Below are 115,343 nucleotides of genomic sequence, written 5' to 3'. Positions count from 1 at the left end.
CGCATGAGCGCGAAGGGCGCGAGCACGAAGGCCGCCGAGACCCGTCAGGACGAGGTCCGCACCCGCACGACCGAGGAGATCGACGTCCTCGTCGAGCGGGCCCGCAAGGCCCTCGACCAGTACATGGGCCTCACCCAGGAGGACGTCGACCGCATCGTCCTCAAGGCGTCCGTGGCCGGGCTGAGCAAGCACGGCCACCTGGCGCAGATGGCCGTCGCCGAGACCGGCCGCGGGGTGTTCGAGGACAAGGCGACGAAGAACATCTTCGCGTGCGAGCACGTGCCGAACTCGATGGCGAGGCTCAAGACCGTCGGGGTCGTCGGTCGCGACGCGCTCACGGGCGTCGTCGAGATCGCCGAGCCCGTCGGCGTCGTGTGCGCGGTCACGCCCGTGACGAACCCGACGTCGACCACGATCTTCAAGTCCCTCATCGCGCTCAAGACGCGCAACCCCGTGGTCTTCGCCTTCCACCCGAGCGCGCAGCGCTCCTCGGTCGAGGCGGCGCGCGTCGTGCGCGACGCCGCGGTGGCGGCCGGCGCGCCGGACGACTGCATCCAGTGGGTCGAGCACCCGTCCATCGAGGCGACGAGCACGCTGATGCACCACCCGGGCGTCTCGCTCATCCTCGCGACGGGCGGCAACGGCATGGTCCGCGCCGCGTACTCGGCCGGGAAGCCGGCCCTCGGCGTCGGTGCGGGCAACGTGCCCGCGTACGTCGAGAAGAGCGCCGACCTCGGCCGGGCCATCAACGACGTCGTGATGTCCAAGGCGTTCGACAACGGCATGGTGTGCGCGTCGGAGCAGGCGCTCATCCTCGACGACGCGGTCTACGACGACGCGATGCGCGAGCTCGACCGCCTGCACGCCTACCGCGCGACGCCGCAGGAGAAGGCGCTGCTCGAACGGCTGATCTTCGGGGTCGAGGCGAGCGGCGCGAACTGTGCGGGGGCGAGGCTCAACCCGAAGGTCGTCGGGCAGTCCCCGGTGTGGATCGCGGAGCAGGCCGGGTTCACCGTCCCCGACGACACGTCGATCATCCTCGCGGAGATCGACGACGTCGGCCCCCAGGAGCCGCTCAGCCGCGAGAAGCTCACGCCCGTCCTCGCCGTGCTGCGCGCGCGGGACACCGAGCACGGCATCACGCTCGCCGAGCGCATGGTCGAGCTCGACGGGCTCGGCCACTCGGCCGCGATCCACACCTCGGACGAGGCGCTCGTCGAGCGGTACGGCTCGCGGGTCAAGGCCGTGCGCGTGCTGTGGAACAGCCCGACGTCGCTCGGCGGCATCGGCGACATCTACAACGCGCTCCTGCCGTCCCTCACGCTCGGCTGCGGCAGCTACGGCGCCAACTCGGTGTCGAACAACGTCTCCGCGGTCAACCTCATCAACATCAAGCGGATCGGACGACGCAACAACAACATGCAGTGGTTCAAGGTCCCCGCGAAGACGTACTTCGAGCCGAACTCGCTCCAGTACCTCGCCCAGATGCGCGACGTGCACCGCGTCACGATCGTCACCGACAAGGTGATGAGCCGCATCGGCGTCGTCGACCGCGTGCTCGACGTCCTCGCCCGTCGTGAGGAGCGCGTCGCGATCCAGGTCATCGACGACGTCGAGCCCGAGCCGAGCGTCGGCACCGTGAACCGCGGGGCGGAGTCGATGCGCGACTTCGAGCCGGACACGATCGTCGCGATCGGCGGCGGTTCGCCGATGGACGCCGCCAAGGTCATGTGGCTGCGCTACGAGCACCCGGAGATCGAGTTCTCCGACATGCGGGAGAAGTTCTTCGACGTGCGCAAGCGCGCGTACAAGTTCCCCGAGCTGGGGGAGCGGGCGAAGCTCGTGTGCGTCCCGACGTCGTCGGGCACGGGCGCCGAGGTGACGCCGTTCGCGGTCATCACCGACGAGGCGACGGGCTTCAAGTACCCGCTCGCCGACTACGCGCTCACGCCGACCGTCGCGATCGTCGACCCGGTGCTCACCGAGACCATGCCCGCGAAGCTGGCCGCGGACTCGGGTTTCGACGCCCTGACCCACGCGACCGAGGCGTTCGTGTCCGTCTACGCGAACGACTTCACCGACGGCCTGTGCCTGCAGGCCATCAGGATGGTCTTCGAGAGCATCGAGGAGTCGGTCACGCGCGGCTCGTCCGCCCCCAGGGCGCGCGAACGGATGCACAACGCCGCGACCATCGCGGGCATGGCGTTCGGCTCGGCGATGCTCGGCATCGTGCACGCGATGGCGCACACCGTCGGCTCGACGTTCCACCTCGTGCACGGCCGCACCAACGCGGTGCTCCTGCCGCACGTGATCCGCTACAACGGGCAGGTCCCGACCAAGCTCACCAGCTGGCCGAAGTACGAGCGCTACGTCGCCCCGGAGCGCTTCCAGCAGATCGCGCAGCACCTCGGCCTCCCGGCGTCGACGCCCGAGGAGGGCGTCGAGTCCTACGCCCGGGCCGTCGAGGAGCTGCGCGCGAAGGTCGGCATCGAGTCCACGTTCGCCGACCAGGGCGTCGACGAGAAGGCCTTCATGAGCCGCCTCGACGAGCTCGCGCTGCGATCGTTCGAGGACCAGTGCGCACCCGCCAACCCCCGCATGCCCGTGCTGGAGGACATGCGCGACATCCTCGCCGCCGCGTACCGCGGCACGAGCCGCGAGGAGGTCCGGGCCGCGCGCCTCGCGACCGACCGCGAGCGGGCCGGGGAGGTCGTGCCGGCCGGCTGACCCGACCGTCGGCCACAGGACACCGTGCCCGACGACGCGCGTCCCCTCGCGTCGCCGGGCACGGTCGTGCCCGGGCCTGGCTCAGGCGCCGTCGCCCGGGCGGACGAGCCCTGCCTCGTACGCGAGGACGACGAGCTGCACGCGGTTCGTCAGCGCGACCTTGGTGAGCAGCGAGCGCACGTGGCTCTTCACCGTCGCCTCGGTGAGGTGCAGCTCGGCACCGACCTCGCGGTTCGACAGCCCGCGCGCGACCGCGAGCAGGACCTCGCGCTCCCGCGGCGTCACGGCGTCGAGCCCGTCCCTCGCGCCCGCCCGGTCCCCGGCCCCGCCGCCCGCGAGCGGCGAGTGCCGCGCGAGCTCGACGTACGTCGAGATGATCCGTCCCGTCACCGCCGGGTCGAGGAGCGAGTCGCCCGCGCGGACGCGGTGCACCGCGTCGACGAGGCTCTGCGGGTCCGCGTCCTTGAGCAGGAACCCCGCAGCCCCGGCGCGCAGCGCCCCGTAGACGTACTCGTCGTCGTCGAACGTCGTGAGGACGAGCGTGCGCACGCCTGCCAGGTCGGGGTCGGCGGCGATGCGCGCCGTCGCCCCGATCCCGTCGAGGCGCGGCATGCGCACGTCCATGAGCACGACGTCGGGCCGCAGCGCTCGCGCCATCGCCACCGCGGTCTCCCCGTCACCCGCCTCGCCGACCACGGTGACGTCCGGCTCGTTGTCGAGGATCATGCGCAGCCCGAGACGGATCGTCGCCTGGTCGTCGGCGACGACGACGCGCACGGGGTCGACGACCGGCCCGCCCGAGGCCGCGCTGCTCACCGCACGTCCAGGGGGAGGGTCGCCTCGACGAGCCAGCCGCCCCGCCCGTCCGGCCCCGCGCCGAGGTGCCCGCCGGCCGCGGCCGCGCGCTCGCGCATCGAGGACAGGCCGAAGCCGGTGCGACCCGACGGGTCGTCGGGGAGCGGGGGACCGGCGTCGTGGACGCGCACCCCGAGACGGGTGCCGGTGGTGGTCACCGTCACGGTGACGTCGGGGGCGAGGGAGTGCAGCAGCACGTTGGTCAGGGCCTCCTGGGTGATGCGGACGACGGCGAGACCCGTCTCGGCGCTCGTCGTCGGCCACGGGTCGGGCAGGGTCAGGGAGACGTCCCGCCCCGCATCGGTGAGCCGGCGCGCCGCGGCGCGCAGCTGGTCGGCGGTGTCGTCGTCGGTCCCCGGGGTGGGGGCGAGCGCCGCGACGCCGCCGTCGAGGGCGTCCTCCCGGCGCAGGACGTGCACGACGGACCGCATCGACGTCAGCGCACGCTTGCCCTCGTCGGTGATCCAGCGCACCGCCTCGTGCGGGGCCCGCGGCTGGTTCGCCGCGACCCGGTCCGCGGCCTGCGCGCGCACGACGATCGCGGACACGTGGTGCGCGACGACGTCGTGCAGCTCGCGCGCGATACGGGTGCGTTCCGCGAGCACCGCCCGCTCCGCGAGCTCGGCCTGCAGCGCCTGGAGCTCGGCGTTGCGCTCGCGCAGGGTCTCGGACGTCACGGCCAGGCGGTGGAAGAACACCCCGGCGGCCACCGCGCCGAGCACGAGCGCGAGCGCGACGAGGACGTCCGACGGCGACCGCCCGATCTCGAGGTCCTGGGGGTAGAAGGCCGAGGGCGGGAAGGTGAGGACCGGACGGCTGAAGAGGAGCAGGGAGAACGCGGAGAGGCCTCCCGCGACCGCGGCGAGCGGCCAGGGCACGGCCCCGGAGCGCGTCGCCGCGAAGCCGGCGATCATCAGCGGGAGCAGCTCGAACGGAGTCTGCATGATCCAGGGCAGGGCGAGCGGGTAGAGCATCACCGTGGTCCAGAAGAGCAGGCCGGGCGTCACGCGCCGCAACGCGAGCGTCAGGACGATCCAGAGCCCGGCCACGCGGTACGAGCCAGGGTTCCGCGGGTACCAGTAGTCCCCGTTCTCCATGACCGTGATGACGGCGAACCACGCGGCGCCCGCCGCGAGGGCGACCAGGAGGTCCTGTGCCCAGACGGGCACGCGGGGGGCGGACGGCACGGGCCCACGGTAGCGGGCGGGCCGCGCACGGCGGGACAGACCCCGGGCGGGCGTCGCCCGCCCGCGCCTCAGCCCCAGGGCTGAGGCTCGGGGCCGGTGCCACGCCCTCGGTCGAGGGTCGCGACCGCCCCTCGGGCCGATGCCTGCGTGCCTGCGCACCCGGCAGTGTCTGGGTCATGCGGAGAATGCCCGAACCGGTCCTCGCCCGGACCGTCACGTACGGCGTCGTCGGCCTGCTGCTCGCCACGGCCGCGGCGGGGGTCGAGGCGTGGCCCCTCACGTCGTACCGCCTGTTCAGCGAGGTGCGCACCGGCGCACGCACGAGCCTCGAGCTGTCCGCGGACGGCGCGGACGGCACCGTGCTCCTGCGGCCCGGCACCGGGAACCCCGTGCTCGCCGCGACGACGCACCGCTACGCCGACCTCACGTCCACCCCGCCCGCCGAGCGGGAGGCGATGGTCCGGGCGTGGCTCGGCGTCGCGGGTACCCGGCCCGGCCACGTCACGTCGGTCCGTCTCGAGCGCGTGCGGCGCACGCTGGACCCCGCGTCGCTCGAGTGGACCGAGGTCGCGCGCGAGCCGGTCCTCGAGGTGCGGCCGTGAGCGCGCGGGGGACGCGCGTGCCGGAGCCGGTCGTCGTCGCCCGGTCGTCCCGCCCGCACGTGCTCCGGGCCGTGCGCGGCGTCGACCGCCGGCTCGTCGCGCCCGTGCCCTGGTACCGGCTCGTCGAGGTCCACTCGCTCGTCGCGACGGTCGTCGGGGTCCGGCTCGCGGTGCACGACTGGACCCTCGTGGCCCAGCGCCCTGCGGTGCTCACCGGCGGCCCGACGATCCTCGGCTGGCTGCCGGTCGAGCCCTCGGTCGCGGCCCTGCTCGCCGTCCAGGTCCTCGGGATCCTCGGCGTCGCGCTCGTGCTCGCGGGCATCCGGGCACGAGTCGGCTTCGCCGTCGCCTGGACCGCCTACCTCGTGCTGACCGCGCTGTGGGGGAGCTCGGGGAAGGTGATGCACACCGACGTCCTCACGGTGACGGTCGGGTTCGTCCTGCTCTTCGCGGCACCGCCCGCTCGCGGGACCGCGCACGGCGAGGAACCGGCGCGGACCGGGTGGACGGTGCGTGCGGCGCTCGCGGTCGTGGCGTGCGTCTACTTCCTCACCGGGGCGCAGAAGCTCGTGCACAGCGGACCGGCGTGGGCGCTGGGGGACTCCATGGCCTGGATCCTGCGGCAGGGTGCCTCGCCGTTCGGCGACGGGCTGACGCGTGTGGTCGCCGACCAGCCGCTGCTCACGCGTGCGCTCGCCACGGGCGCGCTGCTGCTCGAGCTCACCGCACCTGTGTGGCTCGCCGTGCGGCTCACCCGGATCCCGTTCGTCCTCGCGGTGGCGACGATGCACGCGAGCATCTGGGTGTTCCTCGGTCTCGACTACTCGGCCTGGGTCCTCACCGTCGCGGCCGTCGCCGTGCCGCTCGGGCTCGCCCCGGGTCGGCGACTCCTGCCCCGCTCGAGCCCGACCGCAGGAGTCCGACGATGACGCTGCGGGACGCGCCGACGCCGCCCCACCCGGTCCGGACCAGGTCGGTCACCACCAGGGTCGGGCGACGGCGACGCGTCGGGCGCCGGGTCTACGCCGGCGCCGTCGTCGCGGGCCTGGCCGCGTCCGCGGTCGCCGTCGTCCAGCTGGTCTCCGCACCGACGGACCACGTCGCGGGCTTGGTGACCCGCCAGACCGACGCGGCACCGGTCACGGCGGTGGGGCTCGGCCCCGGGCTGCAGCAGCGGTTCGACGACGCCCGGGCCGCCGCTGCCGCCGAGGGTGTCGAGCTGTGGATCACCTCGGGGTGGCGTACCGCGGACGAGCAGCAGCAGCTCGTCGACGACGCGGTCGAGCGCTACGGGTCCGTCGAGGAGGCGCGGCGGTGGGTCCTGCCGCCCGAGTCGTCGGAGCACGTCGCCGGTACCGCGATCGACGTCGGTCCGACCGAGGGCGCGTACTGGCTCCAGCAGCACGGCGCGGACTTCGGGCTGTGCCAGACCTACGCCAACGAGGTGTGGCACTACGAGGCCGCGACCGAGCCCGGCGGCGGGTGCCCGGAGATGCACGACGACGCGTCGCACGGCTGGTGACGGCGTGACGCGAACGTGTCGGCGGTTCGCGCGATGATGTGCGGGTGACCGAGAGCACCGAGGCGACCGACCGACCGAGCGGCGACCCCACCGGGTCCCGCGCCGACGTCCCCGAGGCCGGTTCCGCGGCCGAGCTCGACGAGGCGGCGGCGCAGCGCCGCTGGTCCGAGCTCGTCGCGCAGGTCGAGGCGGACCAGCGCGCGTACTACGAGGAGGACCAGCCGGTCTCCTCGGACGCCGAGTACGACGCACGGATGCACGAGCTCCAGGCGCTCGAGGCCGCCCACCCCGCCCTCGTGACTCCCGAGTCGCCGACGCAGCGCGTCGGCGGCCGCGCGGCCGCAGGGTTCGCGACGGTCGAGCACCTCGAGCGCATGCTCTCCCTCGACAACGCGTTCAGCGAGGAGGACCTCGCGGCCTGGGCCGCGCGCGTGCACCGCGACCTCGGCGTGCCCGCGGATGCCGCCGTCGAGTACCTGTGCGAGGTGAAGATCGACGGGCTCGCGATCGCATTGCTCTACGAGAAGGGCCGGCTCGTGCGGGCGGCCACGCGCGGCGACGGCCGCGCCGGCGAGGACGTGACCGCGAACGTCCGGACGATCGGGTCGATCCCCCAGCAGCTCGCCGGAGACCCCGCGACGCACCCCGACGTGATCGAGGTGCGCGGCGAGGTGTTCATGGGGGTCGCGGACTTCGCCGCCCTCAACGAGGGGCTCGTCGCCTCCGGGCAGGCGCCGTACGCCAACCCGCGCAACACCGCGGCCGGGTCGCTGCGGCAGAAGGACCCCGCCGTCACAGCGAGCCGCAACCTGCAGATGTACGCGCACGGCGTGGGTGCGCTGCAGTGGGAGGAGGGCCAGCAGGCCGACCTCGAGCGGCAGTCCGCCGCGTACGCGCTGTTCGAGCAGTGGGGCGTGCCCGTCTCCCCGCACACCCGGGTGGTCGCCGGCCTCGACGAGGTGATGGAACGGATCGCGTACTTCGGCGAGCACCGGCACGACATCGAGCACGAGCTCGACGGGATCGTCGTCAAGGTCGACGAGCTCGCGCTCCAGCGTCGCCTCGGCGCCACGAGCCGGGCGCCCCGCTGGGCCATCGCGTACAAGTACCCGCCCGAGGAGGTCAACACGCGCCTCCTCGCGATCCAGGTCGGTGTCGGCCGCACCGGGCGAGCCACGCCGTACGCCGTCATGGAGCCGGTCAAGGTCGCGGGCTCGACCGTCCGTCAGGCCACGCTGCACAACCAGGACGTCGTGCGGGCCAAGGGCGTGCGCATCGGCGACATGGTCGTGCTGCGCAAGGCCGGCGACGTCATCCCCGAGATCCTCGGCCCCGTCGCGGCGCTCGCGGACGACGGGTACCCGCGCGAGGACTTCGTCATGCCGACGGACTGCCCCGAGTGCGGGACGCCCCTGCGTCCCATGAAGGAGGGCGACGTCGACCTGCGCTGCCCCAACGCCGAGTCGTGCCCCGCGCAAGTCCGGGGGCGGGTCGAGCACATCGGGTCGCGCGGGGGCCTGGACATCGAGGTGCTCGGAGAGGTCACCGCTGCCGCGCTCACCCAGCCGTTCGAACCCGCGGAGCCGCCGCTGCGCACGGAGAAGGACCTGTTCGGGCTCACCGTCGAGCAGCTCGCCCCCATCCGCGTCGTCGTCCGGGACCCGGAGACCGGGCTGCCGCGCCCGAGCGACGGGCGGGGGGAGTCCGCGGAGGTGACCATGTCGGACGGTTCGACGATGAGCGCCAAGGTCGCCCGGCCCTTCCAGAAGGTCGTCAGCCGTACCTACCCGCCGGGGTACGAGGACGCGACGACCGCCGAGCGCCGGGCGGCCGGCGTCCGCAAGGACTTCCCGGTCTACGGGCCCTCCACGACGGCGGAGACGCTCGTCGCGGAGCTGCGACGTGCGAAGACCAAGGACCTGTGGCGGATCCTCGTGAGCCTCAACATCCGCCACGTCGGCCCCGTCGCCGCCAGGGCGCTCGCGGACTGGTTCGGGTCGCTCGCCGCGATCCGGTCGGCGTCGCGCGAGCAGCTCGCCGCGGTCGAGGGTGTCGGCCCGGTCATCGCCGACGAGGTGATCGCGTGGTTCGAGGTCGACTGGCACGAGGAGATCGTGCGTACCTGGGAGGCCGACGGCGTCCGGTTCGAGATCCCGGACCACCCCGGACCGGGCAAGGCGGAGGCGCCGTCAGGCCCGCTCGACGGCTTGACGGTCGTGGTGACCGGCGGGCTCGAGGGGTTCAGCCGCGACGGCGCGAAGGAGGCGGTCGTCGCCGCGGGCGGCAAGTCCGCCGGTTCGGTCTCGAAGCGGACGGACTACGTCGTCGTCGGGGAGAACGCGGGGTCCAAGGAGACGAAGGCGCGCGACCTCGGTCTGCCGATCCTCGACGAGGCCGGCTTCGTCGCGCTCCTCGAGGGCGGACCGGACGCCGTCGCGCACCTCGTCGGAGCCGGGCAGGAGCCCGCGGACGACGTGGACGTCTGAGCCGTCCTCTCGGCGGACGGTCGGCGTGCTCGCGCGCCGCGTCGTGCCGGCCGGTCAGGCCGTCACGCAGGTCGACGGGCGACGACCTCGGCGAGCCGCCGACGCCCGTCGTCGTCCACCGGGAGCGACGGTCCGCGCGGGGGAGCGGTCGGGGTGCCGAGCAGGTTCGCGAGCGCGTGGAACCCGCTCACCGGCCGCAGCCCGGCGAGCACCCCGGTCAGGTCGCGCAACCAGGCCGCGGTGTCCGGGTCGGGCACGTCGCCGTCGACCCGCGCACGGCGCAGTGCGACGTACTCCCGGGGGACGAGGCCCGCCAGACCGGTGTGCCAGGCGTCCGCGGCCTCGGCGTCCGTGACGAGCGAGGGGTCGCCGCTGAGACCGACGCTCACGCCCAGGCCGTCGACCGCGGACCGGAGAGCGGCGACGCGACCGCCCGGTCGCGAGGGCAGCGACGCCGGATCCTTGACCGCGGTCACCGTCGTCGTCCGCGCGAGGTGCGCGAGCGTCGTCGGCGTCACGTCGTAGGAGGTCTGCACGCTCCTGTTGTAGTAGCAGACCGGCAGGTCGACGGCGTCCGCGACGGCGTCGAAGATCGCCACGACCTCGTCCTCGACGAGAGGCAGGTACGAGAACGGCGCCAGCACGAGCCCGTCCGCTCCGCCGTCCCGCGCGGCACGCGCCCGCGCGACGACCTCGCGCGTCGACGTGCCGCCCACCGCGACGTGCACCGGCACCCGCCGGGCAGCGGCCCCTGTCGTGGCCGCTGCCGCCGTGACCGCGGCGTGCACGACGGCGCCTCGCTCCGCCGCGTCGAACGTCACCCCCGCGCCGGACGACGCGAGGACGACCAGGCCGTCGACCCCCTCGTGGACCGCGTCGTGCACGAGGTGGCCGAGCGCGTCGAGGTGCGGGACGTCGTCGGGCGTGAGGGGCGTGACGAGGTAGGCGAGCAGGCCGCGGAAGGACGTCACGCGGCGGGCTGGGACGTCAGCGGCTCGCCCAGAGGATGCCGCGCTCCACGATCGTGCGGACGGCGGGGACCTCGAGGTCGGCGAGCTGGTGGCCGGCGGTGGAGACGAAGACCCTGCCCTCACCCCACTGCCGCGTCCACACGGCGGGGCAGACGACGGGCTCGTGCCAGGGGTCGCCGGCCTGCGGGTGGATCGTGGTGGTCGCGAGCACGTCGTTGTAGGAGTCGGTGAGCACCCAGTACTGCTCGGAGCGCAGCGCGATCGTGCCGAGGCCCGAGACGATGTCGTGGTCGGCCCGCTCGGGCACCACGTCGATCGTGTGGTCGACGAGGTCGTGCGCGTGGGCGGCGAACTGCCCGCCGACCATCTGCAGGTAGTCGGTCGCGAGGCGGAACGAGTCGATGATGCCGCCGTGCCAGCCGGCGAAGCCCGTGCCGTTCGCGACGGCGGTGCGCAGGCCACGCATCTCGTCCGGGAGGATCTCGCCCATCGTCCAGCACTGGACGACGAGGTCGAGGTCGGTCATGAACTGCGTGTCCGCGTAGGCCTCGAGGGAGCCCTCGAGCGTGACGTCGAAGCCTGACGCCTCCAGGAACGGGACGAACAGCTCCGCCGCCTCCTCGGGCGCGTGCCCGGGCCAACCGCCTCGGACCACGAGCGCCCGACGGTTCCGCTCGGTCATGAGTCCTCCTCGTGCATCGTCACACTCGTCGTCTCGGCGGTCGCCCACGTCGGCACCGGCCGACGACCGACGCCTCAGCCGACGAGCGCGTCGATCGCTGCGGGAGAGAGTACGTGATCGACCGCCATGGCGCTGGCACCGAGCACCCCGGCCTGGCCCCGGGCCTGCGACGTGACGATCCGCAGGTGCTGCGTCGCCAGGGGCAGCGACCGCTGGTAGACGATCTCCCGGATGCCGGCGATGAGGTGCTCTCCGGCCTCGGCGACGATGCCGCCGATGACGATGAGGGAGGGGTTGAGCAGGCTCACGCACGCCGCGAGCACGGAGCCGATGTCGCGTCCGGCCTGGCGCACCGCCTGGCTCGCGGTGAGGTCGCCCGCGCGGACCAGCGCCACGACGTCGGCGCTGGTGCGGGCGTCGAGCCCGGCGGCCGTGAGGATGCTCGCGACGGACTGCCCGCTGGCGACGGCCTCGAGGCACCCGACGTTGCCGCACCGGCACGGCACGTCGGCGGCGCTGGGCACCGCGACGTGCCCGATGTCGCCGGCCGCTCCCTGGGCGCCTCGTCGCAGCTCGCCGTCGGCGATGATGCCCGAGCCGATGCCCGTGGCGACCTTGACGAAGAGCATGTCCGTGACGTCCGGCCAGGCCGTCCGGTGCTCACCGAGGGCCATGATGTTCACGTCGTTGTCGACGAGCACCGACGCGTTGAAGCGCTTCGCCAGGATGCCCGGTACGTCCACGTCGTCCCAGGAGGGCATGATCGGCGGGTTGATCGGCCGGCCCGTGGAGTGCTCGACCGGGCCGGGGAGGCCCACGCCGACGCTCACGAGGTCGTCGATGCTGCGACCGGTCGTCGCGACGAGCTTCTCGCCCGTCTCGGCGACCCAGGACAGCACGACGTCCGGTCCGTCCGCGATCGCGAGGGCGGCGTCGGTCTCCGCGAGGACGTTGGACGCGAGGTCCGTCACGGCGAGTCGTGCGTGGGTCGCGCCGAGGTCGACGGCCAGCACGATGCGCGCGCCCGGGTTGAAAGCGAAGGTCACGGGCGGGCGCCCGCCGGTCGAGCTCGCCTCGCCGGCGGGGGCGATGAGGCCCGAGGACATGAGGAGGTCGATCCGCGCCGCGATCGTCGACCGTGCCTGACCGGTGATCGACGCGAGGTCCGCACGCGTGCGCGGCTGGCCGTCCCGGAGCAGCTGGAACATGTCTCCGGCGCCAGTCGGACGCGGTGCGAACTTCAGGAGCTCCTCCATGAGCACAGTGAACCACGAAGCCTCTCGACGGCCGCCCCGTATCGACGGCAACTCTGACGTCTTTTGCTTGACGATCGACAAAAGATACCCTACCGTCCTGCAGTACGGCGACAGCGAGGTCGCCGCGCTCCCGGCGGGAGGTTCGAACCGCCCCGAGGCCACGCCGATGCTCCGCGACCCGTCACGAGAGGCACGAGCGCCTCTCCCTCTCAGCTCCTGTCCCACGGCCCCGTCGATGCGGCGTCCGGTTGCAGCGGTCGCCGCGGCGCCAGCTCTGCAGCGGGCCGCGCGTCGAGGCACTTTTGACGGTAACGGTCCGGTAACGCGGGTGAAAGTCCACGACTTATGATTGACGCTCGTCAAAAGATGCCCTAGGTTCAGGCACATGGTCAGAGCAGACCCCCACCAGCCGTTCCTGCAGATGCAGGGCATCGTCAAGGTCTTCCCCGGAGCGCGAGCGCTCGACGGGGTGGACCTCGAGATCCTCCCCGGTGAGGTCCACTGCCTTCTCGGTCAGAACGGCGCCGGCAAGTCCACGCTCATCAAGGTGCTCGCCGGCGCCCACCAGCCGACCGAAGGGCAGATCCTCCTCGACGGGGAGCCCATCAACATCTCCGACCCGGTCGCCGCGCTGCGGCACGGGGTCGCGACGATGTACCAGGAGCTCGACGTCGTCGACGGCCTGACCGTCGCCGAGAACGTCTACCTCGGTCACGAGCTGTCCACGATGGGGTTCTCCCAGCGCCGCGAGGCGGTGCGCAGCACGCGGGAGATCCTCAAGCGGCTCGGCCACTCGGAGATCTCGCCGAGCAAGGAGGTCGGGAACCTCTCGGCCGCCGGGAAGCAGATCGTCTCGATGGCGCGGGCCCTGTCGCACGACGCGCGCGTCATCGTCATGGACGAGCCGTCGGCGGTCCTGGACTCCGAGGAGGTCGGCAACCTCTTCCGCGTCGTCAAGGAGCTCACGGCCGCAGGTGTCGCCGTCGTCTACATCTCGCACCGGCTCGAGGAGATCCGGGAGATCGGCGACCGCATCACCGTCCTCAAGGACGGGCGCACCGTGGCCCAGAACCTCCCGGTCTCCGAGACGCCGACGGTCAAGCTCATCACCCTCATGACGGGCCGGTCCGTCGAGTACGTGTTCCCGGACGCCACCGAGCTGCCCGACGGCGCCCCCGTCGTCCTCGACGTCGCGGGCCTGTCCCTGCGCGGCACGTTCGCCGACGTGAGCATGCAGGTCCGTGCCGGGGAGATCGTCGGGCTCGCGGGCCTCGTCGGCTCGGGACGGTCGGAGATCCTCGAGACCGTCTACGGGGCGCGCCGCGCGACCGCCGGCCGCGTCGAGGTCGACGGGCGCCGGCTGCGCGTCGGTTCGGTCGCCTCGGCCGTGGACGCGGGCATCGGTCTCGCGCCCGAGGAGCGCAAGAGCCAGGGGCTCCTCCTCGACGAGCCGGTCTACCGCAACGTCACGCTCTCGACCTTCTCCCGGTTCGCCAAGGGAGGCTTCCTCGACGAGCGGGCCGAGCGCCGCGCGGCGAAGGAGCAGGCCGACTCGCTCGAGCTGCGCCCCACCGGCGTGGACCGCCCCATCCGCACGCTCTCGGGCGGGAACCAGCAGAAGGCGATGCTCGCCCGGTGGCTCGTCCACGGGTGCCGCGTCCTGCTCCTCGACGAGCCCACGCGCGGCGTGGACGTCGGGGCGCGCGCGGAGATCTACGCCCTGATCCGCCGCCTCGCCGACGAGGGCGCCGCCGTCGTCGTCGTCTCGAGCGAGATCCCCGAAGTCCTGGGTCTGGCGGACCGCGTCCTCGTCATCTCCGAGGGTCGCGTGGTGCACGAAGGACCCACCGCATCGATCGACGAGCACCAGGTGCTCGACATGGTCATGGAAGGAAGTGTCGCGTGAGCGAGCAAAGGGTGTCGGCGTCGACGCCGAACGCGGACGAGTCAGCCCGCGTCGAGAAGCAGGACGCGGCGAGCGGCTCGCGTCGCAGCGGCCTCCTGTCAGGAGCAGCGGGACGCAACGTGGGTCTGGTCGTGGCCCTGCTCCTCCTGTGCGTCGTGGGCTTCGCGACCGGGGGGGAACGCTTCGCGAGCGTCAGCAACCTCATGACCATCCTCAGCCTGGGTTCCGTCCTCGGAGTGGTGAGCATCGGGATGACGTTCGTCATCACGACGGGAGGCATCGACCTGTCGGTCGGTTCGGTCCTCGGGCTCGCCTCGGTCTGGGCGACGACCCTCGCGACCCAGTCGTACGGCTGGCCCGTGATGCTCGTGTGCGCGGTCGCCGTCGGCCTCTGCGCCGGCCTCATCAACGGCGTGATCATCGCGTACGGCAGGGTCGTGGCGTTCATCGCGACGCTCGCGATGCTCGTCGCCGCGCGCGGGCTCGCCGAGCTCATCGCGCAGCGGCGCACGCAGATCGTGGACGTCCAGGCGTTCGACGACGTCTTCAAGGGCAACCTCATCGGCGTCCCGAAGATCGTCTGGATCTTCGCGCTCGTCGCCGTGCTCGGCTGGTTCCTCTTCAACCGCACGACGTTCGGTCGTCGTACCGTCGCCGTCGGTGGCAACCCCGAGGCCGCGCGCCTCGCCGGCATCAAGGTCAAGCGTCACCTCATGTACGTGTACGCGCTCTCCGGCCTCACGGCCGGCATCGCCGCGGTGATGATCCTCGCTCGCACGAGCGCCGGCGCCTCGACCAACGGTCTGCTCCTCGAGCTCGACGCCATCGCCGCGGTGGTCGTCGGCGGCACGCTCCTCGTGGGCGGCCGCGGCACGATCGTCGGCACGGTCCTGGGCGTCCTCATCTTCACGACGCTCACCAACGTCTTCATCCTCAACGACGTCGACAGCTCGGTCCAGCAGATCGTCAAGGGGGCCATCATCGTCGGCGCGGTCCTGCTCCAGCAGCGCCTCGTCCGCCGGACATGACGCCCCGGCGTCGTCGTCGCACCACCCACCCCGTCCTCAAGCACCACCCCCGTAGTCCCCGCTCCCAGCAGGACAGCATCGAAGGAGATCCCATGTCCGCACGCACCACCCTCCGTCGCCGCATCACGATCGCGACGGTCTCCGCCGCGTCGATCGCGCTGATCGCCACGGCATGCACCTCGAACACCCCGGCCGACGAGGACACGGCGGACGGTGACGGCGGGGGCGGCACCAACCAGGCCGTCTCCGACAACGACGCCGCGGGCGAGGAGGTCGTCATCGGCTTCTCGGCCCCCGCCGCCGACCACGGCTGGATGGGTGCCATCACGGCGGCCGCCAGGGCCGAGGCGGAGAACTACGAGGACGTCGAGCTCCGCGTCGCCGAGGGCACGAACGACGTCAACGTGCAGATCAGCCAGATCGAGGGCTTCATCAACGACGGCGTCGACGCGATCGTGCTCCTGCCGTTCGACGGCGCGGCGCTCACCGACGTCGCGACGCAGGCGATGGAGGCCGGGATCCCGGTCATCAACGTCGACCGCGAGTTCTCGAGCCCGTTCGCCGCGCGCTCCACGGTCCTCGGCGACAACTACGGCATGGGCGTGTCCGCCGGCACCTACATCTGCGAGGAGCTCGGCGACAACCCCGACGCCGTCGTGACGGAGATCCAGGGCATCGCGTCGCTCCCGCTCACCCAGGACCGCAGCCAGGGCTTCGCGGACGCGCTGTCCGACTGCGGCCTCGAGGTCTCGACGCAGGTCCAGGGCGACTTCACCGTCCAGGGCGGCGAGGCGGCGACGGCCAACCTGCTGCAGGCCGAGCCCCAGATCGACGCCATCTGGAACCACGACGACGACCAGGGCGTCGGCGTGCTCTCGGCCATCGAGAACGCGGGCCGCGACGAGTTCTTCATGGTCGGCGGCGCCGGCTCGCAGCAGGTCATGGAGCACATCCAGGCCGACGACTCGGTCCTCCAGGCCACGGTCGTCTACCCGTCGACCCAGGCCGCGGACGGCATCAAGCTCGCCCGTCTCGTCGCGCACGAGAAGAACATGAGCGACCTCGCATCGTCCGGCGTGCCGCGCACCGTCCAGCTCTTCGCCCCGGTCGTCACCGCGGACAACGTCGAGCAGTACCTGCCCACCGCGTTCCAGTCCTGAGCGCCTAGGCAGACAGCAGCACGCGGACCGCGCCCACGGTCCGCCCGGGTGAGAGCCCGGCCGGACCGTGGGCGCGCGCACGAAAGGAACGTCATGACACACAGCAACGGCGCGCAGCTCGGCGTCGGCATGGTCGGGTACTCGTTCATGGGGGCAGCGCACTCGCAGGCATGGCGTACCGCCCCCCGGTTCTTCGACCTCCCCCTCGAGCCGCGCATGCGCGTGCTCGGCGGGCGCAACCCGGAGGCGGTCAAGACCGCCGCGGAGCGTCTCGGGTGGGAGTCCACGGAGACGAGCTGGCAGTCCCTCGTCGCACGGGACGACGTCGACCTCGTCGACGTGTGCACCCCCGGCGACACCCACGCGGAGATCGCGATCGCCGCGCTCGAGGCCGGCAAGCACGTGCTGTGCGAGAAGCCGCTCGCCAACACGGTCGCCGAGGCGGAGCAGATGGTCGCCGCGGCGGAGGCGGCCGCCTCGCGCGGCCAGGTCGCGATGGTCGGCTTCACCTACCGTCGTGTCCCGGCGATCCAGCTCGCGCGCCGGCTCGTCACCGACGGCCGGATCGGTACCGTCCGCCACGTGCGGGCCCAGTACCTGCAGGACTGGATCGCCGACGAGGACGCCCCGCTCTCGTGGCGTCTCGACAAGACCAAGGCCGGCAGCGGCGCGCTGGGCGACATCGGCGCGCACGTCATCGACCTCGCGCAGTTCATCACGGGCGAGCGCGTGACGAGCGTGTCGGGTCTGCTCGAGACCTTCGTGACCGAGCGTCCCGTCGCCACGGAGTTCACCGGTCTCACCGGGCAGGGCGGCGCCGAGCGTGGTCCGGTCACGGTCGACGACGCCGCGATCTTCCTCGCGCGTCTCTCCGGGGGTGGGATCGGGACCTTCGAGGCGACCCGGTTCGCCTACGGGCGCAAGAACGCGATCCGCCTCGAGATCAACGGCTCCCGGGGCTCGCTCGCGTTCGACTTCGAGGACATGAACGTCCTGCACTTCTTCGACGCGGCCGAGGACGCCGCGACGGCGGGCTTCCGGCGCATCGTCGTCACGGAGCCCGAGCACGCGTACGTCGCGAACTGGTGGCCCGCGGGTCACGGCCTCGGGTACGAGCACGCGTTCACCCACCAGGTGGTCGACCTCGTCGAGGCGATCGCGTCGGGCACGCAGCCGTCGCCGACGTTCGCGGACGGTCTCGCGGTCCAGCGCGTGCTCGACGCGGTGGAGCGCAGCGCGGCGTCCGGAAGCTGGGTCGAGCCCTGACCGGGCGATGACCCGAGCGGGCCCGACGCCGTCCGGCGTCGGGTCTGCGCTCGGAACCACTGGAACCACCGGCGCTGCCGGACCCGCGACGGTGCGGGCCGGCGGACCGGTCGGACGAGAGGAGGTCGCAGGCCGCGACGCAGCGGCCGACGACCGGCGGGCCGACACGGCCCGCCGACGGTCCCGGGACTCGGCAGGCAGGCCGACGACGCCGCCCCGGGCGGAGCGCAGCACTGTTCCCCCATCTCGACGAGGAGACCTTGTGAGAAACGTGCTTGGAGGATCGCGCGCCCGGAGGCGCACGGTCGCGGCGGTCGCCGCGGCAGCGGTCGCTCTGCCCTTGACCCTGGCGACGGCGACGTCCGCCACGGCAGCCCTTCCCTCCACGAGCCCGATCGCGACAGCACCCGTGGCCGCGGCCGCGGAGACCGTCCCGTTCGACGTGCTCGTCTTCAGCAAGACCGCCGGGTTCCGCCACGGGTCGATCCCCGCGGGGATCGCGGCGATCCAGCAGCTCGGTACCGATAACGGTTTCGAGGTGACGGCCACGGAGGACGCGGGGGCGTTCACCGACGAGAACCTCGCGCAGTACGAGGCCGTGGTGTGGCTCTCCACGACCGGCGACGTGCTGAACGACGACCAGCAGGCGGCGTTCGAGCGCTACGTCCAGTCCGGCGGCGGGTACGCGGGCATCCACGCGGCGTCCGACACCGAGTACGACTGGCCGTGGTACGGCGAGCTCGTCGGCGCCTACTTCAGCGCGCACCCGCAGAACCAGGACGCGACCATCAAGGTCGAGGACCACGTCCACGAGTCCACGGCGCACCTCCCGGCGCGCTGGGACCGCTTCGACGAGTGGTACAACTTCCGCACGAACCCGCGCGACACGGTGCACGTGCTCGCGAGCCTCGACGAGACCACCTACTCCGCGGGCTCCGGCGCGATGGGCGCCGAGCACCCCACGGCGTGGTGCCAGGTCTACGACGGCGGCCGCTCCTGGTACACCGGCGGCGGCCACACGGACGAGTCGTACGCGGAGCCGGAGTTCCTCCAGCACCTGCTGGGCGGCATCCAGACCGCGGCGGGCGTCGTGCCCTCGGACTGCAACGCCACGCAGTCCGACAGCTACGAGATGGTGCCGCTCGACGAGAACACCGCGAACCCGATGATGCTCGACGTCGCCCCCGACGGGACGGTCTTCTACGTCGAGCGCGACGGGCGCGTGCGTGTCATCGACCCGGCGACGAACCAGACGACCACCGCCGCGACGCTGTCGGTCACGCAGGCCAACGAGGACGGTCTCACGGGCGTCGTGCTCGACCCCGACTTCGCCGAGAACGGCTGGGTCTACCTCTTCTGGTCGCCCCAGGACGTCGGGACCGACGGTCCCCACAACCGGGTCTCGCGGTTCGACTACGACGCCGCGGCGCGGACGATCTCGCTCGCGTCGGAGGAGAAGGTCCTCGTCATCCCGACCCAGCGCGAGACGTGCTGCCACGCGGGCGGCGACATGGTCTTCGACGCCGAGGGCAACCTCTTCGTCGTCACCGGTGACAACACCAACCCGTTCGAGTCGGGCGGCTTCGCGCCGATCGACGAGCGCGCGGGGCGGCAGAACTACGACTCGCAGCGCACGTCGGCCAACACGAACGACCTGCGCGGCAAGGTCCTGCGGATCCACCCGGAGGACGACGGCACGTACACGATCCCCGAGGGGAACATGTTCGCGCCGGGCACCGCGCAGACGAAGCCCGAGGTCTTCGCGATGGGCTTCCGCAACCCGTTCCGCATCGGCGTCGACCCCTCGACGGGCAACGTGCTCGTCGGGGACTACGGTCCTGACGCGGGCAGCGCCAGCGCGACGCGTGGCCCGGCCGGCACGGTCGAGTGGAACGTCGTGAGCGACCCGGGGTTCTACGGCTGGCCGTACTGCACCGGCGCGAACAACGACTACGTCGACTACAACTTCGCCACGGGGCAGTCCGGCGCGGCCTTCGACTGCGCCGCGGGCGTGGTGAACAACTCTCCCAACAACACGGGTCTGCAGCAGCTGCCCGGGGCGATCGAGGCCGAGGTCTGGTACGGCTACCAGACGAACCCGCTCTTCCCGGAGATCGGCGGCGGCGGTGCGCCCATGGGCGGACCGGTGTACGACTACGACCCCGAGCTCGACTCGGACGTCAAGTGGCCGGAGTACTGGGACGGCAAGGCACTGTTCGGCGAGTGGAACCAGGGCCGGATGTACTCGTTCCAGCTCGACGGCGAGCAGCGTGACGACCTCGTCGACATCAACCGGGTCCTGCCGGGGGTCTTCGACCCGTCGGTCGGCTTCGACCGTCCGATGGACTTCGACTTCGGGCCCGACGGCGCGCTGTACGTCATCGACTGGGGTTCCGGCTTCGGCGGGAACAACGACTCCAGCGGCGTCTACAAGGTCAACTACGTCCAGGGCGACCCCGCCCCGATCGCCCGCGCGAGCGCGGACGTGACGAGCGGCGCCGCGCCGCTGACGGTGCAGTTCTCCTCGGAGGGCACCCGTCACCCGGCGGGCGACCCGCTCACGCTCCAGTGGACCTTCGGCGACGGCTCGGAGCCGTCCACCGAGGCGAACCCCGTGCACACGTACACGGAGAACGGCAGCTACACCGCCCAGCTGGTCGCGACGGACGAGAACGGCGCGACCGGCGTCGCGAACGTGACGATCGTCGTCGGCAACGAGGCACCGACCGTCTCCATCACGTTCCCGGAGAACGGCGGCTTCTTCGAGTGGGGTGACCAGGTGAGGTACGAGATCGCCGTGGACGACCCCGACGGGGAGGTCACGTGCGAGAACGTCACGCTGTTCACGTCGCTCGGCCACGACTCGCACGCTCACCCGATGGAGGAGCTCACGGGCTGCGAGGGCACGCTCCAGACGGCGCGCGACGAGGGCCACGGCATCGAGTCGAACATCTTCTGGGTGGTCGAGGCGATGTACACCGACGACGGTGGCGCCGTGGGCGTCCCGCTGACGGCGAACGACCTGCAGATCCTCCAGCCGAAGCTGCTCCAGTCGGAGTTCTTCACGTCGACCGGTCGTCTCGAGGGCTCGACGAGCGCGGGCGACCCCGGCGTGCAGACCGAGACCACGGGCGACACCGCGGGCGGTGGCCTGAACATCGGGTTCATCGAGGTGGACGACTGGTGGGCGCACGAGCCGATCTCCCTGGCGAACGTCGACTCGATCACGCTGCGCGCGGCGTCGGAGCCCGGCGGGACCGTCTCGCTGCGCTGGGACGACCCGGAGGGGCCGGAGATCGGCAGCCTCACCGTTCCTGCGGGTGCCTGGCAGACCTACTCGGACATCACGGCCGAGCTGCACGACGTCCCGGAGGGCAGCGGCACGCTGTACTTCGTCCAGACGACAGGCCAGTCGAACGTCAACTGGATGGTCGTCAACGGTCGCGGCGTCACGGACAACGTCCGTCCGTCGATCGACACGTTCGAGGTCACGCCGACCTCGGGCACCGCACCGCTGACCGTCACGGCGACGGCGACGGCCACCGACCCGGAGGACGAGGCGGTCAAGTTCGCCTGGGACGCCGGTCTCGGTGACGGCTTCGTCGACGGTACGGGCTCGTTCGAGGTCACGTACGACGAGCCGGGCGAGTACCGGCTCCAGGTCCGTGCCACGGACGAGCGCGGCGCGTACTCGGTCGAGTACACGACCGTGACGGTGGAGGCCGAGCAGACCGACCCGGGGATGTGCTTCTCGGGCCGCTCGGACGACTTCCTCGGCGCGGAGCTCGACGAGGACCGCTGGACGGTCCTGAACCGCGACCAGAACCTGGCGGTCGAGGACGGTCAGCTCGTGGTGCCCACCACGGCGACCGACTTCTACGGCACGAACAACACGACGGTGCCCAACCTGGTGCTCCAGGACCTGCCGGACGGGCCGTTCACGGCCACGGCCAAGCTGACGCTGCCGGCACGCCAGCAGTACCAGCAGGCGGGCCTCGTCATCTGGGAGGACCAGGACAACTACGCGAAGATGGTGATCCAGGGACGCTCGGCCGCGGCCGACCCGGCGACGCGCATCTTCCAGTTCATCCGGGAGGAGAACGCCGCTCCCAACGAGGTCGGGGAGTCCAACTCCGCCGCTCTCGGCGCGGCGTTCCCCGACACGGTCTACGTGCGCTTCGTCAGTGACGGGGCGTCTCTCCAGGCGGCATACTCGGCCGACGGCACCACCTTCACGACGATGCCGCAGACCAAGTCGATCGCCGACCTCGAGAACGCGCAGATCGGCCTCGTGTCGCTCAAGGGCAACGGGACGGCGTCGCCGATCCTGGACGCCCAGTTCGACTGGTTCCACATCACGCCCGACGACACGGCGTCCGCCCCCGGGCCGGACGACGAGTTCGACGGCGACGCGCTCGACGCGTGCCGCTGGACGGTCGTGAACGAGGACCCGACGGGCTACCGCGTGGCGGACGGCTCGCTGCAGATCGACACGACCCCGACCGACATCTACGGGACGGACAACCGACCCGTGCCGAACCTGGTGCTGCAGGACCAGCCGGGTGAGGAGTGGACGGTGGAGACCGTGGTCGACGGCTCGGCGCTGGATCGTCAGTACCAGCAGGGCGGCCTGCTGGTCTACGGCGACGACGACAACTACGTCAAGCTCGACTACGTCGTCGACAACACGGCGGGCCAGGCCAAGAACGCCCGGATCGAGCTGCGCAGCGAGGTCGGCGGCGTGGTGCAGAACCCGCAGCCCCAGACGGGGAGCCTCACGGGTGACGTGTGGCACCTGCGCCTGACGCGCTCCGGTGACACGTTCGCCGGTGCGTACAGCGCGGACGGCACGACGTGGACCACGTTCGACGAGAGCGTGACCAACGCTCCCGCCGCCGGGGCCCAGGTCGGTCTCTTCGCGCTCGGTGCCGCGGCCGACACCGGTGCTCCGGCGTCGTTCGACTACTTCCGGGTGGTCGACGACGAGCCGGCGCCGCTCGCGGTCACCGTGACGGCCGAGCCGCGGTGCATCGCCGGCAAGGTCTTCCTCGCGGTGCGGGCGACGAACGACGACGAGGTGCCGCTCGCGGTGACCCTCGAGACCCCGTACGGGTCGAAGTCGTTCGCCGACGTCGCGCCGGGCAAGGCCGCGTACCAGTCGTTCGCCGCGCGCGCCGTCGCGGTGGACGCCGGGTCCGTGACCGTCACGGCCACCGACGCCGAGGGGAGGACGTTCTCCGAGACGGTGGAGCACGCCGCTCAGAGCTGCGCCTGACAGGTTCCGGCGGGTCGGCGCACGCGCCGACCCGCCGGGCGACGCGCTCGCCGCACGGGCGCACAGGGGTACGGGAGGTCCATCGGCCGGACCGCCCGTACCCTGCCCGCACGACGAGCACGACGGGGACCGTCCGCGGTCCTCGGCCCCGGCGCCCGGGTACCGGGCGCTCCGGCCCGGCGCCGGGGCACCCCGGGGACCGCACGGTCCCCGTGAGACGACTGACACGACACGACACGTCCGACCGACACGACACGTCCGACCGACACGACGAGGAGACCACCCGATGTCTCGTTCCCCCCGGACCGCCCCGCGGCGGTCGACGGCCCTGACGGCGCCCGTGACCGCGGTCCGCGTGCTGCTGACCGCTGCGCTCGGTGCCGTCCTCGTCCTCGCGGGGCTGACGGCGCCGGCGACGGCGCACGGCGGCGACATCGTCATCTCGCTCGGGACCGACGGCGCGGGCGGGGTCTCGGCGAACCTCACCTACAAGATCGACGGGCACCCGGTCGAAGAGGCGGCCGACGTCTCCGTCACGGCCGAGTCCGACGCGGGGGAGACGGTCGGACCGATCGCGCTGCGCTCCGCCTCCGAGGGGGTCGGCTGGTACGTGTCCGACCCCGGCGTCCTGGCCGAGGGCCACTGGGTGCTCACGGCGACGATGACGGACCCGTCCGAGGCGACCGCGAGCGCCGAGGTCGACGTCGTCCCGCCGGCCGAGCCACCGGCGCCCGCGGAGGGCGACGGGAGCGCCGCGGACGCGGCCGACGGCGACGCCACCGAGGGGTCGACGGCCGGGTCCGACGCGGCCGCCGACCCCGGCGAGGGCGACGGGGCGTCGTCCTCCGGGTCCGGGCCGCTCCTGTGGGTGCTGCTCGCCGCGGCCGTCGTCGCGGTGGGTGCGCTCGGCGTCGTCGTGGCACGTCGACGCGCCCGATCCTTGACCAGCACGTCCACCCGGTGACCCCGGGCCGAACCGAGATCGACGAAGGAGAACGACCATGGCACGACCGATCACCCTCTTCACGGGGCAGTGGGCCGACCTGCCGTTCGAGGAGGTGGCCCGCCTGGCCTCCGGGTGGGGCTACGACGGGCTCGAGATCGCCTGCTGGGGCGACCACCTCGACCCGTGGCGCTGGGACGACGAGGAGTACGTCCAGGGCAAGCTCGACCTGCTGGCGAAGTACGACCTCAAGGTCTACGCCATCTCGAACCACCTCAAGGGTCAGGCCGTGTGCGACGACCCGATCGACCAGCGCCACCGCGACATCCTGCCGGACGTCGTCTGGGGCGACGGCGACCCCGAGGGCGTGCGCCAGCGTGCCGCGGAGGAGATGAAGCACACCGCGCGCCTCGCCGCGAAGCTCGGCGTGAAGACCGTCGTCGGGTTCACCGGCTCCGCGATCTGGAAGTACGTCGCGATGTTCCCGCCGGTCTCCCAGGAGGCGATCGACGCCGGCTACCAGGACTTCGCCGACCGCTGGAACCCGATCCTCGACGTGTTCGACGAGGTCGGCGTGCGGTTCGCGCACGAGGTGCACCCGAGCGAGATCGCGTACGACTACTGGACGACCGTGCGCACGCTCGAGGCGATCGGGCACCGCGAGGCCTTCGGCCTCAACTGGGACCCGAGCCACATGGTGTGGCAGGACCTCGACCCGGTCAGCTTCCTGTGGGACTTCAAGGACCGCATCTACCACGTGGACTGCAAGGACACGAAGAAGCGGATGGGCAACGGCCGCAACGGCCGGATGGGCTCGCACCTCGCCTGGGCCGACCCGCGTCGCGGCTGGGACTTCATCTCGACCGGCCACGGGGACGTGCCCTGGGAGGACGCGTTCCGCATGCTCAACACGATCGGCTACGACGGCCCGATCTCCGTCGAGTGGGAGGACGCCGGCATGGACCGCCTGATCGGCGCCCCCGAAGCCCTCGAGTTCGTCAAGAAGTACGCGTTCGACGCGCCCGACGCCGCGTTCGACGCCGCGTTCTCGACGAAGTAGCGCCTGCCGCCGCACGGCTCCCGGGTCCTGCGCCCGGGGCACGACGTCCGATGCGCCACCGCCTCCGTCCGCTTCGCGGCCGGGGGCGGTGGCGTGTTCGTTCGTGATTGTTTTATGGGTGACTTCACCTAAACGAGACCACAATCGGTCGGCTTTTGGTTGACGGTCGTCAGAAGTGCCCCTACGTTGTCAGTCATGCGAGCCGACGACGTCGCGCAGGACCTGGTCGACCCGGCACTGGTGCCGGGCACGCGGGTCCCGGGAGCGACGACCACTGCCACCGGAGCACCGACCGCCGCGTCCCCCCGCGCCGCCGCACGCCCTGAGCCCGTGCCTGCCGCCCTGCCCGCGTCCGGGTATCGCGCGGGCATCCTCGGGACCGGGTTCATGGGCGGCGTCCACGCCCGCGCCGTGCGGACCGGCGGGGGCTTCGTCACCCTCGTCGCGGCCGCCGACCTCGAGACGGCCCGTGACGGGGCCGGAGCGCTCGGCGCCCAGGCGGCCGTCGCGACCGCGGAGGAGCTCGTGACGTCGCCCGAGGTGGACGTCGTGCACGTGTGCACGCCCAACCACCTCCACGTCCAGCTCGCCCGGGCCGCCCTCCGGGCCGGCAAGCACGTCGTGTGCGAGAAGCCGCTCGCCGTCGACGTGGCGGGTGCGGAGGAGCTCGCCGCGCTCGCCGCCGAGGCCCGTGCTGCCGACGGGCGGGTCGCCGTCGTGCCGTTCGTCTACCGGTTCCACCCGATGGTCCGCGAGGCGCGCGAGCGCGTCCGCACCGGGCAGGTCGGGGCCGTCTCGCTCGTGCACGGCTCCTACCTGCAGGACTGGCTCCTGCGCGACTCGGACGACAACTGGCGCGTCGACCCCGCCCTCGGCGGCGAGAGCCGCGCGTTCGGCGACATCGGGTCCCACTTCTGCGACCTGCTCGAGTTCACCACGGGCCACCGGATCGCCCGCCTCGTCGCCCGGTCGGCGACGGTCAACCCGCTCCGCCGCGGCGCTGACGGGGTCGCGCGTCCCGTCGCGACCGAGGACCTCGTCACGCTGCAGTACGAGACGGACCGCGGCGCGCTGGGGACGGCCGTGATCTCCCAAGTGTCGGCGGGCCGCAAGAACCGCCTGCACCTCGAGATCTCGGGTACCGAGTCGACACTCTCCTTCGACCAGGAGCAGCCCGAGACCCTGTGGGAGGGGCGCCGCGACGGCAGCCGCCTGCTCGTGCGCGACCCGGAGACGCTGTCACCGGCCGCCGCGCGGTACTCCCGGCTCCCCGCAGGCCACGCCCAGGGCTACCAGGACTGCTTCGACGCGCTCGTCGCCGACACGGCCGCCGCGGTCCGCGGGACCGTCCCCGACGGGCTGCCCACGTTCGACGACGGGCTGCGCGCCGCACGGCTCGCCGCGGCCGTCGGCGAGTCCGTGCGGTCCGGCGGCTGGGTGGAGGTGCCCCGATGACCGCGACGACCACGCACGAGCCGCAGCGTCCTGCCCCCGGGGACGGCGGGCCGGAGCCGCTCCTGCGCCTGCGTGGCGTCGGCAAGGAGTTCTTCGGCAACTCCGTGCTGCGCGGCATCGACCTGGACGTGCGTGCGGGAGAGGTGCACGCGCTCGTCGGGGAGAACGGCGCCGGCAAGTCCACGCTCATGAAGATCATCGCCGGCGTCCACCGTCCCGACGGCGGCACGCTCGAGCTCGACGGGCAGGTCACGACCTTCGCGTCGCCGCTCGCCGCCCAGCACGCGGGCGTCTCGACCGTCTTCCAGGAGTTCAACCTCCTGCCCGAGCGGTCCGTCGCAGAGAACGTCTACCTCGGCCGTGAGCCGCGCCGCGCCGGGCTCGTGGACCGGCGCCGCATGCACGACGACACGGACCGGCTCCTCGCCGACCTCGGGCTGTCGAGCCTCTCGGCTCACCAGCGCGTCGGCTCGCTCTCGGTCGCGCAGCAGCAGGTCGTCGAGATCGTCAAGGCGGTGTCCTACGACGCCCGGATCATCTCGATGGACGAGCCGACCGCGGCCCTCGCCGACCAGGAGGTCGAGCTGCTCTACGAGCTCGTCCACCGGCTCAAGGAGCGTGGCGTCGCGATCCTCTACGTGTCGCACCGGCTCAAGGAGATCTTCGACCTCTGCGACACGATCACCGTGCTCAAGGACGGGAACCACGTACTCACGACTCCCACCGCGGACATCGACCCCGACGGGCTCGTGCGCACCATGGTGGGCCGCGAGTTCGCCGGGTACTTCCCCGACAAGGACCCGGCGACCGTGCCGGGCGAGGTGCGGCTCGCGCTGGAGGACGTGGGCAACGCCCAGGTCGACGGCGTCTCCCTCGAGGTGCGCGCGGGCGAGATCGTGGCGCTCGCGGGCCTCCAGGGTTCCGGGCGCACCGAGATCGCGCACGGGATCTTCGGGATCGCGGGTTTCACGCGCGGCCGCGTGCTCGTCGGCGGGAAGCCGGTCGACGTCCGCTCGCCGCGGCAGGCCGTCCGGGCCGGGTTGGCCCTGGTGACGGAGGACCGCAAGGCCGAGGGCCTCGCGCTCGGTCAGTCCATCCTCGCCAACGCGCGCCTCGTGCTGGACGCGGTGGTGCCGGGTTCGGCGGACCGTCGCGCCCGCCGCATCCCCGGCATCCTCACCTCGCTCGAGCTCGTCGCGAGCTCGCAGGAGGCGGAGGTCCAGTACCTGTCGGGCGGCAACCAGCAGAAGGTCGTCCTGGCCAAGTGGCTCGTGACGGACCCGCAGGTCATCGTCCTCGACGAGCCGACGCGCGGCATCGACGTGGGCGCGAAGCGCGCGGTGTACGACCTCATGCGCGAGCTCACCGCGCAGGGCGTGGCCGTCCTCGTCATCTCCTCGGAGCTGCCCGAGGTCGTCGCCATGGCCGACCGCATCCTCGTGATGCGCGACGGGCGGCTCGCCGGGGAGCTTCCCGCGGGCAGCGACGAGGAGACCGTCATGGCGCTCGCGACCGGAGCGGGCGAGGAGTCGGCGGAGCACGTCGCGGTCGACCTCGACGCCGTCGTGCACACCGACGACCTTCCCGGGCACGACGAGCCCGCACCGGGGGCGAGCACCCGGGACGGCGCACCGACCGGCACCAGGACCGGCTCCGACGGCCCGAAGGAGGACCGATGAGCACCGCGGTCGCGACCGCCGCCCCCACCACCCGCCCCGCCGCACGACGCCGGCGGCGGATCGGGTCGACGGAGATCGTCTACCTCGCCCTCGTGGGCATCCTCGTGATCGCCGGCGTGCTCGTGGCAGCGGGCGGCGGCAACCTGTTCAGCACGGCCAACACGGCCTACATGCTCACGCAGACGAGCCTGCTCGGCTTCGTCGCGATCGGGCAGACCTTCGTCATCCTGTGCCGCTCCCTCGACCTGTCCGTCGGCTACGTCGTCGCGCTGTGCTCGATCGTCGGCGCCACGACGATGGCCGGCGACCCGTCCCGCGTGTGGCTCGGGGTGCTGGCGGCTCTCGGGGTCGCGGCCCTCGTCGGGCTGGTCAACGGGCTCGTGATCACGAAGCTGCGCGTCAACCCGTTCATCGCCACGCTCGGCGTCGGGCTGATCGTCAAGGGCTACCTCGACACCCAGTTCAAGGGTCCGGCGGGGGAGGTCCCGGCGTCGTTCCAGATGTTCGGCTACACGCGCGTCGGTCCGGTCCCGGTCTCGACGATCGTCATGCTCGTCGTCGCCGCGGTCGGCGTGGTCCTGCTCACGCGCACCAGGCCCGGCTACCACATGTTCGCCGTCGGCGGGAACGCCGACGTGGCGCGGCTCTCGGGCATCCGGACCGACCGGACGCTGATCCTCGCGCACGTGCTCTGCTCGGTGTGCGCGGGGGTCGCGGGGCTGCTCATCGCCGCGCGCTTCGGCACGGGCAACGCGCTCGTGTACTCCTACGGCCTCGACCTCGACTCGATCGCCGCCGTCGTCCTCGGGGGCACCCTGCTGCTGGGCGGTCGTGGATCGGTCGTCGGCACCGTCGGGGGCGTGCTGATCCTCGCCGTGCTCGACACGGTGTTCAACGTGCTCGACGTCGACCCGTTCTTCAAGGACGTCCTGCGTGGCGTCGTGATCATCGCCGCCGTGGCCCTCTACGCCCGCCGCCAGATCGACCCGGCGAGCAGCCGCGCCCGGTTCCGGTCGGGCGGCCGCGGGGCGCCACCGGGCGCCGAGCCGTCCCGACCCGCCACCCCGACGACCACCGCAGGAGGTGCGTCCGCATGACCACCGTCGACCCGCGTCGCACCATCCCCGCGCGCGCACCTCGCGCGGGCCTCGTCGAGCGGCTCACCGCGGGCGGGAGCTGGACGGTCTTCGCCCTGCTCGTCCTCGTGTTCGTCGCGATCCTCGTGATCAACCCGTCCTTCGGCGAGCCGACGTCGCTCATGGCGTTCGTCAAGAAGGCCGCGCCGCTCGTGATCCTCGCGATCGGGCAGTACTTCGTCATCGTGTCGGGCGAGTTCGACCTCTCGGTCGGCTCCCTCGTGGGTGCGCAGGTCGTCATCGCAGCCAAGCTCATGGACGGCGAGGACTCCATGACGTGGCCCGTCATGGGGCTCATGCTCCTCTTCGGCCTCGCGGTCGGACTCGTCAACGGCCTCGTGACGACGCTGCTCAAGGTGCCGTCGTTCATCACGACGCTCGGCATGATGCTCGTCCTGTACGGGGCGATCCGGCTCTGGACCGGCGGCGCGCCGACGGGTGCCCTCACCGAGGGCTTCCGGCAGTGGGGTCGCGGGGGCGTCCCCGACAACCCGGGGCAGTTCCAGGTCCCGTGGGCACTGATGGTCGTCGTCGTGCTGGGCGTGCTCGCCGCGCTGCTCATGCGCCGCCCGTTCGGCCGCACGCTCGTCGCCACGGGCGACAACGACGTGGCCGCCGGGTACGCCGGCTCGTCGGTGTGGTGGGTGCGCACGCGGGCCTTCCTGCTCTCGGGCTTCATGGCGACCGTCGCGGCCGTCCTCATCGGCGGGTACGCGGGTGTCACCGCGCAGGTGGGGGAGGGCCTGGAGTTCATGGCCATCACAGCCGTCGTCCTCGGCGGCGTCGTCCTCGGCGGGGGCCGGGGGACCGTCGTCGCCGCCATGGCTGGGGCGCTCACGCTCGAGGCGCTGTTCACGCTGTTCAACCAGCTGAGCCTGCCGTCCACGATCCGGCCCGCCGTCCAGGGCGTCATCATCATCGCCGCCGTCGCGTACGCGGCGATGCCCCGCCGGGGCCGGCGCCGCGCCACCTCGGGCGACACCCCGACCGCCGCCGGGCCGTCCGCCGAGCCGAAGGAGCCCGCCCCCGCCCACGCCTGACGCACCCGTTCCGCCGACGCGGCGGCAGTCCCGCACCACCACGTCACCCAGCACCACCCCTTCCCCCGCACCCCGCGGGACGACGACGTCTCACCAAGGAGAGAGAAGGACATGCGACGTACACGAGCACTCCTGGCCGGCGCGGCAGTGGCGACACTGTTCCTCACCGCCGCCTGCACCACCGACACCCCGACGGACGCGCCGGAGGGCGGCGGCGAGACCTCGGCCGAGGAGACCGAGGGCGGCGAGGAGACCGGCGGCGCCGACTCCGAGTGGTTCGTCCAGGCCGACTACGACCGTCAGCTCGCGCAGCGCGACATCGAGCCCGAGGGGCCGGCCGACCAGCCGTGGCTCCAGGCGATCGAGCCCGAGTACGTGGACACCGCCGAGTTCGCGAGCGAGGGCGGCGGCAAGACGCTGTGCTTCTCCAACGCGTCGGTCTCGAACCCGTGGCGCGTGACCGGCTTCATCACGATGCAGCAGCAGGTCGACGTCCTCACGGAGGAGGGCGTCATCGGCGAGTTCCGCGTGTCCGACGCGGCCGACGACGACAACAAGCAGATCTCCGACATCCAGGCGTTCGTCGCGGCCGGCGACTGCGACGCGATCATCGTGTCCCCGTCGACCACCGCGACGCTCACGCCGGCGGTCGAGGCCGCCTGCGAGTCCGGCAAGCCCGTCATCGTGTTCGACCGTGGCGTCAACACCGACTGCATGGTGACCTTCATCCACCCGATCGGCGGCTACGCGTACGGCGCCGACGGCGCCGAGTACCTCGTCGACAACCTCGACGAGGGCTCGACGGTCCTCGCCCTGCGCATCCTCCCGGGCGTCGACGTCCTGGAGAACCGCTGGGCCGCGGCCGACAAGATCTTCTCCGAGTCGGGCCTCGAGGTCGTCGGGCAGGAGTTCACCGGCGGCGACGCCGCGCAGATCAAGGACATCGTCACGCAGTACCTGCAGCGCGGTGACGTGGACGGCATCTGGATGGACGCGGGCGACGGCGCCGTCGCCGCGGTCGAGGCGTTCGAGGACGCCGGCAAGCCGTACCCGGTGTTCATGGGCGAGGACGAGATGAGCTTCCTGCGCAAGTGGCAGGAGACCGACATGAACGCGATCGGGGCGGTGTACTCCAACTTCCAGTGGCGCACCCCGATCCTCGCCGCGCAGATGATCTGGGCCGGCGAGGAGGTCCCCTCCGAGTGGGTCCTCCCGCAGGTCCCGATCGAGGCCGACGAGCTCGACGCGTACCTCGAGGCGAACTCCGAGATGCCGTCGCTGCACTACGCGAAGTTCGGCGGCGAGGACCTGCCGGGATACCCCGAGGCCTGGACGGACCGCTGACCGACCCGCTGACCGACCCGCTGACCGACCGCGGGCGGTCCTGAAGGGACCGCCCGCCGCCCGGTGCCCGACGGCGGACCGTCACCTCCTCCGCGGAGGCGACGGCCCGTCGTCGGGCACCGGGCACGGACCACCGACGAGAGAGAGCGACGTGGCTCTACCGGACCGACCCGCCCTGCGCCCCCGCCGCCTCGGCGTCAACACCTGGGTGTGGACCTCCCCGCTCACCGACGCGTCCCTGCGCGAGATCGCGCCGCGCGTCGCCGGCTGGGGGTTCGACGTGCTCGAGCTCCCCGTCGAGAACCCCGGCGACTGGGACCCGGCGCTCGCCGCGCGCGTCCTTGCCGACCACGGCCTCGGGGCGAGCGTGTCGCTCGTCATGGGCGACGGGCGCGAGCTCGTCGCGACCGACGCCGCGACCGTCCGGTCCACGCAGGACTACCTGCGCCGCGTCGCCGACGCCGCGCGCACGGTCGGGGCGCCCGTGATCGGCGGACCGGCGTACGCGTCGGTCGGCCGCACGTGGCGGCTGAGCCCCGCGGAGCGCGAGGCCGCCTACGACGAGCTCGCCGAGAACCTCGGACCCGTGGTCGAGCACGCCGTCGGGGCGGGCGTGGTCGTCGGGCTCGAGCCGCTCAACCGGTACGAGACGAGCCTGGTCAACACGGTCGACCAGGGCCTCGAGGTCGTGCGGCGACTGCCCGCCGAGGGCATCGGCCTGATGCTCGACATCTACCACATGAATATCGAGGAGACGGACCTGCCCGCCGCCGTGCGGCGCGCGGGCGAGCGCATCGCGCACGTCCAGGTCTGCGGCAACGACCGCGGTGCACCCGGCGCCGACCACCTCGACTGGCCCGCGTTCCTTGCCGCGCTCGACGAGACGGGCTACGACGGCCCGCTCGTGATCGAGTCCTTCACGGCCGAGAACGCGACGATCGCCACCGCCGCCTCGATCTGGCGGCCGCTGGCCCCGACCCAGGACGCCATCGCCGTCGATGGCCTGGCCCACCTGAAGGGACTGATGCCCGTACCGGAGCCCTGACAGTCGTAGGACGACCGCCGGCGCCGGCACGCCGCGGGATGACGACCACCCTGACCGGGCGACGACGCCCGGTCCCGCACGTCATGCCCCTGGAGGCACCACGATGACCGCACGACGTCCCCGCAGGGGGAGGTCCGTCGCGGCCCTGACCATCGGAGCGCTGGCGTTCACGCTCGCGCCCGTCACGATGGCCACGGCCGACGTCGTACCGATCGAGCCCGACGACGAGCACAAGGTGCTCATCTTCACCAAGACGACCCAGTTCCGGCACACCGAGGCGATCACGCAGGGCACCCCGGTGCTCGAGGCCGCGTTCGCCGAGGTGGGCATCGAGTCCGACCACACGGAGGACTCGAGCGTCTTCACCGACGAGGGACTCGCCGAGTACGACGCCCTCGTCATGTTCCAGACCTCGGGCGACCCGTGGGACGCGGACCAGAAGGCCGCTCTGGAGCGCTACCAGCAGGCGGGCGGCGGCATCGTCGCCATCCACAACGCCACGGACATGCGCGGCAGCTACCAGTGGTGGGACGACATGATCGGCGCGCTGATGCCCGGTCACGCCGCCACCGGGACGAGCCCCGGCCTGCCCGGCACGGTCCGCGTCGAGGACCGGACGCACCCGTCCACGGAGCACCTCCCGCAGCGCTGGGACCGTGCCGACGAGTGGTACAACTTCTCCGCGAACGTGCGGGGCGACGCGCACGTGCTCGCGACGATGGACGAGTCGACCTACGCCCCGGGCGGCAACGCCATGGGCTACGACCACCCCATCTCGTGGTGCAAGCCCTACGACGGCGGCCGCGCCTGGATGACCGGCATGGGCCACTTCGGTGCGCACTACACGGACGAGCCCGACTTCGTGCAGCACCTCGTCGGCGGCGTGCAGTGGGCCGCGGGCCTGGTCGAGGGCGACTGCGGCGGCACGGACTGGAGCCAGTTCGAGAAGGTCGCGCTCGACACCAACACGAGCGCCCCGTTCGGCATCGACATCGCGCCCGACGGCCGCGTGTTCTACACCGAGCTGGTGCGCGGGCAGATCCGCGTCTACGACCCGCGGACGCAGAACACGACGACGGCGCTCACGATCCCGGTCTACTCGGGCGGCGAGGACGGGCTCCTCGGGCTCGCGCTCGACAAGGACTTCGCGACCAACGGGTACCTCTACCAGTACTACTCACCGGCGAGCGAGGACGACTCGGACCCCGCGAACTTCGTCAGCCGCGTCTCGCGGTTCACCGTGACGTCGGACGGACCGGGTGCGACCGTCATCGACCCGGCGTCGGAGGTCGTGGTCATCGAGATCCCCGCCGGGCGTCTGCCCGACGAGCCGGGCCACACCGGCGGTGGGATCATCGTCGACCCGGCGAGCGGTGACCTGTACATCGGCGTCGGCGACGACGTGAACCCGCACTCCGAGCCGTCGGGCGGCTACGCGCCCCTCTCGGAGCGGCCCGGACGTCTGCACGACGCGCGCGCGACGTCGGCGAACACGAACGACCTGCGCGGCAAGGTCCTGCGCATCCACCCCGAGGCCGACGGCACGTACTCGATCCCCGAGGGCAACCTCTTCGACGAGGCGGCCGACGCGGACGACAAGACGCTCCCCGAGATCTACGCGATGGGCTTCCGCAACCCGTTCCGGTTCACGATCGACCCGGAGACCGGCAACCTCGGCGTCGCCGACTACTCGCCGGACAACGGGTCGGACAACCTGGCCAACCGCGGTCCCGCGGGCATCGCGGAGTGGAACCTCGTCAAGGAGGCCGGGAACTTCGGGTGGCCCCTGTGCATGGGGAACAACGAGCCGTTCCGTGACGTCGACTACCGGACGAGCCCGGTCACCGTCGGTGACTTCTTCGACTGCGACGCCCCGGTCAACGACTCGGTCCTCAACACGGGCCTGACCGAGCTGCCCCCGGCGCAGCCGGCCGACCTCTTCTACGGGTACCAGCGCTCCTCGGTGCCCGGTGCCATCAACGCGGGCGGCGGCCTCGCCCCCATGGGCGGTCCGTTCTACCAGTTCGACCCCGAGCTGGAGTCCGACACCAAGTTCCCCGAGTACTACGACGGCAAGCCCTTCTTCTACGAGTGGGCGCGCAACGCGATGTACTCGATCGACCTCAAGGACCCTGAGGCCGCTTCCGGCGCCAGCGACGTCGAGAAGGTCAACCCGTTCCTTCCCGACGAGGAGTTCCTCGCGCCGATCGACTCGAAGTTCGGGCCGGACGGCTCGATGTACGTGCTCGACTGGGGCGGCGGCTTCGGTCGCGACAACCCCAGCTCGGGCCTGCACCGGATCGACTACGTGTCGGGCTCGCGCTCGCCGGTCGCGTCGCCGACGGCGACGCCCGACTCCGGCATCGCGCCGCTCGTCGTCTCCTTCGACGGCTCGGAGAGCTCCGACCCGGAGAACGAGGACCTCACGTACGCGTGGGACTTCGACGGTGACGGCCAGACCGACTCGACCGAGGTCGCGCCGAGCCACACCTACACCGCGAACGGCGTCTACGACGCCCGCCTCACGGTGACCGACACCGCGGGCAAGACCGGCACGGCGACCGTGCCGATCACGGTGGGCAACACGCGGCCCGAGGTCGACTTCGGCCTGCCGCCGACGGGTGCGTTCTTCAACTTCGGCGACGCGATCACGTGGGACGTCGCGGTGACGGACGCGGAGGACTCGCCGGACGGCGACGCGATCGACGACGAGCAGGTCGTCATCCAGCCGGCGCTCGGGCACGACGCGCACGCGCACCCGGCCGAGCCGCTCCACGGCCGCACGGGCACGGTGCAGACGAGCCTGGGCGGCGGCCACAGCGAGGACATGAACGTCTTCTACGTGATCGACGCCCGGTACACGGACAACGGGGGCGAGGGTGACGTGCCCGCGCTCACGGGCTCGGACACGACGCTCATCTTCCCGAAGAAGCGCGAGGCCGAGTTCACCGCGGCGAGCGAGGGCACGACGACGATCCCGAGCCGTGACGTCGAGGGCGGCGGGTCCGTCATCACCGGCGCCGACGGCGCGTGGGCGTCGTACGACCCCGTGAGCCTGTACGGCGTCGAGGCGCTGAACCTGCGGGTCGCCTCGGCGGCCGAGGGCACGGTCGAGCTGCGTCGCGACGCCCCGGACGGGGAGCTGCTCGGCACGGCCGAGATCCCGCAGACCGGGCTCGGCACGTTCACCGACGTGCGCGTCGAGGCGACGGACCCCATGGAGCCGTTCACGCTCTACGTCGTCTTCCCCGGTGCGGGCGAGCGCCGCCTCAACTTCATCGAGGCGGACGGCAAGGCCGTGTCGGACACGACGCGCCCGAAGGTCAGCATCACCGCGCCCGAGGCGGGAGTCCGGCTCGAGCAGGGCGAGATCACGGTGACGGCGGAGGCCGACGACACCGAGAACACGGTCACCGAGGTCGAGTTCTTCGTCGACGGCGAGTCGATCGGGACGGACACCGAGGCACCGTACGAGGCGACGTGGGAGGTGACCGAGGACAACAACTACGAGCTGACCGCGGTCGCCACCAACGACAAGGGCCTGTACACCCGCTCCCGCATCGTGGTCGCCCAGGTCGGCGACCTCTTCGCCGGCATGAAGACCTTCACCAACGCGAACGGGACGTTCGAGCAGCTCGCCGAGGGCAGGTACCTCGTCACGTCGGGCGGCGCGAACATGTGGCAGGGGACGAACGAGTACTCCTCCGTCTACCGGGAGCAGGCCGCCGACGAGAACTGGTCGGCGACGGTGCGGATCAACAGCCAGGGCAACTCGAACGGGTCCGCCAAGGCGGGGATCATCGTCCGCAACGATGTCACCCAGGCGGGCAGCTCGCAGGGCTACGCCGCGCTCGGCATCCGCCCCAGCGGTGGGTTCGAGTGGCTGCGCGGCAACGCGAGCGGCCAGCTCGCGACGTCGACCAGCGCCAGCACGACGAGCTACCCCGCGTGGGTGCGCATCGTCCGTGACGGCGACCTGTACACGGCCTCCTGGAGCAAGGACGGGGAGACGTTCACCCAGATCGGCGAGCCGCAGACGCTCCCGGGCGCCGCGGCCGTCCAGGACGTGGGCATGTTCGTCACCGCCCACAGCACGACCACGACCAGCGCGGTCGAGTTCCAGGGCTTCGTCTTCGACGACGACCCGACCACGCCGGAGGAGCCGGGCGAGCAGACGCCGCCGCAGTGCCTCGCGCACGCGTCGGACGAGTTCGACGGCGACGAGCTCGACGGTCGGTGGACCGTCGTGCGCCAGGCCGAGGGCAGCGCGATCGGCGTCGCCGACGGCCACGCGGTCCTGCCGGTCGTCCAGGGCGACATCAACGAGGCGGTGACCGGTCCGATCAGCTACCTCGGTCAGCCCGCGCCCGCCGGTGCCTGGACGCTGGAGACGAAGCTCGACGTGCCGCTCGCGCGGCACTGGCAGCACGCAGGCCTCCTGGTGCACGTGGACGACGACGAGTACACCAAGCTCGCGTTCACGAAGAACCAGAACGGCAACCGCTTCCTCGAGTTCCAGACCGAGACGGGCGGTACGCGGACCTGGCACGGCCAGGAGAACGTCGCCGCGGACTTCCCCTCGGCCATCCACCTGCGCCTCGTGTCCGACGGGGAGCAGATCACGGCGGCGTACTCCGCCGACGGCGAGACGTGGACCGACCTCGCCGGGGCCGCCCCGGTGAAGGACGGCGCGACGTTCGGCGTCATGGCCGGCGGTGACACCGCCACGGCGGACACCGTCGCACGGGTCGACTACGTCCGCGTCAGCGGTGCGGAGCCGGACGACGGCGTGCGCGAGCCGAGCGACGAGTTCGAGGGCGACGCCCTCGACGGCTGCCGCTGGGACGCGGTCGTGCGGTACGACGGCACGAAGGCCGCGGTCGCCGACGGCGAGCTGCGCATCACCACCCAGCCGGGCGACATCAACGCCGCCGCCAACGGCGACCCGCGCAACTTCGTCCTCCAGACGGCACCGGAGGGCGACTGGGTCGCCGAGACGCGGTTCGAGGCGCCGCTCGCGCACCGCTGGCAGCTCGCCGGGCTGCTCGCGTACGCGGACGACGACAACTACGTCAAGCTCGACGTGGTCGCCAAGAACGCGCCGGGTGCCGCGCTGAACCTCGGTGCCGAGCTCGTCTCGGAGAAGGGCGCCCAGTTCGGCAACGGCGGTAACCGTGCGCTGGAGATCGCGGACTCCACGGAGTCCGGGTACTGGTACCTGCGGCTGGAGAAGACCGGCACGACGTACCAGGGCTGGGTGAGCGACGGCGGCGTGAGCTGGGAGCCCCTCGGGGAGCCGGTGACGAACGACGTGCCGCTCACCTCGATCGGCGTCATGGCGATCGGCCCGGAGCAGGAGACGCCCGTCACCGTGGCGTTCGACTGGTTCCGGCTCACGGCCGGTGACGAGGAGCCCGCGGTGGCGGTCGAGGCCGAGGCCTCGGTCCGCTGCCTCGCCGGCAAGGCGTACGTCGCGGTCCGCGCGACGAACGCCGACGAGGCGGCCGCGGCGATCACCCTCGCCACGCCGTACGGCACGAAGGAGTTCGGCGAGGTCGCGGTCGGCACGAGCGCGTACCAGTCGTTCGCCGTCCGTGCCGCGGACGTCGAGGCGGGCGCTGCGACCGTCACGGCGACGATCGGGGACAGGACGGCCACCCTCGAAGTGCCGTTCGACGCCCACACCTGCGGGTGACGACCGCCGGTGGCGGGCCTGCAGGCCCGCCACCGGCACCCCTCGCCCGTCCGGCCGGTCCGGCCGGACGGGCGAGGACCTCGACCGCGCGGACGGACCGCGCGGGACGACCACGACCACAGGACGGGACGACGACATGGCACAGCGGACCGGGGGCCGGCCCTCCACCACGCGGGCACCGCGCACCGGAGCACGTCCGGCGCCGAGGCGCCCGACCGAGCGCACGACGCCGTCCGCGGCCCGTTCCCGTCCTGCCGACCGGGGCGGTGCCGGCCGCCCCGAGCCTCGGCCACCGGCGCACGTCCGCGTGCGCCGGTGGCTGCAGGGCGCCGGACCACGCGGCTGGGTCCTGGTCGCCGCCGGTGCGTTCGCGGTCGCCGTGGTGGTCGTCGTCCTCGTCGTCGCGCTGACGCGCGGCGACGGCGACGAGCCCGCCGACGGCGCGTTCGCGGTCGACCCGGCACGCGTCGCCGAGCTCGAGGCCGCCGAGGTCGAGCGCGACGCCGAGAACCTCACGGCCTCGATCGAGCACGCACGCCACGTCCAGGCCGAGCTCGTGCCGGTGCTGCACGACCTCCACGCGGTGCTTCCGGTGGACGGCACGACCGCGACGCCGCCCACCGCCGAGGACGTGGCGTCGTGGCGCGCGGAGCTCGACGCGCTGACGGGCGAGACCGAGAACCTCGCGAGCGGGACGTCCGAGCACAACATCGTGCGGAACGGGATGCTCACCTCGCTCGAGCTGATCGGCGACACGGTCGACGCCGTCGACCTCGCGCGCTCGGCGGACGCGAGCGCCGCGCCGGACCTCTACGCCCTCGCCGGCGAGCTGCGCTCGCGCGCGGTCGAGACCTGGGGCCTCGCGGCGATCCAGCTGGACCTGCGCGCCGTCGCGGCCGACCAGGGCCACGTGCACGTCTTCCTGCCCGTGCGACCGGGTGACTCGCTCGACGGCGGCCTCGACATGCACGGTGGGGAGCCCCAGGACGACGGCCACGACCACTGAGCGGCACCGCGACCGCCCGGCCGGGTGCCGGCAGGACGCGACCGGTCAGGCGCCGTGCACCATGACGACGTCGGAGTGCTCCTCGCCGCCCACGACGTACGTCCGCTCCCCGACGAGGGCGAAGCCGCTCTTGCGGTAGAAGGCCTGCGCGCGGGCGTTGAGCACGTTGGTGCCGAGCCACACCCTCCGGCCGGGGGCGAGCGCGGCGGCGGCGTCGCGCGCGGCCGCCATCAGCGCGGCCGCGACCCCCGTCCCCTGCGCCTCGGGGTGCACGTAGATCTTCGAGAGCTCCACCGCCTCGCCGGGCCCGACGGCCCGGGCGACGTCGGCGTCGTCGGGCACCGCGCGGACGAGCAGCGCGTACCCGACGAGCGGCTCGTCCTCCCCGGTCCCCAGCGACTCCGCGACGAGCAGCACGTGGTCGGCGCTCGCGGCCCACGCCCGGAAGCGGTCGGGCGAGAGCTGTACCGCGACGTGCTCGGCGATCGCCTGCGGTGACGTACCGGGCGGGCACGCGAGCGGGAACGTCAGCGCGGCGAGCCGGGCGAGGGACGGCGCGTCGTCGGGCGTCGCGGTCCGCACGCGCGGTGCCGCGAGGTCGGGATCGGTCACGACGGCGAATGTACCCGGCGGCCGGGACGCCCGGCACGACCGGCACTCTCCGCCGCGTACCGCGCGCGCCACGTCCTGGCGGTGCTGCGCGGTGCGCCCTGACGCCGGTGGCGACGGCATGATGGGGGAGTGACGCGCATCGACCTCAACGCGGACCTCGGCGAGGGCTTCGGCCCCTGGGCGTTCACCGACGACGCCGCCCTCCTCGGCCTGGTGACCAGCGCGAACGTCGCGTGCGGCTTCCACGCCGGGGACCCGGGGACCATGCGCGCGGTCACGCGCGACGCGGTGGCCGCCGGCGTGAGCGTCGGGGCGCACGTCGGCTACCGCGACCTCGCCGGGTTCGGCCGCCGCTTCCTGGACGTCGCCCCGGCCGAGCTCACCGACGACGTGCTCTACCAGCTGGCGGCGCTCGACGGGTTCGCGCGCGTCGCCGGTGACCGGGTCCGGTACGTCAAGCCGCACGGCGCCCTCTACAACGCGATCGTGCGCCACGAGGGGCAGGCGGGTGCCGTCGTCGACGCGGTGCGCGAGTACGACCCGACGCTGCCCGTCGTCGGCCTCCCGGGTTCGGCCGTCCTGCGCCTCGCCGAGGAGGCGGGGCTCCCCACCGTGCGCGAGGCCTTCGCCGACCGTGGCTACCTCCCGACGGGCGAGCTCGTGCCCCGCGGGCGCGACGGCGCGGTCCTGCACGACGCCGCCGAGGTCGCCGCGCGCGTCGTCGGCCTCGTGACGGGCGGCACGGTGCGCGCCGTCGACGGGACGCCGGTCCGCGTCGTCGCCGACTCCGTCTGCCTGCACTCCGACACCCCGGGTGCTGTCGACCTCCTCCGTGCGGTGCGGCGCGCGCTCGAGGAGGCGGGTGTCGTCGTGCGGGCGTTCGCCGGCGGGGACGAGAGGGAGGCGCCGTGACACGAGGCGGGGACGTGCGCCGCTACGGCGAGACGGCGTTCCTCGTCGACCTCCCCGACCTTGCCGCGGTGCGCGCGCTCGACCGCTGGCTGACGTCCGACCGCCCGGGCGAGGTGCTCGACGTCGTCCCCGCCGCGCGGACCGTCCTCGTCACCTTCCGGGACCCGGCCGGCTCGCCGACGGTCGAGCGCTGGGTCCGCGAGGCGCTGGGGCGCACCGCCGACCGGCACGCCGCACCGAGGGCCGGTGCCGCCGGCACGGACGACGCCGCTACGGTGGCCGGCAGCCCCGGCGAGACGCCGGTGGCCGGGGCCGCGGTGGTCGAGCTCCCCGTGGTCTACGACGGCGCCGACCTGGCGGACGTCGCGGCATGGGCCGGCGTCAGCGAGGCAGAGGTCGTCGCACGGCACGCCGACCGGGAGTACGAGGCCGCGTTCGGCGGCTTCGCGCCCGGTTTCGTCTACCTCGTCGGTGTCGACCCCGTGATCGCAGCGCCGCGGCTCGTCACCCCGCGCCCGCGGGTGCCCGCGGGCGCCGTGGCGCTCGCGGGGGAGCTCACCGCCGTCTATCCGACGTCGTCGCCGGGAGGCTGGCGGCTGCTGGGCACGACCGGCGAGCGCATGTTCGACGTCGACCGGGTCCCGCCCGCGCTCGTGGCGCCGGGTGCGAGGGTCCGGTTCCTGCCCACGAGAGCCGTGGTCGCCGGGAGCGGTCCCGGCGCGCGCGGAACGGACCCGGGGGCAACCGTCGCCGGGACGGCCGTCGCCACGGCTGCCGGGAACGTGGCCCGATCTGCGGTCGACGGTGGGGGCGACGCCCCCGCCGACCGCCCTTCAGCCGGCGGCACGGCCGGTGCCCCTGGAGGCCCTTCTGCCCGCGCCCGTGGACGACGGCCTGCGCTGACCGTGGTCTCGGCCGGACCGCTGGCCCTCGTCGAGGACGCGGGTCGTCCCGGGCTCGGAGCGATCGGGGTCGGGCCCTCCGGCGCCGCCGACCGCGGGGCGGCGACCCTCGCCAACCGGCTCGTCGGGAACGACCGGACCGCAGCGCTCCTCGAGGTGACGCTCGGGGGTCTGACGCTGCGGTTCGACGCACCCGCCGTCGTGGCGCTGACCGGTGCCGACTCACCCGCGACGGTCGACGGGACGCCCGTCGGCCGGCACGCCGCGCTGCGGGTACGGGCGGGCGCCGTCCTGAGCCTCGCGACGCCGTCGCACGGGGTGCGTACCTACGTCGCCGTGCGGGGAGGCGTGGACGTCGACCCCGTGCTCGGGTCGCGCTCGCGCGACGTCCTCTCCGGACTGGGGCCGCAGCCGCTCGCCGCAGGCGACGTGCTCCGGGTCGGCGTGGCCGGCGGCGTCCCTGCCCCGGTCGAGACCGCTCCGGTCCGTCACGAGGCCGGCGTGCTGCGGCCGGGCGAGCGCCACGTGGTGCTTCCCGTCCTCGCCGGGCCTCGGCCTGACTGGTTCCTGCCCGGCGCGTGGCGGGCGCTCGGCGCGCTGCGCACGGTCACCGCGGACAGCAACCGCGTAGCCCTGCGCCTTGACGGCCAGGCGGTCCCGCGCCGTGGTGGGGAGCTGCCGTCGGAGGGTGTCGTGCGAGGAGCGGTCCAGATTCCGCCGGACGGACGACCCGTCGTCTTCCTCGCCGACCATCCCGTGACCGGTGGGTACCCGGTGATCGGGGTCCTCACGGAGGAGGCCGCGGATCGTGCCGGACAGCTGCGTCCGGGGGAGGCGGTCCGCCTGCGAGGGGTGCGCCCGGGATCCTGACCAGGACGGCCGACGGGTGCGCGGGCGGGGTCGGGGCACCGCTCCCGGGCAGGTCCGCACGATGTGCGCCGGGTCACCGGAGCGCGGCTTGACCACGCCGCGCAGAGCCGCGTAATGTTCTGGATGTCGGCCCGACAGGGAGGAACAGACACCGCGACGGTGGCTGGTCCCGGGGCCAAAATCCTACCTTCGCAGGACGTTCCGTCGACAGACGTGCGTCGGCGATCACTCTGCGTGACCAGGGCGACGAGCCCGGGTTGAGAAGCCGAGTAGGACCTGGTAGGGTTGAGAAGTTGCCCCAAGCGAGGTTGGGCCTGAGGGTCCGGCTGAGTTGGTGTGTGTCGGTTGTTTGAGAACTCAACAGTGTGCTTGTTAGTCAATGCCAATTTTTGTCCCTTGTGGGCGTGGCTGGCTGGGTTGTCCCGTTCGGGGTGGCTGGTTGGTTGTGTCTGGGGATGTTTTTGGTTGATTTCGGAGAATGATCGTCAGATTGTTTTTCGTTTGTAGGCCAGTTTTGTGAACCTTTCGGGGTTCGCTTCGTATGGATTGTTCGCTGCCGGGTCTTTGGGTCTGGTGGTGGGCGTTGATCATTTACGGAGAGTTTGATCCTGGCTCAGGACGAACGCTGGCGGCGTGCTTAACACATGCAAGTCGAACGATGATGCCCAGCTTGCTGGGTTGATTAGTGGCGAACGGGTGAGTAACACGTGAGTAACCTGCCCTTGACTTCGGGATAACTCCGGGAAACCGGGGCTAATACCGGATATGAGCCGTCCTCGCATGGGGGTGGTTGGAAAGTTTTTCGGTCAGGGATGGGCTCGCGGCCTATCAGCTTGTTGGTGGGGTGATGGCCTACCAAGGCGACGACGGGTAGCCGGCCTGAGAGGGCGACCGGCCACACTGGGACTGAGACACGGCCCAGACTCCTACGGGAGGCAGCAGTGGGGAATATTGCACAATGGGCGAAAGCCTGATGCAGCGACGCCGCGTGAGGGATGACGGCCTTCGGGTTGTAAACCTCTTTCAGCAGGGAAGAAGCGCAAGTGACGGTACCTGCAGAAGAAGCGCCGGCTAACTACGTGCCAGCAGCCGCGGTAATACGTAGGGCGCAAGCGTTGTCCGGAATTATTGGGCGTAAAGAGCTCGTAGGCGGTTTGTCGCGTCTGGTGTGAAAACTCGAGGCTCAACCTCGAGCTTGCATCGGGTACGGGCAGACTAGAGTGCGGTAGGGGAGACTGGAATTCCTGGTGTAGCGGTGGAATGCGCAGATATCAGGAGGAACACCGATGGCGAAGGCAGGTCTCTGGGCCGCAACTGACGCTGAGGAGCGAAAGCATGGGGAGCGAACAGGATTAGATACCCTGGTAGTCCATGCCGTAAACGTTGGGCACTAGGTGTGGGGCTCATTCCACGAGTTCCGTGCCGCAGCAAACGCATTAAGTGCCCCGCCTGGGGAGTACGGCCGCAAGGCTAAAACTCAAAGGAATTGACGGGGGCCCGCACAAGCGGCGGAGCATGCGGATTAATTCGATGCAACGCGAAGAACCTTACCAAGGCTTGACATGCACGGGAAGCCACCAGAGATGGTGGTCTCTTTGGACACTCGTGCACAGGTGGTGCATGGTTGTCGTCAGCTCGTGTCGTGAGATGTTGGGTTAAGTCCCGCAACGAGCGCAACCCTCGTCCCATGTTGCCAGCGGGTTATGCCGGGGACTCATGGGAGACTGCCGGGGTCAACTCGGAGGAAGGTGGGGATGACGTCAAATCATCATGCCCCTTATGTCTTGGGCTTCACGCATGCTACAATGGCCGGTACAAAGGGCTGCGATACCGTAAGGTGGAGCGAATCCCAAAAAGCCGGTCTCAGTTCGGATTGGGGTCTGCAACTCGACCCCATGAAGTCGGAGTCGCTAGTAATCGCAGATCAGCAACGCTGCGGTGAATACGTTCCCGGGCCTTGTACACACCGCCCGTCAAGTCACGAAAGTCGGTAACACCCGAAGCCCATGGCCCAACCGGTTCGCCGGGGGGAGTGGTCGAAGGTGGGACTGGCGATTGGGACTAAGTCGTAACAAGGTAGCCGTACCGGAAGGTGCGGCTGGATCACCTCCTTTCTAAGGAGCTTCAACGCACGCCTCTTCGGGGGTGTGTGGTGGCCACGGCCCACGCCGTTCGCGTGTGGGGGTGGTTGCTCATGGGTGGAACATTGACGAAAGAGCGTCGGTCTCGCTGGTGTCAGTACCTGCGTCGCCTGGTCTGCTGGGTTCTCCTTCGGGGGGTTCGGTGGTGTCCGGGGGGTGTGGTGGAACATCGCGGGTGGGTCCGGGGCTTGTCGAGCACACTGTTGGGTCCTCAGGTCGCCGGCCACTTTGGTGGTGGTGCCTGGTACGGGTCGGTCCGTGGATCGCGAACCGCTCGCCGAGCTGGTCTTGGTGGGTAGGCGGGTCTGTGCGGGTCGGGGTCGTTGGTTGTTTGAGAACTGCACAGTGGACGCGAGCATCTTTGAAGTGATCAAGATGCAAAAAGTACGGGTGTGCCCTTCGGGGTGTGTCCGTGGTTTTTGTTCTTGGTCTCTGCGAATAGATTGTAGTGTGTGTGTCGAAGTTTTTAAGGGCACAGGGTGGATGCCTTGGCACTAGGAGCCGAAGAAGGACGTCGTAGCCTGCGATAAGCCTCGGGGAGCTGGCAAACGAGCTGTGATCCGAGGGTTTCCGAATGGGGGAACCCCGTACGAGTCATGTCGTGCGACCTGCACCTGAATATATAGGGTGTGTGGAGGGAACGCCGGGAAGTGAAACATCTCAGTACCGGCAGGAAGAGATATTCCGTGAGTAGTGGCGAGCGAAAGCGGATGAGGCCAAACCGGGCGCGTGGTAAAGCTGTCAGGCGTTGCGTGTCCGGGGTTGTGGGACCCTTCTGGTGGATCTGACAGTCCACCGGGGAGTCAGAAAGCCGTGTCATAGTCGAACCGCATTGAAAGGCGGACCACAGACGGTGCGAGTCCGGTAGACGAAATGGCGCGGCCTCCCGAAGGGGATCCCAAGTAGCACGGGGCCCGTGAAATCTCGTGTGAATCTGGCAAGACCACTTGCTAAGCCTAAATACTACCTAGTGACCGATAGCGGACCAGTACCGTGAGGGAAAGGTGAAAAGTACCCCGGGAGGGGAGTGAAATAGTACCTGAAACCGTGTGCCTACAATCCGTTGGAGCCTCCTTGGTTGGGGTGACAGCGTGCCTTTTGAAGAATGAGCCTGCGAGTTAGTGCTCAGTGGCGAGGTTAACCCGTGTGGGGAAGCCGTAGCGAAAGCGAGTCCGAACAGGGCGTCCATAGTCGCTGGGTCTAGACCCGAAGCGAAGTGATCTAGCCATGGGCAGGTTGAAGCGCGGGTAAGACCGCGTGGAGGACCGAACCCACCAGGGTTGAAAACCTGGGGGATGACCTGTGGTTAGGGGTGAAAGGCCAATCAAACTTCGTGATAGCTGGTTCTCCCCGAAATGCATTTAGGTGCAGCGTCACGTGTTTCTTGCCGGAGGTAGAGCTACTGGATGGCCGATGGGCCCTACAAGGTTACTGACGTCAGCCAAACTCCGAATGCCGGTAAGTGGAAGCGTGGCAGTGAGACTGCGGGGGATAAGCTCCGTAGTCGAGAGGGAAACAGCCCAGACCACCGGCTAAGGCCCCCAAGCGTGTGCTAAGTGGGAAAGGATGTGGAGTTGCACAGACAACCAGGAGGTTGGCTTAGAAGCAGCCACCCTTGAAAGAGTGCGTAATAGCTCACTGGTCAAGTGATTCCGCGCCGACAATGTAGCGGGGCTCAAGTACACCGCCGAAGCCGTGGCATCTGCGCGTAACTCAGGCCTTCGTGGTCCAGAGGCGCAGGTGGGTAGGGGAGCGTCGTGTGGCCGGTGAAGCCGCGGGGGAACCCAGCGGTGGAGGCCACACGAGTGAGAATGCAGGCATGAGTAGCGAATGACGGGCGAGAAACCCGTCCGCCGAATGACCAAGGGTTCCAGGGCCAGGTTAATCCGCCCTGGGTAAGTCGGGACCTAAGGCGAGGCCGACAGGCGTAGTCGATGGACAAGGAGTTGATATTCTCCTACCGGCGAAGAACCGCCCATACCGAGCCCGGTGATGCTAACCGCCCAAACCTGTCCACCGACCCTTCGGGGTCACCGGACAGGGGCGCGCGGGACCCGAACCGGTAGTAGGTAAGCGTATTAACAGGGGTGACGCAGGAAGGTAGCCCGGCGTGGCGATGGTAGTCCACGTCCAAGGCTGTAGGCCGTCGGGTAGGCAAATCCGCCCGACACGAGGCTGAGAGCTGATAGTGAGCGCGTATGCGCGAAACGGGTGATCCTATGCTGCCAAGAAAAGCCTCGGCGCGAGGTTCTAGCCGCCCGTACCCCAAACCGACTCAGGTGGTCAGGTAGAGAATACCAAGGCGATCGAGCGAATCGTGGTTAAGGAACTCGGCAAAATGCCCCCGTAACTTCGGGAGAAGGGGGGCCCGAAACGTGAACCGACTAGCTCGGGGAGCGTGGACGGCCGCAGAGACCAGGGAGAAGCGACTGTTTACTAAAAACACAGGTCCGTGCGAAGTCGCAAGACGATGTATACGGACTGACGCCTGCCCGGTGCTGGAAGGTTAAGAGGACGGGTCAACCCCTCGTGGGTGAAGCTCAGAATTTAAGCCCCAGTAAACGGCGGTGGTAACTATAACCATCCTAAGGTAGCGAAATTCCTTGTCGGGTAAGTTCCGACCTGCACGAATGGCGTAACGACTTCTCCGCTGTCTCAACCGCGAACTCGGCGAAATTGCACTACGAGTAAAGATGCTCGTTACGCGCAGCAGGACGGAAAGACCCCGGGACCTTTACTATAGCTTGGTATTGATGTTCGGTGCGGCTTGTGTAGGATAGGTGGGAGACTGTGAAGCCCGCACGCCAGTGCGGGTGGAGTCAACGTTGAAATACCACTCTGGCCGCTTCGGATGTCTAACCTCGGTCCGTGATCCGGACCAGGGACAGTGCCTGGTGGGTAGTTTAACTGGGGCGGTTGCCTCCTAAAATGTAACGGAGGCGCTCAAAGGTTCCCTCAGCCTGGTTGGCAATCAGGTGTCGAGTGCAAGTGCACAAGGGAGCTTGACTGTGAGACTGACAGGTCGAGCAGGGACGAAAGTCGGAACTAGTGATCCGGCGGTGGCTTGTGGAAGCGCCGTCGCTCAACGGATAAAAGGTACCCCGGGGATAACAGGCTGATCTTGCCCAAGAGTCCATATCGACGGCATGGTTTGGCACCTCGATGTCGGCTCGTCGCATCCTGGGGCTGGAGTAGGTCCCAAGGGTTGGGCTGTTCGCCCATTAAAGCGGTACGCGAGCTGGGTTTAGAACGTCGTGAGACAGTTCGGTCCCTATCCGCTGCGCGCGCAGGAAACTTGAGAAGGGCTGTCCCTAGTACGAGAGGACCGGGACGGACGAACCTCTGGTGTGCCAGTTGTTCCGCCAGGAGCACCGCTGGTTGGCTACGTTCGGAAGGGATAACCGCTGAAAGCATCTAAGCGGGAAGCCTGCTTCAAGATGAGGTTTCCATACCCTCAGGGGTGAGAGGCACCCAGCAGAACACTGGGTAGATAGGCCGGACGTGGAAACGGGGACCAACGACCCGTGCAGCTGACCGGTACTAATCAGCCGACAACTTCAACACCCATCACACTCTCATGCGACGCGTCCACTGTGCGGTTCCCGAACCACCAACCCCACCACCCCCACACCGGGGGCGGCACCCGGGAAAGTGTTCGACAGAGTTACGGCGGTCACAGCGAAGGGGAAACGCCCGGTCCCATACCGAACCCGGAAGCTAAGCCCTTCAGCGCCGATGGTACTGCCCTGGAGACGGGGTGGGAGAGTAGGACGCCGCCGGACAACCCTTCACCGAAGGCCCACCCCACACGGGGTGGGCCTTCGGCATGTCCGGACTCTTTTTCGGTCCAACCGGGCAGGGCCATTCTCGCGCCCGCCGGGCAGGGCAGAGACCCGGGCCTCGTGACGACCGCCGGCCTGCGTGGCACTACACGTCTCGGGTGCCACACGACCGCGGGCTCGTCGCCGGCACGACTGCCGGCGGGCGCTGTCCTGTTGGCGCGGCGCTGCTGCCGCCCTTCGGGTTCCGGTCGAGGCACCGACCGGCGGTTCGGCGAGGTCCGGTCGAGGCATCGAGCCGGGGTTCGTCGAGCTCGTCACGCTCTCGTGGCTCCCGCGCCCCTCTAGAATGGCGACCATGTCCACCATCTCCCGTGACGAGGTCGCGCGCGTCGCCGCGCTGGCCCGCATCGACCTGCGACCCGAGGAGCTGGACCGGCTCTCGGGGGAGCTCGACGTGATCGTCGACGCCATCGCGAAGGTCAGCGAGGTCGCCACGCCCGACGTCCCCTCGACGAGCCACCCGCTTCCGCTCACCAACGTCTTCCGTGACGACGTACCCGTGCCGGCCCTGCCGGTCGCGGACGTCCTCGCGGGTGCGCCGTCGGCCGAGGACGGCCGTTTCGCCGTCCCGCAGATCCTCGGGGAGGAATGATGACCGACGACCTGACCCGGATCTCCGCCGCAGAGCTTGCCGCGCGCCTCGCCGCGGGCGACGTGAGCAGCGTCGAGGCCACGCAGGCGCACCTCGACCGGATCGGTGCCGTCGACGGTGCCGTCAACGCCTTCCTCCACGTGAGCGCCGACGACGCGCTCGAGACAGCGCGTGACGTCGACGAGCGACGTGCGGCCGGCGAGGAGCTGCACCCGCTGGCGGGCGTCCCGATCGCCGTCAAGGACGTCGTCGTGACGAAGGGGATGCCGACCACGGCCGGCTCCCGCATCCTCGAGGGCTGGGTGCCGCCGTACGACGCGACGATCGTCGAGCGTCTCCGCGCCGCCCGGCTGCCGATCCTCGGCAAGACGAACATGGACGAGTTCGCGATGGGCTCCTCGACCGAGCACTCCGCCTACGGGAACACCCACAACCCGTGGGACCTCGACCGGATCCCCGGTGGGTCCGGTGGTGGGTCCGCCGCCGCGGTGGCCGCGTTCGAGGCACCGCTCGCGATCGGCACCGACACCGGTGGTTCGATCCGCCAGCCGGGCGCCGTCACCGGGACCGTGGGCGTGAAGCCCACGTACGGAGGTGTGTCCCGGTACGGGCTCATCGCGATGGCGTCGTCGCTCGACCAGGCCGGTCCTGTCACGCGCACCGTCCTGGACTCGGCGCTGCTCCACGAGCTCATCGGCGGGCACGACCCGCGGGACTCGACGTCCATCCGTGAGAAGACCCCTGCGCTCGTCGAGGCGGCACGGCAGGGCGCGACGGGAGACCTGCGCGGCGTCCGCGTCGGCGTGGTCACGGAGCTGAGCGGCGACGGGTACCAGGCGGGCGTGAGCGCCCGCTTCGAGGAGTCCCTCGACCTGCTCCGGGGCCTGGGTGCGGAGGTCGTCGAGGTCTCCTGCCCGCACTTCGAGTACGCACTGGGCGCCTACTACCTGATCATGCCGAGCGAGGCGTCGAGCAACCTGGCCAAGTTCGACGGCATGCGGTTCGGCCTGCGCGTCGAGCCCGAGGAGGGCCCCGTGACCGCCGAGCGCGTCATGGCGGCGACCCGCGGCGCCGGCTTCGGCGACGAGGTGAAGCGCCGCATCATCCTGGGCACCTACGCGCTGTCCGCGGGCTACTACGACGCGTACTACGGCAGCGCCCAGAAGGTCCGCACGCTCATCCAGCGTGACTTCGACGCCGCGTTCGGACAGGTGGACGTCCTCGTCTCGCCGACCGCTCCCACGACCGCGTTCCGGTTCGGCGAGAAGCTTGACGACCCGCTCGCGATGTACCTGAACGACGTCGCGACGATCCCCGCGAACCTCGCCGGTGTGCCGGGCATGTCCGTGCCCGCCGGACTGTCGGACGACGGCCTCCCGGTCGGCTTCCAGGTCCTCGCCCCGGCGAAGGCCGACGACCGCATGTACCGCGTGGGCGCGGCGCTCGAGGCCGCGCTGCACGGGGCCTGGGGTGGCCCGCTGCTCGACCGCGCGCCCGCGCTGCCCACCGCCACCGCCGAGCAGGAGGGCTGAGCCGATGACCGCCACGACCGTCGAGCTGGTCGACTACGCCGACGCCACACGCCGCTACGACCCCGTCATCGGGATCGAGGTGCACGTCGAGCTGGGCACGCTGACCAAGATGTTCTGCGCCGCCGAGGTGAGCTTCGGCGCCGAGCCGAACACCCAGGTGACTCCCGTCTCGCTCGGGCTCCCCGGCGCGCTGCCGGTGGTCAACGGCAAGGCCGTCGAGTACGCGATCCGGATCGGGCTCGCGCTCAACTGCGAGATCGCCGAGACCTGCCGCTTCGCCCGGAAGAACTACTTCTACCCGGACGTGCCGAAGAACTTCCAGACGTCGCAGTACGACGAGCCGATCGCCCACGACGGGTGGATCGACGTCGAGCTCGAGGACGGCACCGTGTTCCGCGTGGAGATCGAGCGCGCGCACATGGAGGAGGACGCGGGCAAGAACACGCACGTCGGCGGCGCCACCGGACGGATCCACGGGGCGGAGTACTCGCTCGTCGACTACAACCGTGCCGGGATCCCGCTCGTCGAGATCGTCACGCGCCCGATCACGGGCGCGGGGGACCGGGCGCCGGAGGTCGCTCGGGCGTACGTCCAGACGCTGCGCGACATCTTCCGGGCGCTCGACGTGTCGGAAGCCCGCATGGAGCGTGGCAACGTCCGCGCGGACGTCAACCTGTCGCTGCGCCCGACCCCGGAGTCGCCGCTCGGCACGCGGACCGAGACGAAGAACGTCAACTCCTTCCGCTCGGTCGAGCGTGCGGTGCGCTACGAGGTCTCACGGCAGGCCGCGGTGCTCGACGCCGGCGGGACCGTGACCCAGGAGACGCGGCACTGGCACGAGGACACCGGCATCACCACGTCGGGCCGCGTGAAGTCGGACGCCGAGGACTACCGCTACTTCCCGGAGCCCGACCTGGTCCCGGTCGCGCCGCCGCGCGAGTGGATCGAGGAGATCCGCGCGGGGCTGCCGGAGCTGCCCGTGGCGCGCCGTCGGCGCCTGCAGGGGGAGTGGGGCTACGCGGACGCGGAGATGCGCGACGTCGTCAACGCCGGCGCGATCGACCTCATCGAGGCGACCGTCGCTGCCGGGACGAGCGCGGCCGGCGCCCGCAAGTGGTGGATGGGCGAGCTCGCGCGCCGCGCGAAGCAGGACGACGTCGAGCTCGCCGGGCTCGCCGTCACCCCCGGCCAGATCGCCGAGCTCCAGGGTCTCGTCGACTCGGGCCGCATCAACGACAAGCTCGCGCGCCAGGTGCTGGAGGGTGTCCTCGCGGGCGAGGGGGACCCCGAGCAGGTCGTCGTGGCCCGCGGTCTCGAGGTCGTGTCGGACGACGGCGCGCTGCTCGCCGCGATCGACGACGCGCTCGCCGCTCAGCCCGACGTCGTCGAGAAGGTCCGGGGCGGCAACCTCGGTCCGGTCGGCGCGATCATCGGCGCGGTCATGAAGGCGACGCGCGGCCAGGCGGACGCCGGGCGTGTGCGTGAGCTCGTCCTCGAGCGGATCGGGTGATCGCATGACCAGGGGGCCTGTCCTGCTCGGCGAGATGATGCGGCTCCGGCCGATCGAGGCGCGTGACGCGGACCGGATGTGGGAGTCGCTGCAGGACCCGGAGTCGAACCGGCTCACGGGGACGACGGCGACGTTCACCCGTGAGCAGATCGACGAGTGGGCGGCGACGATCAGCGACCGCGAGGGCCGGTACGACTGGGCGATCACACCCGGCGCCGTGCGCGACGGGCAGCAGGTCAGCGACGAGATGATCGGCGAGATCGTCCTCAACGAGATCGACGACCACGCGGGTTCGGCGAACCTGCGCCTCGCGCTGCTGCCGAACTACCGCGGTCGCGGCTACGGCAGGGAGGCGATCTTCGAGGTTCTCCGGTTCGCGTTCGACGGGACGACCGACGTCGACGGCGTCCGGCACGACGGGCCCCACCTGCACCGGGTGAGCCTCGACGTCCTGAGCATCAACCCTCGGGCGCGCATGCTGTACGAGTCGCTCGGCTTCCGCGAGGAGGGTCGCCTGCGCGACGTCTACCGCGACGGCGACGGCTGGGCGGACGCGACGGTCATGAGCATCCTGGAGGACGAGTTCCGGGTGGGTCTCGGCTCCGCCTGACTCTCGGCGGTCACCCGTCACCCGTCACCTGGCATCCGTCACCCGTCACGAGCCACCGGGCCCGGCAGCACCCGCTGCCGGGCCCGCCGTCGTTCCTGTCGACGCCCACGCAGGTGCACGGAAGGTGCCGAACCCCGGGTTGTGCGCCACATGCACCCCCTGGCGACGAACGACCCGGGGTTCGGCACGAGCGGTGACGCGCCACCTGGGGCTGGGCGCGCGCAGGGGTTCGAGCGTGCACGATCACCGTGGGAGCGGAAGGCTGGTTGACACGTCATCAGAGGACGGCGTACATTCATTGAGCGGAAACAAACTTCCGCGATATGGATAGTCACCTCCACGTTCCGACTGGCGAAGAGGACGGCGATGACGCTGGACGAGTTCAACCGGTTGTCCGCGCAGGACGCGCGGGACGCGCTGCTGGCGTGCGCGCACGTCGAGCGGTGGGCCGACGACGTCGCCGCGGGACGGCCGTACGCGACCGTCGCGGACGCCGTCGACGCAGCCGCCACCGCCGCGAACCCCTGGACGGACGCGGAGATCGACGCGGCCCTCAGCCGCCACCCGCGCATCGGCGAGCGGGCGGACGGCGAGCAGACGGACGCGCGCATGTCGCGCAGCGAGCAGTCCGGCGTCGACACGAGCGACGACGACGTCGCCCGGCGCCTCGCCGACGGCAACCGTGCGTACGAGGAGACGTTCGGTCACGTCTTCCTCGTCCGGGCGGCCGGTCGCAGCGCCGAGGAGATCCTCGAGCAGCTCACGGAGCGCCTGGGCAACGACGCACGGACGGAGCGGGCGAACGCCGCGCGCAACCTGCGCGAGATCGCCGCGCTGCGGCTGGAAGGGGTGCTGTCCGCATGAGCGCGCACGCCAGCCACATCACCACGCACGTACTCGACGCGGCCAGCGGTAGGCCCGCCGAGGGGATCGACGTCCGCCTGGAGGCGGCTCCGGAGATCGCGGGCAGGACGACGGGGCAGGGCTGGTCCCTGGTGGCGTCCTCCCGCACGAACGACGACGGTCGGGTGCCCGAGCTCGGGCCCCAGACCCTCGTCCCCGGCACGTACCGGCTCGTGTTCGACACGGGCTCGTACTTCGACCGGCAGAACACCGTGTCCTTCTACCCGGAGGTCGTCATCGTCTTCCGGGTGGCGAGCGCCGAGCAGCACTACCACGTCCCCGTCCTGCTCAGCCCGTTCGCCTACTCGACCTATCGAGGGAGCTGACATGACCGAGACCCTGAGCAGCACCGGGGCAGCCCAGCAGACGACGGGCGCGACCGGCGCCATCGTGCTCGGCGACAACCAGTGGGGCAAGGCGGAGGTGCGCCTCGTGCGCGTCGACCGCTCCACCCCGCGCCACCGCATCACCGACCTCAACGTCTCCTCGCAGCTGCGAGGCGGCCAGGAGGCCACGCACTACGAGGGCGACAACTCGCGCTGCGTCGCGACCGACACGCAGAAGAACACGGTCTACGCGTTCGCCCGCGACGGCGTGGGTGCGATCGAGGACTTCGCGATCCGGCTCGGTACGCACTTCGTCGAGGACTTCGACTGGATCGAGGGCGGCCGCTGGGAGATCGAGCAGTACTCCTGGCAGCGCATCGAGACCGCGGACGGGGAGCACGACCACGCGTTCGTCCGGAACAACCAGGAGACGCGCACGACCGTCGTCCAGCGCGACGGCGACGAGGTCTTCGTCGTCTCCGGGCTCACGGACCTCGTCGTGCTCAAGTCGACGGGCTCGGAGTTCCACGGCTTCCCGCGGGACCGCTACACGACGCTCGTGGAGACGGACGACCGCATCCTCGCGACGTCGGTCACGTCGCGCTGGCGGTACACGACGACGGACCTCGACTTCGACGCGGTCTACGCGAAGGTCCGCGCGATCCAGCTCGAGGCGTTCGCGACGACGCACTCGCTCGCGCTGCAGCAGACCCTGTTCGCGATGGGCAAGGCCGTGCTCGAGGCGGTCCCGGAGATCGCCGAGATCAAGTTCTCGATGCCCAACAAGCACCACTTCCTCGTGGACCTCGGGCCGTTCGGTCTCGACAACCCGAACGAGGTCTTCTACGCGGCCGACCGCCCGTACGGGCTCATCGAGGCGACCGTCCAGCGCGAGGGCGTGGCGGCCGAGCCACGCGCCTGGGCGACCGTGGCCGGGTTCTGCTGAGCAGCCGGCGCCGACGACCATGACGACGCGACGCGCCCGGACGGACCGCGGGAGAACCGCGGCCCGGCGGGGCGCGCCGCCGTCGGTCCGAACGCGCGCCGGTCGCTCAGGCCGTCGTCGTGATGAGCTCTCGCGTGAGCTCTGCGGCCACGCGGTGCAGCACGGGGACGGCCCGCTCGCCGAACTCGTAGGTCACGCGGGCGGCCGGCCCGGAGACGGACAGCGCGGTGGGTGTCGGCGCGGCCGGCACGGCCACGGCGAAGCACCGCACGCCGAGCTCCTGCTCGCCGTCGTCGATCGCGTACCCGCGCTCGCGCGTGCGGTCGAGCTCCTTGAGGAGGTCGTCGACGTCGGTGATCGACTGGTCCGTCGCGGGCGGCATGCCCACGCGGGCGACGATCTCGCGGACGGTCTGGTCGGGGAGCTGGGCGAGCACGGCCTTGCCGACGCCCGTGCAGTGCGTGAAGACGCGGCGTCCGACCTCCGTGAACATCCGCATCGAGTGCCGGGACGACGCCTGCGCGACGTACACGGCCATGTCGCGGTCGATCATCGCGAGGTTCGCCGACTCGCCGAGCTCCTCCGCGAGCCGCTCGAGGTACGGGCGGGCGCCGGCGCCGAGCTGGCGGCCCGCGGACTCCCCGAGCCGGATGAGGCGAGGGCCGAGCGTGTAGCGGCGCGACGGCGTCTGGCGGACGTATCCCTGCGCGAGCAGCGTGCGCAGGAGGCGGTGGATCGTCGGCAGCGGGAGGCCTGCGTGCTGCGCGAGCTCGCTCAGCCCCGACTCGCCGCCGAAGTCCGCGAGCAGCTCGAGCAGCTCGATGGCCCGGTCGACGGACTGCACGCCACCTGCCGGCTTCGCTGCGGAGCTCTCGGCCATCACCATCTCCTGTCCACCAGGTGGTCCCGACGACGGGCACGCACCTCGACCTGACGAGAGCGGTCCGCCCGCCCTCGCTTCCGCATCACGGAAGATACGCCTCAGCATACGAGAAGAAGGAACAACCATGACGTCCGAACCGCAGCCCGCCCCGACGACGACCGCCAAGCACGTCGCGACGAGCCCGAGCTACTCCATCACGCTGCGCGTCGAGGCCCCGAGCGGGCACCGCACCGCGAGCGACCTCGTCGCGGCCGTGAGCGCCACCGGCGCCGCGATCACGGGTGTGGACGTCTCGGAGTCCGGCGCGGACGTCCTCGTCGTCGACATCACCGCCGACACGGTCGACGCGGCGCACGTCGAGCAGATCCGTGACGCGCTCGGCGCGCTCGACGGCATCACCGTGCGCCACGTGAGCGACGCGACCTTCCTCATGCACCTCGGCGGCAAGCTCGAGGTCAACCCGAAGGTCCCGCTGCGCCACCGCGCCGACCTCGCCCGCGCCTACACGCCCGGCGTCGCCCGCGTGTGCCTCGCGATCGCGGAGCGACCCGAGGACGCGCGCCGCCTCACGGTCAAGCGCAACACCGTCGCGGTCGTCACCGACGGCACCGCGGTGCTCGGCCTGGGCGACATCGGCCCCGCGGCCGCGCTGCCGGTGATGGAGGGCAAGGCCGCGCTGTTCAAGCAGTTCGCGGGCGTCGACGCGTGGCCGGTGTGCCTCGACACGACGGACACCGAGGAGATCATCCGCACCGTCAAGGCGATCGCGCCGGTCTACGGCGGGATCAACCTCGAGGACATCTCGGCGCCGCGCTGCTTCGAGATCGAGCGCCGCCTGCGCGACGAGCTCGACATCCCCGTGTTCCACGACGACCAGCACGGCACGGCGATCGTCGTGCTCGCGGCGCTGACGAACGCGCTGCGCGTCGTCGGGAAGTCCATCGAGGACGTGCGGATCGTCGTGTCGGGCGTGGGCGCCGCGGGGTCGGCGATCATCAAGCTCCTGCAGGGTCAGGGTGCGCGGCACGTCGTGGCGTTCGACCGCAAGGGCGCGCTCCACGCGGGCAACGCGGGCGACGACGAGAACCGCCGACACCTCGCGGCGACGACGAACGCCGACGGGTTCACGGGGACCCTGCGCGAGGGCCTCGCCGGGGCGGACGTGTTCGTCGGGGTCTCCGGACCGAACATCCTCTCCGGCGACGACATCGCGACGATGGCCGACGAGGCGATCGTGTTCGCGCTCGCGAACCCGACGCCCGAGGTCGACCCGATCGCCGCCGCTCAGCACGCGACCGTCGTCGCGACGGGGCGCAGCGACTTCCCGAACCAGATCAACAACGTGCTGGCGTTCCCGGGCCTGTTCCGCGGGCTTCTCGACGCCGGGGCGCGCGAGATCACCGACGAGATGCTGCGTGTCGCGGCGGTCGCGATCGCCGACGCCGTCGAGCCCGGCGAGCTCAGCGCGAGCTACATCGTGCCGAGCGTGTTCGAGCCCACCGTCGCGACGTCGGTGGCGCGTGCCGTCGCCGAGGTCGCGGAGCGGGACCGGGCGGGCCAGGCTCAGGGGAGCGCCCCGTCGGGACGCCCCGCCGGGACCCCGGCCGCGCGGTCCTGACAGCCACCACGCGCGTCGCGCCGACAGCATCCCGCAGAGAGGACACACCATGACCACCACCACGGCCGTCTCCGTCCACGGCCCCGCCGTCGAGCGGGCGGAGGAGATCCTCACGCCCGAGGCGCTCGCGTTCGTCGCCGACCTCCAGCGCCGTTTCGTTGCGCGCCGCGACGAGCTCCTCGCGGCCCGGGCCACGCGGCGCGAGGAGGTCTCGCGCACCGGGCGGCTGGACTTCCTGCCCGAGACGGCCGAGGTACGCACGGCGGACTGGACGGTCGCCGGCGCGCCGGCCGACCTGCTCGACCGTCGCGTCGAGATCACCGGGCCGCCGACCCCGAAGATGGCGATCAACGCGCTGAACTCCGGGGCCAAGGTCTGGCTCGCGGACCTCGAGGACGCGTCGACGCCGCACTGGGCCAGCGTCGTCGGCGGCCAGGTCGCGCTGCACGACGCGACCCGCCGCACCCTGGCGTTCACGTCGCCCGAGGGCAAGCAGTACGCGCTGCGCCCGGAGACCGACGACGACCCCCTGGCCGTCATGGTCGTCCGCCCGCGCGGCTGGCACTTCGACGAGGTGCACGTCCACGTCGACGGCGCACCCGCCGTCGGCGCGCTCGTCGACTTCGGCCTGCACTTCTTCCACAACGCGACGGAGCTCCTCGCGCGGGGATCCGGCCCGTACTACTACCTGCCCAAGATGGAGTCGCACCTCGAGGCGCGCCTGTGGAACGACGTCTTCACGGTCGCGCAGGAGGCGCTCGGCGTCCCGCACGGGACGATCCGCGCGACGGTGCTCATCGAGACCATCCCCGCGGCGTTCGAGATGGACGAGATCCTCTACGAGCTGCGCGACCACGCCTCGGGGCTCAACGCGGGCCGCTGGGACTACCTGTTCTCGGTCATCAAGTACTTCCGCGACTCGGGGTCGTCGTTCACGCTGCCCGACCGCGGCGCGATCACCATGACGGCGCCGTTCATGCGCGCGTACACCGAGCTGCTCGTCTCGACGTGCCACCGGCGCGGGGCGTTCGCGATGGGCGGCATGGCCGCCGTCATCCCGAACCGGCGCGAGCCGGAGGTCACGGCGCAGGCGTTCGACAAGGTGCGCGCGGACAAGCAGCGCGAGGCGGGGGACGGCTTCGACGGCTCGTGGGTCGCCCACCCCGACCTCGTGCCGGTCTGCCGCGAGGTGTTCGACGAGGTGCTCGGCGACCGCCCGAACCAGCTCGACCGGCAGCGGCCCGACGTCCACGTGACGGCGGACCAGCTCCTCGACGTGTCGTCCGCGCAGGGCGACATCACGGAGACCGGCCTGCGGAACAACCTGTACGTCTCGGTCGCGTACGTCGCCGCGTGGCTCGCGGGGAACGGGGCGGTGGCGATCCACAACCTCATGGAGGACGCGGCCACGGCCGAGATCTCGCGGTCGCAGGTGTGGCAGTGGGTGCGCTCGGGTGCGTCCTTCACCGCCGGCGCGGGCGTCGGGACGACGATCACCGCGGACCTGGTCCGCACGCTGCTGGGCGAGGAGACCGCCCGCCTGCGCGCCGACGTCGGGCCCGAGACCTACGACGCCGGACCGTACGAGCAGGCACGCACGCTCGTCGAGGGCATCTCCCTGGACGACCACTACGTCGACTTCCTCACGCTCCCCGCGTACGACGCGGTCGTCGCGGCGGAGTCGTCGGACGAGGCGTCCTGATGCCCGCCGGGTTCACCGAGGGCGACGTCGAGGCCCTGCACGCGACGCTCGACGGCCTGCTCGGGTCCTGGGACGCGGAGCTCGAGGCGCGCTACCCGGGAGACGACGCCTCGCGCCAGCCCGTGCACACCGTCTACGTCCCGGGCCACCGGTACGCCGCCGGCCTCGCGGGCGAGTGGGCCGCCGAGGCCCGCTCCGCCGTCGAGGCGGCGGGCGGGGTGCGTCGGCTCGTCGACGTCCTGGGCATCGAGGACCCCGTGCTCGCCGCGGCGGTCACGGAGCGTGTGACGGCCAAGCTCGCCGTGGAGGCCATAGAGGACCTGCGCATCGACTTCGAGGACGGCTTCGGCGACCAGGGCGACGCCGCCGAGGACGCCGCCGTGGTCGCCGCGGCGCGTGCGCTCGCCGCGTCGGAGGCGCACGGCACGTCGACACCGTTCAGCGGCATCCGCATCAAGTGCCTCGAGGCGGCGACGCGCCGGCGCGGCGTACGGACGGCGGTCCTGTTCGTCGCCGAGCTCGTGGCCGAGCGCGGCGCGCGCGGACTCGCCGGGCTGCCCGAGGGCTTCGTCGTCACCCTCGCCAAGGTGACCGCGCCCGAGCAGGTCGTCGCGATGGCCCGCGTGTGCGAGCGCGTCGAGGAGGCGAACGGGCTCGAGCCCGGGAGCCTGCGGTTCGAGGTCCAGGTCGAGACGCCCCAGGCGATCCTCGCGGCGGACGGCACCGCCGCGGTCGCGCGGCTCGTGCACGCGGCCCCGGGCCGGGTGACGAGCCTGCACTACGGCACGTACGACTACTCGGCCTCGCTCGGGATCGCGGCCGCCTACCAGTCGATGGAGCACCCGGCGGCCGACCACGCGAAGCAGGTCATGCAGCTCGCGGTCGCCGGCACGGGGGTACGCCTGTCGGACGGCTCCACGAACGTGCTGCCCGTCGGTGACGCCGAGGCCGTCGACGCCGCGTGGCGCCTGCACGGGCGGCTCGTGCGGCGCTCGCTCGAGCGCGGCTACTACCAGGGCTGGGACCTGCACCCGGCCCAGCTCCCGAGCCGGTTCGCCGCGACCTACGCGTTCTACCGGGAGGGTGCCACGGCGGCGCTCGCGCGCCTCGCGGCCTACGTGGGCTTCGTTCCCGACGGCGGCGGCGTGCTCGACGAGCCCGCCACCGCGAAGGCGATGGCCTGGTTCCTCGGGCGCGGCGTCGACTGCGGCGCGCTCACGGAGGCCGAGGTCCGGACCGCGACGGGGCTGGACCGCGACGGCCTGGACCGTGTCCGCGTCACGGGCCACGCCCCGCAGCCGGTCGCGGGCTGACGGGCACGCCACACCACCGGTACACCGCACCCGTGCGGCCGGCCCACGCCGGTCACGACCCCGAGGAGAGAGACATGACCCAGAGCACCCGGTACTACACGCCGCAGGGCGGCCTGCCCGGCCAGACCGAGCTGCTCACCGACCGCGCGATCGTCACCGAGGCGTACACGGTGATCCCGCGCGGCGTGCTGCGCGACATCGTCACGAGCAAGCTGCCGGGCTGGGAGGCCACGCGGCTGTGGGTGCTCGCGCGGCCGATCGAGGGCTTCGCGACGACGTTCGCGCAGTACGTCATGGAGGTCGCGCCGGGAGGCGGCGCCGACCAGGGCGAGGACGAGGAGACGGTCCAGTCGGTCGTCTTCGTCACCGAGGGCACGCTGGTGCTGACGCTCGACGGCGCCGAGCACGTGCTCGAGCCGGGCGGCTACGCCTACCTGGCGGCGGGGGAGCGGTGGGGCCTGCACAACCGGTCGGACGCCAAGGCGTCGTTCCAGTGGGTGCGCAAGGTGTACGAGCCGATCGCCGGGCACCGCGCGACGTCGTTCGTCACGCGCGAGCAGGACGTCACGCCGCGCGAGATGCCCGACACCGACGGCGCGTGGGCGACGACACGGTTCGTCGACCCCGAGGACCTCGCGCACGACATGCACGTCAACATCGTGACGTTCCAGCCGGGCGGGTCGATCCCGTTCGCGGAGACGCACATCATGGAGCACGGGCTGTACGTGCTCGAGGGCAAGGCCGTCTACCGCCTCAACGGGGACTGGGTCGAGGTCCAGGAGGGCGACTTCATGTGGCTCCGGGCGTTCTGCCCGCAGGCCTGCTACGCGGGCGGCCCCAAGCCGTTCCGGTACCTGCTCTACAAGGACGTCAACCGGCAGGTCCGGCTCGACCGCCGCTGACGCTCCGGAAGTGCTGTCGGCATGAGAAGGGCCCGGTCTCGCGCGCGAGACCGGGCCCGACGCACATCTGACCCCTGGAGAAGCGTCAGCGGCGAAGCCTCGCATGGTCGTACCCGCGACGAAAGACGGGCGAAACGACAAGGTGACGCGGCTGTGGTCACAAGTCGGGCAGGTGTCGGAAAATGCAACTCGCCTTCCCACGGAGACCGGGAGCTTTACCCTTTGGCGTAGAGGGATCGGAGAGTTTTCACCCGTGGGCCTCGGGGTGAATTTTGCTCGCCTTCAGGGACTTGAGGTTTCACGGCATGTCAAACTCCTAGCCTCGAATCTCTTGTCCCACTCATGGAGTCACCGTGACCGCCTTTCGCTTCAATCCTCCGCCGAACTGGCCCGCACCCCCGGCTGGCTGGACTCCCCCAACCGACTGGAGGCCGGATCCGTCATGGGGGCCCGCACCGCACGGCTGGCAGTTCTGGGTGGAGAGCCCGAGTGGTGGAGCGAGTGCGGCCGATTCGCCAGTAGCGTCGACCGCGTCGTCGCATTCCGACGCGAACGCTGAGACGCCGACGAAGACGTCCTGGGTTGCGCGCCACAAGATCTTGACCGGAGTTGGCGGGTTGGCGGCGATCGTTGTCGCCATCGTGGCCTTCAGCGGCGGGAACGGTACTGACCCAAGGCCCACTTCCGCCGCCTCCGCGGCCGTCGTCACGCAGGACCAATCGGAAGACGAGCAGACCGCCGAGGAGCTCGCCGCTGAAGAGCAGGCAGAAGCGGAGCGTCTGGCCGCGGAGGAGGCGGAAGCCGCAGCGCAGGCAGAAGAGGAGCGGAAGGCTGAGGAGCAGCGCGTAGCTGAGGAAGCGGCTGCTGCAGAGGCGGCTGCTGCGGAGGCGGCCCGGATCGGGAGCGTTGCGCAGCAGAACGCACATCGGTCGGCGGTCAACTACCTCGACGTCATGCCCTTCTCCCGGTCCGGCCTCGTCAACCAGCTCGAGTTCGAGGGATTCAGCACGGCGGACGCTGAATTTGGTATCGCTCGCCTGGAGGCTGAGGGCGGTGTCGACTGGAACGCCCAGGCCGCTGCGAGTGCGGCAAACTACCTCGACCTCATGTCCTTCTCGCGGTCTGGGCTCGTCAATCAACTTGTCTTCGAGGGCTATACGCCCGAACAGGCCGAGCACGGAGCGAGTTCGACCGGTCTGTAGCCTCGCCTGTCCCCACATCCCGAACGACGGCCGCTTCCGCACTGTGCGGGAGCGGCCGTCGCCGGTTCTTGACTCGGGTATTGACGGCACGACGCGGCAGTGCCTAGACTTCCATCTAGCAGAAGAGAAGTTCCGCAGAACGGAAGTCGTAGCAAGGCGGCGACACTGTGGAGCCCGACACTCCGGGAGACGACGATGACGAACGCGACCGACGACCCGAGGTACACCGTCAACTGCTCGATCCTGCTCACCGACCTCCCGCTCCTCGAGCGGCCGGCCGCCGCCGCTGCGGCGGGCTTCCGCGGCATCGAGCTGTGGTGGCCGTTCGCGACACCGACGCCGTCGCGCGACGAGGTCGACACCCTCGTCGGGGCGATCGAGGCGGCCGGCGTCCAGCTCACGGGCCTGAACTTCGACGCCGGGAACATGCCCGGGGGAGACCGCGGCCTGGTGTCGTGGCCGGCCCGCTCGGCGGACCTGCGCGCCAACCTCGACGTCGTCACCGAGATCGGCGAGCGCACCGGCTGCCGCGCGTTCAACGCGCTCTACGGCAACCGCCAGGAAGGCGTGTCGCCGGAGGAGCAGGACGAGCTCGGCGCGGAGAACCTGGCGCTCGCGGCGCGAGCCGTCGCACGGATCGGCGGCACGGTGCTCGTCGAACCCGTCAGCGGCGCCCCCGCCTACCCGCTGAAGACCGCGGCGGACGCGGTGCGCGTCATCGACCGCGTGGCGGCCGACCACGGCGAGACGAACGTCGGCCTGCTGTTCGACGTCTACCACCTGTCCGTCAACGGCGACGACGTCGACGCCGCCCTGTCGACCTACCGCGGCCGCATCGCCCACGTGCAGGTCGCCGACGCACCCGGGCGTGGCGAGCCCGGCACGGGCGACCTCCCGATCGACCGCTGGACCAAGGACCTGCGCGCCGGTGGCTACGACGGCTGGATCGGTCTCGAGTACAAGACCGATGCCGCCGACCCGTTCGCCTGGCTGCCCACCGACCAGCGCTGACCAGCGCTGGCCAGCGCCGACGAGCGCAGCAGCCGGCGCGCCCGGCCTCCTCCCTCGACCTTCCGCACGCAAGGAGCACGACATGACGAAGCAGAGCATCGCCTTCATCGGCCTCGGCATCATGGGCAGCCCCATGGCCGTCCACCTCCAGGAGGCCGGGCACCAGGTCGCGGGGTACAACCGCAGCCCCGAGAAGACCGCACCGCTCGTCGCGGCGGGCGGCACCGCCGCCGGCTCGATCGCCGACGCCGTGAAGTCCGCCGACGTCGTAGCCGTCATGGTTCCCGACTCCCCGGACGTCGAGCAGGTCCTCACCGGGGAGGGCGGCGTCCTCGACAACGCCCAGCCGGGCACGCTCGTCATCGACTTCTCGTCGATCCGGCCCGACGTCACGGTCCGTCTCGCCGAGGCCGCACGCGAGCGCGGCCTGCGCTACCTCGACGCCCCGGTCTCCGGTGGTGAGGCGGGCGCGAAGAACGCCGCGCTGTCGATCATGGTCGGCGGCGACGCCACCGACTTCGAGGCCGCGCGGCCGGTCTTCGACGCCGTCGGCAAGACGGTCGTCCACGTCGGCCCGACCGGCTCGGGTCAGACCGTCAAGGCCGCGAACCAGCTCATCGTCGCCGCCAACATCCAGGCGCTCGCCGAGGCCGTCGCCTTCCTCGAGGCGTACGGCGTCGACCTGCCCAGCGCGCTCGAGGTGCTCGGCGGCGGGCTCGCCGGGTCGAAGGTCCTCGACCAGAAGAAGCAGAACATGATCGACAAGTCCTTCACCCCGGGCTTCCGCATCGCGCTGCACCACAAGGACCTCGGGATCGTCACGGCCGCGGCCCGCGAGCAGGGCGTCGTCGTACCGCTCGGCGCGCTCGTCGCGCAGCTCATGGGGTCGGCCCTCGCCAACGGCGACGGCGACCTCGACCACTCGGGCCTGCTCCGCGGCGTCGAGCGCCTGTCCGGACGCCTCGACTCCTGACCCCACACCGACGACGAAGTCACCCCCAGCAAGGAGAGAACCATGCCTCGTATGCGCGCGGTCGACGCCGCCGTGGCGATCCTCGAGATCGAGGGCGCCACGCAGGCCTTCGGCCTCCCCGGTGCCGCGATCAACCCCTTCTACTCGGCGATGCAGCGCCACGGCGGCATCCGCCACGTCCTCGCCCGTCACGTCGAGGGTGCCTCCCACATGGCCGACGGGTACTCCCGCGCCCGGGAGGGCAACATCGGCGTCTGCATCGGGACCTCCGGCCCCGCCGGCACCGACATGATCACGGGTCTCTACGCCGCGTGGGCCGACTCCGTGCCGATCCTGTGCATCACGGGCCAGGCGCCCGTCGCGAAGCTCGACAAGGAGGACTTCCAGGCGGTCGACATCGCGAGCATCGCGAAGCCCGTGACGAAGTTCGCCAAGACCGTCCTCGAGGCCGGCCAGGTGCCGCAGGTGTTCCAGCAGGCGTTCCAGACCATGCGCTCGGGCCGTCCCGGTCCCGTGCTCATCGACCTGCCGATCGACGTGCAGCTCGCGGAGATCGAGTTCGACCCGGCCACGTACGCGCCGTTGCCGGTGAACAAGCCCGCCGCGACGCGCGCCCAGGCCGAACGCGCGATCGAGATGCTCCTCGCGGCCGAGCGGCCGGTGCTCATCGCGGGCGGCGGCATCGTCAACGCGGGCGGCGAGAAGCTCCTCGTCGAGCTGGCCGAGACGCTGGGCGTCCCCGTCGTCCCGACCCTCATGGGCTGGGGCGTCATCGGTGACGACCACCCGCTGGCCGCCGGGATGGCGGGGCTCCAGACGTCGCAGCGGTACGGCAACGCGAACCTGCTGGCGTCGGACTTCGTGCTCGGCATCGGCAACCGGTGGGCGAACCGCCACACCGGCGCGCTCGACGTCTACCGCGACGGGCGGACGTTCGTCCACGTGGACATCGAACCCACGCAGATCGGCCGCGTCTTCGCGCCGGACCTCGGCATCGTCTCCGACGCGAGGGCGGCGCTCGAGCTGTTCGTCGAGGTGGCGCGCGAGCGCAAGGCCGCGGGCACGGCGCGCGACTACTCCGCGTGGGTGGAGCAGGTCCAGCACAACAAGGCGACGCTGCAGCGCAAGACGCACTTCACCGAGATCCCCATCAAGCCGCAGCGCGTGTACGAGGAGATGAACAAGTCCTTCGGCCGCGACACCCGGTACGTCACGACGATCGGTCTCTCGCAGATCGCCGGGGCGCAGTTCCTCCACGTGTACGAGCCGCGGCACTGGATCAACGCCGGCCAGGCCGGCCCGCTGGGCTGGACCGGTCCGGCCGCGCTCGGCGTCGTGCAGGCGCTCGCCGACGACCCGGCGGAGAAGGTCGTCGCGCTCTCGGGCGACTACGACTTCCAGTTCATGATCGAGGAGCTCGCGGTCGGCGCGCAGTTCAACCTGGCGTACGTGCACGTCGTCGTGAACAACTCCTACCTGGGCCTGATCCGCCAGGCGCAGCGGGCGTTCGACATGGACTACCACGTGCAGCTCTCCTTCGAGAACGTGAACTCCCCGGAGATCGGCGGCTACGGCGTCGACCACGTGAAGGTGGCCGAGGGCCTGGGCTGCAAGGCGATCCGCGTCACCGACCCGGACGAGCTCGGCGAGGCGTTCGCCAAGGCGCAGGGCCTCGCGGAGGAGTACAAGGTGCCCGTGGTGGTCGAGGTCATCCTCGAGCGCGTGACGAACATCGCCATGGGGGCCGCCGGGATCGACGCCGTGAACGAGTTCGAGGCGCTCGCGATCTCCGCGGACGACGCCCCGACGGCGTCGGCCCTGCTCGACTGAGCGACGGACCACGACGGCCGGACGACGAGACGTGACAGCGCCGCGCGAGCGGCGCGGTCACGAGAAGTGGAGAGTGTTGCGATGAGCACGGGTGAAGAGACCGGCAGGGGTGCGACGGCGGCCGACCGCGTCCCGGACCTCGTCGTGCGCGGCGAGCGCGTGCTCGTCGCGTCGGGGGAGCAGCCGCGCGAGGTGGCCGTGACCGACGGCGTCATCACGGCGATCGAGCCGCTCGGCGCCGGGCTGGAAGGGCGGCGTGTCGTCGAGCTGACGGCGGACCAGGTGCTGATCCCCGGCCTGGTCGACACGCACGTGCACGTCAACGAGCCCGGCCGCACCGAGTGGGAGGGGTTCGCGTCCGCGACGCGGGCCGCCGCCGCGGGCGGCGTGACGACGATCGTCGACATGCCCCTCAACTCGATCCCCCCGACGGTCGACGTCGCAGCGCTCGAGCTCAAGCAGAAGGTCGCCCGCGACCAGGCGTTCGTCGACGTCGGGTTCTGGGGAGGCGCGGTGCCCGGGAACGGCGCCGAGCTGCGTCCGCTGTGGGACGCCGGCGTGTTCGGGTTCAAGTGCTTCCTGCTGCACTCGGGTGTCGAGGAGTTCGGCTACCTCGAGCCCGACGAGCTCGAGGAGGACCTGCGGGTCCTCGCCGACTTCGACGGCCTCATGCTCGTGCACGCCGAGGACTCGCGTGCCATCGACCGCGCGCCGAAGCCCCACGGCGACCACTACGACGTCTTCCTGGCGTCGCGGCCCCGCGGCGCGGAGAACGTCGCGATCGCCGCGGTCATCGAGACGGCGCGCTGGACGGGTGCCCGCGCGCACGTGCTGCACCTGTCGAGCTCGGACGCCCTGCCCATGATCCGCAGCGCGAAGCGCGAGGGGGTCCGCCTCACGGTCGAGACGTGCCCGCACTACCTGGCGCTCGCGGCCGAGGAGATCCCCGACGGCGCGACGCAGTTCAAGTGCTGCCCGCCGATCCGGGAGATCGACAACCGCGAGCTGCTCTGGGAGGGCCTGCTCGACGGGACGATCGACTGCATCGTGTCCGACCACTCGCCGAGCACGCCCGACCTCAAGGAGCTCGAGACGGGGGACTTCGGCACGGCGTGGGGCGGCGTGTCCTCGCTGCAGCTCGGGCTCGCGATCGTGTGGACCGAGGCGCGCACGCGCGGCATCCCGTTCGCACGCGTCGTCGAGTGGATGTCGGCCCGGCCCGCCGGCATCGCCGGGCTGCGCCGCAAGGGCGAGATCGCCCTCGGCCGGGACGGGGACCTCGCGGTCGTCGAGCCGGACACGGCGTTCGTCGTCGACCCGACGCGCCTGCACCACAAGAACCCCATCACCCCGTACGCGGACCGCGCGCTGTCGGGCGCCGTCGTCGCGACGTACCTGCGGGGTGAGGAGATCACCTTCGACCGCCCGACCGGTCGGCTGCTCGCACGCGGCGACGCCTGACCCGTCCGGTCGCCGGTCCCGCCCGCGCGCACGGACGCGGCGCGACCCCGCTGGTGGGGGTCGCGCCGCGTCCGTCGTCGTGGGGGCTGTCGTGCCGCGGTGTCAGCCCTCGGCGAGGATCTCGTCGAGCTGCTCGTAGCCCTCCCGGATCCCGACCTCCATGCCGCTCGCGACGAAGCCGTCGCGACCCTCGAACGAGTCGACGAGCGACGTCGCCGTGAGACGGCAGCGCCCGTCCGGGAGGTCCTCGAACTGGAGCCGGTCGAGCGAGACGCCGTCGGGGAACCCCTCGTAGGTGAACGTCTGGACGATGAGCTCGTTCGGGCGCACCTCGTGGACGCTCCCGAAGAACGCGTACTCGTTCCCGTCGGGGTCCACCTGCACGTAGCGGTACGCGCCGCCCGTGCGCACGTCCCAGTGCTCGTTGCGCTGCGAGAGGTACCGCGGGCCGTTCCAGCGGGCGAACACCTCGGGGTCGAGGTGGGCGCGGAAGACCTTCTCCGCGGGCGCGTCGAACTCGCGCACGATGCGGACGGTCGGGACGTCCTTCGGGACGATGATCTCGGTCTCGTGGGTGCTCGTGGTGCTCATGGTGCTTCTCCCGTCGTCGGGTCGTTCTCGGGCCCGGCCGGTCGGTCGGGCAGGTCGCGCAGGACGTCGTCGAGGCGGCGGTAGCGGTCCTCGGCCTCGCGCCGGTAGCGCTCGATCCATTTCGTCATGAGGTCGAAGACCTCCGCCTCGAGATGCACGGGGGCGCGGCGGGCGTCCGTCGTGCGGGTCACCAGGCCGGAGTCCTCGAGCACCCGCAGGTGCTTGGACACCGCCTGGACGGACATGTCGTACGGCTGGGCCAGCTCGCCGACGCTGGCGTCGCCCGACGCGAGCCGGGCCACCATGTCGCGGCGCGTGGGGTCGGCGAGCGCCGAGAACACGCGCGAGAGCGGGTCTGCCGTCACGGGACCTCCCTCGTCGGAGCGGGAAGGACCGCTCGCTTCTCCACTGCTTCTCAACTACTTGGTTGATGACGACACTACGCGCGTCGGGAAGAGCAGTCAACCCTTTGGTTGATAAAAAGTCAGCGGCGACGACCGCGCTCGAAGTCGTCGAGCGAGACCTTCCGCTCCTCGGCGTGGTCGACGATCCGCTCGGGGTAGCCCCCAGGCTGCTCCCGCAGCGTCCAGGGCTCGTGCACCGCGTTCCCCTCCACCCCGCGCAGCTCGGGCACCCAGCGGCGCACGTACGTCCCGTCCGGGTCGAACTTCTTCGACTGCGTCACCGGGTTGAAGATGCGGAAGTACGGCGCCGCGTCCCGTCCCGTGCCGGCGACCCACTGCCAGTTGAGCTGGTTCTGCGACACGTCGCCGTCGGCGAGGTGCGCCATGAAGTGCGCCGCGCCGCGCTGCCACCGCACGTGCAGGTCCTTGACGAGGAACGACGCGACGACCATCCGCACACGGTTGTGCATCCAGCCCTCGCCGAGCAGCTGGCGCATCCCCGCGTCCACGAGGGGATAGCCCGTGCGACCCGCGGCCCACGCCGCCAGGAACCGGTCCTCCTCCGCGCCCGTCGCCCACGCGTCGTCGGGCACCACGTCCCGCAGCGACCGGTGCGCCGCCCCCGGCTGGTGGAACAGGACGTCGGCGTGGAACTCGCGCCAGGCGAGCTCGGAGCGGTAGGCGAGGGCGTCATCGGAGATGTCGGCGCCGTCGTGGCGAGCCTCGTGCACGGCGTCGCGGACGTCGGCGAGGAGCGTCCGTGGGTGCAGCTCGCCCCACTTGAGCGGGATCGACATGCCCGACGTCGCGGGCCGGTCCGGGCGGTCGCGCTCGCTCGAGTACCCGGCGAGGTGGTCCGCGAGGAACGCGTGCCAGCGGCGTCGAGCCGCGGCCTCGCCCGCCGGGGGGAGGTCGGCGTCGGTCCCGGGATCGTCGGGCAGGCTGTCCGACCGGACGTCCGCCCACGGCACCGAGCGCGGGCGCGGCGCCGGGTCGCGCCAGCCGTGCTCGACCCACGCGTCGCGGAACGGCGTGAAGACCTGGAACGGGCCGCCCTGCTTGGTCAGCACCCGGCCGGGCGCCACGGCGTACGGCGAGCCGGTGCGCACGAGGCGCGCCCCGGCGTCGGGCAGCGTGGTCTCGACGGCCCCGTCGCGAGCCACCCCGTACGGCTCGAAGGATGCCGCGACGTGCACCTCCGCGGCCTCGACCTCGCGCGCCACCGCCGGGACGACGGCGCGCGGGTCGCCGCGGCGGACGACGAGGCGGCCGCCCGTCGCCTCGTCGAGAGCCGCGAGGCTGCGGGCGAGGTAGGACAGCCGCGGGCTCCCTGCCACGTCCCGGAGCCGGGGGTCGAGGACGTACAGGGCGACGACCTCGCCGTCGTCCCGGCGTGCGGCGTCGACGGCCGCGACGAGGGCGGGGTTGTCGGCCAGGCGCAGGTCGCGGCGGCACCACCAGATCGCGGACGCGGTCGAGGACATCAGGTCACGCTAACGGTCGCCTGTCCTGCTCGCCGGTGGGAGCATCGCACTCATGGACAGGGGCGGTCGGGGCGACGGGACCCAGGGGCGCGACGACGACGACGCCGCGCGCCGGCTCGAGCGCGAGGCGGTGACGGAGGCCGACGCCGGGGCCCCGCCCTTCGGCGCGGGGACGGCCGCGGGGGTCGCGGCGACAGGCTCGGGCGTCGGGCCGGCAGCCGGGCACATCGAGGGCGACCACGCGTTCTTCGGGCAGCCGCGAGGTCTGGCGACTCTGTTCACCACCGAGCTGTGGGAGCGGTTCAGCTACTACGGGATGCGCGCCATCCTGCTCTTCTACCTCACGGACACGGTCGCCGACGGCGGTCTCGGGCTCGACGAGACGACCGGCCTCGCACTCGTGTCGATCTACGGGACGAGCGTCTACCTGCTGTCGGTGGTCGGCGGCTGGCTCGCCGACCGGGTCATCGGGTCGCGGCGGTCCGTCCTGTACGGCGGCATCATCATCGCGGCCGGCCACGTGAGCCTCACGGTCCCGGGCGTCGGGTTCTCGATGGTCGGGATCGCGCTCGTCGCGCTCGGCACCGGTCTGCTCAAGCCCAACGTGTCGTCCATGGTCGGCGAGCTCTACGCGCGAGACGACCCCCGCCGCGACTCGGCGTTCTCGATCTTCTACATGGGCATCAACATCGGCTCGTTCGTCGCGCCGTTCCTCGTCGGCGCCGCGCGGGCCTGGGGCGGGTACCACGCCGGGTTCGCGGTCGCCGCGGTCGGCATGGGCGTCGCGCTCGTCTTCTTCGTCGCCGGCCGCCGCTACCTCGGCGAGGCGGGCGCCCACGTGCCCAACCCCGTCCGGCCGGAGGAGCGCGCGAAGATCGCGCGGCTCTTCGCCGTCATCGCGGCGGGCGTGGCGGTCGTGGGGCTGATCGCCGTCGTCGTCTCCGGCGGGTTCGGGATCTCGACGTTCATCGACACCATGTCCTACCTCGCGTTCCTCGCGCCGATCGCGTACTTCGTCGTCATGTACCGCTCCCCGAAGGTCACCGACGCCGAGCGACCGCGCGTGATCGCCTACATCCCGCTGTTCGTCGCCGCGATGCTCTTCTGGATGATCTTCGAGCAGGCCGCCACGACCCTCTCGGCGTTCGCCAAGGACCGCACCGAGCTGAGCATCTTCGGCGTGGGGATCAGCCCGGAGTTCTTCCAGTCGGTGAACCCGCTGTCGATCATCCTGCTCGCCCCGGTGTTCGCGTGGATCTGGCTCAAGACCGGGGACCGCCCGGCGACGGCGAACAAGTTCGCGATCGGGCTCACGCTCGCGTCGGTGTCGTTCCTCTTCCTCGCGGTCGCGTCGGCGGTCGTGGGGGACGGCAAGGCCCCCGCGTGGGTACTCGTGCTCGTCTACGTGATCCAGACGCTCGGCGAGCTGTGCCTGTCGCCCGTCGGTCTCGCCGCGACGACCCTCCTCGCGCCGCGCGCGTTCCGCTCGCAGGCGATGGCGCTGTGGTTCCTCGCGCCGGCCGCAGGTCAGGCCATCACGGCGCAGGTCGTCCAGGTGACGGAGGGCGCCTCGGACACCGCGTACTTCGGGGTGATCGGAGCGGTCGCGCTCGTCTTCGCGCTCGCCCTGTTCGCGCTCGCGCCGTGGGTCACGCGGCACATCCGGCACGCCGACGAGCTCGAGGACGCGCACACCGCCGGCGCGTGACGGTCAGCGGTCGACGTCGGCGGGCGGGAAACCGGGGTCGTCGCCAGAGGTGGACCACCACTCGACCGGACCCCGCTCGTCGGACGAGGTGCGCGCGACGGCGAGCCCGATCTTCTCCGCCACCCGTCGGGACGCGCGGTTGTCCGGCCGGATCGTCGCCCAGAGCCGCCGCCGACCCGTCGCGAGCGCGGCGTCGCGCAGGACCGCCGCCGCCTCGGTCGCGTATCCCTGGCCGCGGGCTTCGGGGAGCAGCTCCCACGCGAGCTCCGGCTCGTCGAACGAGGCGCGTCCGACGACCACGGCGACGTAGCCGAGCGCGGCGGACCCGTCGACCGGACGCAGCACGCGGGCGCCGATGCCGCGCGCGACGAGCTCGTCCATGGCCCGGATGCGCCGCAACGTCTCCGCCCGGTCGACCGGCGGCGCGTCGCGCGTGGCGAACAGCCGCTCGAGCCAGGAGGCGTCGTCCTCGCGTTCCGGCGTGAGCAGCATGCGGTTCGTGCGCAGCTCGAGCGGGATCGGCGTGTAGGTCGACATGCCACCATCGTCGCGGGTCTGCGACCGTGCGCGGTCCGCAGACCCGCGACGCGTGCTCACCGGAGCCAGGGCGACCGGCTCACGACCGGCACGTGGGCCCAGCGGCGGCCGAGGCCCCACGTGTCGCCTGAGAGGGTCGTGGCGAGGACGGCGAGCATCAGGACCACCACGACGTGCTGGTCGACGACGGGGTTGTTCGACCCGGCGGCGACGGGCCACTGCGAGAGCCAGAGCATCGCGAACAGGAGGCCACCGCACACGGCGGCGGCCCGGACCGCGGTCCCGAGCAGCAGCGCCAGTCCCGTGCCGAGCAGGCCCAGCATGAAGAGCCAGTCGGTCGCGGGTCCCGCCATCGAGGCGAGCGTGCCCGCGAGCGGGCCCTGGGCGCCGTGCTCGAGGTACCCCTGCGTCGGAGCGGTCCCCGCGAGCCACGCCCGCTCGGGCGGCGTGGCGTAGCCGAGACCGAGCAGCTTGTCGGCGAACGGCCACAGGAAGACGACGGCCGTCCCGAGCCGCGCCAGGGCGAGCGCCCGCCGGGCCGACACCCGGGTCACCACGCGCTCCTGGGTCACGACCGCACGGGCCGGGTGCGGACCCGGCGATGCGGGACCGCCCGGCGCCGCGGCGTCGGGCACGTCGGCGGCGCGGTGCTGCGGTGCCCCGGTGATGGACGTGTTCATACGAGCCCCCTCGATCGTGACGACCCGGCGCCGTGCGCGTCGGTCGCTCTCGCTGCGGGCGGCCGAGGACCGGCGTGCCGCGCCCGACCACCGTGGCACCGGACAGCGTCCGGTTCAACCCTTACGTAACGTTTAAGCGGAGATCCCTGACGGGCGGGGATTCCCCGTACGTAGCGTGACGACCACGACGCGGACGCACCCTTCGCGCGGTTCGTGACAGGCGTAATGTGACCCGGCGGCCGGAGGATCGGCCGCGGCCCCCCGTCGAAGGAGCTGACCCGATATGAGCCGCCCCCTGCGCTCTCGGACGTCCACCCACGGTCGCAACATGTCCGGAGCCCGCGCCCTGTGGCGCGCGACCGGCATGGGCGCGGAGGACTTCGGGAAGCCGATCATCGCGATCGCGAACTCCTACACGCAGTTCGTACCCGGCCACGTCCACCTCAAGGACATGGGCGACCTCGTCGCGTCGGCGATCCGCGAGGCGGGCGGCGTCTCCAAGGAGTTCAACACCATCGCGGTCGACGACGGCATCGCCATGGGCCACGCCGGGATGCTCTACTCGCTCCCCAGCCGCGACCTCATCGCCGACTCGGTCGAGTACATGGTCAACGCGCACTGCGCCGACGCGCTCGTGTGCATCTCCAACTGCGACAAGATCACGCCGGGCATGCTCAACGCGGCGCTGCGGCTCAACATCCCGGTGATCTTCGTGTCCGGCGGACCGATGGAGGCCGGCAAGGCGATCGTGGCGGACGGCGTCGCGAAGACGCCGCTCAACCTCATCAACGCGATCAACTACTCGGCCGACGACAACGTGTCCGACGACGCGCTCGCCCAGGTCGAGGAGAACGCGTGCCCCACGTGCGGGTCGTGCTCGGGCATGTTCACCGCCAACTCGATGAACTGCCTCACCGAGGCGCTCGGCCTCTCGCTGCCCGGCAACGGCTCGACGCTCGCGACGCACGCCGCGCGCAAGGAGCTCTTCCTCGAGGCCGGCCGGACCATCGTCGACCTCGCGCGCCGCTACTACGACGACGAGGACGACTCCGTCGCGCCGCGCTCCATCGCCACCAAGGCGGCGTTCTCCAACGCGATGGCGCTCGACGTCGCGATGGGCGGCTCCACGAACACGGTGCTGCACATCCTTGCCGCCGCGCAGGAGGGCGAGATCGACTTCGACCTGACCGACATCGAGCGCATCAGCCGCCGGGTGCCGTGCCTGTCGAAGGTCGCCCCCAACCACCCGAGCTTCCACATGGAGGACGTGCACCGCGCCGGCGGGATCCCCGCGCTGCTCGGGGAGCTGGACCGCGGGGGCCTGCTCGACCACGACGTGACGTCCGTCCACACGCCCACGCTGCGTGCCTGGCTCGACGACTGGGACATCCGCGGCGGCAAGGCCACCGACCGTGCGGTCGAGCTGTTCCACGCGGCGCCCGGCGGCGTGCGGACCACGCAGGCGTTCTCCACGTCCAACCGCTGGGAGTCGCTCGACACGGACGCCGACAACGGCTGCATCCACGACGTCGAGCACGCCTACACCGTCGAGGGCGGCCTCGCCGTCCTGCGAGGCAACCTCGCCGAGGACGGCGCCGTGTTCAAGACCGCGGGCGTCGACCCGGACGTCTTCCACTTCGTGGGGACGGCGCTCGTCTGCGAGTCGCAGGACGAGGCCGTCGAGAAGATCCTCACCAAGCAGGTCCAGCCCGGGCACGTCGTCGTCGTGCGCTACGAGGGCCCCGCGGGCGGGCCGGGCATGCAGGAGATGCTCTACCCGACGTCGTTCATCAAGGGCCGCGGGCTCGGGAAGGTGTGCGCGCTCATCACCGACGGCCGGTTCTCCGGCGGGTCCAGCGGCATCTCGGTCGGCCACGTGTCGCCCGAGGCCGCCGCCGGGGGAGTGATCGGGCTCGTCGAGGACGGCGACGAGATCGAGATCGACGTCGATACGCGCCTCATCCGGCTCAACGTCCCCGACGACGTGCTCGCCGAGCGCCGCGCCAAGATGGAGGCGCGCGAGAACCCGTGGCAGCCCGTCGACCGCGACCGGTACGTGTCGCCGGCGCTGCAGGCGTACGCCGCGATGGCGACGTCGGCGGACCGCGGCGCGGTGCGCGACGTGTCGCTCATCCGGCGTCGCTGACGCGGGACAGGTGCAGGGGCGCGCCGTCGGCGTCACCGACCGGCGAGCCGCGCGCGCTCGTCCACGAGCCGTTCCAGGAGCGTGTGGTCGTCGCGGACGTCGGAGTACCCGGGCGATCCGTGAGTCACGCGCAGGAGCTCCTGGGCGTAGCGGAGGACGCCGGAGCGGTATCGCGCGTCTCCGGCTCGGAGCCGCTCCGCGACCTCGGGATGCGCGGCGAACGAGCGGTCGACAGCGGCGACCAGGCCGTCGGGCGCGGGAAGAGCCGCGACCTCGTGCGCCACGGCCACCGCTTCCGTGCCGAACGTCCAGTACTGGCTCCACGGGGACGACGAGACGACGACTCGAGCCGGTCGCGGCGGTGCGGGCCAGAGCTGGAGAAGATAGTGCTCGGTGACGTGCTCGTCGCCCGCACGCCACAGGTCGCTGCCATCCTGTCCCGTGACGACGACGTACCGGACCCTGACGTCGATCGCGTGGGGCGCGGGAAGGCGCAGCTCGCCCTCCCCGCCCCAGCCGGTGGCAGCGGCCCCCGTGCCGAGATGAGCGGAGAGGTCGACGACGGCGTCCCACGTCGGGTCGAGTAACGGCTCCTCCTCGTGGAACGAGGCGCGCACCGTGATCTCGCCCCACTGCCGTGCCGTGGTCAGGGAGACGCCGTCCGGACCGGAGATCTGCGAGCTGGCCAGCCCGACGTCGATGTCCGTGGCCACGTGCCCGCCCTCGCCCGTCCACAGCTCGAACTGGGAGTAGTCGGCTCCCACCTGGCCCTCGACGACTCGCTCCACCATGAGCGCGACCCTAGTGGCCGGTGCGGACGTCGTGAAGGTCGTGCCCGACCGCATCTCCTGCTCGACATGGCCGGCCCCGGCGGGCCGCACGGCTCGTCGCTCTCTAGTCTGGACGCATGACGGACACCGATGCCGCACCCGACCTCAAGCCTCGTTCCCGACAGGTCACCGACGGCCTGGAGGCGACGGCGTCGCGCGGGATGCTGCGCGCCGTCGGGATGGGCGACGAGGACTTCGCGAAGCCGCAGATCGGGATCGCGAGCTCGTGGAACGAGATCACGCCGTGCAACCTGTCGCTCGACCGGCTCGCGCAGGGCGCCAAGGAGGGCGTGCACGCGGGCGGCGGGTACCCGCTGCAGTTCGGGACGATCTCGGTGTCCGACGGCATCTCGATGGGCCACGAGGGGATGCACTTCTCGCTCGTGAGCCGCGACGTCATCGCGGACTCGGTCGAGACGGTCGTCCAGGCGGAGCGGCTCGACGGCACGGTGCTCCTGGCGGGCTGCGACAAGTCCCTGCCGGGGATGCTCATGGCCGCGGCCCGCCTCGACCTCGCGAGCGTGTTCCTCTACGCCGGGTCGATCATGCCCGGGTGGGTCAAGCTGTCCGACGGCACGGAGAAGGACGTCACGCTCATCGACGCGTTCGAGGCCGTCGGCGCGTGCGCGCGCGGGCTCATGAGCCGCGAGGACGTCGACCGGATCGAGCGCGCGATCTGCCCCGGTGAGGGCGCGTGCGGCGGCATGTACACGGCGAACACCATGGCGTCCGTCGCCGAGGCGATGGGCATGTCGCTGCCCGGGTCGGCGGCGCCGCCGTCGGCGGACCGCCGCCGGGACGCGTTCGCGCACCGGTCGGGCGAGGCGGTCGTCGAGCTCCTGCGTCGGGGGATCACCGCGCGCGACATCATGACGAAGGAGGCGTTCGAGAACGCGATCGCCGTGGTCATGGCGTTCGGCGGGTCGACCAACGCCGTGCTGCACCTGCTCGCCATCGCGCACGAGGCCGAGGTCGAGCTGACGCTCGCCGACTTCGACCGCGTCGCGGCGCGGGTCCCTCACCTGGGCGACCTCAAGCCGTTCGGGCGGTACGTCATGAACGACGTCGACCGCATCGGGGGAGTGCCCGTCGTCATGAAGGCGCTGCTCGACGCCGGGCTGCTGCACGGCGACGCGCTCACGGTGACCGGTCGGACCGTGGCCGAGAACCTGGCGGCCATCGCCCCGCCCGACCCCGACGGCAAGATCCTGCGCGCGCTCGACAACCCGATCCACCACACCGGCGGCATCACGATCCTGCACGGCTCGCTCGCGCCCGAGGGCGCCGTCGTGAAGTCCGCGGGCTTCGACGAGGACGTGTTCGAGGGCACGGCGCGGGTCTTCGAGCGCGAGCGCGCGGCGCTCGACGCCTTGGAGGACGGGACGATCACGGACGGGGACGTCGTCGTCATCCGGTACGAGGGCCCCAAGGGCGGTCCGGGGATGCGCGAGATGCTCGCCATCACCGGAGCGATCAAGGGCGCGGGCCTCGGCAAGACCGTCCTGCTCCTCACCGACGGCCGTTTCTCCGGAGGGACGACCGGCCTGTGCGTGGGCCACGTCGCACCCGAGGCCGTCGACGGCGGCCCGGTCGCGTTCGTGCGCGACGGCGACCGCATCCGGCTCGACGTCGCGAACAAGACGCTCGACCTGCTCGTGGACCCGGCCGAGCTCGAGCAGCGCCGCGACGGCTGGGTGCCGCTCCCGCCGACCTTCACCCGCGGTGTGCTCGCCAAGTACGCCAAGCTCGTCCAGTCCGCGTCGCGAGGAGCGATCCTCGAGTAGGACGCCGCCCGCGGGACCAGGCCCAGGCGGGCGAGCGGGGGTCCGGCCGTGGTCGTCAGCGGCGCGCGTCGTCGGCCGGGACGCGCGGGGCGTCCGGGTCGCACCACACGACGGCGCCCGTGAACGGTGCCTCGAGCCGCACGTCCGCGACGTGCCAGCCCGGGGCGGGGGAGCGTGGGGTGTCTCCCGCTCCGACGTCGTCCAGCGAGAGGTCGCGCGAGAGCCCGGTCCCGAGCGCCTTGAGGAACGACTCCTTGCGCGTCCACGCCCGGGCGAAGGCCGAGCCCCGCGCCGTCGGACCGTGCGCGGCGATCTCCGTCCGCTCCCGGGGGTGGAGGGAGCTGGAGATGCTGCGCACCACGCGGTCGTCGGGCGTGCCCTCGACGTCGACGCCGAGGGGTGTGGGGCCGATCGCGACGGCGAACGCGCCGCGCGTGTGCGCGAGGGAGAACTCGGGGCCGCCGTCGAGCACGGGCTTGCCGTGCGGACCGCCGCACGACGGGCACGGCGACGGTCGTGGCGCCAGCTCCTCCGGCGCCGACGACAGCTCGCGCGCGAGCAGCAGGCGCAGGACCACGTGCGAGACCACGTAGGTCGCGCGGTCGACGTCGTCCACGTACCGGTCCGCCCGGTCCCGCTCGTCCGCGTCGAGGACGCGGGCACCGAGCGGCGTCGCCCAGGGGGCGCACCGCTCGACCGTGCCCCACCAGACCGCCGGCTCGGCGGACGCCCCCGAGGACGGGGACCGCTCGGCGAACGTGGCGCGCGCGAGTCCGGGCAGGTCGTCCACCCGAGGGAGGTCGTCCAGCGTGCTGCCCACGGTGTGTCCTCCGGTCCGACGTCGTGCCTCGTGATGCGCTGTCGCTCCAGCGCGCACGACGCCGGCAGGTCACCGCGCTCGTGGGGCGGCGACGGGCGCCAGCATAGGACGGCTCGGGCGGGCGTGCCCGGGCAGGTCTCGCTACCGTGAGGCTGGACTGGACGGCCAGGGACGATCGACGTACCGGGAGGCTCCGAGATGACCGACGCGACGGGCGACCGCATCACCGCGCGAGAGTTCCACGACAGCGACGGCGTGGAGGACTGGCGGGTCCTGCTGGCCACGGCGCAGACGCTGTTCCGCACGGGCTCGTTCACCGCCGGCGTCGAGCTCGTCGACGCGATCGGCGAGCTCGCCGAGGCGGCGGACCACCACCCGGACGTGGACCTGCGCTATGGAACGGTCACCGTCCGGCTCACGTCGCACGACGTCGGCGGGCTGAGCCGCCGCGACGTCGAGCTCGCGCGCCGCATCTCCGACGCCGCCCGCGAGCTCGACCTCCGCGCCGCCCCGGCGGCCGTCCAGGAGCTCGAGATCGCGATCGACGCCCTCGTCGGTCCGTCGGTCCAGCCGTTCTGGCGCGCGGTCCTGGGGTACGACGAGGACGCGTCCGACACCTCGGCCGCGCCGGCGCTCACGGACCCGACGACGCACGCGCCGGCCTTCTGGTTCCAGCAGATGGACGCGCCGCGACCGCAGCGCAACCGCATCCACGTGGACGTCACCGTCCCGCACGACGTCGCGGAGGCGCGCGTCACGGCGGCGATCGCCGCGGGCGGGCACCTGGTGTCGGACGACCGCGCGCCGTCGTTCTGGGTCCTCGCGGACGCGGAGGGCAACGAGGCGTGCGTGTGCACCTGGCAGTCTCGGGACTGAGTCCTCGCCGGCGGTGCGGCTGCGCGGGGCCGGTGGCCGACTCCTCACCGGAATGTCGTCGCGCCACGGCGCGCGTCCCGGCAGGATGACCGGGTGGACACCGGGGCAGACCTCGCGCGCCGCTACGACGAGCAGGTCGTCGCACCGCTCGTGCGCGGGCGGTGGCCCGGTCTGCCGTACGCGACGGCGCGACTGGGCAGCGGTTCGGACGTGCTCGGCCTCGACGACCCGACGTCGCGCGACCACGACTGGGGGCTGCGCCTCACGCTCCTCGTCGACGAGCCGATGGTCGAGGCCGTGGACGCGCTGCTCGACGCCGAGCTCCCGGCCACGTTCGACGGGCTGCCGACGCGCTTCGCGACGACGTGGGCGCCGCACGGCCCGCACCAGGTCGAGGTCGCCGCTCCGGGCGCGTTCGTGACGTCCCGCCTCGGGGTGGACGCGACGCGGCCGTTGAGCGTGGCGGACTGGCTCGCGCTCACCGGTCAGGCGGTCCTCGAGGTGACGGCCGGTCCCGTGTTCACGGACACCGACGGTCGCCTCACCGCTGCGCGCGAGCGCCTCGCACGCTACCCGGAGGACGTGTGGCGGTACGTCGTCGCGACCGACTGGGTGCGCCTCGGGCAGGAGCTGCCGTTCGTCGGGCGCACCGGCGACCGCGGCGACGACCTCGGCTCCCGTGTCGTCGCCGCGCGACTGGTGCGGGTCGCGATGCACCTGGGCTTCCTCCTCGAATGCCGCTGGCCGCCCTACGCCAAGTGGTTCGGCACGCTCTTCGCGCAGCTGCCGCGGGCAGGTGCGCTCGCTCCCGCGCTGCGCGCGACGCTCGCGGCCGAGGACTGGCGGGCTCGCGAGGCGGCGATCTGCCGTGCGGTGGAGGGTCTCCACGCGCTCCAGGCCGAGGTGGGGCTTCCTGTCGCCGAGAGCGCACTCGGCCCGTTCTGGGGTCGGCCGTACCGAGGTGTCGGTCCCGTGCCGGAAGCGGTGACGGCGTCCGTCGTCGACCCCGAGGTGCGGGCTCTCCCGCTCGGCGTCGGGTCCGTCGAGCAGTGGGTGGACGACGTCGACGTCCTCATGGACCCGGACCGTCGCGTCGCCGCCGCGCGTGCCGTCGTCGTGCCCGCCTGGGACGGGGTGTCGTGACGCGGGGCTCGATCTCTCGCCACGGTGACCGACCCGACGAACCGCTCGCCCACGGCGGCGGCGAGTGGTTCGAAAGCCCTGCCGCTGCCCTGGCGCCTTCGCCATGCTCGAGCACGAAGCGGTGGACCCGGCGCGTTCGCGCCACCGCGCGCGAGCGGCTCGCGCGCCGTCGCGTCGCCGAGGCCGGCGGCGTCGGGCAGGGTGGAGGTCCCACCGTCTGACGCGAGAGGACCACCGACGCATGACGCACCCGAACCCGGCCGTTGACACAGCTCCCGACGCGCCTCGTGGCGGCTGGCCTGGCACGGACTCCCCGGGCGACGCCCCGTGGTGGACGCGCGCCGTCGTCTACCAGGTGTACCCGCGCTCGTTCCAGGACTCCGACGGCGACGGGATCGGGGACCTTCCCGGCGTCCTGCGGCGTCTCGATCATCTCGAGCGGCTCGGCGTCGACGTCGTGTGGCTCTCGCCGGTGTACCGGTCGCCGCAGGCGGACAACGGGTACGACATCAGCGACTACCAGGACGTCGACCCGCTGTTCGGCTCGCTCGCCGACCTCGACGCGCTGATCGAGGGCCTGCACCAGCGCGGCATGAAGCTCGTCATGGATCTGGTCGTCAACCACACGAGCGACGAGCACCCGTGGTTCCGGGAGAGCAGGGCGAGCACGGGCTCCTCGACGCGCGACTGGTACTGGTGGCGCCCCGCGCGGCCCGGCATGGAGCCCGGGACGCCGGGCGCCGAGCCCACGAACTGGCGTTCGTTCTTCGGCGGCAGCGCCTGGGCGTTCGACGAGGCGAGCGGCGAGTACTACCTGCACCTCTTCGACACCAAGCAGCCGGACCTCGACTGGGAGAACCCCGAGGTGCGGCGCGCGGTCCACGCGATGATGCGGTGGTGGCTCGACCGCGGGGTCGACGGCTTCCGCATGGACGTCATCAACCTGATCTCCAAGGTGGTCGGCCCCGACGGGTCGCTGCCGGACGGCGAGGTGCACTACGGCGTGCTGGGCGACGGCAGCCCGCACTACACCGACGGCCCGCGCGTGCACGAGTACCTCGCGGAGATGCACCGGGAGGTCTTCGCGCCGTACCGGGCGGCAGGACGGGAGATCCTCACGGTGGGGGAGACGCCGGGCGTGACGGTCGACCACGGGCGCCGCTACACGGACCCGGCGCGGCGCGAGGTCGACATGGTGTTCCAGTTCGAGCACATGGGCGTCGACCACGGCGCCTCGAAGTGGGACCCGGTGCCGATGCGTCTGACCGACCTCAAGGCGACGTTCGGCCGGTGGCAGGCGGGCCTCGCCGAGGCGGGCTGGAACTCGCTGTACTGGGACAACCACGACCAGCCGCGCGTCGTCTCCCGGTTCGGTGACGACTCGCCCGAGCACCGCGTCGCCTCGGCCAAGGCCCTCGCCCTGCTGCTGCACCTGCACCGCGGCACGCCGTACGTCTACCAGGGCGAGGAGCTCGGGATGACGAACGCGCACTTCACGCGGATCGAGCAGTACCAGGACGTGGAGTCGCTCGGGCACTACCGCGAGATGGTCGAGCACGGCGTCGCGACCCCCGAGCAGATGCTCGCTGCCCTCGCCGCCATGGGCCGCGACAACGCCCGTACGCCCGTCCAGTGGGACGCGAGCGAGCACGCCGGCTTCACGACGGGCACACCCTGGCTCGAGGTCAACCCGAACCATGTCGAGGTCAACGCCGAGGCGGCGTGGGCCGACGACAGCTCCGTCCTCCACTTCTACCGCCGCCTCCACGCGCTGCGCCACGACGTGCCGGTCGTCGCGCTCGGCGACTTCCGCATGCTGCTCCCGGAGCACGAAGCGGTCTACGCGTTCACGCGTGCGCTCGACGCGCCGTCGGACGGCGCCGGTCCCGACGCGGCGTGGGTGCGTGACGAGCTCCTGGTCCTGGTCAACGTCGGCGGGGCGCCGCAGGACGTGCCGTCGGCGGTCGTCGACGGGTGGGCCGGCTCGACCGTCCTGATGGCCACCCACCACGTGCCCGACGACGCGGACCGGGCCGGCGACGTCGGGCACCTGAGGCCGTGGGAGGGCGTGGTCCTGCGTCGGCGCTCGACCCTCCCTCGCAGGTAGGAGGGCGGTCATGTCTGCGTAGGATCTTGTTCCGCTGAGCACCAAGCATGCCCTAGGCTCCTCGCAGCCGGCGACGACGCCGGGCGTCGGGGCCGCGACGTCGGTCGCAGAGGGGAGCGCACGGGTGCACAGCACGGCGGAGGTGCCCGCGATCGAGACGCGGGGACTGCGCAAGACGTACCGGAGCCGGCGGGGGAGAGCGGTCGGCGTCGAAGGGCTCGACCTGGTGGTCCCCGTGGGCGGCGTGCACGGCTTCCTCGGGCCGAACGGGTCGGGCAAGACCACGACGATCCGGATGCTCCTCGGCCTCGTCCGCGCCGACTCTGGCTCGGTGCGCATCTTCGGCCAGGAGGTACCGCGACACCTGCCCGACGTCGTCGGGCGCGTCGGCGCGATCGTCGAGTCCCCGAAGTTCTTCCCCGCGTTCACCGCCCGCCGGAACCTCGACCTGCTCGCGGCGGCGATCGGCGCTCCCGGTGGGCGCGTCGGCGAGGTGCTGGAGGAGGTCGGCCTCGCCGAGCGGGCCCGGGACCGCTACCGCGGGTACTCGCTCGGCATGAAGCAGCGGCTCGCGATCGCCGCGACGCTCCTCAAGGACCCCGACCTCCTCATCTTCGACGAGCCGACGAACGGGCTCGACCCGGCAGGGATCCGCGAGATCCGCGACACCATGCGCGGCCTCGCGGCCCGCGGCAAGACGGTCCTCGTGAGCAGCCACATCCTCGCCGAGGTGGAGCAGGTCGCCGACACCGTCTCGATCATCGCGCGCGGCCGTCTCGTCGCGAGCGGACGCGTGGACGAGCTCATCGGGGCCGGCGGCGCCTCCGTGCGCGTCGGCGTCGCGGACCCGACCCGTGCCGCGGCGCTCCTGCGCGCGGCCGGCATCACCGTCCGGGAGGAGGGCAGGCACCTGCTGGCCGACGGCGTCACGGACGCCGCCGACATCACGCGCACCCTGGGCGCGCACGACCTGTGGGTGACGGAGCTCGTGCCGGTCCAGGCGGACCTCGAGTCCGTCTTCCTCGACCTCACGGCCCAGGCCGAGGCCGCCGACCGCGCACGACCGCGCCGCGGCGCCCACGCCGAGGAGGTGGCCGCGTGAACCGGCTCGTCCACGCCGAGCTGCGTCGGTACCGCGCGCGGTCGGCGATCCGCTGGCTGTCCGCCGCGACCGTCGCCGTCGCTCTCCTCACCGTGCTCGTCGCGTTCCTCGGGAGCCGGCCGACCCCGCCCGCGGAGGTCGCCGCGGCCGAGACGGTCTTCGCGCAGCAGCAGGAGTGGTGGGAGGACGAGGGGCTGGCGCAGTGCGAGGAGGACGAGGAGCGGGCTCGCGAGACGGATCCCGCGATCGACTTCGGGTGCGAGGACGGGGAGCCCCGGCTCGAGCACTTCCTCACGCCGGTGCCGACGTTCGTGGGCGAGGCGGAGACGTGGCCGCCGACGGGCGTGCAGACGCTCACGACGCAGCTCCCGTTCCTCGCGCTCGCCGGTCTCGTCATCGGCATCACCTTCGTCACGGCCGAGCTCTCGACCGGAGCGATCGGGCTCTGGCTCACGTTCGAGCCCCGTCGTCGTCGCGTGTACTGGTCGAAGCTCGTGGCCGCCGGAGCCGGGGTGGTTCCTCTCGCTGCGGTCGCAGCGCTCGTCATGGTCGGCGGGGCGTGGGGGGCGTACGCGGCGAACGACCAGCTCGGGACGGTGACCGCGCAGACCTGGGTGGACCTCGCGGGCCTGGCCGCTCGCGCCGTGGTGGCGACAGCGGCGCTCGCGGCGATCGGTGTCGCCCTGGGGACGCTCGTCCGGCACGCCGCCGCCGCCCTCGGGGTCGTCGTCGGGTGGCTCGTGCTCGAGAGGATCGCGGTCGCCGCCCTCGACGAGCTCCAGCGCTGGTCGCTCCCCACGAACCTCCTCGCGTGGGTCCAGGGCGGTACGAGCTACTGGGTCATGACGTGCGAGACCGACGCGACCGGGACCCTGTGCGAGGGGGCCGAACGGGTCGTGTCCATGACGCAGGGCGGACTCGTCGTCGGCGTGGCCACGGTGGTCCTGGCCGTGCTCGCCGCCGCGGTGTTCCGCCGCCGCGACGTGTCCTGAGACCCGCTCCGACGTGCGGCCCGGCCTCGAGGGCCGCGTCGCACGTCGGAGCAACAGGCCGGCACGGCGCAGGAGCACTGCACGGGACCTCGTCCCATCCCGTGAGACGGGCGCCTCGGTACGTGACATCCCCGAAACATGCGCGTACAGTCCCATGACGTGCAGACGATTCTCCTCGTAGTACTTCCTGAGCGCGCCGGCTGAGGCCACGCCACCAGGCTTCGTCAGCGCGCTCACCCCTCGTCCAGCCCGGCATCCCGGGTTCGAGGGGTTTTTTGTTGCCACGAACCAGCACAGCAGCAGAACTGCATCCGAGAAGCACGGCGCGACCGGCCCACCACGGCCACCGCGACTGCCGCACCGCGAGACCCGCGACCACCGGCAGACGTCCGCGCGACCAGCACGACCGCACCACCACGGTCCGCTCCGGTACCGGCGGCGCACCCCGCACGGGGTGCCCGCCGGACCGAGGCCACGACACGCAGGAGACACCATGGCCCAGGGTCCTACCCCGGCACCCCCGCGACCGGGGGCCGCGGCACCCGCCGCGACGCCGAAGCCCGCCCCGTCGCCGGCGACGGTCGCCCCGCGCGGCGACACCCGCCGCGCGCAGGTCCGGCCCGCCCAGCCGACGGCGCCCGGTGAGGAGATGACCGGCGCGCAGTCGATCGTCCGCTCGCTCGAGGAGGCCGGTGCGGAGGTCGTCTTCGGCATCCCCGGCGGTGCGATCCTCCCGACGTACGACCCGCTCATGGACAGCAAGCGCCTGCGCCACATCCTCGTGCGTCACGAGCAGGGCGGCGGGCACGCGGCGCAGGGCTACGCGCACGCGACCGGCAGGGTCGGCGTCACCATGGCGACGTCGGGCCCCGGCGCGACGAACCTCGTGACGCCCATCGCCGACGCGAACATGGACTCGATCCCGCTCGTCGCGATCACGGGTCAGGTCGCGGCCGGTGCGATCGGCACCGACGCCTTCCAGGAGGCGGACATCGTCGGCATCACCCTGCCGATCACGAAGCACAACTTCCTCGTCACGGACCCCGACGAGATCCCGCGGACCATCGCCGAGGCGTTCCACATCGCCTCGACGGGACGTCCCGGCCCGGTGCTCGTCGACATCGCGAAGTCCGCGATGCAGTCACGGACGACGTTCTCGTGGCCGCAGGACGTGCACCTGCCCGGCTACCACCCGGTCACCAAGCCGCACAGCAAGCAGATCAAGGAGGCCGCGCGCCTGCTCGCGTCCGCACGGCGCCCCGTGCTCTACGTGGGGGGCGGGACGGTCCGGGCGGACGCGACCTCCGAGCTGCGCCGCCTGGTCGACCTCTCCGGCGCCGCCGTCGTCACGACGCTGATGGCGCGCGGCGCGGTGCCCGACACCCACCCGCAGAACCTCGGCATGCCCGGCATGCACGGCACCGTCCCCGCCGTGGCTGCGCTGCAGAAGGCCGACCTGATCGTCGCTCTCGGCGCGCGCTTCGACGACCGCGTGACCGGCAAGCTGTCGAGCTTCGCCCCGCACGCCGCGATCGTGCACGCCGACATCGACCCCGCCGAGATCGGCAAGAACCGCGACGTGGACGTCCCGATCGTGGGCGACCTCAAGGAGGTCCTCGCCGACCTCGTCCCGGAGCTCGAGCGCGAGCACGCGGCCCAGGGCAAGCCCGACCTCGGGGCCTGGTGGCACCAGATCGACGACTGGCGCGAGACCTATCCGCTCGGGTACACCGAGCCCGACGACGGCCACCTCTCGCCGCAGCACGTCATCTCCCGGCTGGGCGAGATCGCCGGGCCCGACGCCCTGTACGTCGCCGGTGTGGGACAGCACCAGATGTGGGCCGCGCAGTTCATCCGCTACGAGCACCCGCGCACGTGGCTCAACTCCGGCGGTCTCGGGACGATGGGCTTCTCGATCCCCGCGGCCATGGGGGCCAAGGTCGGGCGTCCCGACGCGACCGTGTGGGCGATCGACGGCGACGGCTGCTTCCAGATGACCAACCAGGAGCTCGCCACCTGCACGATCAACGACATCCCCATCAAGGTCGCGCTGATCAACAACAGCTCGCTCGGCATGGTGCGCCAGTGGCAGACCCTGTTCTACGACAAGCGCTACTCCAACACCGACCTGCACACCGGGCACGGGACCGCGCGCGTGCCCGACTTCGTCAAGCTCGCCGACGCCTACGGCTGCGAGGGCATCCGCGTGGAGTCAGCGGGCGACGTCGACACCGCGATCAAGCGGGCCATGGAGATCGACGACCGCCCCGTCGTCATCGACTTCAACGTCTCGCGCGACGCGATGGTGTGGCCGATGGTCGCTGCCGGCGTGAGCAACGACGACATCCAGTACGCGCGTGGCATCTCGCCCGCGTGGGATCGGGAGGACTGAGCGATATGCAGCGGAAGTTGAGGGCCGCAGCGAAGCAAGGCACTCGGCTGCAGCGGAATGCAGCCTCGATCCGACCCCTGTCACTGGAGGACTGACCGCCATGTCCCGCCACACCCTCTCCGTGCTCGTCGAGAACAAGCCCGGCGTGCTCACGCGCGTCGCGGGGCTGTTCGCACGCCGCGCGTTCAACATCCACTCGCTCGCCGTCGGGCCGACGGAGCACGAGGAGATCTCGCGCATCACCGTCGTCGTCGACGTCGAGGAGCGCCCCCTGGAGCACGTGACCAAGCAGCTCAACAAGCTGGTCAACGTCATCAAGATCGTCGAGCTCGACGCGGCGGCGTCCGTGCAGCGCGAGCTCCTGCTCGTCAAGGTCCGGGCCGACGGCGCGAACCGCACGGGCGTGCTCGAGGTCGTCAACCTGTTCCGCGCCAAGGTGGTCGACGTCGTCCCCGACGCCGTGACGATCGAGGCCACCGGGACGGGCGAGAAGCTCGACGCCCTGCTCGGAGCGCTCGAGCCGTACGGCGTCCGCGAGATCGTCAAGTCGGGGACCGTCGCCGTCGGACGCGGCGCGCGCTCCATCACCGACCGAGCGCTGGAACGCGTCGTCCGGTCGGCCTGACCATCACCTACCCTCGCACCAGACCTGCAGACCCCTGCACCGCACCGAAGAACCAGGAGATCCACCGTGGCTGAGCTGTTCTACGACGACGACGCCGACCTGTCCATCATCCAGAGCAAGAAGGTCGCGGTCGTCGGCTACGGGAGCCAGGGGCACGCGCACGCGATGAACCTGCGCGACTCGGGCGTCCAGGTGGTCATCGCGCTCAAGGAGGGCTCGAAGTCCATCGCCAAGGCGACCGACGCGGGCTTCGAGGTCAAGACGGTCGCCGAGGCCGCCAGATGGGCCGACCTGATCATGATCCTCGCGCCGGACCAGCACCAGCGCTCGATCTACAACGACGAGATCAAGCCGAACCTCGCGGCCGGCAAGACGCTCGCGTTCGCGCACGGCTTCAACATCCGCTTCGGCTACATCGAGGCTCCCGAGGGCGTCGACGTCGTCCTCGTCGCACCGAAGGCACCGGGCCACACGGTCCGTCGTGAGTTCGTCGCGGGTCGCGGGATCCCCGACATCATCGCCGTCGAGAAGGACGCCTCGGGCCACGCGTGGGAGACCGCGCTGTCCTACGCCAAGGCCATCGGCGGCACGCGGGCGGGCGTCATCAAGACCACCTTCACGGAGGAGACCGAGACCGACCTGTTCGGCGAGCAGGCCGTGCTCTGCGGCGGTGTCTCGCAGCTCGTCCAGTACGGCTTCGAGACCCTCACCGAGGCGGGTTACCAGCCCGAGATCGCCTACTTCGAGGTGCTGCACGAGCTCAAGCTCATCGTCGACCTCATGTGGGAGGGCGGCATCGCCAAGCAGCGCTGGTCCGTCTCCGACACCGCCGAGTACGGCGACTACGTCTCCGGCCCGCGCGTCATCGACCCGCACGTCAAGGAGAACATGCAGGCCGTCCTCGCCGACATCCAGTCCGGCGCGTTCGCGCAGCGCTTCATCGACGACCAGGACGCCGGCGCCCCGGAGTTCCACCGCCTGCGCGAGCAGGGTGCCCAGCACCCGATCGAGAAGGTCGGCAAGGACCTGCGTGCGCTCTTCGCGTGGAAGCAGCAGGACGCGGACTACACCGACGGGTCGGCCGCTCGCTGAGCTGCTGACCGAGCTTCTGCCACGCCTCTCGGGGTGGGTGGCGCGTACTGCGCGCGTCACCCACCCCGTCGGCGTGCCGGGCGACACGACCGGGACGAAGGGGCGAAGACCGGGCACTTCGACGCGTCGTGGGACAGGATGAGGGCATGACGGCACCGATGGGGGACCCGATGGCAGGCGGCGAGAACAGTGGCGGGCCGGAGGCGGCGGAGCCGCTCGAGCTCGTCGGCGCGACCGACGAGCAGGCGCAGGAGATCCTCGCCTTCTGGGAGGTCGCGCGACCGAGCGCAGGGCTCGGCAAGATCGGCGTCGTGGTCGGTACGGGGGTGACCGAGACGATGCCGCCCGCGGCCTGGTCGTTCGGCGACAACCCGGAGCTCGCCGACTCGCTGCTCGCGGCAGTCCTCTCCGGTGCCAAGACGTCGACCTCGTCGTCGCTGTGGGAGTACGACGACGAGACGCCCGTCCCCGAGAAGGGGGAGCTGTCGATCCTGCTCGACGGCGCGGGGCACCCTCGCGCGCTGATCCGGACGACGACGGTCGACGTCGTGCCGTTCGGAGACGTCGACGCGGACTTCGCGCTCGCGGAGGGGGAGGACGACGGGTCGCTCGAGGCGTGGCGCGAGGGGCACCGGCGCTACTTCGCCCGTGTCCTCGGGCGGGACGTGCCCGAGGACATGCCGGTGGTGTGCGAGCGGTTCGAGCTGCGGTACCCGAGGTAGCACAGCTCGTCGACCTCGGGTCCGCGGTCCCGGCGACGCAGGGGTGGGTGACGGCCGGCCGTGCCACGTTCGGTCGGCCGTCACCCGGCGGGGCAGGGAAGAGGACTACCCCGAGACGGTGGGCATCGCGGCCGGTGCGTGCCCGGGACGGCCGGCTGCGGCGAGGAGGAGCGCTCGGACGTCCTGCGCGACGACGGAGCGCGCGCCCCGCAGGACGGCGAGCTCGGGCACGGCACTCGTGACGATCGAGCCCGTCCCCTGGTCGGTCGCGCGCAGCAGGCGGGCGGTCTCCTCCGCGAGCGCCGTGCCGCCCACGACGCCGGTGGGACCACCGAGCACCACGGCATCGGGCTCGAGGATCGCGACGACCGGCTGCAGCACCACGGCCACGCGCCGCGCGAGGTCCGCGACGAACGCGTCCGACCCGGGCGTCCCGACGTGCCGGACGAGAGCGTCGACCACCGTGTCGTAGGGAGTGCCCTCGGCGACGCCGGGGATCCCTGCGCGGGCGGCGATCTCGACGACCCGCAACCCGCCGACGAGGTCCTGGGCGTTGACCGAGTCGTCGATGTGGTGGGCCGGCACGGGCAGGTAGCCGATCTCACCGGCGCCGCCCGCCGTCCCGCGGTGGACCATCCCGTCGACCCACGACCCCAGGCCGATGCCCTCGCCCAGCCACAGGAGGCTGAAGGTGGAGTCCCCGCGTCCGGCGTCCCGCTCGGCGATGGCGGCGAGGTTGACGTCGTTCTCGATGCGGAACGAGACGCCGAGCGCGTTCTCGAGGTGTGCGCGCAGCCCGCGACGCGGCCAGCCGGGCAGCTCGCCGACGAGGGTCAGGTCACCGCTGCGCGGGTCGGGGGCGGCCTGCACCCCGAGGACGGCGCACGCGACCCGGTCCTGCGGGACCCCTGCGGCCGCGCACGCGTCCTGCCACGCGGTACGGACGTCGTCGACCGCTGTCCGGTCCGGACCGGACCGGACGACCGTGTCCCCGAGCGGGTGCCCCAAGGCGTCCACGACGCTGGCCCGGACCCCGCAGGGAAGGACGTCCAGGGCGAGCCCGACGACGACGTCGGTGCGCGCCGCGTAGGTCACCGCCTGCGGGCCGCGCGAGCCCTGGACGACGCCGGTCGGCTCGATGAGACCCGACTGCTCGAGCCGTGCGACGATCTGGGAGGCGGTCGGTCGCGAGACGCCGGTGCGGTCGCCGATCTGCGAGCGCGTCATCGGCCCCTCGTCGAGGAGGAGCTCGAGCGCCGCGCGGTCGTTGATCGTGCGCAGCAGCCCGGGTGTCCCGGGGATCCTCGACGCGGAGGGATCGGTCATCGCCGTCCTTACAGTGGGCTTAAGAAAGTTTCCTAACTGTGCCTGCTCGGGGCTCCCGGCGCAAGTCGGGCACTTTGCCGCTGCGTGGGTCGAGGTCGACGGGCGGTCGTCCGAGAGGTGAGACCAGCGTCCCGAGGGATGGTTGGCGGCGTAGGGTCGACGGCATGACGCGCACCATTGATCTGGCAGTCGTCGCCGGCGACGGCATCGGGACCGAGGTCGTCGAGCAGGGCCTCGCCGTGCTCGAGTCCGTGCTCACCGGTACGGACGTGAAGGTCACGACGACACCGTTCGACCTGGGTGCGCGGCGCTGGCACGCGACGGGGGAGACCCTGACGGATGCCGACCTCGAGGCGATCCGCGGCCACGACGCGATCCTCCTGGGGGCCATCGGCGACCCGAGCGTGCCGTCCGGTGTCCTCGAGCGCGGCCTCCTCCTCAAGCTGCGCTTCGCGCTCGACCACTACGTGAACCTGCGCCCGGGCAAGCTCTACCCGGGCGTGACGTCGCCGCTGGCCGACCCGGGCGAGATCGACTTCGTCGTCGTGCGCGAGGGGACCGAGGGCCCGTACGTCGGCAACGGCGGCGCGCTGCGCACCGGGACGCCCCACGAGATCGCGACCGAGGTGTCGGTCAACACCGCGTTCGGCGTCGAGCGCGTCGTCCGCGACGCGTTCGCCCGCGCCCAGGTACGTCCGCGCAAGCACCTCACGCTCGTGCACAAGCACAACGTGCTCGTGCACGCGGGCCACCTGTGGCGCCGCACCGTCGAGGCCGTGAACGCCGACTTCCCCGACGTGACGACCGACTACCTGCACGTCGACGCCGCGACGATCTTCCTCACCACGAACCCGTCGCGCTTCGACGTCATCGTCACGGACAACCTGTTCGGCGACATCCTCACCGACCAGGCCGCGGCGATCACCGGCGGCATCGGTCTCGCAGCGTCCGCGAACATCAACCCGGACCGCACCGCTCCGTCGATGTTCGAGCCGGTGCACGGGTCGGCGCCCGACATCGCCGGGCAGGGCAAGGCCGACCCGACCGCGACGGTCCTGTCCGTCGCCCTGCTCCTCGACCACCTCGGGCTCGCCGACGAGGCGAGGCGCGTCGAGGCAGCCGTCGCGGCCGACCTCGCCGACCGCGGTGCCGAGCGCAGCGGCCGAGTACGCTCGACGGCCGAGGTGGGCCGCGAGCTCGCCGCTCGCGTCGCCGGCTGAGCCCTCGACCGGTGCTGCGGCACCGGCGGACCAGTCCCACGCCTCGGTCGTCGTCACCCCGGACCGGAACCCCCACTCGTTCTGACCCGGTGACGCCGTCCCGACGTCGTGCTGCCCGCACCGGGCGAGCGGTCGTGGAAAACTAGGCGGAGACCACCCGGGTCGCCAGGTGAAAGGCCTCATGATGAGCACCCCGCTTGCAGCGCAGCACCAGCCGTCCTCCTCGACGGAAGACCTCATCGCCCTGTTCGACGTGCGTCGCTCCGACGCGCCCCGCCCGCCGGCGGAGCGCGAGGCCGCGATCGCCGCCCCCAAGTTCGGCACGGTCTTCACCGACCACATGGCGCGGATCAGCTGGAACTCCACCGACGGGTGGGTCGACCGGCGCATCGAGAAGTACGGTCCGCTGCAGATCGACCCGGCGACCGCCGTCCTGCACTACGGGCAGGAGATCTTCGAGGGCATGAAGGCGTACCGGCACGCCGACGGCTCCGTGTGGACGTTCCGCCCCGAGGCGAACGCCGCGCGGTTCGCGCGCTCGGCGCACCGCCTGGCGCTGCCCGCCCTCTCCGTGGACGACTTCGTCGGGTCCGTCACGGCGCTCGTGCGCACCGACGTCGAGTGGGTGCCCACGGGGGAGGAGGCGAGCCTGTACCTGCGCCCGTTCATGTACGCGTCGGAGGCGTTCCTCGGCGTGCGGCCATCGCTCGAGGCGGAGTACCTCGTCATCGCGTCGCCCGTCGGGCCGTACTTCTCGGGCGGCGTGAAGCCCGTGTCGATCTGGGTGGACCGCGAGTACAGCCGCGCGGGCGCGGGCGGGACCGGCGCCGCGAAGTGCGGGGGCAACTACGCCTCGAGCCTCCTGCCGCAGGTCGTCGCGCAGCAGCACGGGTGCGAGCAGGTGTGCTTCCTCGACGCGAGCACCCGAACCTTCCTCGAGGAGCTGGGCGGCATGAACGTGTTCGTCGTGCGCGCCGACGGGTCGGTGGAGACGCCCGAGCTCAGCGGCTCGATCCTCGAGGGCGTGACGCGCTCGTCGATCATCCAGCTCCTCACGGACCGCGGCCACGAGGTCGTCGAGCGACGGATCCCGCTGACCGACCTCCTCGCCGGCATCCGCGACGGGTCCGTCACCGAGGTGTTCGCGTGCGGGACGGCGGCGGTCATCACGCCGATCGGTCGCCTGGCCGGTTCCGACTTCGATGAGACCATCGCGGGCGGCGACGCCGGGCAGCTCACCCTCACCATCCGGACCGAGCTCACCGACATCCAGACGGGCCGCTCCGCCGACCGGCACGGCTGGCTGCGCCGCCTCGCCTGAGCCGTTCCGTCTTTCCGTTCGTGCCCGACGCCGGGGCGCACGTCCGCGTGGAGGTGCGCCCCGGCGTCGGGCACGTGGGGAGCAGCGGTCAGACGGCCGGGCGCCGCACGATGGTGCGCCCCGCGACCCCGGCGAGCAGCGACCACACGGCGATGCCGATCAGCAGGTTGATGAGGCCCGAGAGCGCCGCGGCGGTCACGTCGCTCGTCCAGGCGAACGGCAGGACGGCGATGACGACGATGACGAGCGCCATGATCCAGCCGAAGAACGCGCGCGGCCGCGGCGTGCTGAGGATGAGCAGGTGGAGCAGTCCGGCGGCGAGGATCGCGAGGATCGCGCCGTCGATCGCCCACGCCGCCTGCTGCGAACCGGTCGAGAAGAGATCGGGCGGCGGGACGAGCTCGATCGTGAAGATCCGCTCGAACACGATGACGCCGATCAGTCCGATGAGCGCGGCGACCAGAGCGGTCGCGGCGGCGCCCGCCCAGAAGCGCCCGGCCTCGACCGTGAGGCGTGGGTCGGCGGGGCTCACCGTCCGCTGCGGTTCGGGGAAGTCGGCGCGCGGGTCGTGCGTCGGGGGCAGCGCGGGGGGCTGGCCCGGCGCCGCGGCGGGCGGCTGGGCCGGCGGCTGCCCGTAGCGTCGGGTCTGGGGGTTCTGCGGGTCGTACCCGGGTGTCGGGTCGCTCATCGTCACTCCTCCGTCGGTCGCGTCGCGTCGCACCCGAGCCCGCAGGGATTGCCCACTGGGTGGACGCTCTCGTCCATCCTGTCGGACTGTGGCACGATGTGCCCTGTGACACACCTCGTCTCCCAGCTCATTATCGAGTAGCGCGTCCGGAAGCACTCACCGGACGCGCAGACCTCCCGCACCCTCGGGGGGTCTTTTTGTTGCCGGGCACCACCCCAGCCCGGCGACTCGGACGCCGGGCCCGTCGCCTCACGAGGGCTCGACCCGGCCTCCCGGGAGCGGTGTCGCACGGCACCCGGCGCCGCGCTGCGGCGCCGCCCGGCACCACACGACGAACGGCAGGAAGAAGCACCATGACCTCGGTGACGACCCCCGGGACCGACCCTCGCAGCGCCCGGGTCTTCCACGTCTACGACACGACGCTGCGCGACGGCGCCCAGCAGGAGGGCATGAACCTCTCCGTCGCGGACAAGCTCGCGATCGCCCCGCTGCTCGACGAGCTGGGCGTCGGGTTCGTCGAGGGCGGCTGGCCCGGCGCCGTGCCGAAGGACACCGAGTTCTTCCGCCGCGCCGCCAAGGAGCTGCACCTGCGGAACGCGGTGCTCGCCGCCTTCGGCGCCACGCGCAAGGCGGGGCTGCGCGCGTGGGACGACCCGCAGGTCCGCGCCCTGCTCGACTCGGAGGCGCCGGTCGTCACGCTCGTCGCCAAGTCCGACGTCCGGCACGTCGAGCGCGCCCTGCGCACGACCCCCGACGAGGGCCTCGCGATGATCACCGACACCGTGTCCTTCCTCGTGGGTGAGGGGCGCCGCGTCGTCGTGGACGCCGAGCACTTCTTCGACGGGTACCGGCACGACCCGGCGTTCACGCGCGCCGCGGTCCAGGCGTCGTTCGACGCGGGCGCTGAGGTCGTCGCGCTGTGCGACACCAACGGCGGGATGCTGCCCACCTGGGTCGGTGAGATCGTCGGCGAGCTCCGCGACGCCGTCGGGATCGCCCACGGGCGGGACGCGCTCCCGGGCGACCCGCTGCTCGGGATGCACGCGCACAACGACTCGGGCTGCGCCGTCGGGAACACGCTCGCCGCCGTCGAGGCCGGCGCCGCGCACGTCCAGGGCACCGTCAACGGCTACGGCGAGCGCACCGGGAACGTCGACCTGCTGACGGTCGTCGCGAACCTCGAGCTCAAGCACGGGCTGCGCACCCTCTCCGGCGACGGGCTCGAGGAGGCGACCCGCATCGCGCACGCCGTCTCGGAGATCACCAACATCTCGCCGTACGCGCGCCAGCCGTACGTCGGGGGCAGCGCGTTCGCGCACAAGGCCGGGCTGCACGCGAGCGCCATCAAGGTCGACCCGGACCTCTACCAGCACATCGACCCGACGGCCGTCGGCAACGACATCCGCATGCTCGTCTCCGACATGGCCGGGCGCGCGTCGATCGAGCTCAAGGGCCGCGAGCTCGGGTTCGACCTCTCGGGCCAGGGCGAGCTCCTCACGCGCGTGACCAACCGCGTCAAGGACGACGAGGCGAACGGCTACACCTACGAGGCCGCCGACGCGTCCTTCGAGCTCCTGCTGCGCGAGGAGATGACGGGCGAGCGGCCGGGCTACTTCCGCGTCGAGAGCTGGCGGACGATCATCGAGCGCACCGGTTCGCGCGGCACCGAGGCCACCGCCGAGGCGACTGTCAAGCTCCACGCCGGTGGCGAGCGCATCGTCACGACCGGCGAGGGCAACGGCCCGGTGAACGCCCTCGACCACGCGCTGCGCCTCGCGCTCACGCGCGTCTACCCGGAGATCGAGGCCTTCGAGCTGATCGACTTCAAGGTCCGGATCCTCGACACCGAGCAGGGCACCGACGCCATCACGCGCGTCCTCATCGAGACCACCGACGGCGCGTCGTCGTGGTCGACCGTCGGCGTCGGGCCGAACCTCATCGAGGCGGCGTGGGAGGCGTTGACGGACTCTGCGATCTTCGGGCTGGTGCATGCGGGGGTCGAACCCCGTTGAGCTCGGGGGCCTGAGGTAACCGCGGGAGGGCCTTCGCGGGTGGGTCTTCGCGGGTGATCCTCCGCGGGCGGGCCTCCGCGGGCGGGCCTCCGCGGGCGGGGTCGCGGGTCTACCATCCGGCCGCTCGTTCCTCGCGGCCTCCCGCCAGACCCGCCACGACCCGCGACCCCGCCCGCTCCGGCCCGCCCGCTCCGGCCCGCCCGCTCCGGCCCGCCCGCTCCGGCCCGCCCGCTCCGGCCCGCCCGCTCCGGCCCGCCCGCTCCGGCCCGCCCGCTCCGGCCCGCCCGCTCCGGCCCGCGGCCCGGGACTCGGGTGTCGGGCTTAGGCTGGGCGGGTGCGTGGTGAGTACAAGGTCCCCGGTGGCAAGCTCGTGGCGGTCGACGTCGAGGTGGAGGAGGGGCGGCTCGCCCGTGTCGCGGTGAGCGGCGACTTCTTCCTCGAGCCCGACGACGCGCTCGAGGACATCGACGGTGCGCTGACCGGGATGCCGGAGTCGGCGACCGTGTCGCAGCTCGCGAACGCGGTCCAGGGCGCGATCGGCGACGACGTGACGATGATCGGGTTCTCGCCCGAGGCCGTCGCGATCGCGGTCCGTCGCGCGCTGGGTCACGCGACGGGTTGGCACGACCACGAGTTCGAGGTGATCCACGAGGGGCCCGAGAGCCCGGCGATGCACCTCGCGCTCGACCAGGTGCTCACCGAGGAGCTGGACGCCGGTCGGCGCGGCCCGACCCTGCGGATCTGGGAGTGGGCGTCACCCGCCGTGATCATCGGGTCGTTCCAGTCGCTGCGCAACGAGGTCGACGCCGAGGGCGCCGAGCGGCACGGCGTCACCGTGGTGCGCCGCATCTCCGGCGGTGGTGCGATGTTCGTCGAGCCCGGCAACACGATTACGTACTCGCTCTACGTCCCGGCGTCGCTCGTCGAAGGGCTGAGCTTCGAGCGGTCGTACGCGTTCCTCGACGACTGGGTGCTCGGGGCGCTCGCCGACGTCGGCGTGGATGCGACGTACAAGCCACTCAACGACATCGCGTCGCCGGCGGGCAAGATCGCGGGAGCGGCGCAGAAGCGCCTGCGCGGGGGAGCGGTGCTCCACCACGTGACGATGGCGTACGACATCGACGCCGACAAGATGACCGAGGTGCTCCGCATCGGGCGCGAGAAACTGTCGGACAAGGGCACGAAGAGCGCGAACAAGCGGGTCGACCCCGTGCGCTCGCAGACGGGCATGGCGCGCGAGGACGTCATCGAGGCGTTCAAGGCGCACTTCCGCTCCCGGTACAGCACGGTCGAGGGCAAGGTCACGCCCGAGGAGCGCGCGCTGGCCGAGGACCTGGCCCGGACCAAGTTCTCGACGCCGGAGTGGACCGCGCGCGTGCCGTGACGCGCACCGAGGTTCCGCGCGTGGAACCTCGGTACTACGTCACCGGACTGCGGTACTACCTCGCGGGACCGCGGTACTACTTCGCGGGCTGCGGTACTACTTCGCCGACCGCGGTGCTACCTCGCGGGCACGGGCGGACCGCACGTGCCGGGGATTGTTAAGAACGTGCAACATCTGTGCGCCCGGCTTCCGTTCGTCGCGTGCTGGCAGTAATCTTCACGCATACGCTCACTGATGGAAGTAAGTTTCACGCCGCACGAGCCGCCTCGGCAGCGCGCGGCACATCAGGAGCACACGACCCGGCCGTCTCCCCAGCGGCCGACCAGAAAGGAAGTGTCACGGCATGCAGCGACGCAGCACGGTGGCCGTCACGGGCACCCTCCTCCTCGCACTCGGGCTGTCCGCGTGCGGCGGGTCGGACGGCGGCGGTGACGCGGACGGCTCCGCGGACTCCGGCTCCGGCGACTTCACGGGCGAGACCCTCACCGTCTGGATCATGGAGGGCACCAACCCCGACGCCGACGCGTTCTTCGACGAGGTGACGACCGCTTTCAAGGAAGAGACGGGCGCCGACCTCCAGATCGAGTTCCAGCCGTGGGCCAGCGCCCACGACAAGTTCACGACCTCCATCGCGGGCGGCACCACGCCCGACGTCGCCGAGGTCGGCACCACGTGGACCGGCGAGTTCGCCGAGGTCGGCGCCCTCGCGGACCTCACCGACCGGATCTCCGAGGCCGGCCTCGAGGACGACCTCGTGCCGGGCCTGCTCGAGTCGGCGACGCTCGACGGCGGCATCTACGGGATGCCGTGGTACGCGGGCGTCCGGTCGATCGTCTACCGCACGGACCTGTTCGAGGCCGCGGGCATCGAGCCGCCGACCTCGTGGGACGGGCTCGTCGAGGCGGCCGACGCGCTGAAGGCCGCGAACCCCGAGATCATCCCGTTCCCCGTCGCGGGCGACAGCCAGTACGGCGCGATGCCGTTCGTCTGGGGCGCGGGCGGCGACCTCGCGACGCAGGACGGCGACACCTGGACGTCGGAGATCAGCTCTCCCGCGTCGGTCGAGGGCCTCGAGTTCTACACGGGCCTCGCGACGGAGCACGACTTCTCGACCGCCGCCGCCACGACGTGGAAGGAGACCGACCTCCTCGCCGCGTTCGAGCAGGGTCAGGTCGGCATGATGATCTCCGGCTCGTGGACCCCGGGCAAGATCCTGGCCGACGTCCCCGAGATGGAGGGCAAGATCGGTGCCTTCCCGATCCCCGGTCAGACCGAGGGCCTGTCCGACTCCTTCCTCGGCGGCTCGCACCTCGGCGTCTTCGCGGAGAGCGACAAGCAGGACCTCGCCTGGGAGTTCGTCGAGATGATGTCGACGGGCGACTTCGCCGAGGAGTGGGGACAGCAGTCCGGCTACTTCCCGGGCCAGACGTCGCTGCTCGAGAACGTCATCGCCGAGGACGACCCGCTGGTGGCGCCCTTCGCCGAGCAGATGGTCGAGGCCGGCCGTTCCGTGCCGGTGACGCCGCTGTACGGCCAGATCCAGGGCAAGAAGACGCTCGAGACCATGCTGCAGTCGATCCTCTCGGGCAGCGCGAGCGTCCAGGAGGCAGCCGACACCGCGGCCGCCGACATGGACGAGACGTTCGGTTCCTGACCGGACGCGACCGACGCCGGGCCGCGGCGATCCCGCGGCCCGGCGCTCGACGCCCCGCCCGAACCCCTCCGCACGGCTGACGCGCCCGGACGACACGCAAGGACGACCATGGCAGACCTGAGAGCCGCTCCCGGCGCCTCGGTGGACCCGGCAGGACCGGGCGCACCGGCGCCGTCGGCCACCACCCCCACCCGCCCGCCGCGGCGCCGACCCGGACTCGGGCACCGGTCCGCCCTGCGACCCTGGCTGCTGCTCGGCCCGGCGCTGGTCGTGCTCGGCGTGCTGCTCCTGTGGCCGCTCGTGCGCGTCGTCCTGCTCTCGCTCCAGGACTACGGGCTGCGCCAGATCGCGAGCGGCGAGTCCAACTGGATCGGCCTGCAGAACTACGCCGACATCCTCGGCGACAGCTATCTGTGGACCGTCGTCCTGCCGAACACCGTGCTCTTCGCGCTCGCGTGCGTCGTGCTCACCGTGGTCCTCGGCACGGCGGTCGCGCTGTTCCTCAACACGCTCGGGCCGGTGTGGAGGGGTGTCGGCGCGACGGCGATCATGGTCGCATGGGCCGTGCCCGCGATCACCGGCACGTACGTGTGGATCTGGATCTTCGACCCGCTCAACGGACTCGTCGCGTCGGTCCTGGAGGGCGTCGGGGCGATCGAGCCCGGCACGGTCAACTGGTTCACCGAGCGCCTGTCGTTCTACGCGATCGCGACGCTCAACGTCGTGCACCACGGCTTCCCGTTCGTCGCGATCACCGTGCTCGCCGGTCTCATGACCATCCCGCACGAGCTGCACGAGGCCGCCAAGGTCGACGGTGCCTCGGCGTGGCGCCGCTTCTGGTCCATCACCGCGCCGATCCTGCGCCCGGTGTTCGCCGTCGTGACGATCCTGTCGACCATCTGGGACTTCAAGGTCTTCACGCAGATCTACCTCATGCCCGGCGGCAACGGCGGCAACAAGGACGTGTTCAACCTCGGCGTGTGGTCGTACATCGAGTCGTTCGCGCAGGGCAAGTACGGCATGGGCTCGGCGATCGCCGTGCTCCTCACGCTCATCCTGCTCGGCATCACGCTCGTGTACATGCGCACCCTGTTCAAGGAGGAGGAGCTGTGAGCGCCCCGACCCTCGACCGTGGCACGGCCCCCCACGGCGCCGGTAGCACCGACGGCCCGGGCGGGAGGACCCCGCAGGTCCTGCGCGCGCACCGCCGCCGCCCCGGCGCCGCCGGCGCGAAGACCGCCGGCATGGTCGCGCTGCTGCTGTTCTCGCTGTTCCCCGCGTACTGGATGTTCTCCTCGGCGATCGACCCCGAGGCCGCGACGCGCGGCGCCCGGCTCCTGCCGGCCGGCGTCACGTGGGACAACTTCCTCACGGTGATCGACGACGGCGGCTTCGGTCAGTACCTGCGCAACTCCGTGCTCGTCGCGGTCGGCACGGTGCTCGCGTCGTCGATCATCGCGCTGCTCGCGGCCGTCGCCGTGAGCCGCTTCCGCTTCCGGTTCCGCCGGTCGATGCTCGTCCTGATCCTCATGGTGCAGATGGTGCCGCTCGAGGCGCTGGTCATCCCGCTGTTCCTCCAGATGCGCACCCTCAACATGCTCAACTCGCTGCTCGGGCTGACGGTCGTCTACCTGGCGTTCGCCCTGCCGTTCGCGATCTGGACGCTGCGCGGGTTCGTCGCGGCCGTGCCGGTCGAGCTCGAGGAGGCCGCCTACCTCGACGGCGCGTCGTGGGGCCGGATGTTCTGGAAGATCCTCGTCCCGCTCGTCGCGCCCGGCGTCGTCGCGACGAGCGTCTTCTCCTTCATCACCGCGTGGAACGAGTTCATCTTCGCGCTGACCTTCCTGCAGCAGTCGAGCAAGTACACGGTGCCGATCGGCCTGCAGAAGTTCTTCGGCGAGAACACCACGGACTGGGGAGCGGTCATGGCCGCGTCGACGATCATCACCCTGCCCGTCCTGATCTTCTTCGTGCTCGTCCAGCGCAACCTGTCCTCGGGCCTCACCGCGGGCTCGGTGAAGGGATGAGCGCCCCGACCGCGGACGAGGTCGTCCGGGCCGTGAACGGCGTCCTCCTCCCGGGCTTCACCGGCACCCAGGAGCCGCCCGCGTGGCTCGTCGACGCCGCCGGGCACGGCCTGGCGGGCGTGCTCTACTTCGGCCACAACACGCCCGACGTCGCGACGACCGCCAGGCTCTCGGCGCGCCTCCGCGAGGTCGCGCCGGACCTGCTGATCGCCGTCGACGAGGAGGGCGGCGACGTGTCGCGGCTCGAGGCCGCGACGGGCTCCGGGATCCCCGGCAACGCGGCGCTCGGCGTGGTCGACGACGTCGCGCTGACCGAGACGGTCGGGCGTGCGCTCGGGCGCCTGCTCACCGCGACCGGCATCGACCTGGACCTCGCGCCCGACGTCGACGTGAACTCCGACCCCGACAACCCCGTCATCGGCGTGCGCTCGTTCGGTGCGGACCCCACGCTCGTCGCGCGGCACGGGGCAGCCTTCGTCCGCGGGCTGCACGCGGGCGGAGCGGGGGCGTGCGGCAAGCACTTCCCGGGGCACGGCGCGACGAACGTCGACTCGCACCTGTCCCTCCCGGTCGTCGACGCGAGCCTCGACGAGCTCCGCGCCCGCGACCTGCCGCCGTTCGCGGCGACCGTCGGAGCCGCGGTCGCGCCCGAGGAGCGGCTCGACGCGCTCATGACCGCGCACGTCGTGGTCCCGGCCCTCGGGGCGCTGCCCGGGACGCTCGAGCCCGCCGTGGCGGAGCTCGCCCGCTCGCTGGGGTTCGACGGGCCGATCGTCACGGACGCGCTCGACATGGGTGCGCTCGCGGCCTACGCGGGCGGTGCGGACGCCGGCTCTCGTGCCGGCACCGGCACCGGCCGGGCGGAAGAGACCGACGACGGACCGCACGACGTCGGCGAGGTCGCCGTCCGCGCGATCGAGGGCGGCGCCGACCTGCTCTGCCTCGGGACCACGGTGGGCCGTGACGACGAGACGCTGTTCCGGCAGGCGCAGGAAGCGCTCGTCGGCGCGGTCGCCTCGGGCCGCGTGACGCTCGACCGGCTGCGGACCTCCGCCGCCCGCACCGCCCGGGCGCTCGCCGCGACGCGCGCGCGCCAGGCGTCGTCCGGCGTGGTCTGCTCGCCCGAGGCCGCCCTCGCGGCGCTCGCGGACCTCGAGGCGGTGGGGGCGGCCGCCGCCGCTCATGCCGTCCGGGTCGTGGCCCGGCCGGCCACGGGCGGACCGCCGACGCTCCCGCTGACCGGTGTGCCCGACGTCGTCGACCTGCGCCTGCGGTTCGACCACGCCGCAGGACGCACCGCCCAGCACGTGCAGCGCGCACTGGACGAGGCGTTCGCCCCGGGGTCCGTGCTGCACCTGCGGCCCGCGGACGAGGACACGTGGTCGGGCGTCCTCGCCGACGTCACCGCCTCCGACCGGCCGCTCGTCGTCCTGACGAGGGAGCCGGTCACGGGGTCGGGGGAGCGAGCGCGTCTCGACGCGCTGCTCGCGGCGCGGCCGGAGCTGGTCGTCGTGCACACCGGGTTCCCGGGCGCCGTCGAGCAGTGGTTCGGCCGCCCCGGAGAAGGCGGCACCGTGCCTGCCGCGGTGGTGGTCGCGTGCGGCACCGGACGCGCCAACGCGCGGGCCGCCGTCGGGCTCCTCGCGGGACACGCGGCACCGGGCACGCTCGACCGCCCCGGCGCGGAGGTGACCCCGTGATCGTCCTCGGGCTGTCCTCCGGCACGTCGGTCGACGCGATCGACGCGGCCGCCGCCGACTTCTCGCTCGGTCCCGACGGCACGCTGCGCGTGCGCCCGCTCGGCCACACGGAGTACGCGTGGCCCCCAGCGTTGCGCGAGCGCATCCTCAAGGCGCTCCCGCCCGCCGCGGTCGACGTCGCGGAGGTCGCGCAGCTCGACACCCTCATCGGCCAGGAGCTCGGGCGCGCGGGGCGTCGCGCGATCGACGACGTCGCCGGCGGGGACGCGGACCTCGTCGCGTCGCACGGCCAGACCATCTACCACTGGGTGGTCGGGGCGAGGACGCGCGGGACGCTCCAGCTCGGCAGCGCCGCGTGGATCGCGGAGCACGTCAAGCGTCCCGTGATCAGCGACTTCCGCGTCGCGGACGTCGCTGCCGGCGGGCACGGTGCACCGCTCGTCAGCGTGCTCGACGCGCTGTGGCTCGGGAGCGACCCCGCCGACCAGGGCACCGGGCTGACCGCCGCGCTCAACCTCGGCGGCATCGCGAACGTCACGCTCGTCGGGCGCGTCGACGACCCCGTCACCGGCTGGGACACCGGACCCGGGAACTGCCTGCTCGATGTCGCCGTCGCCGCGCTCACCGACGGGCGTCTCGCGTACGACCGCGACGGCGCGCTCGCCGCGCAGGGCTCGGCCGACGGCGTGGCGCTCGCGGCGCTGCTCGACGACCCGTACTTCGCCGCGCCCGCGCCGAAGTCGACGGGGCGCGAGCTCTTCGACGCGACCTATGTCCAGCGGCGTCTCGCCGCGGTCCGACCCGACCTCACGGGACCTGACATCGTCGCGACGCTCACCGAGGTCACGGCTGTGAGCGTCGCCGACGCGCTCGCCGGCCACGACGTGCGTCGCGTCGTCGTCTCCGGTGGCGGCGCGCGCAACCCCGTCCTGCTCGACCGGCTGCGCGCCGCGCTGGATGCCCGGGTCGCCTCGGGCTGCACGGTCGTGACGGCTGACGCGCTCGGCCTGCCGGTCGACGCCAAGGAGGCCTACCTCTTCGCCCTGCTCGGCTTCCTGTCCGCGCACGGGCTGCCGGGCACGGCGCAGGGCGAGCACCGGCGTCGGGCGACGGGCGCACGGCGCGCCGTCGTGCTGGGTTCGCTCACGCCCGCGGGGCCGCTGCCGTGGCCCGCCGTGACGACGCCCGTGCGCCGGATGGTCCTCACCAGCTCGCCGCGGGCACTCGTCCCGCGGGATCCGGGCCCGACACCGGGACCGACGAAGGGAAGCACCCGATGACCGACCCCACGACGACCACCGAGGACTGGCACGACCTGCTGCGCCTCGCGTCGCCGACCGAGGAGCGCAACCCGCGCACCACGGACGTCGACCTGCTGCCGACTGCGGACGTCGTGCGCCGCATCACCGACGAGGACGCGACGGTTGCCGACGCGGTGCGCGCGCAGCGTGACCGGATCGCCGAGGCGGTCGACCTCGCGGTGGAGGCGCTGCGGGCCGGGGGACGCGTGCACTACGTGGGCTCCGGGACGTCGGGACGCCTCGGCGTGCTCGACGCGGTCGAGCTGCTGCCGACCTACGGCGTGGGAGAGGAGTGGTTCGTCGCGCACCTCGCGGGCGGCGTCGGCGCCATGATGCTCGCGGTCGAGGGGGCCGAGGACGACGTCGAGCTCGGCCGGCGCGACGTCGACGCGGTCGGCCCGCACGACGTCGTCGTCGGGCTCGCCGCGAGCGGCCGCACGCCCTACGTCCGGGGAGCCCTCGACGTCGCGCGGGAGCGCGGCGCCCGGACCGTGCTCGTCTCGGCCAACCCGCACGCGACGCTCGCGCCCGGCGTGGACGTCGCGATCCTCGTCGACACGGGTCCGGAGGTCGTCACCGGCTCGACGCGCATGAAGGCCGCGACCGCGCAGAAGCTCGTGCTCAACACCTTCTCGACGGCGACGATGATCCGGCTCGGCAAGACGTACTCGAACCTCATGATCGACGTGCGGCCGACGAACCAGAAGCTGCGCGCGCGCATCGTGCGCATGCTCGTCCAGGCGACGGGGCTCGAGCCCGAGGCGTGCGAGGACGTGCTGCACGCCGCCGACGGCGAGGTGCACGTCGCGCTCGTCATGCTGCTCGCCGGAGCGGACGTGGACGCGGCACGGGATGCGCTACGGGGCGACGGCGTCGCGGGCGTGCGCGACGCGCTCGCCCGGCTGGGCGCCCTCCCCGCGCGCTGACGTCCTGCGGCCGACCGCGCGTCCTACCGTGCCGTCTGCGGCGGGGTGGGGCGCGGGCCGAACACGGCCGTGCCGACGCGCACGATCGTCGCGCCCTCGGCGATCGCGACCTCCAGGTCGCCGCTCATGCCCATGGAGAGCTCCCGGGCGGTCGAGGTTCCCGGCGCACCCGAGCCGACGACGGCGTCCCGCACCTCGCGCAGGCGCGCGAACCCCGCCCGGACCACGTTCTTGTCCGGCGAGTTCGCGCCGATCGTCATGAGGCCCGTGAGCCGCAGCCCGGGGAGGGACGCGACGTCGTGCGCGAGGCGTGCGGCGTCGTCGGGCAGCACGCCGGACTTCGACGCCTCGCCCGACACGTTCACCTGGACCATGACGTCGAGCGTGCGGTCGTCGCGCGCACAGCGCGCGGACAGCGCCTCGGCGAGGGCGAGGGAGTCCACGCCCTCGACGCACGAGGCCGTGGCGAGCACCTGGTTCACCTTGTTGCGCTGCAGGTGACCGATCATGTGCACCTCCACGCGCCCGGCGGCGACGAGGTCGGCCACCTCCGGTGCCTTGGCCACGAGCTCCTGGACGCGGTTCTCGCCGACGAGGTCGACGCCCGCCTCGACGACGGCCCGGACGGCCTCGGCCGGCTGCGTCTTCGTCGCGACGAGGAGCCGGACGTCCGACGGCTCGCGCCCCGCCGCGCGGGCCGCCGCGTCGATCCGGGAACGTACCGCGGCGACGTTCCGCGCGACGCGCCCGGTGAGGTCGAGGGACGAGGAGGTGGCGGCGTCGGGCATGCGGCCAGTCTAGGTTTGGTGCCGCTCCCGTCCGTTGCCCGACCGTGACGCCGCCCCGTTCCGGACCGGCACTCGGCTCAGGGTCGGGACCAGGGGTCTCCCGGATCCCCGCGCGGGGCGTCGTGCGCGAGGATGGCCCCGTGAAGACCCTGCTCAACATCATCTGGCTCGTGCTCGCCGGCTTCTGGCTCGCCCTGGGCTATGTCGCCGCGGGCATCATCTGCTGCGTGCTCATCATCACGATCCCGTTCGGCATCGCCTCGTTCCGGATCGCCGGATATGCCCTGTGGCCGTTCGGGCGCACCGTCGTGGACAAGCCCACGGCCGGGGCGTGGTCGACCATCGGCAACGTCATCTGGGTGATCGTCGCGGGCATCTGGCTCGCGATCGGGCACGTGCTCACGGCGATCCCGCTGTTCGTGTCGATCATCGGCATCCCGCTGGGCATCGCGAACCTCAAGATGATCCCGGTCTCGCTGCTGCCGCTCGGCAAGGAGATCGTGCCGACCGACGCCCCGTTCGCGGCCTACGGCCGCTGACGCCCGCGCGAGGTAGAACGGCCGGTCGCGAGGTAGAGCACCCCGCGTTCTACCTCGCGACCGGAAGCCCTACCTCGCGACGGCAGCCGTGGTGCCGCCCGTCAGGCGGAGCAGGTCGGCGGGGGAGAGGCCGACGTCGAGGCCGCGCCGCCCGCCCGAGACGTAGACGACGTCGAACCCGAGAGCGCTCTCGTCGAGCACGGTGCGGTGGCGCTGCTTCTGCCCGAGCGGCGAGATCCCGCCCACGACGTACCCCGTCGCGCGCTCGGCCGCCGCGGGCTCGGCCATCGTCGCCTTCTTGCCGCCCGCGGCGTGGGCGAGCGCCTTGAGGTCGAGCTGCCGGTCGACCGGCACGATCCCGACGACGAGCGGCCCGCCGTCGACCGTCGCGAGGAGCGTCTTGAACACCTGCTCGGGCGCCGCGCCGATCGCAGCCGCGGCCTCCATCCCGTACGACAGGTCGCTCGACGGGTCGTGCTCGTACGGGTGCAGCGTGTACGTGACGCCCTCGCGCTCGAGGAGCGCGACGGCGGGCGTGCCGGCGTGCGCGGACGACTTCGACTTCTTGGCCACGGCCCGATTGTGCCGCAGCGAGGACGGCGGTGCCGCTAGACGTTCACGTCGACGAGCGAGCCGATCCCGTAGGTGACGGCCATCGCGAGCGCGCCGCCGACGACGGTCCGGACGGTGGCGCGACGGGTCGGGGCTCTGCCGAGCCGGGCGGACCCCCACCCCGTCAGGACGAGGGCCAGGACGACCGCGACGAACGTCACCGGGACGCGCCACGGCGTCGGCGCGAGGAGGACCGCCGCGAGCGGGAGCAGCCCGCCGACCGTGAACGAGGCGACGGAGGCGCCTGCTGCCTCCCAGGGGCTCGTCAGCTCGTCCGGGTCGAGGTGCAGCTCGGCGTCGGCGTGCGCGGCGAGCGCGTCGCGCTCCGTGAGCTGGACGGCCACCTCGCGCGCGAGGTCGGGCGTGAGCCCCTTTGCCTCGTAGAGACCGGCGAGCTCGTCGAGCTCCTGGTCGGGCATCTCGGCGAGCTCTCGCCGCTCCGTGGCGAGCAGCGCCCTCTCCGTGTCGCGCTGCGTGCTCACCGACACGTACTCGCCCGCGGCCATCGACAGCGCCCCGGCCAGCAGCGCTGCGCCGCCGGCCGTCGCGATGACCGGGACCGACGTGCTCGTCGCCGCGACCCCCACGACGACGCCGGCGGTCGACACGATCCCGTCGTTCGCCCCGAGCACCCCGGCGCGCAGGCGGTTGAGCCGGCTGCCGGTGCTCTCCCGGTCGTGCGGCTCGCCGGGGTGCGGGATGCCGCTGTCGGCACCGGGGGGTGCGACGTCGTCCATGAGGCCCACGGTAGGCGCGGTGCCACCGGGCCCGTGGGGGACGCGCGGCGTAGCGTCGACCTCGTGAGCAGAGCGACCGTGCCGCAGGGTGTCGTCGAGGTGCGCCCCGCGAACGAGGCGAGCTGGGACGACCTCGTCGCCGTGTTCGGCGACCGCGGCTACCCGGCGGTGTGCTGGTGCCAGCGCCAGGTGCTCGGCGACCGGGTCTGGTACGGGACACCGCCCGAGGAGCGCGCGCGCCTGCTCCACGAGCAGACGAGCTGCGGTGATCCCGACGCGCCCGCGACGAGCGGCCTCGTCGCCTACCTCGACGGCGAGCCCGCAGGGTGGGTCGCGGTCGGGCCGCGGCCGTCGTACCGGCGCCTGCGCGGGAGCCCGGTGCCGTGGAAGGGCCGCCCGGTGGGCAGCGAGCAGGACAAGGACGACGACGACGTGTGGGCGGTCGCGTGCTTCGTGGTCCGGGCGGGTTTCCGCGGGCTCGGGCTCACGTACGACCTCGCGCGTGCCGCCGTCGGCTTCGCGCGCGAGCACGGTGCAGCAGCGATCGAGGGGTACCCGATCCTCGAGCCGTCCGGCGCGCCCGTCACCTGGGGCGAGAACTCCGTCGGCAGCGTCCAGGCGTTCCGCGCCGCAGGCCTCGAGGAGGTCGCGCGCCCGACGACGCGGCGCCGGGTCATGCGCCTCGACCTGGGCTGAGCGAGGCGGTGCGGCCGGGCGGCCGGGCGACCCGTGACGCCGTGTCCGCCGGCTCGGGAAAAACAGGGCGCGAGCGGACGTCGTCCTGGTGTGTGATCGAGCCATGGCGATCGTGACGAGCACCCCTGACGTCGCCGGCCTCCGTGAGGTGGTCGACGTCCTGCGGTCGTGGCAGGACGACGCCGCGCCGTTCCAGCTGCACCCCGGCGACCTCGGGTGGTTCTGGCGGTTCGGGGCCGACGCGACGGCCGAGGCCGTCCGGACGTGGCGCCGGGGCGATCGGGTGGTTGCCGTCGGGCTGCTCGACGGCCCGGACCTGGTCCGCGTGGCGGTCGCTCCCGACGCGCTGGGGGACGTGGCGCTGGCCGAGAGGCTCGTCGAGGACGTGGCGCACCCCGCGCGCGGCGTGCTCGGCGAGGGAGCGGCGTCCGTCGAGGCACCCGTCGGGGCGCTGGTCGACGCGCACCTGGCCGCCGCCGGATGGCGTGCCGACGAGCCGTGGGCGGTGCTGCGCCGGGATCTCGCCGCGCCGGTGGAGGACCCGGGGATCCGGGTGCAGGACGTGGGTCCGGACGAGGCGTCCGAGTGGACCGAGGTGCTGCGCGCCTCGTTCGACGGGTCGACGTCCACGGACGAGCGCTGGCACGCGATGGCGGCCGGGCTGCCCTTCACCGACGCACGGTGCCTCGTCGGGTACGACGCCCCGGGGTCGGCGGTGGCGGTCGTGGCGGTGTGGTCGGCCGGCCCCGGTCGGCCCGGTCTGGTCGAGCCGATGGGCGTGCACCGCGACCACCGCGGCCACGGCTACGGCCGGGCGGTGACGACGGCAGCGGCGGTCGCCCTCCGCGGGCTGGGCGCGTCGAGCGCCGTCGTGGCGACCCCGAGCTCCAACCTCGCTGCCGTCGCGACCTACGAGTCCGCCGGGTTCCGCCGCCTGCCCGAGCGGCGGGACCGTCGCCGTGACGACGGTGCGGAACCGACGTGACGGCCGTGCAGGTCTTCGGTGGACGCGGGCTGCTGCCCGTCGCGCAGGAGTAGCGAGAGCGCTCGGGCGCCTCTCTACAGAGGGCCGACCGCCAGGACCGTGATCACGGGTGTGCCGGCCTCGTCGCTCGCCGCGAGGTCGACCGACGCCGTGATCGCCCAGTCGTGGTCGCCCGCCGGGTCGTCGAGCACCTGTCGCACGAGCCACGTGCCCGCCGGGACGACGCCGCCGGGCGCGTGGTCCGTCGTCGGGCCCTCGTGGCCCGCGGGGACCTCGCCACCCGCCTCGACGACCTGGAACAGCGCGGCCGCGCGGGCGCTCGGGCCGATGCCGACCGCGTCGTCGCCCTGCGCGTCGAAGAGCGGGTCGAGCGCGTCGCCCCACGCGTCGGCGTCCCAGCCGCTCGCGCCGTCGAGCGCGGCGAGCGCCCGGTAGTCCTCGCGCGCGGCGAGCTCGACGCGGCGGAACATCGCGTTGCGCACGAGCCGGCGGAACGCGCGCGGGTTGCCGGTGACGGGCCGGGCCGGGGCCTCCTCACCCGTCCCGGAGAGCGGGCCGTCCCCCACGAGGTCGTCGGCGTCGTCGTCGACCGGCCGCGACAGCCGCTCCCACTCGTCGAGCAGCGACGAGTCGGTGCCGCGCACGAGCTCGCCGAGCCACTCGACGATCTCGTGCACGTCCTCGGTGCGGTGCTCCTCGGGCACCACCTGGCGCAGCGCCCGGTAGGCGTCGGCGAGGTAGCGCAGCACGACGCCCTCGGTGCGCTCGAGCCCGTAGACGGACACGAACTCGGTGAACGTCATGGCGCGCTCGACCATGTCGCGCACGACCGACTTCGGCGAGAGCTCCGCGTCGGCGACCCACGGGTTCGACCGCTTGTACATCGCGAAGGCCGGCGCGAGCAGCTCCTCGAGCGGCTTCGGCCACGTGATCTCCTCGAGCAGCGCCATGCGCTCCTCGTACTCGTAGCCCTCGGCCTTCATCGCGGCGACCGCCTCGCCCTTCGCGGCGTTCTGCTGCGCGTAGAGCACCTGGCGCGGGTCGTCGAGCGTCGCCTCGATCACGGACACGACGTCGAGCGCGTGGCCCGCGCTCGCGACGTCGAGCAGGTCGAGCGCCGCGAGCGCGAAGGGGGAGAGCGGCTGGTTGAGCGCGAACTCGCGCGGGACGTCGATCGTCAGCCGCACGCTCGGCCGGTAGCCCGCCGGTCGCGAGGCGTCCGGGACGCGCACGCGCTCGACGATCCCCGCGACGCGCAGCGAGCGGTAGACGCGGAACGTCTGGCGCACGTGCTCGCGCCGCTGGGACTCGGAGTCGTGGTTCGCGAGGAGGAGGTGCTCCATCGCGGCGACCGGGTCCTCGCCGTGCTGCGAGCGCGCCAGGACGTTGAGGACCATCGCGTGCGTGACGCGGAAGTGGCTCGTCAGCGGCTCGGGGTCGGCGTCGCGCAGGCGCTCGAACGTCGCGTCGGTCCAGTTCACCGACCCCTGCGGCGCCTTCTTGCGGACGATCTTCTTGAGCTTCTTCGGGTCGTCGCCGGCCTTGGCGAGCATCTTGCGGTTCTCGACGACGTGCTCGGGTGCCATGACGAGCACCTCGCCGACGGTGTCGTAGCCGGCGCGCCCCGCCCGGCCGGCGATCTGGTGGAACTCGCGTGCGGTGAGGTGGCGCATGCGCTCGCCGTCGAACTTCACGAGGCTCGTGAGCAGGACCGTGCGGATGGGCACGTTGATGCCGACGCCGAGCGTGTCCGTGCCGCACACGACCTTGAGCAGCCCCGACTGCGTGAGGCGCTCGACGAGGCGGCGGTACTTCGGCAGCATGCCCGCGTGGTGCACGCCGACGCCGTGCCGCAGGAACTTGCTCAGCGTCTTGCCGAAGCCCGTGCCGAAGCGGAAGTCGCCGAGCTCCGCGGCGATCGCGTCCTTCTCCGCCCGCGACGCGACGTTCATCGACAGCAGCGACTGCGCCCGCTCGACCGCGTCCTTCTGCGTGAAGTGCACGACGTACACCGGGGAGCGGCGCGTCGTCACGAGCTCCTCGATGACCTCGGTGAGCGGCTCGACGACGTAGGAGAAGTGCAGGGGCACCGGACGCTCGGCCGTCGTGACCTCGGCGACCGGCCGCCCGGTGCGCTCCTCGATCTCCTCGACGAAGCGCGACGTGTCGCCGAGCGTCGCGGACATGAGGAGGAACTGGGTGCCCGTCAGCTCGAGCAGCGGCACCTGCCACGCCCAGCCGCGCTGCGGGTCGGCGTAGAAGTGGAACTCGTCCATGACGACCTGGGAGATCGCGTGGTCGTCCGCGCCGGGCCGGCCACCGGCGTCCCCCGCGCCGCGGCGCAGTGCCAGGTTGGCGAGGATCTCGGCGGTGCAGCAGATGATCGGGGCGTCGGGGTTCACCGCGGAGTCGCCCGTCATCATGCCGACGTTCTTCGACCCGAACGCCGCGACGAGCGCGAAGAACTTCTCGCTGACGAGCGCCTTGAGCGGTGCGGTGTAGTACGTGCGACCGCCGCGGCCCGAGCGGTGCGCGGCGAGCGCGGCGAACTGCGCGCCCATCGCGACGAGCGACTTCCCCGAGCCCGTGGGCGTCGCGAGGATGACGTGCGACCCCGACACGAGCTCGATGAGCGCCTCGCTCTGGTGCGGGTACAGGTCGAGGCCCTGCTCCGTCGCCCACGTCGTGAAGCCCTCGTACAGGGCGTCCGGGTCGGGCGCGGCGCCGGTGGGAGCGGGGACGTGCGCGAGCAGGGAGGGGGTGCGGCCGGTCGTGGTGGTCACGGGTCGAGTCTCCCAGAGGTCGGGCACGACGGCGGTTGACAGCGCTGTCTGAAGAATGTGAGGGTAGGGCGTCCGGCGCCGCTGCCGACAGCCGACGAATCCCCACGAGGTCGTGGGACGAACGGGAGACCACCGATGACCTTCCTCCGCAGGCGCACGCGCCAGAGTCGTCGAGGCCCTGCCTCGACGCGCGGTCCGGTGCCGGCGCGCGCCGCCGTCGCGCTGCTCACCGCCTCCGCCCTCCTCGTCCCGGCCGCCGCAGCCGTGGCCGCGCCTGCCGCCCCGACAGCGACGGAGTCCGACGACGCCGCTGCCGCCGCGGTCGAGGGGCCGCTCGTCGACCTCGTCAACCCGTTCATCGGGACGAAGGACGACGGCAACACCTACCCGGGCGCGGCCGTCCCGTTCGGGATGGTCCAGCTCTCGCCCGACAACGGGCACAACGTGGGGTACGACCACGACCGGACGTCGGTGCGCGGCTTCTCCCTGGTGCACCTCTCGGGCGTCGGGTGCGGCCTCGGCGGCCCGCTGCCCGTCCTGCCCACGACGGGCGCGGTGACGGCGACCGACTACGCGTCCTACGCCCTCCCGTACACGCACGACGACGAGGAGGCCTCGCCGGGCTACTACCGCGTCGGCCTGCAGTCCGCGGCCGGCACGATCGAGGCCGAGCTCACCGCGAGCGAGCGCACGGGCGTGCAGCGCTACACGTTCCCCGCGACCGAGCAGGCGAACGTGCTGCTCAACACGGGCCAGGCGCTCAACCGGGTCACGTCGTCCGAGGTGCGCGTCGTCGACGACCGCACGGTCGAGACCGAGATCACCGTCCGCGGCTTCTGCCAGGACACCGAGCCGCAGACGATCTGGACCCGCACGACGTTCGACCGACCGTTCACGGCGCACGGCACCTGGGACGGCGACACCGTCACCGCGGGCTCGGACGCTGCGAGCGGCGGCGAGCAGCGCCGCGGCGCCTACGTCACGTTCGACACGACCGGTGGCGACCTCGACGTCGAGGCCGTCACGGCGATGAGCTACGTCGGCGCGGACGGCGCCGCGGCGAACCTCGTCGCGGAGGCGGGCACGTTCGACGCCGTGCACGACGCCGCGCGCTCGGCCTGGGAGGACCGCCTCGGCCTGGTCCAGGTCGGCCAGGGCGACGAGACCGACCTGCGCACGTTCTACTCGTCGCTGTACCGCAGCTTCCTCGCGCCGAACACGGCGTCCGACGTCGACGGCCGGTACCGCGGCTGGGACCAGGAGGTCCACACGGCGGGCGTCGAGGGCGAGCCCGGCACGTACTACCAGAACTACTCGCTGTGGGACACGTACCGCACGCAGCAGCAGCTCCTGTACCTGCTGGCGCCGAAGGAGTCGGCGGACATGGCCCTCTCGCTCGTGCGCCAGGCGGAGCAGGGCGGCTGGCTCCCGCGGTGGGGCTACGGCACGGTCGAGACGAACATCATGACGGGCGACCCGGCGACGCCGTTCCTCGTCAGCGCGTGGCAGCAGGGTCTGCTCGCGGGGCACGAGGAGGAGGCGTACGCGGTCCTGAGGCAGAACGCGGACGGCGTGCCGCCCGAGGACTCGCCCTTCAACGGGCGCGCCGCGAACGTCGAGTACCTGCGCGACGGGTTCGTCCCGCACGAGCCGGCACGCTCGGGCAAGCCGGGCGACTACGACCTGCAGCACGGCGGGTCCGCGACGATGGAGTACGCCCTCGCGGACGCCATGCTGTCGACGATGGCCCGCGGCCTCGGCCACGTCGAGGACGCCGACCGCTACGCGGCGCGCGGCCAGAGCTACCGCAACGTGTTCGACCCGCGCACGGAGAACTTCCGCGCGCGCAGCGCCGACGGGTTCTTCGTGGGCGACCCCGACCCGGCGCACTCCGACGGGTTCCACGAGGGCACGGCCGTGCAGTACCAGTGGCTCGTGCCGCAGGACGTGCCCGGCCTGTTCGACCTCATGGGCGGGACCGACGCCGCGATCGACCGCCTCGACGCCTTCTTCGCCTACGACGAGCTCGTCGAGGACCCGGCGCGCGTCGCGAGCGAGGTGTGGGTCAACGGCACCTACGACTACTACGGCTGGGAGACCTACAACCCCAACAACGAGCCGAACCTCCACGCGCCGTACGTCTATCTGTGGACCGGCCAGCCCTGGAAGACGACCGACGTCGTGCGCGCCGCGGCGACGCTCTTCACGGACGGCCCCGACGGCGTCACCGGCAACGACGACCTCGGCACGATGTCGGCGTGGCACGTCCTGTCGTCGATCGGCGTCTACCCGATCGTGCCGGGCACGGACCTGTGGGGCCTGACGACGCCGCTGTTCGACGACGTGACGATCACGCTCGACCCGGACGTCTTCGGCCGGGACGCGCTGCACCTCACCGCGGACGGGGTCGCGCCGGACGCGCACTACACGCAGTCCGTCTCCCTCGGGGGCGAGGCGCTCGACCGCGCGTGGGTCACGGGGGACGAGCTCACCTCGGCCGGGACGCTGGACGTCACCGTCGGGTCCGAGCCGTCGGCCTGGGCGACCGCCCCCGAGGTCTCCCCGGGCGCCGTCGTGCCCGCCGACGGGACGGTGGAGCGCCTGTTCGTGGGCGCGACGCCGCGTCAGCCGGTGCTCGCCCCGGGCGGGCAGACCGAGGTCGCGGTCCAGGTCGTCGCCCAGGGCGAGGG

At 72.0% G+C, this 115,343-nt stretch carries 84 protein-coding genes and 3 rRNA genes (1 of these 87 cut by a window edge); 67 read left to right on the top strand and 20 right to left on the bottom strand.

Annotation, left to right across the window (positions count from 1 at the left end):
- Nucleotides 1–3: 3 nt before the first annotated feature.
- Complete coding sequence (gene adhE, locus NFS20_RS11205) at nt 4–2,727, top strand: bifunctional acetaldehyde-CoA/alcohol dehydrogenase (protein ID WP_251151841.1); 2,724 nt, start codon at nt 4–6, stop codon at nt 2,725–2,727.
- Between the two features lie 81 nt (nt 2,728–2,808).
- Here adhE and NFS20_RS11200 read toward each other — a convergent pair whose 3' ends face one another.
- Together NFS20_RS11200 and NFS20_RS11195 are read right to left on the bottom strand one after the other, a co-directional pair.
- The gene (locus NFS20_RS11200) at nt 2,809–3,543 is read right to left on the bottom strand and encodes a response regulator (RefSeq protein WP_251151840.1); all 735 of its coding nucleotides are present in this window, start codon (nt 3,541–3,543) and stop codon (nt 2,809–2,811) included.
- Nucleotides 3,540–4,769, bottom strand: a complete 1,230-nt coding sequence (locus NFS20_RS11195; protein ID WP_251151839.1) for a sensor histidine kinase — start codon at nt 4,767–4,769, stop codon at nt 3,540–3,542. Before NFS20_RS11195 ends, NFS20_RS11200 begins: the two co-directional genes overlap by 4 nt.
- Before the next feature lie 176 nt (nt 4,770–4,945).
- On the opposite strand from NFS20_RS11195, the gene NFS20_RS11190 reads away from it, so the two are divergent.
- The 4 genes from NFS20_RS11190 to ligA are packed head-to-tail and all read left to right on the top strand — an operon-like array spanning nt 4,946 to nt 9,379.
- A complete protein-coding gene (locus NFS20_RS11190) occupies nt 4,946–5,371 on the top strand; it encodes a hypothetical protein (RefSeq protein ID WP_251151838.1) in 426 nt (141 codons plus the stop codon).
- Entirely contained in the window at nt 5,368–6,300 is a 933-nt protein-coding gene (locus NFS20_RS11185; protein ID WP_251151837.1) for an HTTM domain-containing protein, read from the top strand. Before NFS20_RS11190 ends, NFS20_RS11185 begins: the two co-directional genes overlap by 4 nt.
- On the top strand, nt 6,297–6,893 hold the full coding sequence (locus NFS20_RS11180; protein WP_251151836.1) for a M15 family metallopeptidase: 597 nt from the start codon (nt 6,297–6,299) through the stop codon (nt 6,891–6,893). Before NFS20_RS11185 ends, NFS20_RS11180 begins: the two co-directional genes overlap by 4 nt.
- A gap of 44 nt (nt 6,894–6,937) precedes the next feature.
- Nucleotides 6,938–9,379, top strand: coding sequence for an NAD-dependent DNA ligase LigA (ligA, locus tag NFS20_RS11175; RefSeq protein ID WP_251151835.1), 2,442 nt, complete (start codon nt 6,938–6,940; stop codon nt 9,377–9,379).
- A gap of 62 nt (nt 9,380–9,441) precedes the next feature.
- Here ligA and NFS20_RS11170 read toward each other — a convergent pair whose 3' ends face one another.
- The 3 genes from NFS20_RS11170 to NFS20_RS11160 all read right to left on the bottom strand — a co-directional run bounded on the left by NFS20_RS11170 (nt 9,442) and on the right by NFS20_RS11160 (nt 12,288).
- Nucleotides 9,442–10,350: a dihydrodipicolinate synthase family protein gene (locus NFS20_RS11170; RefSeq protein WP_251151834.1), complete on the bottom strand. Its 909-nt coding sequence runs from the start codon at nt 10,348–10,350 to the stop codon at nt 9,442–9,444.
- A gap of 16 nt (nt 10,351–10,366) precedes the next feature.
- Nucleotides 10,367–11,032: a ThuA domain-containing protein gene (locus NFS20_RS11165; protein ID WP_251151833.1), complete on the bottom strand. Its 666-nt coding sequence runs from the start codon at nt 11,030–11,032 to the stop codon at nt 10,367–10,369.
- A gap of 74 nt (nt 11,033–11,106) precedes the next feature.
- Nucleotides 11,107–12,288: an ROK family transcriptional regulator gene (locus NFS20_RS11160; RefSeq protein ID WP_251151832.1), complete on the bottom strand. Its 1,182-nt coding sequence runs from the start codon at nt 12,286–12,288 to the stop codon at nt 11,107–11,109.
- Between the two features lie 385 nt (nt 12,289–12,673).
- Here NFS20_RS11160 and NFS20_RS11155 point away from each other — a divergent pair, with 385 nt between their 5' ends.
- The 15 genes from NFS20_RS11155 to NFS20_RS11085 all read left to right on the top strand — a co-directional run bounded on the left by NFS20_RS11155 (nt 12,674) and on the right by NFS20_RS11085 (nt 39,326).
- Nucleotides 12,674–14,194 (top strand): sugar ABC transporter ATP-binding protein, encoded by a 1,521-nt coding sequence (locus tag NFS20_RS11155; protein ID WP_251151831.1) that lies wholly within the window; start codon nt 12,674–12,676, stop codon nt 14,192–14,194.
- On the top strand, nt 14,191–15,222 hold the full coding sequence (locus tag NFS20_RS11150) for an ABC transporter permease (RefSeq protein WP_251151830.1): 1,032 nt from the start codon (nt 14,191–14,193) through the stop codon (nt 15,220–15,222). Before NFS20_RS11155 ends, NFS20_RS11150 begins: the two co-directional genes overlap by 4 nt.
- Nucleotides 15,223–15,314: 92 nt before the next feature.
- Entirely contained in the window at nt 15,315–16,382 is a 1,068-nt protein-coding gene (locus tag NFS20_RS11145) for a substrate-binding domain-containing protein (protein ID WP_251151829.1), read from the top strand.
- Between the two features lie 93 nt (nt 16,383–16,475).
- Complete coding sequence (locus tag NFS20_RS11140; RefSeq protein ID WP_251151828.1) at nt 16,476–17,648, top strand: Gfo/Idh/MocA family protein; 1,173 nt, start codon at nt 16,476–16,478, stop codon at nt 17,646–17,648.
- A 262-nt stretch (nt 17,649–17,910) separates the two neighbouring features.
- Entirely contained in the window at nt 17,911–22,923 is a 5,013-nt protein-coding gene (locus NFS20_RS11135; RefSeq protein WP_251151827.1) for a ThuA domain-containing protein, read from the top strand.
- A 286-nt stretch (nt 22,924–23,209) separates the two neighbouring features.
- Nucleotides 23,210–23,887, top strand: a complete 678-nt coding sequence (locus tag NFS20_RS11130; RefSeq protein ID WP_251151826.1) for a hypothetical protein — start codon at nt 23,210–23,212, stop codon at nt 23,885–23,887.
- A 37-nt stretch (nt 23,888–23,924) separates the two neighbouring features.
- Nucleotides 23,925–24,926, top strand: a complete 1,002-nt coding sequence (locus tag NFS20_RS11125) for a sugar phosphate isomerase/epimerase family protein (protein WP_251151825.1) — start codon at nt 23,925–23,927, stop codon at nt 24,924–24,926.
- A gap of 195 nt (nt 24,927–25,121) precedes the next feature.
- Nucleotides 25,122–26,381 carry a Gfo/Idh/MocA family protein gene (locus tag NFS20_RS11120; RefSeq protein WP_251151824.1) on the top strand — a complete coding sequence of 420 codons (1,260 nt, stop codon included), beginning with the start codon at nt 25,122–25,124 and terminating at the stop codon, nt 26,379–26,381.
- Complete coding sequence (locus NFS20_RS11115; protein WP_251151823.1) at nt 26,378–28,060, top strand: sugar ABC transporter ATP-binding protein; 1,683 nt, start codon at nt 26,378–26,380, stop codon at nt 28,058–28,060. The genes NFS20_RS11120 and NFS20_RS11115 overlap by 4 nt, the downstream gene beginning before the upstream one ends.
- Nucleotides 28,057–29,157, top strand: coding sequence for an ABC transporter permease (locus NFS20_RS11110; RefSeq protein ID WP_251151822.1), 1,101 nt, complete (start codon nt 28,057–28,059; stop codon nt 29,155–29,157). The genes NFS20_RS11115 and NFS20_RS11110 overlap by 4 nt, the downstream gene beginning before the upstream one ends.
- Complete coding sequence (locus NFS20_RS11105; RefSeq protein ID WP_251151821.1) at nt 29,154–30,236, top strand: ABC transporter permease; 1,083 nt, start codon at nt 29,154–29,156, stop codon at nt 30,234–30,236. Before NFS20_RS11110 ends, NFS20_RS11105 begins: the two co-directional genes overlap by 4 nt.
- Before the next feature lie 111 nt (nt 30,237–30,347).
- The gene (locus NFS20_RS11100; protein ID WP_251151820.1) at nt 30,348–31,580 is read left to right on the top strand and encodes a substrate-binding domain-containing protein; all 1,233 of its coding nucleotides are present in this window, start codon (nt 30,348–30,350) and stop codon (nt 31,578–31,580) included.
- A gap of 151 nt (nt 31,581–31,731) precedes the next feature.
- The gene (locus NFS20_RS11095; protein WP_251151819.1) at nt 31,732–32,625 is read left to right on the top strand and encodes a sugar phosphate isomerase/epimerase family protein; all 894 of its coding nucleotides are present in this window, start codon (nt 31,732–31,734) and stop codon (nt 32,623–32,625) included.
- Between the two features lie 103 nt (nt 32,626–32,728).
- On the top strand, nt 32,729–38,320 hold the full coding sequence (locus NFS20_RS11090; protein WP_251151818.1) for a ThuA domain-containing protein: 5,592 nt from the start codon (nt 32,729–32,731) through the stop codon (nt 38,318–38,320).
- A gap of 307 nt (nt 38,321–38,627) precedes the next feature.
- Entirely contained in the window at nt 38,628–39,326 is a 699-nt protein-coding gene (locus NFS20_RS11085; protein WP_251151817.1) for a hypothetical protein, read from the top strand.
- A gap of 45 nt (nt 39,327–39,371) precedes the next feature.
- Here NFS20_RS11085 and NFS20_RS11080 read toward each other — a convergent pair whose 3' ends face one another.
- Nucleotides 39,372–39,938: a GNAT family N-acetyltransferase gene (locus NFS20_RS11080; protein ID WP_251151816.1), complete on the bottom strand. Its 567-nt coding sequence runs from the start codon at nt 39,936–39,938 to the stop codon at nt 39,372–39,374.
- Between the two features lie 129 nt (nt 39,939–40,067).
- On the opposite strand from NFS20_RS11080, the gene NFS20_RS11075 reads away from it, so the two are divergent.
- The 12 genes from NFS20_RS11075 to pucL all read left to right on the top strand — a co-directional run bounded on the left by NFS20_RS11075 (nt 40,068) and on the right by pucL (nt 55,024).
- On the top strand, nt 40,068–40,850 hold the full coding sequence (locus NFS20_RS11075) for a LamB/YcsF family protein (RefSeq protein ID WP_251151815.1): 783 nt from the start codon (nt 40,068–40,070) through the stop codon (nt 40,848–40,850).
- Nucleotides 40,847–42,622 carry a 5-oxoprolinase subunit B/C family protein gene (locus tag NFS20_RS11070; RefSeq protein ID WP_251151814.1) on the top strand — a complete coding sequence of 592 codons (1,776 nt, stop codon included), beginning with the start codon at nt 40,847–40,849 and terminating at the stop codon, nt 42,620–42,622. The genes NFS20_RS11075 and NFS20_RS11070 overlap by 4 nt, the downstream gene beginning before the upstream one ends.
- 590 nt (nt 42,623–43,212) lie before the next feature.
- Nucleotides 43,213–44,736 (top strand): 16S ribosomal RNA (locus NFS20_RS11065).
- Nucleotides 44,737–45,219: 483 nt separating this feature from the next.
- Nucleotides 45,220–48,327, top strand: a 23S ribosomal RNA gene (locus tag NFS20_RS11060).
- Between the two features lie 101 nt (nt 48,328–48,428).
- Nucleotides 48,429–48,545 (top strand): 5S ribosomal RNA (gene rrf / locus NFS20_RS11055).
- The 16S, 23S and 5S rRNA genes sit together here, the layout of an rRNA operon.
- A 355-nt stretch (nt 48,546–48,900) precedes the next feature.
- The gene (gene gatC, locus NFS20_RS11050) at nt 48,901–49,197 is read left to right on the top strand and encodes an Asp-tRNA(Asn)/Glu-tRNA(Gln) amidotransferase subunit GatC (RefSeq protein ID WP_251151813.1); all 297 of its coding nucleotides are present in this window, start codon (nt 48,901–48,903) and stop codon (nt 49,195–49,197) included.
- Nucleotides 49,197–50,729 (top strand): Asp-tRNA(Asn)/Glu-tRNA(Gln) amidotransferase subunit GatA, encoded by a 1,533-nt coding sequence (gatA, locus tag NFS20_RS11045; protein WP_251151812.1) that lies wholly within the window; start codon nt 49,197–49,199, stop codon nt 50,727–50,729. The genes gatC and gatA overlap by 1 nt, the downstream gene beginning before the upstream one ends.
- Nucleotides 50,730–50,733: 4 nt before the next feature.
- Nucleotides 50,734–52,239, top strand: coding sequence for an Asp-tRNA(Asn)/Glu-tRNA(Gln) amidotransferase subunit GatB (gatB, locus tag NFS20_RS11040; protein WP_251151811.1), 1,506 nt, complete (start codon nt 50,734–50,736; stop codon nt 52,237–52,239).
- Between the two features lie 4 nt (nt 52,240–52,243).
- Nucleotides 52,244–52,849 carry a GNAT family N-acetyltransferase gene (locus NFS20_RS11035; protein WP_251151810.1) on the top strand — a complete coding sequence of 202 codons (606 nt, stop codon included), beginning with the start codon at nt 52,244–52,246 and terminating at the stop codon, nt 52,847–52,849.
- Between the two features lie 366 nt (nt 52,850–53,215).
- Nucleotides 53,216–53,713 carry a 2-oxo-4-hydroxy-4-carboxy-5-ureidoimidazoline decarboxylase gene (uraD, locus tag NFS20_RS11030; RefSeq protein ID WP_251151809.1) on the top strand — a complete coding sequence of 166 codons (498 nt, stop codon included), beginning with the start codon at nt 53,216–53,218 and terminating at the stop codon, nt 53,711–53,713.
- Entirely contained in the window at nt 53,710–54,078 is a 369-nt protein-coding gene (gene uraH, locus NFS20_RS11025) for a hydroxyisourate hydrolase (RefSeq protein ID WP_251151808.1), read from the top strand. The genes uraD and uraH overlap by 4 nt, the downstream gene beginning before the upstream one ends.
- A 1-nt stretch (nt 54,079) precedes the next feature.
- Nucleotides 54,080–55,024 carry a factor-independent urate hydroxylase gene (gene pucL, locus NFS20_RS11020; RefSeq protein ID WP_251151807.1) on the top strand — a complete coding sequence of 315 codons (945 nt, stop codon included), beginning with the start codon at nt 54,080–54,082 and terminating at the stop codon, nt 55,022–55,024.
- A 106-nt stretch (nt 55,025–55,130) separates the two neighbouring features.
- Here pucL and NFS20_RS11015 read toward each other — a convergent pair whose 3' ends face one another.
- Entirely contained in the window at nt 55,131–55,904 is a 774-nt protein-coding gene (locus NFS20_RS11015) for an IclR family transcriptional regulator (RefSeq protein ID WP_251151806.1), read from the bottom strand.
- A 127-nt stretch (nt 55,905–56,031) separates the two neighbouring features.
- Here NFS20_RS11015 and NFS20_RS11010 point away from each other — a divergent pair, with 127 nt between their 5' ends.
- From NFS20_RS11010 to allB, 9 genes are all read left to right on the top strand, one after another.
- The gene (locus NFS20_RS11010) at nt 56,032–57,525 is read left to right on the top strand and encodes an NAD-dependent malic enzyme (protein ID WP_251151805.1); all 1,494 of its coding nucleotides are present in this window, start codon (nt 56,032–56,034) and stop codon (nt 57,523–57,525) included.
- A 49-nt stretch (nt 57,526–57,574) separates the two neighbouring features.
- Nucleotides 57,575–59,227, top strand: coding sequence for a malate synthase A (gene aceB, locus NFS20_RS11005; RefSeq protein WP_251151804.1), 1,653 nt, complete (start codon nt 57,575–57,577; stop codon nt 59,225–59,227).
- Nucleotides 59,227–60,540, top strand: coding sequence for a DUF6986 family protein (locus NFS20_RS11000; protein ID WP_251151803.1), 1,314 nt, complete (start codon nt 59,227–59,229; stop codon nt 60,538–60,540). Before aceB ends, NFS20_RS11000 begins: the two co-directional genes overlap by 1 nt.
- A 74-nt stretch (nt 60,541–60,614) precedes the next feature.
- Nucleotides 60,615–61,442: a bifunctional allantoicase/(S)-ureidoglycine aminohydrolase gene (locus NFS20_RS10995; RefSeq protein ID WP_251151802.1), complete on the top strand. Its 828-nt coding sequence runs from the start codon at nt 60,615–60,617 to the stop codon at nt 61,440–61,442.
- 353 nt (nt 61,443–61,795) lie between these two features.
- Nucleotides 61,796–62,644 (top strand): Ltp family lipoprotein, encoded by an 849-nt coding sequence (locus tag NFS20_RS10990; protein WP_251151801.1) that lies wholly within the window; start codon nt 61,796–61,798, stop codon nt 62,642–62,644.
- A gap of 195 nt (nt 62,645–62,839) precedes the next feature.
- A complete protein-coding gene (locus tag NFS20_RS10985; RefSeq protein WP_251151800.1) occupies nt 62,840–63,655 on the top strand; it encodes a hydroxypyruvate isomerase family protein in 816 nt (271 codons plus the stop codon).
- Nucleotides 63,612–64,628, top strand: a complete 1,017-nt coding sequence (locus NFS20_RS10980) for a 2-hydroxy-3-oxopropionate reductase (RefSeq protein WP_285821122.1) — start codon at nt 63,612–63,614, stop codon at nt 64,626–64,628. Before NFS20_RS10985 ends, NFS20_RS10980 begins: the two co-directional genes overlap by 44 nt.
- 42 nt (nt 64,629–64,670) lie before the next feature.
- The gene (gcl, locus tag NFS20_RS10975; protein WP_251151798.1) at nt 64,671–66,458 is read left to right on the top strand and encodes a glyoxylate carboligase; all 1,788 of its coding nucleotides are present in this window, start codon (nt 64,671–64,673) and stop codon (nt 66,456–66,458) included.
- Between the two features lie 81 nt (nt 66,459–66,539).
- Nucleotides 66,540–67,919: an allantoinase AllB gene (gene allB / locus NFS20_RS10970; protein WP_251151797.1), complete on the top strand. Its 1,380-nt coding sequence runs from the start codon at nt 66,540–66,542 to the stop codon at nt 67,917–67,919.
- Nucleotides 67,920–68,021: 102 nt separating this feature from the next.
- Here the strand turns inward: allB and NFS20_RS10965 are convergent, their stop codons facing one another.
- The 3 genes from NFS20_RS10965 to NFS20_RS10955 form a co-directional block, all read right to left on the bottom strand.
- Nucleotides 68,022–68,510, bottom strand: a complete 489-nt coding sequence (locus tag NFS20_RS10965; RefSeq protein WP_251151796.1) for an SRPBCC family protein — start codon at nt 68,508–68,510, stop codon at nt 68,022–68,024.
- Entirely contained in the window at nt 68,507–68,875 is a 369-nt protein-coding gene (locus NFS20_RS10960) for an ArsR/SmtB family transcription factor (protein WP_285821121.1), read from the bottom strand. Before NFS20_RS10960 ends, NFS20_RS10965 begins: the two co-directional genes overlap by 4 nt.
- 119 nt (nt 68,876–68,994) lie before the next feature.
- Nucleotides 68,995–70,398, bottom strand: coding sequence for a cryptochrome/photolyase family protein (locus NFS20_RS10955; protein WP_251151795.1), 1,404 nt, complete (start codon nt 70,396–70,398; stop codon nt 68,995–68,997).
- Between the two features lie 52 nt (nt 70,399–70,450).
- Between NFS20_RS10955 and NFS20_RS10950 the strand changes: the two genes are divergently transcribed.
- The gene (locus NFS20_RS10950; protein ID WP_251151794.1) at nt 70,451–72,106 is read left to right on the top strand and encodes a peptide MFS transporter; all 1,656 of its coding nucleotides are present in this window, start codon (nt 70,451–70,453) and stop codon (nt 72,104–72,106) included.
- Between the two features lie 3 nt (nt 72,107–72,109).
- Here NFS20_RS10950 and NFS20_RS10945 read toward each other — a convergent pair whose 3' ends face one another.
- Nucleotides 72,110–72,643: a GNAT family N-acetyltransferase gene (locus NFS20_RS10945; RefSeq protein ID WP_251151793.1), complete on the bottom strand. Its 534-nt coding sequence runs from the start codon at nt 72,641–72,643 to the stop codon at nt 72,110–72,112.
- Between the two features lie 56 nt (nt 72,644–72,699).
- Nucleotides 72,700–73,323: a DoxX family protein gene (locus NFS20_RS10940; RefSeq protein ID WP_251151792.1), complete on the bottom strand. Its 624-nt coding sequence runs from the start codon at nt 73,321–73,323 to the stop codon at nt 72,700–72,702.
- 283 nt (nt 73,324–73,606) lie between these two features.
- Between NFS20_RS10940 and ilvD (NFS20_RS10935) the strand changes: the two genes are divergently transcribed.
- Nucleotides 73,607–75,469, top strand: a complete 1,863-nt coding sequence (gene ilvD, locus NFS20_RS10935; protein ID WP_251151791.1) for a dihydroxy-acid dehydratase — start codon at nt 73,607–73,609, stop codon at nt 75,467–75,469.
- A 32-nt stretch (nt 75,470–75,501) separates the two neighbouring features.
- On the opposite strand, the gene NFS20_RS10930 is transcribed toward ilvD (NFS20_RS10935), so the two are convergent.
- Nucleotides 75,502–76,260 (bottom strand): hypothetical protein, encoded by a 759-nt coding sequence (locus tag NFS20_RS10930; RefSeq protein WP_251151790.1) that lies wholly within the window; start codon nt 76,258–76,260, stop codon nt 75,502–75,504.
- Nucleotides 76,261–76,376: 116 nt separating this feature from the next.
- Between NFS20_RS10930 and ilvD (NFS20_RS10925) the strand changes: the two genes are divergently transcribed.
- Nucleotides 76,377–78,083, top strand: a complete 1,707-nt coding sequence (ilvD, locus tag NFS20_RS10925; RefSeq protein WP_251151789.1) for a dihydroxy-acid dehydratase — start codon at nt 76,377–76,379, stop codon at nt 78,081–78,083.
- A 55-nt stretch (nt 78,084–78,138) separates the two neighbouring features.
- Here the strand turns inward: ilvD (NFS20_RS10925) and NFS20_RS10920 are convergent, their stop codons facing one another.
- On the bottom strand, nt 78,139–78,903 hold the full coding sequence (locus NFS20_RS10920; protein ID WP_251151788.1) for a 4'-phosphopantetheinyl transferase family protein: 765 nt from the start codon (nt 78,901–78,903) through the stop codon (nt 78,139–78,141).
- Nucleotides 78,904–79,101: 198 nt separating this feature from the next.
- Here NFS20_RS10920 and NFS20_RS10915 point away from each other — a divergent pair, with 198 nt between their 5' ends.
- The 9 genes from NFS20_RS10915 to NFS20_RS10875 all read left to right on the top strand — a co-directional run bounded on the left by NFS20_RS10915 (nt 79,102) and on the right by NFS20_RS10875 (nt 89,954).
- Nucleotides 79,102–79,779: a 4a-hydroxytetrahydrobiopterin dehydratase gene (locus NFS20_RS10915; RefSeq protein ID WP_251151787.1), complete on the top strand. Its 678-nt coding sequence runs from the start codon at nt 79,102–79,104 to the stop codon at nt 79,777–79,779.
- Between the two features lie 93 nt (nt 79,780–79,872).
- Nucleotides 79,873–80,922: a DUF4037 domain-containing protein gene (locus tag NFS20_RS10910; protein ID WP_251151786.1), complete on the top strand. Its 1,050-nt coding sequence runs from the start codon at nt 79,873–79,875 to the stop codon at nt 80,920–80,922.
- 241 nt (nt 80,923–81,163) lie between these two features.
- Nucleotides 81,164–83,029 (top strand): alpha-glucosidase, encoded by a 1,866-nt coding sequence (locus NFS20_RS10905; RefSeq protein ID WP_251151785.1) that lies wholly within the window; start codon nt 81,164–81,166, stop codon nt 83,027–83,029.
- A 124-nt stretch (nt 83,030–83,153) separates the two neighbouring features.
- Complete coding sequence (locus tag NFS20_RS10900) at nt 83,154–84,131, top strand: ABC transporter ATP-binding protein (RefSeq protein WP_251151784.1); 978 nt, start codon at nt 83,154–83,156, stop codon at nt 84,129–84,131.
- On the top strand, nt 84,128–85,123 hold the full coding sequence (locus NFS20_RS10895) for an ABC transporter permease subunit (RefSeq protein WP_251151783.1): 996 nt from the start codon (nt 84,128–84,130) through the stop codon (nt 85,121–85,123). The genes NFS20_RS10900 and NFS20_RS10895 overlap by 4 nt, the downstream gene beginning before the upstream one ends.
- A gap of 493 nt (nt 85,124–85,616) precedes the next feature.
- The gene (locus NFS20_RS10890; protein ID WP_251151782.1) at nt 85,617–87,515 is read left to right on the top strand and encodes an acetolactate synthase large subunit; all 1,899 of its coding nucleotides are present in this window, start codon (nt 85,617–85,619) and stop codon (nt 87,513–87,515) included.
- A gap of 100 nt (nt 87,516–87,615) precedes the next feature.
- Entirely contained in the window at nt 87,616–88,140 is a 525-nt protein-coding gene (ilvN, locus tag NFS20_RS10885) for an acetolactate synthase small subunit (RefSeq protein WP_251151781.1), read from the top strand.
- A gap of 66 nt (nt 88,141–88,206) precedes the next feature.
- Entirely contained in the window at nt 88,207–89,232 is a 1,026-nt protein-coding gene (gene ilvC / locus NFS20_RS10880) for a ketol-acid reductoisomerase (RefSeq protein WP_251151780.1), read from the top strand.
- A 146-nt stretch (nt 89,233–89,378) separates the two neighbouring features.
- Complete coding sequence (locus tag NFS20_RS10875; RefSeq protein WP_251151779.1) at nt 89,379–89,954, top strand: ASCH domain-containing protein; 576 nt, start codon at nt 89,379–89,381, stop codon at nt 89,952–89,954.
- Nucleotides 89,955–90,059: 105 nt separating this feature from the next.
- Here NFS20_RS10875 and NFS20_RS10870 read toward each other — a convergent pair whose 3' ends face one another.
- The gene (locus NFS20_RS10870) at nt 90,060–91,280 is read right to left on the bottom strand and encodes an ROK family transcriptional regulator (protein ID WP_251151778.1); all 1,221 of its coding nucleotides are present in this window, start codon (nt 91,278–91,280) and stop codon (nt 90,060–90,062) included.
- Nucleotides 91,281–91,444: 164 nt separating this feature from the next.
- Here NFS20_RS10870 and NFS20_RS10865 point away from each other — a divergent pair, with 164 nt between their 5' ends.
- Nucleotides 91,445–92,500 (top strand): 3-isopropylmalate dehydrogenase, encoded by a 1,056-nt coding sequence (locus tag NFS20_RS10865; RefSeq protein ID WP_251151777.1) that lies wholly within the window; start codon nt 91,445–91,447, stop codon nt 92,498–92,500.
- 184 nt (nt 92,501–92,684) lie between these two features.
- Nucleotides 92,685–93,821, top strand: coding sequence for a branched-chain amino acid aminotransferase (locus NFS20_RS10860; RefSeq protein ID WP_251151776.1), 1,137 nt, complete (start codon nt 92,685–92,687; stop codon nt 93,819–93,821).
- A gap of 88 nt (nt 93,822–93,909) precedes the next feature.
- On the opposite strand, the gene NFS20_RS10855 is transcribed toward NFS20_RS10860, so the two are convergent.
- Nucleotides 93,910–94,509: a hypothetical protein gene (locus NFS20_RS10855; RefSeq protein ID WP_251151775.1), complete on the bottom strand. Its 600-nt coding sequence runs from the start codon at nt 94,507–94,509 to the stop codon at nt 93,910–93,912.
- Nucleotides 94,510–94,862: 353 nt separating this feature from the next.
- Here NFS20_RS10855 and cimA point away from each other — a divergent pair, with 353 nt between their 5' ends.
- The 8 genes from cimA (at nt 94,863) to murQ (ending at nt 105,513) form a co-directional block, all read left to right on the top strand.
- Nucleotides 94,863–96,521 (top strand): citramalate synthase, encoded by a 1,659-nt coding sequence (gene cimA / locus NFS20_RS10850; protein WP_251151774.1) that lies wholly within the window; start codon nt 94,863–94,865, stop codon nt 96,519–96,521.
- A gap of 334 nt (nt 96,522–96,855) precedes the next feature.
- A complete protein-coding gene (lplAB, locus tag NFS20_RS10845) occupies nt 96,856–97,905 on the top strand; it encodes a lipoate-protein ligase LplAB (protein ID WP_251151773.1) in 1,050 nt (349 codons plus the stop codon).
- A gap of 343 nt (nt 97,906–98,248) precedes the next feature.
- A complete protein-coding gene (locus NFS20_RS10840) occupies nt 98,249–99,559 on the top strand; it encodes a sugar ABC transporter substrate-binding protein (RefSeq protein ID WP_251151772.1) in 1,311 nt (436 codons plus the stop codon).
- 108 nt (nt 99,560–99,667) lie between these two features.
- Nucleotides 99,668–100,672, top strand: coding sequence for a carbohydrate ABC transporter permease (locus NFS20_RS10835; protein WP_251151771.1), 1,005 nt, complete (start codon nt 99,668–99,670; stop codon nt 100,670–100,672).
- Between the two features lie 131 nt (nt 100,673–100,803).
- On the top strand, nt 100,804–101,586 hold the full coding sequence (locus tag NFS20_RS10830) for a carbohydrate ABC transporter permease (RefSeq protein WP_251151891.1): 783 nt from the start codon (nt 100,804–100,806) through the stop codon (nt 101,584–101,586).
- Complete coding sequence (locus tag NFS20_RS10825; RefSeq protein WP_251151770.1) at nt 101,583–103,286, top strand: glycoside hydrolase family 3 N-terminal domain-containing protein; 1,704 nt, start codon at nt 101,583–101,585, stop codon at nt 103,284–103,286. The genes NFS20_RS10830 and NFS20_RS10825 overlap by 4 nt, the downstream gene beginning before the upstream one ends.
- A complete protein-coding gene (locus tag NFS20_RS10820; protein WP_251151769.1) occupies nt 103,283–104,566 on the top strand; it encodes an anhydro-N-acetylmuramic acid kinase in 1,284 nt (427 codons plus the stop codon). Before NFS20_RS10825 ends, NFS20_RS10820 begins: the two co-directional genes overlap by 4 nt.
- Nucleotides 104,563–105,513 (top strand): N-acetylmuramic acid 6-phosphate etherase, encoded by a 951-nt coding sequence (gene murQ / locus NFS20_RS10815; protein WP_251151768.1) that lies wholly within the window; start codon nt 104,563–104,565, stop codon nt 105,511–105,513. The genes NFS20_RS10820 and murQ overlap by 4 nt, the downstream gene beginning before the upstream one ends.
- A gap of 23 nt (nt 105,514–105,536) precedes the next feature.
- Here the strand turns inward: murQ and NFS20_RS10810 are convergent, their stop codons facing one another.
- Nucleotides 105,537–106,301, bottom strand: coding sequence for a YggS family pyridoxal phosphate-dependent enzyme (locus NFS20_RS10810; protein ID WP_251151767.1), 765 nt, complete (start codon nt 106,299–106,301; stop codon nt 105,537–105,539).
- Between the two features lie 140 nt (nt 106,302–106,441).
- On the opposite strand from NFS20_RS10810, the gene NFS20_RS10805 reads away from it, so the two are divergent.
- Nucleotides 106,442–106,840: a YccF domain-containing protein gene (locus NFS20_RS10805; protein WP_251151766.1), complete on the top strand. Its 399-nt coding sequence runs from the start codon at nt 106,442–106,444 to the stop codon at nt 106,838–106,840.
- 69 nt (nt 106,841–106,909) lie between these two features.
- On the opposite strand, the gene ybaK is transcribed toward NFS20_RS10805, so the two are convergent.
- Nucleotides 106,910–107,413 (bottom strand): Cys-tRNA(Pro) deacylase, encoded by a 504-nt coding sequence (ybaK, locus tag NFS20_RS10800; protein ID WP_251151765.1) that lies wholly within the window; start codon nt 107,411–107,413, stop codon nt 106,910–106,912.
- 35 nt (nt 107,414–107,448) lie between these two features.
- Complete coding sequence (locus NFS20_RS10795; protein ID WP_251151764.1) at nt 107,449–108,189, bottom strand: VIT1/CCC1 transporter family protein; 741 nt, start codon at nt 108,187–108,189, stop codon at nt 107,449–107,451.
- 63 nt (nt 108,190–108,252) lie between these two features.
- On the opposite strand from NFS20_RS10795, the gene NFS20_RS10790 reads away from it, so the two are divergent.
- Nucleotides 108,253–108,885: a GNAT family N-acetyltransferase gene (locus NFS20_RS10790; protein WP_251151763.1), complete on the top strand. Its 633-nt coding sequence runs from the start codon at nt 108,253–108,255 to the stop codon at nt 108,883–108,885.
- Between the two features lie 103 nt (nt 108,886–108,988).
- Nucleotides 108,989–109,870: a GNAT family N-acetyltransferase gene (locus NFS20_RS10785; RefSeq protein WP_251151762.1), complete on the top strand. Its 882-nt coding sequence runs from the start codon at nt 108,989–108,991 to the stop codon at nt 109,868–109,870.
- Between the two features lie 74 nt (nt 109,871–109,944).
- Here the strand turns inward: NFS20_RS10785 and NFS20_RS10780 are convergent, their stop codons facing one another.
- Nucleotides 109,945–112,653, bottom strand: a complete 2,709-nt coding sequence (locus NFS20_RS10780; RefSeq protein ID WP_251151761.1) for a DEAD/DEAH box helicase — start codon at nt 112,651–112,653, stop codon at nt 109,945–109,947.
- Between the two features lie 135 nt (nt 112,654–112,788).
- Here NFS20_RS10780 and NFS20_RS10775 point away from each other — a divergent pair, with 135 nt between their 5' ends.
- Nucleotides 112,789–115,343 carry the 5' portion of a GH92 family glycosyl hydrolase gene (locus NFS20_RS10775; protein ID WP_251151760.1) on the top strand. 1,081 nt of this gene lie beyond the right edge of the window, so 2,555 of the gene's 3,636 nt are visible here — the first part of the coding sequence; its start codon is at nt 112,789–112,791; its stop codon lies off the right edge, out of view.

Origin of the sequence: Cellulosimicrobium sp. Marseille-Q4280 (genome assembly GCF_943181405.1) — a bacterium.
Lineage (GTDB): Bacteria > Actinomycetota > Actinomycetes > Actinomycetales > Cellulomonadaceae > Cellulosimicrobium.
The sequence above is the reverse complement of the archived record's forward strand: the minus strand, read 5'-3'. Positions and strand labels throughout refer to the sequence as shown.

Excerpts from the sequence above, each read along its gene's own strand:
- adhE (WP_251151841.1), top strand. The coding sequence starts at position 4 with ATGAGCGCGAAGGGCGCGAGCACGAAGGCCGCCGAGACCCGTCAGGAC.
- NFS20_RS11190 (WP_251151838.1), top strand. The coding sequence starts at position 4,946 with ATGCGGAGAATGCCCGAACCGGTCCTCGCCCGGACCGTCACGTACGGC.
- NFS20_RS11180 (WP_251151836.1), top strand. The coding sequence starts at position 6,297 with ATGACGCTGCGGGACGCGCCGACGCCGCCCCACCCGGTCCGGACCAGG.
- NFS20_RS11165 (WP_251151833.1), bottom strand. The coding sequence starts at position 11,032 with ATGACCGAGCGGAACCGTCGGGCGCTCGTGGTCCGAGGCGGTTGGCCC.
- NFS20_RS11160 (WP_251151832.1), bottom strand. The coding sequence starts at position 12,288 with ATGGAGGAGCTCCTGAAGTTCGCACCGCGTCCGACTGGCGCCGGAGAC.
- NFS20_RS11155 (WP_251151831.1), top strand. The coding sequence starts at position 12,674 with ATGGTCAGAGCAGACCCCCACCAGCCGTTCCTGCAGATGCAGGGCATC.
- NFS20_RS11145 (WP_251151829.1), top strand. The coding sequence starts at position 15,315 with ATGTCCGCACGCACCACCCTCCGTCGCCGCATCACGATCGCGACGGTC.
- NFS20_RS11140 (WP_251151828.1), top strand. The coding sequence starts at position 16,476 with ATGACACACAGCAACGGCGCGCAGCTCGGCGTCGGCATGGTCGGGTAC.
- NFS20_RS11130 (WP_251151826.1), top strand. The coding sequence starts at position 23,210 with ATGTCTCGTTCCCCCCGGACCGCCCCGCGGCGGTCGACGGCCCTGACG.
- NFS20_RS11125 (WP_251151825.1), top strand. The coding sequence starts at position 23,925 with ATGGCACGACCGATCACCCTCTTCACGGGGCAGTGGGCCGACCTGCCG.
- NFS20_RS11120 (WP_251151824.1), top strand. The coding sequence starts at position 25,122 with ATGCGAGCCGACGACGTCGCGCAGGACCTGGTCGACCCGGCACTGGTG.
- NFS20_RS11115 (WP_251151823.1), top strand. The coding sequence starts at position 26,378 with ATGACCGCGACGACCACGCACGAGCCGCAGCGTCCTGCCCCCGGGGAC.
- NFS20_RS11110 (WP_251151822.1), top strand. The coding sequence starts at position 28,057 with ATGAGCACCGCGGTCGCGACCGCCGCCCCCACCACCCGCCCCGCCGCA.
- NFS20_RS11105 (WP_251151821.1), top strand. The coding sequence starts at position 29,154 with ATGACCACCGTCGACCCGCGTCGCACCATCCCCGCGCGCGCACCTCGC.
- NFS20_RS11100 (WP_251151820.1), top strand. The coding sequence starts at position 30,348 with ATGCGACGTACACGAGCACTCCTGGCCGGCGCGGCAGTGGCGACACTG.
- NFS20_RS11090 (WP_251151818.1), top strand. The coding sequence starts at position 32,729 with ATGACCGCACGACGTCCCCGCAGGGGGAGGTCCGTCGCGGCCCTGACC.
- gatC (WP_251151813.1), top strand. The coding sequence starts at position 48,901 with ATGTCCACCATCTCCCGTGACGAGGTCGCGCGCGTCGCCGCGCTGGCC.
- gatA (WP_251151812.1), top strand. The coding sequence starts at position 49,197 with ATGACCGACGACCTGACCCGGATCTCCGCCGCAGAGCTTGCCGCGCGC.
- gatB (WP_251151811.1), top strand. The coding sequence starts at position 50,734 with ATGACCGCCACGACCGTCGAGCTGGTCGACTACGCCGACGCCACACGC.
- NFS20_RS11035 (WP_251151810.1), top strand. The coding sequence starts at position 52,244 with ATGACCAGGGGGCCTGTCCTGCTCGGCGAGATGATGCGGCTCCGGCCG.
- uraD (WP_251151809.1), top strand. The coding sequence starts at position 53,216 with ATGACGCTGGACGAGTTCAACCGGTTGTCCGCGCAGGACGCGCGGGAC.
- uraH (WP_251151808.1), top strand. The coding sequence starts at position 53,710 with ATGAGCGCGCACGCCAGCCACATCACCACGCACGTACTCGACGCGGCC.
- pucL (WP_251151807.1), top strand. The coding sequence starts at position 54,080 with ATGACCGAGACCCTGAGCAGCACCGGGGCAGCCCAGCAGACGACGGGC.
- NFS20_RS11015 (WP_251151806.1), bottom strand. The coding sequence starts at position 55,904 with ATGGCCGAGAGCTCCGCAGCGAAGCCGGCAGGTGGCGTGCAGTCCGTC.
- NFS20_RS11010 (WP_251151805.1), top strand. The coding sequence starts at position 56,032 with ATGACGTCCGAACCGCAGCCCGCCCCGACGACGACCGCCAAGCACGTC.
- aceB (WP_251151804.1), top strand. The coding sequence starts at position 57,575 with ATGACCACCACCACGGCCGTCTCCGTCCACGGCCCCGCCGTCGAGCGG.
- NFS20_RS11000 (WP_251151803.1), top strand. The coding sequence starts at position 59,227 with ATGCCCGCCGGGTTCACCGAGGGCGACGTCGAGGCCCTGCACGCGACG.
- NFS20_RS10995 (WP_251151802.1), top strand. The coding sequence starts at position 60,615 with ATGACCCAGAGCACCCGGTACTACACGCCGCAGGGCGGCCTGCCCGGC.
- NFS20_RS10985 (WP_251151800.1), top strand. The coding sequence starts at position 62,840 with ATGACGAACGCGACCGACGACCCGAGGTACACCGTCAACTGCTCGATC.
- NFS20_RS10980 (WP_285821122.1), top strand. The coding sequence starts at position 63,612 with ATGCCGCCGACCCGTTCGCCTGGCTGCCCACCGACCAGCGCTGACCAG.
- gcl (WP_251151798.1), top strand. The coding sequence starts at position 64,671 with ATGCCTCGTATGCGCGCGGTCGACGCCGCCGTGGCGATCCTCGAGATC.
- allB (WP_251151797.1), top strand. The coding sequence starts at position 66,540 with ATGAGCACGGGTGAAGAGACCGGCAGGGGTGCGACGGCGGCCGACCGC.
- NFS20_RS10965 (WP_251151796.1), bottom strand. The coding sequence starts at position 68,510 with ATGAGCACCACGAGCACCCACGAGACCGAGATCATCGTCCCGAAGGAC.
- NFS20_RS10955 (WP_251151795.1), bottom strand. The coding sequence starts at position 70,398 with ATGTCCTCGACCGCGTCCGCGATCTGGTGGTGCCGCCGCGACCTGCGC.
- NFS20_RS10950 (WP_251151794.1), top strand. The coding sequence starts at position 70,451 with ATGGACAGGGGCGGTCGGGGCGACGGGACCCAGGGGCGCGACGACGAC.
- NFS20_RS10945 (WP_251151793.1), bottom strand. The coding sequence starts at position 72,643 with ATGTCGACCTACACGCCGATCCCGCTCGAGCTGCGCACGAACCGCATG.
- NFS20_RS10940 (WP_251151792.1), bottom strand. The coding sequence starts at position 73,323 with ATGAACACGTCCATCACCGGGGCACCGCAGCACCGCGCCGCCGACGTG.
- ilvD (WP_251151791.1), top strand. The coding sequence starts at position 73,607 with ATGAGCCGCCCCCTGCGCTCTCGGACGTCCACCCACGGTCGCAACATG.
- NFS20_RS10930 (WP_251151790.1), bottom strand. The coding sequence starts at position 76,260 with ATGGTGGAGCGAGTCGTCGAGGGCCAGGTGGGAGCCGACTACTCCCAG.
- ilvD (WP_251151789.1), top strand. The coding sequence starts at position 76,377 with ATGACGGACACCGATGCCGCACCCGACCTCAAGCCTCGTTCCCGACAG.
- NFS20_RS10915 (WP_251151787.1), top strand. The coding sequence starts at position 79,102 with ATGACCGACGCGACGGGCGACCGCATCACCGCGCGAGAGTTCCACGAC.
- NFS20_RS10905 (WP_251151785.1), top strand. The coding sequence starts at position 81,164 with ATGACGCACCCGAACCCGGCCGTTGACACAGCTCCCGACGCGCCTCGT.
- NFS20_RS10890 (WP_251151782.1), top strand. The coding sequence starts at position 85,617 with ATGGCCCAGGGTCCTACCCCGGCACCCCCGCGACCGGGGGCCGCGGCA.
- ilvN (WP_251151781.1), top strand. The coding sequence starts at position 87,616 with ATGTCCCGCCACACCCTCTCCGTGCTCGTCGAGAACAAGCCCGGCGTG.
- NFS20_RS10875 (WP_251151779.1), top strand. The coding sequence starts at position 89,379 with ATGACGGCACCGATGGGGGACCCGATGGCAGGCGGCGAGAACAGTGGC.
- NFS20_RS10870 (WP_251151778.1), bottom strand. The coding sequence starts at position 91,280 with ATGACCGATCCCTCCGCGTCGAGGATCCCCGGGACACCCGGGCTGCTG.
- NFS20_RS10865 (WP_251151777.1), top strand. The coding sequence starts at position 91,445 with ATGACGCGCACCATTGATCTGGCAGTCGTCGCCGGCGACGGCATCGGG.
- NFS20_RS10860 (WP_251151776.1), top strand. The coding sequence starts at position 92,685 with ATGAGCACCCCGCTTGCAGCGCAGCACCAGCCGTCCTCCTCGACGGAA.
- NFS20_RS10855 (WP_251151775.1), bottom strand. The coding sequence starts at position 94,509 with ATGAGCGACCCGACACCCGGGTACGACCCGCAGAACCCCCAGACCCGA.
- cimA (WP_251151774.1), top strand. The coding sequence starts at position 94,863 with ATGACCTCGGTGACGACCCCCGGGACCGACCCTCGCAGCGCCCGGGTC.
- NFS20_RS10840 (WP_251151772.1), top strand. The coding sequence starts at position 98,249 with ATGCAGCGACGCAGCACGGTGGCCGTCACGGGCACCCTCCTCCTCGCA.
- NFS20_RS10835 (WP_251151771.1), top strand. The coding sequence starts at position 99,668 with ATGGCAGACCTGAGAGCCGCTCCCGGCGCCTCGGTGGACCCGGCAGGA.
- NFS20_RS10830 (WP_251151891.1), top strand. The coding sequence starts at position 100,804 with ATGGTCGCGCTGCTGCTGTTCTCGCTGTTCCCCGCGTACTGGATGTTC.
- NFS20_RS10825 (WP_251151770.1), top strand. The coding sequence starts at position 101,583 with ATGAGCGCCCCGACCGCGGACGAGGTCGTCCGGGCCGTGAACGGCGTC.
- murQ (WP_251151768.1), top strand. The coding sequence starts at position 104,563 with ATGACCGACCCCACGACGACCACCGAGGACTGGCACGACCTGCTGCGC.
- NFS20_RS10810 (WP_251151767.1), bottom strand. The coding sequence starts at position 106,301 with ATGCCCGACGCCGCCACCTCCTCGTCCCTCGACCTCACCGGGCGCGTC.
- NFS20_RS10795 (WP_251151764.1), bottom strand. The coding sequence starts at position 108,189 with ATGGACGACGTCGCACCCCCCGGTGCCGACAGCGGCATCCCGCACCCC.
- NFS20_RS10785 (WP_251151762.1), top strand. The coding sequence starts at position 108,989 with ATGGCGATCGTGACGAGCACCCCTGACGTCGCCGGCCTCCGTGAGGTG.